The organism is Argonema antarcticum A004/B2, from assembly GCF_023333585.1.
Classification (GTDB): Bacteria; Cyanobacteriota; Cyanobacteriia; order Cyanobacteriales; family Aerosakkonemataceae; genus Argonema; species Argonema antarcticum.
Genome location: NZ_JAIQZN010000016.1, coordinates 1 through 100752 on the forward strand (window position 1 = coordinate 1; position 100752 = coordinate 100752).

At 43.8% G+C, this 100752-nt stretch carries 104 protein-coding genes, 1 tRNA gene, 1 other RNA gene and 1 pseudogene; 52 read left to right on the top strand and 55 right to left on the bottom strand.

Annotated elements, in window-relative coordinates:
- Positions 1 to 259: 259 nt before the first annotated feature.
- The 4 genes from LAY57_RS09425 to LAY57_RS09440 all read left to right on the top strand — a co-directional run bounded on the left by LAY57_RS09425 (position 260) and on the right by LAY57_RS09440 (position 3978).
- The gene (locus tag LAY57_RS09425) at positions 260 to 1066 is read left to right on the top strand and encodes a Ycf66 family protein (RefSeq protein WP_249066165.1); all 807 of its coding nucleotides are present in this window, start codon (positions 260 to 262) and stop codon (positions 1064 to 1066) included.
- 148 nt (positions 1067 to 1214) lie between these two features.
- Complete coding sequence (locus tag LAY57_RS09430; protein WP_249066166.1) at positions 1215 to 1775, top strand: TolB family protein; 561 nt, start codon at positions 1215 to 1217, stop codon at positions 1773 to 1775.
- An 85-nt stretch (positions 1776 to 1860) separates the two neighbouring features.
- Positions 1861 to 2379 (top strand): TolB family protein, encoded by a 519-nt coding sequence (locus LAY57_RS09435; protein WP_249066167.1) that lies wholly within the window; start codon positions 1861 to 1863, stop codon positions 2377 to 2379.
- A 150-nt stretch (positions 2380 to 2529) separates the two neighbouring features.
- On the top strand, positions 2530 to 3978 hold the full coding sequence (locus LAY57_RS09440) for a trypsin-like peptidase domain-containing protein (protein WP_249066168.1): 1449 nt from the start codon (positions 2530 to 2532) through the stop codon (positions 3976 to 3978).
- A 110-nt stretch (positions 3979 to 4088) separates the two neighbouring features.
- Here LAY57_RS09440 and LAY57_RS09445 read toward each other — a convergent pair whose 3' ends face one another.
- Complete coding sequence (locus LAY57_RS09445) at positions 4089 to 5117, bottom strand: succinate dehydrogenase/fumarate reductase iron-sulfur subunit (protein WP_249066169.1); 1029 nt, start codon at positions 5115 to 5117, stop codon at positions 4089 to 4091.
- A 533-nt stretch (positions 5118 to 5650) separates the two neighbouring features.
- Here LAY57_RS09445 and LAY57_RS09450 point away from each other — a divergent pair.
- The 11 genes from LAY57_RS09450 to LAY57_RS09500 all read left to right on the top strand — a co-directional run bounded on the left by LAY57_RS09450 (position 5651) and on the right by LAY57_RS09500 (position 17684).
- Positions 5651 to 6076 carry an AbrB/MazE/SpoVT family DNA-binding domain-containing protein gene (locus LAY57_RS09450; protein ID WP_249066170.1) on the top strand — a complete coding sequence of 142 codons (426 nt, stop codon included), beginning with the start codon at positions 5651 to 5653 and terminating at the stop codon, positions 6074 to 6076.
- Positions 6077 to 6244: 168 nt separating this feature from the next.
- Positions 6245 to 7081: a CPBP family intramembrane glutamic endopeptidase gene (locus tag LAY57_RS09455; RefSeq protein WP_249066171.1), complete on the top strand. Its 837-nt coding sequence runs from the start codon at positions 6245 to 6247 to the stop codon at positions 7079 to 7081.
- Between the two features lie 168 nt (positions 7082 to 7249).
- On the top strand, positions 7250 to 7963 hold the full coding sequence (locus LAY57_RS09460) for a GTPase domain-containing protein (RefSeq protein ID WP_249066172.1): 714 nt from the start codon (positions 7250 to 7252) through the stop codon (positions 7961 to 7963).
- Between the two features lies 1 nt (position 7964).
- Complete coding sequence (locus LAY57_RS09465; RefSeq protein ID WP_249066173.1) at positions 7965 to 8843, top strand: hypothetical protein; 879 nt, start codon at positions 7965 to 7967, stop codon at positions 8841 to 8843.
- Complete coding sequence (locus LAY57_RS09470; protein WP_249066174.1) at positions 8827 to 9771, top strand: hypothetical protein; 945 nt, start codon at positions 8827 to 8829, stop codon at positions 9769 to 9771. The genes LAY57_RS09465 and LAY57_RS09470 overlap by 17 nt, the downstream gene beginning before the upstream one ends.
- Before the next feature lie 3 nt (positions 9772 to 9774).
- On the top strand, positions 9775 to 12135 hold the full coding sequence (locus LAY57_RS09475; protein ID WP_249066175.1) for a peptidoglycan-binding domain-containing protein: 2361 nt from the start codon (positions 9775 to 9777) through the stop codon (positions 12133 to 12135).
- A complete protein-coding gene (locus LAY57_RS09480) occupies positions 12132 to 13241 on the top strand; it encodes a chloride channel protein (RefSeq protein WP_249066176.1) in 1110 nt (369 codons plus the stop codon). The genes LAY57_RS09475 and LAY57_RS09480 overlap by 4 nt, the downstream gene beginning before the upstream one ends.
- A 186-nt stretch (positions 13242 to 13427) precedes the next feature.
- On the top strand, positions 13428 to 14123 hold the full coding sequence (locus tag LAY57_RS09485; RefSeq protein WP_249066177.1) for a Uma2 family endonuclease: 696 nt from the start codon (positions 13428 to 13430) through the stop codon (positions 14121 to 14123).
- 166 nt (positions 14124 to 14289) lie between these two features.
- Complete coding sequence (locus tag LAY57_RS09490; RefSeq protein ID WP_249066178.1) at positions 14290 to 15561, top strand: vWA domain-containing protein; 1272 nt, start codon at positions 14290 to 14292, stop codon at positions 15559 to 15561.
- 3 nt (positions 15562 to 15564) lie between these two features.
- Entirely contained in the window at positions 15565 to 15945 is a 381-nt protein-coding gene (locus LAY57_RS09495; RefSeq protein WP_249066179.1) for a hypothetical protein, read from the top strand.
- A gap of 113 nt (positions 15946 to 16058) precedes the next feature.
- Positions 16059 to 17684, top strand: coding sequence for an AAA family ATPase (locus LAY57_RS09500; RefSeq protein ID WP_249066180.1), 1626 nt, complete (start codon positions 16059 to 16061; stop codon positions 17682 to 17684).
- A gap of 88 nt (positions 17685 to 17772) precedes the next feature.
- Here LAY57_RS09500 and cbiE read toward each other — a convergent pair whose 3' ends face one another.
- The 3 genes from cbiE to LAY57_RS09515 form a co-directional block, all read right to left on the bottom strand.
- The gene (gene cbiE, locus LAY57_RS09505; RefSeq protein ID WP_249066181.1) at positions 17773 to 19008 is read right to left on the bottom strand and encodes a precorrin-6y C5,15-methyltransferase (decarboxylating) subunit CbiE; all 1236 of its coding nucleotides are present in this window, start codon (positions 19006 to 19008) and stop codon (positions 17773 to 17775) included.
- Positions 19009 to 19359: 351 nt separating this feature from the next.
- The gene (locus LAY57_RS09510) at positions 19360 to 19968 is read right to left on the bottom strand and encodes a cobalt-precorrin-8X methylmutase (protein WP_249066182.1); all 609 of its coding nucleotides are present in this window, start codon (positions 19966 to 19968) and stop codon (positions 19360 to 19362) included.
- 85 nt (positions 19969 to 20053) lie between these two features.
- Positions 20054 to 20836: a DUF1868 domain-containing protein gene (locus LAY57_RS09515; RefSeq protein ID WP_249066183.1), complete on the bottom strand. Its 783-nt coding sequence runs from the start codon at positions 20834 to 20836 to the stop codon at positions 20054 to 20056.
- A gap of 303 nt (positions 20837 to 21139) precedes the next feature.
- Here LAY57_RS09515 and holA point away from each other — a divergent pair, with 303 nt between their 5' ends.
- The gene (gene holA / locus LAY57_RS09520) at positions 21140 to 22120 is read left to right on the top strand and encodes a DNA polymerase III subunit delta (RefSeq protein WP_249066261.1); all 981 of its coding nucleotides are present in this window, start codon (positions 21140 to 21142) and stop codon (positions 22118 to 22120) included.
- A 93-nt stretch (positions 22121 to 22213) separates the two neighbouring features.
- Positions 22214 to 22702, top strand: coding sequence for a DUF4168 domain-containing protein (locus LAY57_RS09525; protein WP_249066184.1), 489 nt, complete (start codon positions 22214 to 22216; stop codon positions 22700 to 22702).
- A 19-nt stretch (positions 22703 to 22721) separates the two neighbouring features.
- Here LAY57_RS09525 and LAY57_RS09530 read toward each other — a convergent pair whose 3' ends face one another.
- Positions 22722 to 23336, bottom strand: a complete 615-nt coding sequence (locus LAY57_RS09530) for a helix-turn-helix transcriptional regulator (protein ID WP_249066185.1) — start codon at positions 23334 to 23336, stop codon at positions 22722 to 22724.
- A 230-nt stretch (positions 23337 to 23566) separates the two neighbouring features.
- Here LAY57_RS09530 and ureE point away from each other — a divergent pair, with 230 nt between their 5' ends.
- The 6 genes from ureE to psb32 all read left to right on the top strand — a co-directional run bounded on the left by ureE (position 23567) and on the right by psb32 (position 28183).
- The gene (ureE, locus tag LAY57_RS09535) at positions 23567 to 24001 is read left to right on the top strand and encodes an urease accessory protein UreE (RefSeq protein ID WP_249066262.1); all 435 of its coding nucleotides are present in this window, start codon (positions 23567 to 23569) and stop codon (positions 23999 to 24001) included.
- Positions 24002 to 24095: 94 nt separating this feature from the next.
- Positions 24096 to 24773 (top strand): urease accessory protein UreF, encoded by a 678-nt coding sequence (locus LAY57_RS09540; protein ID WP_249066186.1) that lies wholly within the window; start codon positions 24096 to 24098, stop codon positions 24771 to 24773.
- Between the two features lie 54 nt (positions 24774 to 24827).
- The gene (locus LAY57_RS09545) at positions 24828 to 26375 is read left to right on the top strand and encodes a sensor histidine kinase (RefSeq protein WP_249066187.1); all 1548 of its coding nucleotides are present in this window, start codon (positions 24828 to 24830) and stop codon (positions 26373 to 26375) included.
- 227 nt (positions 26376 to 26602) lie between these two features.
- The gene (gene ureG / locus LAY57_RS09550) at positions 26603 to 27208 is read left to right on the top strand and encodes an urease accessory protein UreG (RefSeq protein ID WP_249066188.1); all 606 of its coding nucleotides are present in this window, start codon (positions 26603 to 26605) and stop codon (positions 27206 to 27208) included.
- Positions 27192 to 27362, top strand: a complete 171-nt coding sequence (locus LAY57_RS09555) for a hypothetical protein (protein WP_249066189.1) — start codon at positions 27192 to 27194, stop codon at positions 27360 to 27362. The genes ureG and LAY57_RS09555 overlap by 17 nt, the downstream gene beginning before the upstream one ends.
- 92 nt (positions 27363 to 27454) lie before the next feature.
- A complete protein-coding gene (gene psb32 / locus LAY57_RS09560) occupies positions 27455 to 28183 on the top strand; it encodes a photosystem II repair protein Psb32 (RefSeq protein WP_249066190.1) in 729 nt (242 codons plus the stop codon).
- A 65-nt stretch (positions 28184 to 28248) separates the two neighbouring features.
- Here the strand turns inward: psb32 and LAY57_RS09565 are convergent, their stop codons facing one another.
- The 3 genes from LAY57_RS09565 to LAY57_RS09575 form a co-directional block, all read right to left on the bottom strand.
- The gene (locus LAY57_RS09565; protein ID WP_249066191.1) at positions 28249 to 28632 is read right to left on the bottom strand and encodes a DUF4346 domain-containing protein; all 384 of its coding nucleotides are present in this window, start codon (positions 28630 to 28632) and stop codon (positions 28249 to 28251) included.
- Between the two features lie 103 nt (positions 28633 to 28735).
- Positions 28736 to 29941 (bottom strand): GNAT family N-acetyltransferase, encoded by a 1206-nt coding sequence (locus LAY57_RS09570; RefSeq protein WP_249066263.1) that lies wholly within the window; start codon positions 29939 to 29941, stop codon positions 28736 to 28738.
- Positions 29942 to 29994: 53 nt separating this feature from the next.
- Complete coding sequence (locus LAY57_RS09575; RefSeq protein ID WP_249066264.1) at positions 29995 to 30672, bottom strand: RibD family protein; 678 nt, start codon at positions 30670 to 30672, stop codon at positions 29995 to 29997.
- Between the two features lie 168 nt (positions 30673 to 30840).
- Here LAY57_RS09575 and LAY57_RS09580 point away from each other — a divergent pair, with 168 nt between their 5' ends.
- Positions 30841 to 32877, top strand: coding sequence for a sensor histidine kinase (locus tag LAY57_RS09580; RefSeq protein ID WP_249066192.1), 2037 nt, complete (start codon positions 30841 to 30843; stop codon positions 32875 to 32877).
- Positions 32878 to 33050: 173 nt separating this feature from the next.
- Here the strand turns inward: LAY57_RS09580 and LAY57_RS09585 are convergent, their stop codons facing one another.
- The 9 genes from LAY57_RS09585 to corA form a co-directional block, all read right to left on the bottom strand.
- Positions 33051 to 36815, bottom strand: coding sequence for an adenylate/guanylate cyclase domain-containing protein (locus tag LAY57_RS09585; RefSeq protein WP_249066193.1), 3765 nt, complete (start codon positions 36813 to 36815; stop codon positions 33051 to 33053).
- Entirely contained in the window at positions 36812 to 39694 is a 2883-nt protein-coding gene (locus LAY57_RS09590; RefSeq protein WP_249066194.1) for a response regulator, read from the bottom strand. The genes LAY57_RS09585 and LAY57_RS09590 overlap by 4 nt, the downstream gene beginning before the upstream one ends.
- Positions 39691 to 40086, bottom strand: a complete 396-nt coding sequence (locus LAY57_RS09595) for a response regulator (protein ID WP_249066195.1) — start codon at positions 40084 to 40086, stop codon at positions 39691 to 39693. The genes LAY57_RS09590 and LAY57_RS09595 overlap by 4 nt, the downstream gene beginning before the upstream one ends.
- Positions 40087 to 40104: 18 nt before the next feature.
- Complete coding sequence (locus LAY57_RS09600; protein WP_249066196.1) at positions 40105 to 46056, bottom strand: ATP-binding sensor histidine kinase; 5952 nt, start codon at positions 46054 to 46056, stop codon at positions 40105 to 40107.
- A 227-nt stretch (positions 46057 to 46283) separates the two neighbouring features.
- Positions 46284 to 47327, bottom strand: a complete 1044-nt coding sequence (locus LAY57_RS09605) for a Gfo/Idh/MocA family protein (protein WP_249066197.1) — start codon at positions 47325 to 47327, stop codon at positions 46284 to 46286.
- A gap of 386 nt (positions 47328 to 47713) precedes the next feature.
- Positions 47714 to 48436, bottom strand: a complete 723-nt coding sequence (gene rnc / locus LAY57_RS09610) for a ribonuclease III (RefSeq protein ID WP_249066198.1) — start codon at positions 48434 to 48436, stop codon at positions 47714 to 47716.
- Positions 48437 to 48593: 157 nt separating this feature from the next.
- An RNA gene (gene rnpB, locus LAY57_RS09615) (RNase P RNA component class A) lies at positions 48594 to 49017 on the bottom strand.
- Between the two features lie 95 nt (positions 49018 to 49112).
- On the bottom strand, positions 49113 to 51407 hold the full coding sequence (locus tag LAY57_RS09620) for a site-2 protease family protein (protein ID WP_249066199.1): 2295 nt from the start codon (positions 51405 to 51407) through the stop codon (positions 49113 to 49115).
- A 96-nt stretch (positions 51408 to 51503) separates the two neighbouring features.
- Positions 51504 to 52670 carry a magnesium/cobalt transporter CorA gene (gene corA / locus LAY57_RS09625; RefSeq protein ID WP_249066200.1) on the bottom strand — a complete coding sequence of 389 codons (1167 nt, stop codon included), beginning with the start codon at positions 52668 to 52670 and terminating at the stop codon, positions 51504 to 51506.
- A 401-nt stretch (positions 52671 to 53071) separates the two neighbouring features.
- On the opposite strand from corA, the gene LAY57_RS09630 reads away from it, so the two are divergent.
- Together LAY57_RS09630 and LAY57_RS09635 are read left to right on the top strand one after the other, a co-directional pair.
- Positions 53072 to 54244, top strand: a complete 1173-nt coding sequence (locus LAY57_RS09630) for a class I SAM-dependent methyltransferase (protein ID WP_249066201.1) — start codon at positions 53072 to 53074, stop codon at positions 54242 to 54244.
- A gap of 45 nt (positions 54245 to 54289) precedes the next feature.
- Positions 54290 to 55396, top strand: coding sequence for a class I SAM-dependent methyltransferase (locus LAY57_RS09635; protein ID WP_249066202.1), 1107 nt, complete (start codon positions 54290 to 54292; stop codon positions 55394 to 55396).
- 66 nt (positions 55397 to 55462) lie between these two features.
- Here the strand turns inward: LAY57_RS09635 and LAY57_RS09640 are convergent, their stop codons facing one another.
- The 3 genes from LAY57_RS09640 to groL all read right to left on the bottom strand — a co-directional run bounded on the left by LAY57_RS09640 (position 55463) and on the right by groL (position 58321).
- A complete protein-coding gene (locus LAY57_RS09640; RefSeq protein WP_338022384.1) occupies positions 55463 to 55843 on the bottom strand; it encodes an aspartyl protease in 381 nt (126 codons plus the stop codon).
- A complete protein-coding gene (locus tag LAY57_RS09645) occupies positions 55828 to 56145 on the bottom strand; it encodes a hypothetical protein (RefSeq protein WP_249066203.1) in 318 nt (105 codons plus the stop codon). Before LAY57_RS09645 ends, LAY57_RS09640 begins: the two co-directional genes overlap by 16 nt.
- A gap of 496 nt (positions 56146 to 56641) precedes the next feature.
- Positions 56642 to 58321 (bottom strand): chaperonin GroEL, encoded by a 1680-nt coding sequence (gene groL / locus LAY57_RS09650; protein ID WP_249066204.1) that lies wholly within the window; start codon positions 58319 to 58321, stop codon positions 56642 to 56644.
- A 51-nt stretch (positions 58322 to 58372) separates the two neighbouring features.
- Between groL and LAY57_RS09655 the strand changes: the two genes are divergently transcribed.
- Positions 58373 to 58519 (top strand): hypothetical protein, encoded by a 147-nt coding sequence (locus tag LAY57_RS09655; protein WP_249066205.1) that lies wholly within the window; start codon positions 58373 to 58375, stop codon positions 58517 to 58519.
- A gap of 84 nt (positions 58520 to 58603) precedes the next feature.
- On the opposite strand, the gene fabG is transcribed toward LAY57_RS09655, so the two are convergent.
- Entirely contained in the window at positions 58604 to 59368 is a 765-nt protein-coding gene (gene fabG, locus LAY57_RS09660; RefSeq protein WP_249066206.1) for a 3-oxoacyl-[acyl-carrier-protein] reductase, read from the bottom strand.
- 129 nt (positions 59369 to 59497) lie between these two features.
- Here fabG and trxA point away from each other — a divergent pair, with 129 nt between their 5' ends.
- From trxA to LAY57_RS09695, 7 genes are all read left to right on the top strand, one after another.
- The gene (gene trxA / locus LAY57_RS09665) at positions 59498 to 59815 is read left to right on the top strand and encodes a thioredoxin (RefSeq protein WP_249066207.1); all 318 of its coding nucleotides are present in this window, start codon (positions 59498 to 59500) and stop codon (positions 59813 to 59815) included.
- Between the two features lie 176 nt (positions 59816 to 59991).
- Positions 59992 to 60309 carry a hypothetical protein gene (locus LAY57_RS09670; protein ID WP_249066208.1) on the top strand — a complete coding sequence of 106 codons (318 nt, stop codon included), beginning with the start codon at positions 59992 to 59994 and terminating at the stop codon, positions 60307 to 60309.
- Between the two features lie 76 nt (positions 60310 to 60385).
- Positions 60386 to 60703, top strand: a complete 318-nt coding sequence (locus tag LAY57_RS09675) for a hypothetical protein (protein ID WP_249066209.1) — start codon at positions 60386 to 60388, stop codon at positions 60701 to 60703.
- A complete protein-coding gene (locus tag LAY57_RS09680) occupies positions 60700 to 61071 on the top strand; it encodes an aspartyl protease (RefSeq protein ID WP_249066210.1) in 372 nt (123 codons plus the stop codon). Before LAY57_RS09675 ends, LAY57_RS09680 begins: the two co-directional genes overlap by 4 nt.
- A 123-nt stretch (positions 61072 to 61194) precedes the next feature.
- The gene (locus LAY57_RS09685) at positions 61195 to 61512 is read left to right on the top strand and encodes a hypothetical protein (protein ID WP_249066211.1); all 318 of its coding nucleotides are present in this window, start codon (positions 61195 to 61197) and stop codon (positions 61510 to 61512) included.
- Positions 61509 to 61877 (top strand): aspartyl protease, encoded by a 369-nt coding sequence (locus LAY57_RS09690; protein WP_249066212.1) that lies wholly within the window; start codon positions 61509 to 61511, stop codon positions 61875 to 61877. The genes LAY57_RS09685 and LAY57_RS09690 overlap by 4 nt, the downstream gene beginning before the upstream one ends.
- Positions 61878 to 62129: 252 nt before the next feature.
- Positions 62130 to 62411, top strand: a complete 282-nt coding sequence (locus tag LAY57_RS09695; protein ID WP_249066213.1) for a hypothetical protein — start codon at positions 62130 to 62132, stop codon at positions 62409 to 62411.
- A 123-nt stretch (positions 62412 to 62534) separates the two neighbouring features.
- Here LAY57_RS09695 and LAY57_RS09700 read toward each other — a convergent pair whose 3' ends face one another.
- Genes LAY57_RS09700 through LAY57_RS09710 form a run of 3 tightly spaced genes read right to left on the bottom strand, consistent with a single transcriptional unit; the run spans position 62535 to position 64149 of the window.
- Positions 62535 to 62996 carry a DUF29 domain-containing protein gene (locus LAY57_RS09700; RefSeq protein WP_249066214.1) on the bottom strand — a complete coding sequence of 154 codons (462 nt, stop codon included), beginning with the start codon at positions 62994 to 62996 and terminating at the stop codon, positions 62535 to 62537.
- A 12-nt stretch (positions 62997 to 63008) separates the two neighbouring features.
- The gene (locus tag LAY57_RS09705) at positions 63009 to 63653 is read right to left on the bottom strand and encodes a DUF29 domain-containing protein (protein WP_338022385.1); all 645 of its coding nucleotides are present in this window, start codon (positions 63651 to 63653) and stop codon (positions 63009 to 63011) included.
- Positions 63654 to 63687: 34 nt separating this feature from the next.
- On the bottom strand, positions 63688 to 64149 hold the full coding sequence (locus LAY57_RS09710) for a DUF29 domain-containing protein (protein ID WP_249066215.1): 462 nt from the start codon (positions 64147 to 64149) through the stop codon (positions 63688 to 63690).
- Positions 64150 to 64385: 236 nt separating this feature from the next.
- Between LAY57_RS09710 and LAY57_RS09715 the strand changes: the two genes are divergently transcribed.
- Both LAY57_RS09715 and LAY57_RS36460 read left to right on the top strand, forming a co-directional pair.
- On the top strand, positions 64386 to 64667 hold the full coding sequence (locus tag LAY57_RS09715) for a hypothetical protein (RefSeq protein WP_249066216.1): 282 nt from the start codon (positions 64386 to 64388) through the stop codon (positions 64665 to 64667).
- A gap of 120 nt (positions 64668 to 64787) precedes the next feature.
- Positions 64788 to 64910, top strand: a pseudogene (locus LAY57_RS36460) (type II toxin-antitoxin system RelE family toxin); the annotation flags it as partial.
- A 99-nt stretch (positions 64911 to 65009) separates the two neighbouring features.
- Here the strand turns inward: LAY57_RS36460 and LAY57_RS09720 are convergent.
- The 4 genes from LAY57_RS09720 to LAY57_RS09735 form a co-directional block, all read right to left on the bottom strand.
- Positions 65010 to 65786 (bottom strand): hypothetical protein, encoded by a 777-nt coding sequence (locus tag LAY57_RS09720; protein WP_249066217.1) that lies wholly within the window; start codon positions 65784 to 65786, stop codon positions 65010 to 65012.
- Entirely contained in the window at positions 65753 to 67786 is a 2034-nt protein-coding gene (locus LAY57_RS09725; protein ID WP_249066218.1) for a DEAD/DEAH box helicase family protein, read from the bottom strand. Before LAY57_RS09725 ends, LAY57_RS09720 begins: the two co-directional genes overlap by 34 nt.
- A gap of 164 nt (positions 67787 to 67950) precedes the next feature.
- Positions 67951 to 68037: transfer RNA gene (locus LAY57_RS09730), tRNA-Ser, on the bottom strand.
- Between the two features lie 70 nt (positions 68038 to 68107).
- Complete coding sequence (locus tag LAY57_RS09735) at positions 68108 to 69088, bottom strand: TIGR04168 family protein (RefSeq protein WP_249066219.1); 981 nt, start codon at positions 69086 to 69088, stop codon at positions 68108 to 68110.
- 170 nt (positions 69089 to 69258) lie between these two features.
- Here LAY57_RS09735 and nadA point away from each other — a divergent pair, with 170 nt between their 5' ends.
- Positions 69259 to 70224: a quinolinate synthase NadA gene (nadA, locus tag LAY57_RS09740; protein WP_420839077.1), complete on the top strand. Its 966-nt coding sequence runs from the start codon at positions 69259 to 69261 to the stop codon at positions 70222 to 70224.
- An 84-nt stretch (positions 70225 to 70308) separates the two neighbouring features.
- On the top strand, positions 70309 to 70923 hold the full coding sequence (locus LAY57_RS09745; protein ID WP_249066220.1) for a TIGR04282 family arsenosugar biosynthesis glycosyltransferase: 615 nt from the start codon (positions 70309 to 70311) through the stop codon (positions 70921 to 70923).
- Here LAY57_RS09745 and LAY57_RS09750 read toward each other — a convergent pair.
- Together LAY57_RS09750 and LAY57_RS09755 are read right to left on the bottom strand one after the other, a co-directional pair.
- Positions 70920 to 71804, bottom strand: coding sequence for a GUN4 domain-containing protein (locus tag LAY57_RS09750; RefSeq protein WP_249066221.1), 885 nt, complete (start codon positions 71802 to 71804; stop codon positions 70920 to 70922). The two genes, LAY57_RS09745 and LAY57_RS09750, sit on opposite strands and share 4 nt — an antisense overlap.
- Positions 71805 to 71864: 60 nt before the next feature.
- Positions 71865 to 72650, bottom strand: coding sequence for a DUF4058 family protein (locus tag LAY57_RS09755; RefSeq protein WP_249066222.1), 786 nt, complete (start codon positions 72648 to 72650; stop codon positions 71865 to 71867).
- Between the two features lie 82 nt (positions 72651 to 72732).
- On the opposite strand from LAY57_RS09755, the gene LAY57_RS09760 reads away from it, so the two are divergent.
- Complete coding sequence (locus LAY57_RS09760; RefSeq protein WP_249066223.1) at positions 72733 to 73494, top strand: TIGR04283 family arsenosugar biosynthesis glycosyltransferase; 762 nt, start codon at positions 72733 to 72735, stop codon at positions 73492 to 73494.
- 53 nt (positions 73495 to 73547) lie between these two features.
- Here the strand turns inward: LAY57_RS09760 and LAY57_RS09765 are convergent, their stop codons facing one another.
- The 5 genes from LAY57_RS09765 to LAY57_RS09785 all read right to left on the bottom strand — a co-directional run bounded on the left by LAY57_RS09765 (position 73548) and on the right by LAY57_RS09785 (position 79912).
- A complete protein-coding gene (locus LAY57_RS09765; RefSeq protein ID WP_249066268.1) occupies positions 73548 to 74027 on the bottom strand; it encodes a tellurite resistance TerB family protein in 480 nt (159 codons plus the stop codon).
- Positions 74028 to 74185: 158 nt separating this feature from the next.
- Complete coding sequence (locus LAY57_RS09770; RefSeq protein ID WP_249066224.1) at positions 74186 to 75973, bottom strand: M61 family metallopeptidase; 1788 nt, start codon at positions 75971 to 75973, stop codon at positions 74186 to 74188.
- 34 nt (positions 75974 to 76007) lie between these two features.
- Positions 76008 to 76691, bottom strand: coding sequence for a Crp/Fnr family transcriptional regulator (locus tag LAY57_RS09775; RefSeq protein ID WP_249066225.1), 684 nt, complete (start codon positions 76689 to 76691; stop codon positions 76008 to 76010).
- 266 nt (positions 76692 to 76957) lie between these two features.
- A complete protein-coding gene (locus LAY57_RS09780) occupies positions 76958 to 78202 on the bottom strand; it encodes an ATPase, T2SS/T4P/T4SS family (protein ID WP_249066226.1) in 1245 nt (414 codons plus the stop codon).
- A gap of 579 nt (positions 78203 to 78781) precedes the next feature.
- On the bottom strand, positions 78782 to 79912 hold the full coding sequence (locus LAY57_RS09785; protein ID WP_249066227.1) for a HetZ-related protein 2: 1131 nt from the start codon (positions 79910 to 79912) through the stop codon (positions 78782 to 78784).
- A gap of 166 nt (positions 79913 to 80078) precedes the next feature.
- Between LAY57_RS09785 and LAY57_RS09790 the strand changes: the two genes are divergently transcribed.
- From LAY57_RS09790 to LAY57_RS09830, 9 genes are all read left to right on the top strand, one after another.
- Positions 80079 to 80360 carry a hypothetical protein gene (locus LAY57_RS09790; protein ID WP_249066228.1) on the top strand — a complete coding sequence of 94 codons (282 nt, stop codon included), beginning with the start codon at positions 80079 to 80081 and terminating at the stop codon, positions 80358 to 80360.
- Positions 80361 to 80683: 323 nt separating this feature from the next.
- Positions 80684 to 82891 (top strand): hybrid sensor histidine kinase/response regulator, encoded by a 2208-nt coding sequence (locus LAY57_RS09795; protein ID WP_338022386.1) that lies wholly within the window; start codon positions 80684 to 80686, stop codon positions 82889 to 82891.
- Between the two features lie 18 nt (positions 82892 to 82909).
- Positions 82910 to 83119, top strand: a complete 210-nt coding sequence (locus tag LAY57_RS09800) for a type II toxin-antitoxin system VapC family toxin (protein WP_249066230.1) — start codon at positions 82910 to 82912, stop codon at positions 83117 to 83119.
- Between the two features lie 220 nt (positions 83120 to 83339).
- Positions 83340 to 83723, top strand: a complete 384-nt coding sequence (locus tag LAY57_RS09805) for a type II toxin-antitoxin system HicB family antitoxin (RefSeq protein WP_249066231.1) — start codon at positions 83340 to 83342, stop codon at positions 83721 to 83723.
- Between the two features lie 331 nt (positions 83724 to 84054).
- A complete protein-coding gene (locus tag LAY57_RS09810; protein ID WP_249066232.1) occupies positions 84055 to 84225 on the top strand; it encodes a hypothetical protein in 171 nt (56 codons plus the stop codon).
- Positions 84226 to 84239: 14 nt separating this feature from the next.
- A complete protein-coding gene (locus LAY57_RS09815; protein ID WP_249066233.1) occupies positions 84240 to 84533 on the top strand; it encodes a hypothetical protein in 294 nt (97 codons plus the stop codon).
- Between the two features lie 225 nt (positions 84534 to 84758).
- Entirely contained in the window at positions 84759 to 85100 is a 342-nt protein-coding gene (locus LAY57_RS09820; RefSeq protein ID WP_249066234.1) for a hypothetical protein, read from the top strand.
- A 2-nt stretch (positions 85101 to 85102) separates the two neighbouring features.
- Positions 85103 to 85276, top strand: coding sequence for a hypothetical protein (locus LAY57_RS09825; protein ID WP_249066235.1), 174 nt, complete (start codon positions 85103 to 85105; stop codon positions 85274 to 85276).
- A gap of 2 nt (positions 85277 to 85278) precedes the next feature.
- Positions 85279 to 85449, top strand: coding sequence for a hypothetical protein (locus tag LAY57_RS09830; RefSeq protein WP_249066236.1), 171 nt, complete (start codon positions 85279 to 85281; stop codon positions 85447 to 85449).
- Between the two features lie 135 nt (positions 85450 to 85584).
- Here the strand turns inward: LAY57_RS09830 and LAY57_RS09835 are convergent, their stop codons facing one another.
- Genes LAY57_RS09835 through LAY57_RS09865 form a run of 7 tightly spaced genes read right to left on the bottom strand, consistent with a single transcriptional unit; the run spans position 85585 to position 90593 of the window.
- Entirely contained in the window at positions 85585 to 86172 is a 588-nt protein-coding gene (locus tag LAY57_RS09835) for a hypothetical protein (RefSeq protein WP_249066237.1), read from the bottom strand.
- A gap of 24 nt (positions 86173 to 86196) precedes the next feature.
- Positions 86197 to 86724, bottom strand: a complete 528-nt coding sequence (locus LAY57_RS09840) for a hypothetical protein (protein WP_249066238.1) — start codon at positions 86722 to 86724, stop codon at positions 86197 to 86199.
- A gap of 11 nt (positions 86725 to 86735) precedes the next feature.
- Positions 86736 to 87212, bottom strand: a complete 477-nt coding sequence (locus LAY57_RS09845; RefSeq protein WP_249066239.1) for a hypothetical protein — start codon at positions 87210 to 87212, stop codon at positions 86736 to 86738.
- Positions 87205 to 88644, bottom strand: coding sequence for a M67 family metallopeptidase (locus LAY57_RS09850; protein WP_249066240.1), 1440 nt, complete (start codon positions 88642 to 88644; stop codon positions 87205 to 87207). The genes LAY57_RS09845 and LAY57_RS09850 overlap by 8 nt, the downstream gene beginning before the upstream one ends.
- 10 nt (positions 88645 to 88654) lie before the next feature.
- Positions 88655 to 89173 carry a ubiquitin-conjugating enzyme E2 gene (locus LAY57_RS09855; protein WP_249066241.1) on the bottom strand — a complete coding sequence of 173 codons (519 nt, stop codon included), beginning with the start codon at positions 89171 to 89173 and terminating at the stop codon, positions 88655 to 88657.
- Positions 89174 to 89175: 2 nt separating this feature from the next.
- Positions 89176 to 89430 carry a ubiquitin family protein gene (locus LAY57_RS09860; RefSeq protein ID WP_249066242.1) on the bottom strand — a complete coding sequence of 85 codons (255 nt, stop codon included), beginning with the start codon at positions 89428 to 89430 and terminating at the stop codon, positions 89176 to 89178.
- An 8-nt stretch (positions 89431 to 89438) separates the two neighbouring features.
- Positions 89439 to 90593 carry a HesA/MoeB/ThiF family protein gene (locus LAY57_RS09865; protein ID WP_249066243.1) on the bottom strand — a complete coding sequence of 385 codons (1155 nt, stop codon included), beginning with the start codon at positions 90591 to 90593 and terminating at the stop codon, positions 89439 to 89441.
- Between the two features lie 219 nt (positions 90594 to 90812).
- Between LAY57_RS09865 and LAY57_RS09870 the strand changes: the two genes are divergently transcribed.
- Complete coding sequence (locus LAY57_RS09870; protein WP_249066244.1) at positions 90813 to 91295, top strand: helix-turn-helix transcriptional regulator; 483 nt, start codon at positions 90813 to 90815, stop codon at positions 91293 to 91295.
- 149 nt (positions 91296 to 91444) lie between these two features.
- Here the strand turns inward: LAY57_RS09870 and LAY57_RS09875 are convergent, their stop codons facing one another.
- The 9 genes from LAY57_RS09875 to LAY57_RS09915 form a co-directional block, all read right to left on the bottom strand.
- Positions 91445 to 91759, bottom strand: coding sequence for a type II toxin-antitoxin system RelE/ParE family toxin (locus LAY57_RS09875; RefSeq protein ID WP_249066245.1), 315 nt, complete (start codon positions 91757 to 91759; stop codon positions 91445 to 91447).
- Positions 91759 to 92043, bottom strand: a complete 285-nt coding sequence (locus tag LAY57_RS09880) for a type II toxin-antitoxin system ParD family antitoxin (RefSeq protein ID WP_249066246.1) — start codon at positions 92041 to 92043, stop codon at positions 91759 to 91761. Before LAY57_RS09880 ends, LAY57_RS09875 begins: the two co-directional genes overlap by 1 nt.
- A 274-nt stretch (positions 92044 to 92317) precedes the next feature.
- Positions 92318 to 92758 carry a type II toxin-antitoxin system VapC family toxin gene (locus tag LAY57_RS09885; RefSeq protein WP_249066247.1) on the bottom strand — a complete coding sequence of 147 codons (441 nt, stop codon included), beginning with the start codon at positions 92756 to 92758 and terminating at the stop codon, positions 92318 to 92320.
- Positions 92755 to 93024, bottom strand: a complete 270-nt coding sequence (locus LAY57_RS09890; RefSeq protein ID WP_249066248.1) for a type II toxin-antitoxin system Phd/YefM family antitoxin — start codon at positions 93022 to 93024, stop codon at positions 92755 to 92757. Before LAY57_RS09890 ends, LAY57_RS09885 begins: the two co-directional genes overlap by 4 nt.
- Positions 93025 to 93068: 44 nt before the next feature.
- Positions 93069 to 93362, bottom strand: a complete 294-nt coding sequence (locus tag LAY57_RS09895) for a hypothetical protein (protein WP_249066249.1) — start codon at positions 93360 to 93362, stop codon at positions 93069 to 93071.
- 49 nt (positions 93363 to 93411) lie between these two features.
- A complete protein-coding gene (locus LAY57_RS09900; protein ID WP_249066250.1) occupies positions 93412 to 93717 on the bottom strand; it encodes a papain fold toxin domain-containing protein in 306 nt (101 codons plus the stop codon).
- A gap of 216 nt (positions 93718 to 93933) precedes the next feature.
- Positions 93934 to 94071, bottom strand: a complete 138-nt coding sequence (locus LAY57_RS09905; protein ID WP_249066251.1) for a photosystem II reaction center protein K — start codon at positions 94069 to 94071, stop codon at positions 93934 to 93936.
- Positions 94072 to 94131: 60 nt separating this feature from the next.
- Positions 94132 to 95253, bottom strand: a complete 1122-nt coding sequence (tgt, locus tag LAY57_RS09910; RefSeq protein ID WP_249066252.1) for a tRNA guanosine(34) transglycosylase Tgt — start codon at positions 95251 to 95253, stop codon at positions 94132 to 94134.
- Positions 95254 to 95273: 20 nt separating this feature from the next.
- Positions 95274 to 95726 carry a hypothetical protein gene (locus LAY57_RS09915; RefSeq protein WP_249066253.1) on the bottom strand — a complete coding sequence of 151 codons (453 nt, stop codon included), beginning with the start codon at positions 95724 to 95726 and terminating at the stop codon, positions 95274 to 95276.
- Positions 95727 to 95896: 170 nt separating this feature from the next.
- Here LAY57_RS09915 and LAY57_RS09920 point away from each other — a divergent pair, with 170 nt between their 5' ends.
- Positions 95897 to 96094 carry a hypothetical protein gene (locus LAY57_RS09920; RefSeq protein WP_249066254.1) on the top strand — a complete coding sequence of 66 codons (198 nt, stop codon included), beginning with the start codon at positions 95897 to 95899 and terminating at the stop codon, positions 96092 to 96094.
- Between the two features lie 487 nt (positions 96095 to 96581).
- Positions 96582 to 97373, top strand: a complete 792-nt coding sequence (cobS, locus tag LAY57_RS09925; protein ID WP_249066255.1) for an adenosylcobinamide-GDP ribazoletransferase — start codon at positions 96582 to 96584, stop codon at positions 97371 to 97373.
- Between the two features lie 149 nt (positions 97374 to 97522).
- Here cobS and LAY57_RS09930 read toward each other — a convergent pair whose 3' ends face one another.
- Both LAY57_RS09930 and LAY57_RS09935 read right to left on the bottom strand, forming a co-directional pair.
- Positions 97523 to 97975 carry a PPC domain-containing protein gene (locus tag LAY57_RS09930; RefSeq protein WP_249066256.1) on the bottom strand — a complete coding sequence of 151 codons (453 nt, stop codon included), beginning with the start codon at positions 97973 to 97975 and terminating at the stop codon, positions 97523 to 97525.
- A 71-nt stretch (positions 97976 to 98046) separates the two neighbouring features.
- Complete coding sequence (locus LAY57_RS09935; protein ID WP_249066257.1) at positions 98047 to 98751, bottom strand: ComF family protein; 705 nt, start codon at positions 98749 to 98751, stop codon at positions 98047 to 98049.
- Positions 98752 to 98888: 137 nt separating this feature from the next.
- Here LAY57_RS09935 and LAY57_RS09940 point away from each other — a divergent pair, with 137 nt between their 5' ends.
- On the top strand, positions 98889 to 99212 hold the full coding sequence (locus LAY57_RS09940; RefSeq protein WP_249066258.1) for a TMEM14 family protein: 324 nt from the start codon (positions 98889 to 98891) through the stop codon (positions 99210 to 99212).
- Positions 99213 to 99363: 151 nt separating this feature from the next.
- On the opposite strand, the gene LAY57_RS09945 is transcribed toward LAY57_RS09940, so the two are convergent.
- Both LAY57_RS09945 and LAY57_RS09950 read right to left on the bottom strand, forming a co-directional pair.
- Positions 99364 to 99867, bottom strand: a complete 504-nt coding sequence (locus tag LAY57_RS09945) for a hypothetical protein (RefSeq protein ID WP_249066259.1) — start codon at positions 99865 to 99867, stop codon at positions 99364 to 99366.
- Positions 99868 to 100136: 269 nt separating this feature from the next.
- The gene (locus tag LAY57_RS09950; RefSeq protein ID WP_249066260.1) at positions 100137 to 100409 is read right to left on the bottom strand and encodes a hypothetical protein; all 273 of its coding nucleotides are present in this window, start codon (positions 100407 to 100409) and stop codon (positions 100137 to 100139) included.
- Positions 100410 to 100752 lie beyond the last annotated feature (343 nt).

The window sequence follows — 100752 nt, forward strand, 5'->3', positions numbered from 1 at the left end:
GCGGTTAAAACCGCTCGTGTCGTTTCCCTCTCAGGTCTAAAGACTCTGAGTTTCCCACTTACCGAGTGTTTTTATGATTATCGGGGTAATTAGGCTCTTTCGGAATAAGTATGCAAATGTTATTTTAAGAACATTTTGACTTCTTTTTTCCCCGTTTAGAGTTCCCGGTTCCATATTTCTGCGATATAACTTGGCATATTAGGTAAGAAAGACCCCGACTTAACTTCGCTATCATAGGACTGACTGAGGGAAGAGGCTAATGATAAACGTAAATTTTAACTTAGCGAGTATGTCGGGCATTGTTCTAGCTATTGGTGGAACAGCCTTATATGCTCTAAGAACTTGGCGTCCAGAGCTATCGCGAGACTCAGATATCTTCTTTTCGGCAGTTTCTTTACTGTGCGGGGGGATTTTGCTGGTTTATGGATGGCGGTTCGATCCAATTATGCAGTTTGGTCAGGTTTTGCTGACAGGAGCGACCATCTTTTTTGCGATCGAAAATCTTCGCCTGCGGGGAGTAGCGACAGAACAAGCAAAGCGGAATACACCGATTGTGGATGAAGAGCGCCCCGTCAGCAGGAAGTACAAAGTTTATCAGGATGCGGAACTAGATGCACTCACCCCTGATGATGAGGAACTCATCCCCCGCCGCCTCCGAGGTAACCAAGAATCCAGAAACACGCGAAACGGGACTAATGGAAGCGAAACCCGTCGCCGTCCAACCAATCGGGACACCAGTAACGACAAACTCGGTTCGGGAGAAACGCGCCGCCAACGTCGCCCCCGTCCAGAAACTCCACGTCCTGAAGTAAGGGATGAGTGGGGAGATTCGGGGAATGTGGAAGACACTCAACCTCGCAGAAGCGGAAATCGTCCCCCCCGCGACGAACCCCGACAGCCAGAAACAGCATCTCCGCGCCCCCGGCGGCGTCCAGCAGGAGACTCTGGTTACGATCGAGAACGTTCTTCGCGGAATACAGACCCCACACCAAGCGATTATGTGGATTATCAGCCGATCGATCCTAACGATGATGAGGAGGATAATTCAGTCAATTTCGATCGATAAAGTGCTGAGTGCTGAGTGCTGAGTGGTAAGTGAGGAGTGCTAAGTGGGGAGCGGTGAGTGGTAAGTGAGGAGTGCAAACACAGTCGCTTCCTTGCGGGGAATACCTCAATACTGTCCTAAAATATCTGACTGTGGCTATAAAAAATAAATGCCTAGATCCTTAACCCAGCAGTGGCTCAATTGGGGAATGGGCTTAAGTCTAGCTGGATTGGTTGTTGGCTGTAGTCAGATTGAGATTCCTTTGATCTCAAGCTCTCTCAACAGTGGGAACAGCGATGAGCAACCGGCTTTGAGCGGAAACGGTCGCTTTTTGGCGTTTGTATCGAACCGTCAGGGCGGGCGCAGAATTCTGCTGTACGATTTGCAACAGCGGCGATCGATCGAGTTACCGGGCTTGAACCGTCCTGGAGCGATCGTAGAACATCCCAGCCTCAGTTACACAGGTCGCTACATTGTCTACACCGCCGACGATCGAGGTAGACCGATTGTGGCACTTTACGATCGCGCCATTCAACGATCGCAACCTCTCACCCTATCGTATCGAGGTCAAGTGCGTAATCCAAATATTAGTCCCGATGGTCGTTATATCGTTTTTGAAAGCGGTAATCGCGGTCAATGGGATATTGAGATAATAGACCGGGGTTTAAATATTGAGTTAGATAAGGAAGAGGGAGAGAGGGAGAGAGGGGGAGCAGAGGCTTCGACGTGAGACGTTCGGCGAGGATAAAAAAATAACTAATGACCAATGACCAATGACCAATGACTAATGACTAATGACCCATGACCAATGACTAATGAAATTTATCTTGCTATCAGCTATTGCTACGCTTGGTTTAAGTGCTTGCACCGCTAACCTCAGCTTCCAACAACTTCCCTTCGATGCAGGAGATGGAACTATCAATAGTCCATCTGCGGATATGGAACCGCAAATGGCCGATCGCTATATTGTTTTTAGTTCTGACCGACGGCGACGTCAAGATATCTACCTTTATGATGTGGTGGAGCGGCGTCTGATCGATTTGCCGGGACTAAATGCCCAAGATGCTCTAGCAAATCATCCCTCTATTTCCCAAGATGGTCGCTATATCGTTTTTGCCACGATTCGCCAGGGCCGATCGGGAATTTCTCTTTACGACAGGCAAACCAGGCAGTTACGCAACCTTACCAGCAACCTACAAGCCCAAGTAAGAAACCCGACCATCAGCGCTGATGGTAATATAATTGCCTTTGAATCGAGCGTCAACGGCCAGTGGGATATTTTAGTTTACGATCGATCGGGAAGACCCTTAGACGTGCCGACAGATCCTCGTTGAGATCGGTGATTTCGGTCAATGCCACAGGTAAATAAAACTGCTAATAAAGTATTAGCCAGCTGGATTCGAGACGGTGAAGCGAAACTGGGAACAGAATAAGCTATAACCGCATTCAAATATGACAATAACCATTAAATCCTAAGTTCAAGGATGAACACTAAACTTCTATCTTTAATTACATCAGGGGTATTAAGCGCCGGATCTGCGATCGGTCTGACTGGGATTAACGCTCTTGCCATAACCAGTCTGCTATCCGTCAATTCAAGCCCTGCTTACGCCCAAGACGCTGACGAACAAATTAATGTTCGAGTTTATCAAAGAGCGAGTCCGGCAGTGGTATCCGTCGTCGTGGGGAGTGGAACTGGAAGTGGCAGTATTATCAGCCCAGACGGTCTTGTTTTGACCAATGCCCACGTCGTCCAAAACACCAGGCGCACCGTCACAGTTGTCTTGGGCGATAACAGGCGGTTTCCAGCAGATGTTATTGCTTTTGGTAACAACGGTCTCGACTTAGCCGTCCTCAAAATTCGCGGTGTCACCAATCTGCCCACTATTCGCTTGGCACGTACTGGTTCCATACAGGTGGGACAGCGAGCATTTGCGATCGGCAATCCCTTCGGTCAATTCGCAGGTACTTTTACCGTCGGAATTGTCAGCCGCATTGACAGAGAACGGGGCTTGATTCAAACCGATGCCGCCATCAATCCCGGCAATTCTGGGGGGCCACTCCTGAACGGCCAAGGAGAACTGATTGGCGTAAATACTGCTATTTTTACCAACAGTCGTGCTGGTGGCAACATTGGCATTGGGTTTGCCATCTCTGTAGACCGTTTGCAGCCTTTCTTAGCAGCCGTCCGCGCCGGACGCGCCCCCCGCGTCACTCAGCGGCAACAACCTAGAACAGCCAATCCGCCACAAAATCTAGCATTCAACGGTGTGCCGGTCAATGACAGACTAGGCCCCGGCGACAACATCTTACCAGTGGATAACAGCTTTTTTAAAGTCTACAGGTTTGAAGGCAGAGCCGGTCAGCAAGTTGTAATTGAGATGCTCAGCCGGGAAATCGACCCGTTTTTGATTCTGCTGGGGCCGAATCGCCGCGAAATAGCTCAAGATGATGACTCAGCTGGCAGCAAAAATGCCAGAATCGCGGTGACATTGCCGATGTCAGGTACTTATTTGTTGATTGCCAACTCATATCAGGCAGGTGAATCGGGCAATTTCATTTTAAGAGCCTTGGCTGGTGGTGCTGGCGGTCGCCGGAATCGACTCAGGGTAGAAAACTTGATTTTACAGCAAGAGGGCGTGCTAGGCCCTGGTGCCTCGGTATTGTCTTCCGATGGCAGTTTTTACAGAATGTACAATTTTCAAGGTCGTGCCGGTCAGTCGGTGACGATTACGCTGGAAAGTGCTGATTTCGATCCTTATTTGGCACTTTTAGGGCCAGATGGTGAGAAGCTGGCAGAGAATAACAATATCAGCCCGAACGACCCTAATTCTGCCGTTAGTGTGACTTTACCCAGGGCTGGTATCTATCGTGCGATCGTCAATACCTACCAGCCAGGAGGTCGAGGCCGTTATCTGCTGACAATTCGCTAGATTTTAAATTTCAGATTTTAGATTTTAGATTTGAAATCTGAAATTCTTCCCTCTTCCCCCTAGCCCCTAGCCCTATTTGCTTTTGACTTTTGACTTTTGACTTTTGACTTTTATAGCCCCTTCTTCCCTTCCAGTTGTTGAACGGATTCGATTAGCGATCGCACTTCTTCTACACCACCAGAAGGTTCAAATCCCAGGGGAAATTTGCCTTTTAGGAGCATCCGCAATCCCAGAGGCCCCAGGCTAATCAGTCCTTTTATATCCCTAAAATAGTTACCGACTACTTGCAAACCAAATTTACGTTCGTCAATCCAGCCGCCTTCTTTAACTAGATCCACTAATACCTTACGATGGCGAATCGATCGACTGGCTTGGGCGTCCTGGAGAGCCAGAATTTCACTTTTAATTTCGCCAATTCGATCCATCGGTGCTACATCCATAGGACAAACCGCATTGCAATAAAAGCACCGGGTACAGCCCCACACTCCCTGAGTGCCTTGGTTATATTTTTCCAAACGGGTTTCGGTTTGGGCATCGCGAGAATCAGCTACCATCCGATAAGCTTTCGCTAGGGCGTGAGGGCCGACAAATTCTGGGTTAACTTCACGGGCGTTACATTCGGAATAACAAGCGCCGCAAAGTATACAATTTCCAGTTTGATCGAGTTGCGATCGCTCTGCGGGGGTTTGCAGAAACTCCCGTTCCGGGACTTGTCTAGCAGCAGTACTAATATAAGGATCGACTGCCTCCAGATTGTCCCAGAAACTTTGCATATCCACCACCAAATCCTTGATGATCGGCATATTGCCCATTGGTGCGATCGTCATTTCCAGAACCGATTCTGACGAACTAAGAGCAGCATCTGAATTGGACGTGGAAGCCATCTGTTGCAGCCGAGCCACTTCGTTACCTATATTTTCCTTACAAGCCAGAGCCGATCGACCGTTAATCCGCATAGAGCAACTGCCGCAAATCGTATTGCGGCAATTTTTCCGAAAAGCTAAACTTCCATCTTGTTCCCACTTGATGCGATTCAGGCAATCTAGAATTGTGTTACCAGGTTCAACATCCAGCTGATAAGTCTGAAAGCGGGGGCTGGTATTTTGGCTCTGTCTGACAATTTTAAAACTAACTTGCATTGTCTCTAACCTTCGTGAAGTTTACGGTGGGGAGGGGGGAACCTTCTCTTAAAGTGCCACTTTTTCTAGTTTAAAGCTCAGCCGTCAACAACAGCACGATTTTGCTTTCTTGGCAAGGGAATAAGGTTTTTTTTCTATTAGCGAGCGCTGGGCATAGCAAAAATGTAGATCTATCAAAGCAAGGAAGCCACTCTGTTTCCACTCAGGACTCAGGACTCAGGACTCAGCACTTTACTATATGTATCACTGAGTAAATGTTCTCAAAGATAGATTTTCTCTTTCAAGATGCTCGTAATAATGTAGCGCTATGTATCTTTTGTAGGGAAAACCTGCCGATCGGCCCGGTGAATTACATCTCGAAGCCTTAAATATCGAGTCGGGGATTGCCAAAGTTAAATGAAATATTTGATTTAGGATAAATTTTCAGAAAAGTACTTGTCAAAACCACCTCATTTAAGGATATATTCTTTATAGAGCCAAACTTGGCTTCGGATTCTATTAACTAAACTAAAAAGCGGATATTTCTCAAAGCAATGACTGAAACAGCAACAGCACCATTAACAGGAAAAGCTCTCCTTAACAAAGTAAAAGAACTCTCCCACTTACCCCGCCGCGAAACAGCAAAGCGTTGTGGGTACTACTCGGTTACCAAAAATAACCTGGATCGCGTCAATCTAACAGATTTTTATGACGCAGTTCTAGAAGCGCGGGGTATTGCTCTCAATCCCGAAGGCTCGAAAGATGGTCGCGGTCGCGAAGCGACTTATCGGGTAAGCGTCCATAAAAACGGTCAGATTGTGATAGGTTCAACCTATACCGAGTCAATGGGATTAAAGTCCGGTGATGAATTTGAAATAAAGCTGGGCTATAAGCACATTCACCTGATCCAGGTTGACGCTGACAAAAATGGGTCAAGCAACGGTAAGGTATCGGTGGATGACGGCGAAGAAGAGGAATAAAAATCCTCAAGCAGGTGAAGCTCAATAAACTGACACCAAGCCAAAATGGTAGGGCGAAGTATTTGTGTAGATAATTTTTGACTGAGTATCAAAATCTTAACAACACAAATGCTTCGAGCCTACTGACTACTTCGTCAAAATTACCGCTAATGGTCAGGTTGATTGGCTATGACTATGTTTGAGGGGACAGTTGGCGCGATGCAGTTGTTTTTTACTTCTGCGATCGCACTTGTGAAGGTGATGGTTTTTTTCCTCGCCTGGACGCTGTGTTGGTTGCCTATAGCAATCCCCACCGCCAGGGCCTTGAATTGGCACCCTCCGAAGCCCTTGGAGGCGTCGCAAAAGCTGCCTTTGTTGGCATCCCTCTATCTCATTGCGCCACTCCTATTGTGGGGTGTAGCTTGGGTGGAGGGCGTGTCTTTCTCAAATTACGGGTTAGCCTGGAATCCCGCTGTCTTAGTTTCTGTAGGACTGGGATTGGGCTTTGGTGCGATCGGCATTATCGTTATATTTGGCATTCAATGGGCGCTAGGTTGGGTAAATTGGCGTCTTGAAAAAGACACAAATCTCTTAGAGATCTTGCTGACAACCTTATTAATAGGATTGTTGGTTAGCGGGATAGAGGAGTTAATTTTTCGCGGTTTCCTGCTGAACGAACTTCAGCAGGATTATTCTATATTAGTGGCGGCGATTATTTCCAGCCTGATTTTTGCCCTGCTGCACTTAGTTTGGGAAATTGACGAAACTTTGCCCCAATTGCCGGGATTATGGTTGATGGGAATGGTTTTAGTTTTGGCGCGGTTGGTAGATGGCGGTAGTTTGGGTTTAGCTTGGGGATTGCACGCAGGTTGGATTTGGGGTATTGCAACTATTGATACAGCTAAATTGATTAAGTATACGGGTAAGATTTCGCCTTGGATAACGGGTTTTTCGGAGAAACCTTTAGCTGGTTTAATGGGAATTTTGTGTTTGTTGGGAACTGGGGTGGTGTTGATGAGGATTTGAGAAACCCTGGATAGAAACCCGGTTTCTTAGAGAAACCGGGTTTCTGGGTAGGGGGTTTCTGGGTAGGTGAGTGTGCGATCGACTAAACCAATTTGCGAGTGTCTACGATCGCAGCGTCAACGTTGAAACCAGTGATAGAATAACCGCAAGTTTCGGGTATGGTAGCGGATGAGCGTGGTGGTGATAGGCGATCGAGCGGTAGGGAAAACGAGTATGGTCATAGCTTTGCATGACCCAGGGACTAAGCACGTCAAAGTGCTTACCGACCTGAAAAAATATTACGATCCCGATACGGGTGAAGCAGCAGGTACTTCTAGGAAAGAGGAAGAAACGTTGCTAGTGGAAGTTAAGCTACCGGGTGGGGAAAGGCAAATCCAAGTTCGTTGGATAGATACTCCCGGTGAAGCTTGGGAAAAATCTAAAGAGTGGCAAGAAACAAAATTGGCGGCTTGGCAGGGTATCCAAACAGAAGTCAGCCAGAGTCAAGGGGTTCTGCTCCTGCTGCCTCCCCAGCGTATCACAACGGAAGAAGAACTGCGGCGTCCAGACGCTTGGACTAATAACTTGGCAAGCTGGCTACAATTTTTCAATCAGAATTGTGCCACAGTCCAACACATTCTGATCTCGATTCACAAAGCGGATTTGTTTTGCGACATTCAAGCTGAAGCCCAGAGGTGGCGATACGAACAATTGAAAGGGCTGCGTTGGATTGAATACAATGAATATATTCGCAATACCTATTTTAATAAAGCGGATGAGATAATTCGGGAATATAATCGTCAGCATAGCACAAGCCTGCGATTTTTTATTACCACGATTAAGAATCCGTCTCTGTTAGAACTTCCCTGGATTCATCTTGCTTCTTATCTCGCCCATAAGTAATATGACTCGCCAAACTCCTAAATCAGCAGAAATTCGCATTATTGGCCCCAGACAATCTGGGAAGACAACTTATCTGGCTACTTTGGCTTATTTTCCTCATAAGAAACAAATGAAGCAATTATATGCAGGTATGGAAATAACGCCTGTGGGAGAGGATGCAGAGAGACTGGGGAGAATGGCGGAAGATATTATTATGCAAGGGAATAAGCTGGCTGGTACTTTCAAAACAAATATAGATTATTTGCCGTTTTACTTTTTTAGAATTAAGATTCCCTCAATTAAGGGAATGCCTCCTATAGAAATTGAACTAAATACCAGAGATTATCCGGGTAAGATATTTGAGGAAATTCCCCTACCCCATAAGCAAAGTGAAGTAGAACCATTTATTGATGATTTGTTTACAGCAAATGCTTGGATGGTGATGCTAACTGATTGGGAACCTGGACGGGATAAGACACTTTATAAACCGGCTTTTAAAAAGCTATGTGAGGAAATATTTAACAAAGAGAAGATTAACCCAGAAATAAAGAATTTGCGAATAGCTGTGGTGATGTCTAAATGCGAACGCGGGGAATTATGGCCGTGTCGTCTTGACCCAGAAGAAGATTTATTTAGAGTGCGATTACCGGAAACTTATGATTTTCTGAAGACAAAACTTTCGCCGCAAAGATTAAAGTTTTTTGCTTGTTCGTCTTTTGGGGTATTGAGCGATCGCATTGGCGATTTCGATCCTCGTCCCAATCGCTATATTCCCGATGATGGCAGTATATCAGAATTTAATGCTTTTCTGCGAATACCTGAGCAATGGCAACCTTACGGTTTAATAGCACCGATTTATTGGTTAAGTACGGGGAGAACTTTACATGACCACCGTCTTTAGAAAAATCATTAAAACTATTAGCAAATTTTTCCGAAGCGTGGTCAATCTTTTTTCAAGAAGACCGCGATATTTATCCGGCAGTCCCGATATTAGAATTGTTGGCCATCGACGCGCTGGCAAAACAACTTTTATGGCAGCTTTAGCTAGGTGGCCCAATGCCAGACGCGATAGTCCAATTGAGTCAGTTAAACCTTTTGACGATCGAACAGACAAACTTATCGACCAAGCTAAAGATATATTAGAAAATGGATTACCTTTAGCGGGAACTTTCTTTCCTGAAGATGCAAACGAACTACCGCTGTATACCTTATTAATTGAAATGAAACCCGCCTTTCGCATCGGCGGAAATATTAAGTTTCAAGTATCTTGTCGCGACTATCCGGGTAAACTGATTGAAGAACTACGAAAAACCAATATAACTCCCAAACTGAGTAACTATTTAGATGATTGCGCTGATGCTACTGGTTTGTTATTATTGATAGACGGAACAGCGAGAGAAGATAAGTTGTATTCCCAAGCTTTCGAGAGGTTAAAGGAAGAGTTAAATTTTCGGTTGACGGGACAAAATAAAAATCTAAACAGCTATCGCATTGCGGTTGCGTTCTCGAAAGCAGAACAAGGTTCGGTTTGGATTCATCGCCACGATATGCAGAAGTTTATGAGGTTAAAATTTTCGCAAACGGAAACCACTTTACAAAAGTGGCAGAAGGAATGGGGTTGTCCGATGAACTACTTTTTTTGTTCGGCTTTTGGCATGATAGGGGAACCACTAACCCCGAATTTTAGAGAGGAAACAAGAGATAGCGGCGCTATTTGTGGAGTGATTAATTACCCGCAGTATTGGAGACCTTTTGGTTTGGTTGCACCTATCTATTGGCTGCATACAGGGAAAGATGATTGGCGTTTAAGAAAAATGGAGGATTTATAGGTTATGTCAGGTATACAAATATATGAGTTTTCTAGAGAGTTTTACGAAGAAGAGAAGGATGGAAAATTTGTATCTGGAGGGTATAAAAATGAAGTTGGGCCAGGTACTATAGCTGTTCCGCCAAAAATTCAAGAAGCTGTCGAGCGGGGGGATTTTCGGATTAACGATAATCGTCCACCTCAAGGAGGAAAATTCGCCCTAATCGGCAGAGAAATTGATGATAAATATTCTGTCTTGGCAGTTGCTACAAGCTTAACAGAAGACGGATATCGCCCAGGAGTATGTTACCGATATTTTTGGTTGGAAAAACCTCAAAATGAAGATATAGATGGAATTGGCACGTTATTACTTTGGTGGGAAAAAGTTAAATCTCCGAAATTTGAGTTTAATTGGAAACCTAATAATTCAAGGCTAGATTATTTTGCAGATACTCGTAGTAGGGATGATTTTATACAATCTAATTCAGAATTTAAAGATTGGGTTCCAAAAATAAAAAATAATTCGTCTCAATCTCCATTAACATTAGACAACAATGGTAAAAATATTAGTTACAAAGGACTGCATTACCTCGCTATACATCTTCATCAATCTTATAATTTTCCCATTTCTTGGGCTTGGAATGTAAAAGAGCTAGATAAAAAACAAAAATTCACTATAATATATTATACAAATAGTAAAATTGAGATAAACAGATTATATAACCCAAATTCATCAGCAATTGTAAAGCGAGATGAGCCGATCCCACCTCCAGGTTATATTGATTGGCAGCCAACAAGAGATTGCCTATCAGACCTGGCCAAAAATGAAAATATTAATCAAAACAAGCTTTCAGAACTTGTTAATTACTTGCAACATTCTTCAATCCTTCAGTGGAATTGGAGTCAGATTAACGATCAAAAAATAATCAACCAGTCTACTACTCCATCTGGGGCCAGGTATAAAGCATTACGGGCGATTTTAGGAGGCGAAGAAGTACAAGGTTGGCTAGACTGGTTGAGGAAAACGAGTAACCAGACTTTTCAGCCAACTTCTTTAACTATTCAAGCAGCACTTCTAAAGGCTAGCCACAGTGAAAATACAAAAAATGCTTACAATCAACTGGTATCCCGTGTGAATGAAGGGATAAGTCAAATGCTGCTACAATGCACGTCACCAGATATTACAAATAACCAATATGACAATATTGAATGGTTATTGTTTAAATCAAATACTGTATTAAGTAGTGATTTTGTAAATTACACATGGTCTTCCTATTTACAGGGATACGCCAAAAAACTCGTGTCTTGGCTAAGTGCTGAAGATACACAAAGAAACGATGATTTTTATAAACAAATTCGAGAAACATTAAGTGAGTGGGATAAAAAGGGTAAGATAAATAGAAAATACCCCTTATTCCCCGAATATAAAAAGCTAGCTCTGTTATTTGAAAAATGTAAAAATTACGATTTGTCAGCAGTTTTATATCAACTTAGCGAGGGAGATGTCCCAGAGGATATATCCAAAAATGTAAACGAGAATGTAAACGAGAAAATTATTCGACTCAGGAAGAGACAAAAAAAGGCTAACATATATCTAATTGGGGTTGCTGTTCTTATCGCCATTTTAGCATTAGTCGCAGGGATGCGTTTTGCCCCTGGGGTATTTCATCTACCAAATTTGCCGCAAGCAAATTTGCCGCAAGCAAAAGATAATTCTGCGAAAAATAATTTCATCCTTCCCAGAAATTTTGAGCGGGACTTAGACTTGTGGGACAATACGGGCGACCCGCAAGCAAAGCAAAGATTAATTCAATTTCTGAAAGATGAATTACCCGAAATTCTCAAAGATAAAGATAATGATGGAAATAACGAGGGAAGAAAGAAAACCTCTATCGCAACAACAAATACATTCATTAAAAATGCCTTTACTCCTACAGTATCTTTGTCAAAAGATAATCCTGTAAAGTCTGATAGTCCGCCTGATGACATAAAAATTATCCAACAAATGCTGAATTTCATAAAGTATACTTCTAATTCAGAAGAACTCCAATTTTATACTGGAGATGGAGAAATCACCGGACAATTCGATCAAAAAACTACAGAAGCAATTAAGAACTTTCAGCGAATAAAGATGAAATTAAATCAAACTACTGGTACTGTTGGCCCAGACACTTGGAAAAAGTTGCAAGACTCGTTTAAAGAGGAACAAGTAAAGCCAGTTAAAGAGTTTTTGAGAAAAAGCTTTGAAGAAGGAACAAATGATAATGAAATCAAACAGAATATTAACAAACTAAAATCTTGTAAAAAAGATCCGACAAAAGCTATAGAATTCATCCCATGCTTGAAGGAAAATCAAAAAATACTAAAAAAAGAAGATCAAAAATGAGATATTTCCTCTTCACCATATCCGGCATTTTCTCCGCCCTATTTGGTTGGGGAATCAGCCAATTTGTCCTCGATTTATTGAGATCCCCCATCGATGAAACTCTCCCGATAAAAGCGGACTTTATCATCCTTCCCTTTGTCGCCGCTTCTCTCGCCGTCGCCATTGTGATTGCTGAAATCTTTTCCAGCAACCCCACTCGCCATAAAGCTAACTTCCGAGTATTACCGCCTTATTTTTGGAGTGCGTTGCTAACAGGTATGGGTGCGGGTTTAGCTGCTGCTATCTTTAATTTCATCCTCTATCAAACACCAGCGCCAGATTGGATGGTTAGGGTTATCGTCTGGAGTATTGTTGGTTTGTTTACGGGGGTGGGTGAGGGGTTTAGCTGGCGGTTTCGCAGTATTGAAGGCGGTACGGATAAGGCGAAAGAACGGATTTGGAAATCGACTTTGTTTGGTTTAGGTGCGGGTGTGCTGGCGGCGGTAATTGTGGAGTTGATTCGCAATAAAATAGAATTGGGTGGATATGAAGATCCGGTGGGATTTTCTATTTTGGGATTTTCTCTCGGTTTGTTGTTGAGTTTTGCTACTTCTCCAAGTTATTTAGCTGCTTTGAGGGCGGGGGAGGGTTTTGAGGCGATGGCGATCGATCCTAAGTATGGTGGGAATAGGGAAAAAGCTCTATTAAAAAATAGTCAACTTAGATTTGTGACGATGGATAGAGATTTTGAGGATGACGATGACGATGAGGATGAGGATAATGATGAAAATAATAACACAAGAAACAATGGGATTGTAATCGAGGAAGGTTTATCTATTCAATTACCATTTGAAATTAAACATCCTATTGTTATTGGTTCTAGAGATGATGCGGATATCTATATCCCTAATCTACCCAAAAAATCTGCTACTTTGCAAATAAAAGGAAGAAATTTTGTGCTGAAATGCAATGTGGAAGGCGCAGTTCAGGTGCAGCGATCGCGCCTTTCCAAAAATGGGGAGGTCACTTTAAGACACAATCATATATTGACATTTTACCATAAAAATAATAGGGATAAATATTATCGATTTGTATTTTATAATAAGTTTCTCGATCCGCAAGCTTAAAGGCGGGGGATGGAGATTTTTTTTTTACCACAGATGAAGACAGATGAACACAGATGAACACAGATGTAGATGTAGATTTTGGGTTGGGGGAGGGAATTTTAGTGTAGAATGTTTGGATGGGGAGGATGGGGGTTTTGTTTACAGCCGATAGGAACAGATGTAGATTAAGTTGGAAGGATGGTTAGTATGTCGGAAGTTTTGGCAATTGAGTTAACACCGGATATCAGTCATATCATTACGGAAGATGATACGCCAGTGGATAACATTTTTTCGGCTAAACAACAACGTCTGTTGGTAGAATCTTTATATAGTTCTTGGCAAAGTACGGTTCCTTTTTTGGTTTGCGCTAATGTCGGTTTATTTTATAGCCGCACTTTACCTCCTTTTGTACCGGATGTTTTCCTCAGTTTGGATGTCTCTGTTACTCCCGACTGGCGACAAAAAGAAAACCGCGCCTATTTTGTTTGGGAATTCGGTAAACCACCAGAATTAGTAATCGAAATTGTCTCGAATAAGGTGGGTAATGAGTTGGGTAAAAAGTTGAGAGATTATGCTAGAATTGGGATAGGTTATTATGTGGTTTTAGACCCGTTCCAGCAACTAGGAGAAACTCGCCTCCAAGTTTATGAATTGCAAGGAATTCACTATGTTTCTAGGACAGAAACTTGGTTGGAAGATGTGGGGTTGGGATTAACTTTGTGGCGGGGAGTTTATGAAGGGGTCGAGGATACTTGGTTGCGCTGGTGCGATGTTTCTGGTAATATGATTCCCACTGGCGCGGAGAGAGCAGCACAAGCGGAGGAACGCGCCCGACAAGCGGAGGAACAATCCCGAAGGTTAGCAGATCAATTGCGATCGGCGGGAATTGAACCGGAGGTGTAGAGGCGCTAAACAAAGCTGGAGGGTGAAAATACCTAGCTCGCCTGGGGTTCAAACCTCCGGGCTAATAGCGAAAGTCCGTTTTAACGGACTGAAGATACCGGAATTTATCGGTTAAAATTGATATTGGTTTAATCAACAATGAACCATGAATAATGAACTATGAACTATGAACAAACTCAAAATAATTGCATTTTCTACTTTGTTGGCGTTGTTTCCTTTCCCCGCTTTATCGACTTCGCTGGAAATATATCGGGTTACGACAAAACAGGATAAGGTTACTTTGAGGGTGAAGGTTTTGGATGATGAAAGAGTTCCGATCGCAGGTTTGAATAAAAATGATTTTAAAATTACTACTACTAACGCACAAGGAAATTCGGTAAGATTAAGTCCATCACAAATAACTTTACTTTCTTCAGAACAATCTAAACCTGACCCTGCTAAGTTGGTGATGCTGTTGGATATGAGTGGGAGTATGAAAAATGAAGATTCGGGGGGGACTAAAAAGTTGGATGGTGCGGTTGGCGGTGTGAGAGAATTTATTAATGAAGTTAGGGGAGATAATTGGGATGTGCGGATCTCTCTAGTTCCTTTTGGGGAGGGATGTAAGAATAGCTTTACTGTTAATGAAAGTATTATAGATAAAAATTTTAGTCCGTCTTGGAGTCCCGATTTAAACCTGGAATTAGATAAATTAGCTAAAGTTGATGTTTGTGCTGCTACCAATATATATCAGCCGTTAGATGAAGCTGTCAAGTATTTGGGAAATCTACAGCAAAATCCAAATGATAAGTTACCCCCACCAAGATTAGCTGTTATTTTACTTTCTGATGGGTATGATGTGGTAAACGATCGCAGCGATGAGTCAGAGAGATTCGATAAATTGCTTGAGGTTTTTCAACAATATCCAAAAGTGACAGTTCACACGATGGGATATGGGGAGAAGTTGAAGGAATTGCGCGATCGCATCGGATGTCGTCTCAGCGATAATGAACTTACTGTCGATAATTTGAAAAAATGTCGAAGTGATATTAAAAATATACACGAGTTTATTGTAGACGAACCTCGATTAAAACAAATTGCGGAAGCGACAGGCGGAATAAACGCCTTTCCCGCCAACGCCGCAGCGGTAGCAGATACTTTGCGGAAATTTTTAAGCACTTTGCGCGAATATGAAATCGAATACGAACAACCTGGTGCGCGTCGCAGCGGTAATTATGAAGTTACGGTATCAGTAAACTCACCATCTCGGCGTTTAACAAATGTTAGATCCGATCCAAAACCTTACCGCTTAGATACTTTTGATTATATCGCTCTCCCCTTATCAGAGCGCTTACCCATTCTGGGAAGTATCTTGATGTTGGGTTTAGGAACGATGATACCATTTATATGGTGGAGCAAGCAATTGAAAGATTCTTCTTTTCGCGACTTAAACTCATAAAAAATGCCCGAATACATCGCCGTCATCAAAATTTTCAACAAAGAAATCCGATTACCTGTGACTCTGACAGGTACTCACGAAGACTATCCCGAAGACTATTTTCGTTTGGAGAAAAACCAATCTCTTTTGCGCCAACGTCTTCAAGAACAAGGTATCCATCAAATTGAAGACGCGCAGTTAAAAAAATTGATCGATGAATGGATTGGCGATATCAAAGAAGGACGGAAATATAGTGCGATCGCGATCGATTTACCCCCAGATGCGATGACTCCTCCCAAAACTACTATTCCTCCTAATGCTAAACCTAGTGATATCTTTGATTATACACCGAAATCATCTCCTAGTATATTTTATGAAACAGATAGCAATGAAGCGGAATTTTAGCATAAGTTGCTAGTTGGTATAGCACTGAAGCGCAACTACGTACCTAAGAGATCCTAATTACATCTGTGTTCATCTGTGTTCATCTGTGGTAAAAAATAATCCTTTTACTCATAATGCAAACCCCACTTCCTTATCAAAGATGCCAACAAGAATTAGAAGATTTACTCCGTTCCCAATATCCTCTAATTTTTCTCCGTTCCGCTGAAGAAACTAGAGCGGTTAATTGCGCGATCGCATCTCACCAATCCCTCACCTATTGCTCCGATATTCCCGATGGAGAATTAGCCAGATGGAGCAGCAATAACGGTTTCCAAAAACGTACTGGAGAACCGGGAAAAGCTGTTTGGGAAATTATCTCTTCTCCCCTCCCAACGAGAGCCGATCCCATTCAGCACGCTCTCAATTTTTTATCAGAAAGATTGGAAAAACAAGCGCTCGAAAATTCAGCTAGCCAACATACTTATATATTACCAGATTGGTCAACTTTTGTCGATCCACATTCTCATCTTTTAGCGCGACAATTGAAAGAATTAATTATCGCGATCGATCAAAAAAGACCTCGCCCTAGAATGAGTTTAATTGTCATCGGTTCCGATTGGCAAATTCCCACCATCCTTCGCAACAGCATTCACATTTTAGACTTACCGCTTCCCATCGGTGAAGAATTATATCAAGATGTATTTAGAGTCGCCGTTTCCAAATATAATCTCCCCGATGAAGAAGCCAGACGCCTCGCCGAACAAGCTCAAGGAATGCCATTGCAAGCTGCTAGTCAAACTGCTAAATTAATTACTACCAGAAATCTTTGGATGTATCCCCAGCAAGCCGGAGAATTGATTCTAGAAGTCAAGAAACAAGAAATTAGAAAAACCGGGGTTTTGGAATATTTCGAGCCGCAAGGACAGGGATTGAATGAAGTAGGCGGATTGCAAAATATTAAAGATTGGATCGTAAATCGGCAACAATGGTTCGAGCAAGATGTTCACCCACAAATGCGACCGCGTGCTATACTATTGGAAGGATATCCGGGATGTGGAAAAACTTTCATTGCGAGAGCGATCGCACAACAGTGGCGCGTTCCTCAAATCAACTTTGAAATATCTCGATTGCAATCAAAATGGGTAGGCGAATCAGAAAGTAACACCTTCCAAGCATTAAGAGCGATCGAAGCTTCCGCACCCAATATCCTATTTATGGATGAAATCGAAAAAGCATTCGCTGGAATAGGTGGCGATACCTCTGGCGTCAATACCAGACAATTCGGTACTTTCCTATCTTGGCTCAACGATAATCAATATTCCATCTTTTTTATCGCTACTTCTAATAATAGAAACGCACTACCAGCCGAACTATTTCGCGCTGGCAGATTTGACGAAATTTTTATTATTATGCCACCGAATACAGAAGAACGTCGTGAAATTATTCGCAAACGCTCTTCTGCCTACAAACTGCCGCTCATAACTCAAAATATACTAACATTTTTAGTAGAAAATAGCAATGGTTTTTCCGGTGCAGAACTGGATAAACTGGTAAAAGAAGCCAAATATTTAGCTGGTTTTGGGAAACCACCAACTGATAGTCACTGGCGACAAGCTTTAAAAGAAATATCTCCCCAGTATAAAAGTCGCAAAATGCAAGAATTATTGCGAAATTATCGCCAACATTTAGAAGAAAGAGGAGGAAAACCTGCCTCAGTAATAGAAGTAGGTTTTTGGGAAAGTTTGATTGTTCATGGTTGATTGTTCATGGTTGCTAACAAGCGATCGAGCGATTGGATAGAATTATAGACTACCTAATCCGACGCGATCGCAGCGAAAATTGAGAGCATTACTTCTTGATTGCAGTTAAAATAGTAACGGGATTTAGGGGAGAAAAACGAGTCAGAGATGCTACCGGGACCGATCGCGATAACTGCACTTGCAACAACTGGTAATCCCATTTCCTTTCGCTCACCCATGTGACAGCCATATTCAAATGTTCCAAAGTAGCTAAAGCCAACACCAATACGCCGCCAGGAATTAGCTTTTCGCCACATATATTCAAAATATCGCTTAAATTGCCACCACTACCGCCAATAAAAATGCGCTCTGGGTGCGGGAGGTGATATAATATTTCAGGAGCTTTTCCGTGGATGGAAATAACATTGCGGACTTGGAAACGACGGCAATTATCCTCAATCAATGCCGTACCAGCAGATGTTTTTTCGATCGCATACACGGCAGAAGTGGGAAATAAGCGACCAATTTCAATCGAAACCGAACCTGTTCCAGCGCCAACATCCCAGATTGTTTGTTTTGGTTTTAGTGCTAATTCTCCCAAGACTAAGATGCGGACTTCTCGCTTAGTCATCAAACCGGGCCGATCGCTAAAACTCAAAAAACTAGAATCTGGCAATCCCAGATGCGGTAAGGTTTCTAAGTCGATTTGCTCATCTGTGATTTGACGCAATAATACTACCACATTCAGGGGTGCAAATGTCTGATTTAGTACAGATGCGATCGGCAAAGATTGAACGCGCTCATCCGCACCACCTAAATTTTCGCAGATCCAGAATTGGTAATGACTGGGTAAATCTAAAGATAACAACAGACGTGCGATCGCACCTGGACTGTGAGAATCATCCGTCAGCACCGCTATTTTCTCCACGCCTTGCTGCAACGCTTGGATAAGCTCGTCAAAAGAGCGTCCGTGAGCGCTAATTACGCGAGCATCTTGCCAAGAAACTTTAATCCGATTAAACGCTAGCTGGATAGAACTTAGATGGGGATAAAAAGTCAATTGTTCTGGAGGAAGTTCCATCAGCAACAGACGCCCCAACCCAAAAAATAACGGGTCGCCAGTAACTAAAACGACAATAACATTGTCAGTAGAAAGGCGGTGGCGAATTTCCCGAATTGCTATTGTAAAATCGCCCAATAAGATTCGGTCAGCTGGATGAGTGGGGAAGTACTTGAGATGGCGATCGCATCCCACCAGTACCGTCGCCCATTCCACAATTTGCCGCACCGTATCCGTCAGTCCATCTGCCCCATCCAAGCCAATTCCAACAATATGTACTGTCATTAGTCATTAGGAAAATTTTAATTTTAGATAGCAGATTTCAAATTTATTTTGAATTAACTCCGAGAATTAAGCTATTACGCATCTAAATCGAATATAAAGACGGCTTTCCTGCCCATCCCACAAGAAGCAAGAGAAAAACTGACTATGAAATTAGATGCGTAGCAGCTTAGAAATCCGAACAAGTAATATCATGTCCATACGTATCGGTTACCTAAAAAAATATTGTTCTTATTCTTATCTGTGTTCATCTGTGTTCATCTGTCTTCATCTGTGGTAAAAATTTAACCAACGATGACAACAGACAATTTGACGTGCTGAAATCTTAAATTAGTCAACAGTCATTAAAACAGACTATTCCTCAGATGCTAAAACGATTAAAGCATTAAGGATCGCCGCAGCGACTGGAGAACCACCTTTACGACCCTCGACCCGAATCTGAGGAACGGTAGTAGAAGCAAGTGCTGCTTTTGACTCTACCACCGAAATGAAGCCGACGGGAACGCCAATTACCAAAGCAGGTTGTACCGATGCCTCTAGCAACTCAGTGCAAAGAGCCAGCAAAGCGGTGGGTGCATTCCCGATCGCAAAAATAGCTTCTGGAAACTCCCGCCAACATTGCAACAAACCCGTTTCGGTGCGCGTTTTTCCCGGAAGTGCGGTTTGTGCCATCTCTACAGCACTGAATAAGGGGTTGTCAAAGGTTTGTGACACCAATCCAACAACCCCTTGTTTGACCATCCCAACATCTGTCACAATCGGTACGCGACATCGGATAGCAGCAATTCCCGCCTCTATTGCGCCTGGAGTAAAGCGAATTAGCTGCTTGAACTCAAAGTCAGCCGTGCTGTGGATCACCCGTCGCACGATCGCGTATTCGTTTGGGCTGAAGTTGTGGGAGCCAATTTCGCGATCGATTACCGCGAAACTCTGCTCCATAATGGGATGAATAGGCAAACTCATGGAAATTTTGGATGAGAAGGATGATTAGGTGGCAAATCAGTTTCCTAGATTATCCGATTTAGACCAGCTTTCCCCAATCTAAAATCTAAAATTCCAGGACTGGCCAGTCAGGTTCCCGATAGTAGCGCGTCATATCGTCGAACTTTCGCAATTCAGCTTTCTTTACCAAGAGTTCCGGCGCATTTTCCAGCCACTGCAAATTGAAATCAGATAGCGTACTGCTGAGACGATCCCGGTCTAAATCAGCCGATACAGAGCCAAAATAGCTCAGAGTTATGTGAGCTGTGAAGTGGTACTGCTGCTCAATTCCAAGCGAAATTAAATCGCGATTTTGATAGACCGTTTGACGGAGTTTGAGAATGCGATCGTAGGAAGGTTCATCTGCGGGCAACAAATAAACTGCCAGCGCTCGCGGCATCAGCATTAATCCTAATATTTGCCATCGAATTGGAATACCACCGCTCACCAACGGTAGACTCTGCTGAAAAATTTGTGCAATTGTTTCACCCAACCGCACATCAAACTCAGGATTCTGACTCGCGTCGCGGTAAGCACCATCCCAAATCAAGTCAGCTAAAGTTACATGAAAGCTAGCTGGCGGCACCGCCACCATCAGACCGGGATCTAACTTTTGCAAAAGTTGCTCTTGGCAATCTTTTAATTGCGTATAAAAAGCAAAATTTTCCGAATCTTCCTCTGAAGGTGGGGTGATAACCGTATAGCCAGGAAATGGCACAGCTTGGAAGCCACCTTCCGGGCGCGGCTGAAACTTTGGCGATTCCTGAATATGCTGTACTTGGGATCTGTAAGTTTCTGGTAGCATCATCCGTGCTACCCGATTCAAGTAAGTTTGATAGTTCTCGTCCAACCTTGATAGCCTCGCATTTTAAATGGAATAGATTTTAGGTAGCTGCCACAGTCATTGTCAGTTGATGGGGGGCTACGAACCTAAAACGGGAACCTCACCCCCCCCAACCCCCCTCTCCGACCTCGGAGAGGGGGGAGAAATACTTCTCTCCCCGTTGACGGGGAGGGGAGGGGGCAAGGGGTGGGGTTCCCGGTTTAAACTGGTAGCCTGATGGGGCATCGGACGAAAATCTCAAAAATTTTCATGACCAATGACCAATGACCAATGACCAATGACCAATTACCGGGGATCAACGTACTCTTTATGCCAATTTACCTCTACTGGGGGGAAGATGATTTTGCGATCCAACAAGCTGTTGGCAAGTTGCGCGAAACCGTACTCGATCCCCAATGGGCTAGTTTTAACTATGACAAAATATCTCCCGAACAACCAGATGCTGCGATCCAGGCTTTAAATCAAGCCATGACGCCGACTTTTGGGGCGGGTCAGCGTTTGGTCTGGCTGGTTGATACAACCATAACCCAGCATTGTTCTGAAGACCTGTTGGCGGAATTACAGCGGACTCTGCCCGTCCTACCGAAGTCTTCTGTTCTGTTAATGACTTGCCGCTCCAAACCGGATGGGCGGCTTAAATCCACTAAGCTGCTGCAAAACCACGCCGATGTCCGGGAGTTTTCCCCGATCCCGCCTTGGAAGACAGACCAGATCGTACAGCAAGTTAAACAAGCTGCACAAGAGGTTGGGGTAAAGCTAACGCCAGATGCGATCGAACTTTTGGCTGATTGCGTTGGTAACGATACAAGGCTGCTTTTTAGCGAGCTGAAAAAACTACGGCTGTTCGGACTGGACTCACAACAGGCTCTTTCTGCCGATACTGTTGCTTTTTTGGTCACGGCTAACACCCAAAACAGCTTGCAGTTGGCGGTGGCCATCCGAGGCGCTGATACAGGCAAAGCTTTGGGATTAGTCGCCGATTTGATCGATCGCAACGAGCCAGCTTTAAGAATTGTTGCGACCTTAATTGGACAATTTCGGACCTGGTTATGGGTTAAGCTGATGATCCAGTCGGGCGAGCGGGATGAAAAAGCGATCGCCACCGCCGCTGAAGTCGGCAACCCCAAACGCATTTACTTTCTTAAGCAAGAGGTCAACTCTCTCACCTTGCCAAAACTTTCTGCCACTTTGCCCGTACTGCTAGACTTAGAAGTCAGCCTCAAACAAGGCGCAGAGGCAACAACCGCCCTGCAAACCAAGGTCATCGAACTTTGCCACATCTACAAGTAGCCAGTCATCACCCGAATGGTGGAACTTCACACCCCAAAAATAGTTCAAAACAATTGAACCTATCAGTGTGCTGGTTCTTGACAACACCCAAACATGATGAACTCCTCTCTTGACATTGCCCGACTGGGCCTGAACCGGATGCTGTCGCAATCCTTGATTGTGGCTTTCCTCTCCACTATGGGTTTGCTCTGCGGACTGGCTCCCGATTTCTCTGCAAGTTCCCCTACTCTGATCTTCAGTTCTTCTGCCAAAGCCCAAGCCGTTAGCGATGATGAAGCCAGTAGATTTGCCCGCGCTGCCTATACGATTGAAAAAAGGCGTCAAACTGTGGTAGAAGAAATTAAAAACAGAACAAGTGGAAACGTTCCCGATATTACCTGCTATCCACCAGAAAGATTGGAAACGCTCGACGCCGACATTCGCAATGATGTGAAGAGTTTCTGTGATTTTTCCAGACAGACTATACAGTCAAATCAATTCTCGGTTGGGCGCTTCCTTGAGATTCGCAGTAGCCAAGCTTCCGATCCCAGCCTCAAGCAACGAATTGACCGTGAATTGCTACGACTCCAGTCTGGTTCCTAACACATAAAGGCAATAATGTCTACATTTCCGAATCGCAGGTAGCTTTTCGCTTGGCATGAATATTCTTCATGTGTTTCTTCACAGTATTAAGGGAAATAAACAGCTTATCCCCAATCTCCTTATAGGAGTAATTAGCTCGATAAAGTAACCAAACCTCGCTTTCCCGTGGCGTCAAACTGTATTGGTGAGCATCGTTATTTACTATAGTCTGGAGAGATTGATGTCGATCTTCTAGGCTCACCAACAGGCAAGGATACTTCATATCTTCTAATTTTAGCCATCGCGCCCGCACGCGAAGACTAACTGAATCGTCCTTGTGAATTTCGGACTCGATCGCAATTTTTTGATTGGGAAATATATCGCGGCTCTCAATTAAGGACTCGCAAACACGCCAAATCTCATGAGGTAGGGAATTATTTTTATCTTTTTCTTCACTAAGTTGTGTGCAAATCTGTCTGGCAGATTGATTGGCATGAACTAACTCGCCTTGCTCTGTTAAAATCAAAATGCCGTCCATAAAGCCCTCAAGGACTCCTTGCAACAAGTAAGATGAATCGATATTCTGTGAAAAGGCAATTTTTGACTGTTTATCTTGAGTATTCGCTGTGATGGGGGCAGTTGTTAACGGGTTCATTGCTAATCTCATCGATTTCCTTGACGACACACAGGACAAATGGACGTTTGAGAAATGCACCCCAGTATGATTACGTACTCATACTTCTTTGATAAAGGATCTATTTAAATGAAAAATCACCCATACTCGTGAATACACTTAGTTTATGGAGACTGGGGACTTGGTAATTCTCCCGCTCTCCGGCTCTTACCCTAGCCCCTAGTCCCTAGTCCCTAGCCCCTAGCCTGATGATGCTGATTTTGACGCAACGTTTACCAGCTGACCCAAATGCCGCAGTCAGTTATACTCTCTCTCTGACAGCTAGTGAACGCACTCGCAGTCGCCACCGCTTCGAGATGCCGGACGGGCAAGCTTTGTTTCTGCGTTTGCCTAGAGGTACGCTGCTGCGCGATCGCGACCTCCTCCAATCGGAAAACGGTACACTGGTGCGAGTGACTGCCAAACCGGAACCAGTTATGACCGCTCTAGCTCCTACTGAGTTAGCTCTGCTGCGGACAGCTTATCATCTGGGTAACCGTCATGTGCCGCTAGAAATCGCTCCCACTTATTTACGGCTATCTCCCGATCCAGTCTTGAAGGATATGCTGGAACATTTGGGGGTAGAAGTAAGAGAGGAAATTTTGCCCTTTGAGCCAGAAATGGGAGCATACGGACATAGCCATTGAAAATTACTCCCTTCCCACCCAAAGAATATCTATGAGGGAGCAGAGGGGAAGAAGAATGATAGCTAATCTTTTAGCCCGAAAGGAGTAAAGATTTATGCTGAATGATTGGGCGCTATTATCTTTGCTGCAATTGACTAACTCCGCTTTACCAGTGGGAGCATATAGTTATTCCGAAGGTTTGGAAAATCTGATTGAAGTCGGTACAATTAAAAATACCCAAAGCCTGAAGCATTGGCTAGAACAAGAACTGCGCTACGGTGCAATTCGGTTGGAAGCATCGGTGATGGTACGAGGCTATACATCTGTCAAATTGGGCGATTTAGATACTTTGAGTTATTGGAATGGTTGGGCTTCAGCTGCTAGGGAAACCGAGGAGTTGCGGGAACAAAGCTGGCAGATGGGTCGCGCCTTAGTTCGTCTTTTGCAACATTTGCAGCCACAATTAACCTCAGTTTTTACCGAATTGGGTGAAACTTGTAATTATGCTCTAGCATTTGGCATCGCCGCAGCCCACTGGCAGATTTGCGATCGAGCATCTGTGTTAGGCTATTTACACAGTTGGGCTACAAATCTTGTCACTGCTGGCGTCAAATTGATTCCTTTGGGACAAACTGCCGGTCAACAGTTGCTGTTAGATTTACACCCCACGATCATCAGTGCAACTACAGAAATTTTAGCTTTAGATGATGACCAACTTAGTAGCTGTGGGTGGGGATTATCTTTAGCAAGTATGGCTCACGAAACCCAGTATACAAGGTTATTTCGGAGTTAGAGTCTAATTTCTTATTAAGATTGTGAGCAATTCGTAAAACAACAATCAAAAATTATGCTTTCCATCCAAATGTTTTCTTCTATCTTGCACTCAGTAAATCGGTATTTGATATCGCGTTTTAGGTTAGTTCGCCGTTTATTCCTAAATCTTACTCACAAAAAATTAACGCCAAAAGCAACGGTCGCCCCCTTACCTGACAATGAACCAGCTAGGCTAAAATCACTTGATAGTTACCAAATTCTCGATACATCTCCCGAAGAAGTATTCGACGACCTCACAAAGCTAGCATCCCATATTTGCGATACTCCCATTGCTTTAATTAGTCTTGTAGATGCTCATCGCCAGTGGTTCAAATCTAGAGTTGGTTTAGACGCAACAGAAACCCCCAGAGAATTAGCTTTCTGCGCTCATGCTATACTGCAACCAGAAGAGATCCTAATTGTACCAAATACCTTAAAAGATAAACGATTTGCAGCTAATCCATTAGTACAATTAGAACCAAACATCAAATTTTATGCGGGAACACCTCTCGTAACACCTGATGGCTTTCCTTTGGGTACTCTATGTGTCATTGACCGAGTACCACGAACCCTCACATCAGAACAATTAGAAGCACTACAAGCATTAGGTCGCCAAGTAATTACCCAAATGGAATTGCGAATTAATTTAGGTAAGTTAGAACGTTCCATAACTAAACGTCAGCGAATAGAAAAAGCACTCCGTCGCAGCAATAAGCAACTAAAGCAAACTCTCCAAGAATTACGAAATGCTCAAGTTCAAACAATTCAAGGTGAAAAAATGTCCTCTTTGGGACAGATAGTTGCTGGGATAGCCCATGAAATTAATAACCCAGTTAACTTTATTCACGCTAATTTACCCCATGTGAATCGTTATACAGAAGAAATGCTTAATTTGCTAGCTCTATATCAAAAGCAATATCCCAATCCAACTGGAGAAATTCAAGCATATTCTGAAGAAATTGATCGGGATTTTTTAATCGAAGATTTATCTAAAATTCTGGGTTCCATGCAAGTTGGGACTGACCGAATTCATAAAATTGTTTTATCATTGCGTAACTTCTCTCGATTGGATGAGGCTGAAAAGAAAATAGTTGATATTCACGAAGGGATTGATAGTTCAATCCTAATTTTGCAACATCGACTAAAAGCCACGGAAAAGCATCCCCTAATTGAAGTAATTAAACACTATGCGGGAATCCCGCGTTTGGCGTGCTATGCTAGTCAAATAAACCAAGCTTTTATGAATATTTTGCTCAATAGTATTGATGCTATTGAAGCAGCTTTTGAATTCAGTTATTTATCCTGGGAGAAGGATAGAGGAGAAATTCATATTCTCACAGAACTTTCAGATGAAAATCATGTAATAATTCGGATTGCTGATAATGGAACTGGGATTAAAGAAAATATTCAAAAACGAATATTTGACCCGTTTTTTACTACGAAAGCAGTAGGTAATGGAATTGGCATAGGACTTTCAATTACTTATCAGATTGTAGTCAAAAATCATAGCGGCAGGCTCAATTTTATGACAGAACCAAAAAAAGGTACAGAATTCTCCGTTGAGATCCCGATTTACCTTTAGCTCCCATGCTGTACCCTCAAGTGGTATAATAAGACTTACGCACCCTATCAAAGGTGTAGGGGCGGGTTTTGTTGAGAGATTATTGATTTGACACAGGGGTTATCTGCTAAACCCGCCCCTACAATCCTTGATTTTTCCTAATTTTGCGTAAGTCCTAATAAGTAAACCAGTTTTCTGCATAAGTCCTCAAAAATCTAAAATCTAAAATCTAAAATCCAAAATCGATTATGAATGCGTTTAGAGTGGGAATTGCCGGCCCAGTGGGTTCTGGGAAAACTGCCTTAGTCGATGCGTTGTGCAAGGGAATGCGCTCAAGCTACAGCATTGCAGTTGTCACCAATGATATTTATACCAAGGAAGATGCCCAGTTCTTGGTGCGGAGTCAGGCGCTGGAGAGCGATCGCATCCTGGGTGTAGAAACCGGCGGTTGTCCCCATACCGCCATTCGAGAAGACGCCTCCATGAACCTAGTGGCGATCGAACAAATGGAACGGAGATTTACAAATCTTGACCTGATTTTTGTAGAAAGCGGGGGCGACAACCTCGCCTCCACCTTTAGTCCAGAACTGGTCGATCTGACAATTTACGTCATTGATGTCGCCGCTGGTGATAAAATTCCCCGTAAGGGTGGCCCCGGAATCACCAAATCTGACTTACTGGTAATTAACAAGATTGACTTAGCCCCCTTAGTGGGGGCCGATCTGGGCGTGATGGAACGGGATGCCAAAAAGATGCGCGGCGATAAACCGTTCGTGTTCACCAATTTAAAAACTCAGTCAGGGCTACCTTCTGCGATCGAATTTATCAAGTTGCATATTGGGCGGACGCACTAGCGCAAGTTGTCAGTGGTCAGTGGTCAGTTGTCAGTGGTCAGTTGTCAGTTGTCAGTTGTCAGTTGTCAGTTGTCAGTGGTCAGTTGTCAGTTGTCAGTTGTCAGTTGTCAGTGGTAAAAATCAAGATTTCCAGAGCAAAACAGGCAATTTTTAGTGGTGAGTTATTTCCGCCATCCTGCACTAGCGCTAACTGGCACCACATTTCTATAGTATTTTGTGGGATAGTCATTTTTTAGGTTCCATTCCATGAAACAGCTCTCATCCCAAATTTCCAGTTGGAGAAACTACCTCCAGCGCCTGATGTTGTCAGTCGTGTTGATATTGGCGACAACTGTGCTAGTTGCTGACCCGGCTTTTGCTACGAGTGTGTATGAAATGCCTAGCCTTACAGCAGACTCTAGCACTTGGGTAGTTGACAAGGGCGAAGTTGTCAGTCGCGTCACCGAAGGCAAAATTAGCAGCTTGCTAGAGAATTTAGCCAAACAGACGGGCAATGAAGTCAGAATAGTCACCATTCGCCACCTTGACTACGACGAAACAATCCAAAGTTTTACAAATCAGCTGTTTGAAAAATGGTTTCCAACACCAGAAGCGCAAGCTAATCAAACTTTGCTAGCGATCGATACCGTCACCAACAGCACGGCAATTCGGACTGGGGAAAAAGTAAAATCCATCATGCCCGATGAAATTGCCCAGAGTGTGGCCTCAGAAACCGTACAAGTACCGCTGCGACAAGGTGATAAATATAACCAAGCTTTCGAGGATGCAGGCGATCGCCTAGTTGCCGTATTATCCGGTCAGCCAGATCCAGGGCCACCCCAAGTAGCAGCAGAAAACGCTCGGGTAGAAGGAACCTTTAAAACGGCAGCAGAAACCGACCGAGGCAGTTCTACTGTCTGGGTAGTTGGTTTGCTAATTGCCGCCACAGTCATCCCAATGGCGACTTACTTTTGGTATCAGTCCATGAGTTCTTAAGTAGCTGGGCGTAAATAAACTGAACACCCAGAAACCCGGTAACTCCTGCTCTCACCGGGTTTCTTTTAGTCTTGAACGTAATCTTGACCGCTAATTAGAGCCATCTGGGCCAGAACAAACTCTCGGCCTAGATACGCGGCATGATCCAGAAGAGTGACTGGACAGGGCTGAGTTTCTTCAAAAATCTTGACGCAAAGTTCCTTTGCGGTTGTGCCAGTATATATGGTGCTGTAAGTTCGTTCCACTTTACCTTTTGCGGGAATCACCTTTCCAGTTTCGGGGTCAACGGCTAAACCGCGATCGTCAATTACATTCGTGAAATGCTTGGCGCAAATCAGTCCGGCATCCCGATCGAGGTAGATAATAAAATATCCCCCAGGGTCGAGTTCGATATCGCGCTTAGAAAGGTTTTCATCAATTGCAGCAAGGTTTTCAGAAGTTTGATTCATTTTCACTCAAAAACTTAATTTGATTGCTCAACAAATTTATTGTTATTCACTCTGAATGGCGATGAAGTAGAGTTTTACAGAAGGACAAAAATGGGCAAAATTATCAGGTTTCCAACTCAACATCAAGTGGAAGTTCGCGGCGGCTAAAGGGAATATCCTTGTTAATCGCGTCGATTTCTTGCTGCTCCATTTCGTTGACTTGGCTGATGTAAGACCGCAGAATTTGGCTGAGGCGGGGGTTATAAAAGCGGTGCAGGCTGTGATTGGCACTAGCGGGGAAACCGCGACGTTTTTTGTGGTGTCCGCCCGCACCAGGGTCAAAACTTTGGATGCCGTGCGCGATCGCCCATTCGATTGGGCTATAGTAGCAAGCATCAAAATGCAGGCAGTCAATTTCTTGATTGCAACCCCAGTAGCGTCCGTAAAGGCGATCGCCTTTTGTGATGCAAAAAGACATTCCCATCGGCTGGTGGTCATTTTGTTCATTGTAAGCAGCTACAAATAATACTTGGTGTCGGTATTTGGGATACAGTTGTTCAAAAAAGCGCTTAGTCAGATATTTGCTTCCCCACCAACCAAACTTATCGCAATGGTCGCTATAAAAGCTGTACATCTGACTAAATAGCGACTTAGGAATTTCATCGCCTGTCAGGGTTTCGAGTCGCAAACCCGCTTGTGTCACAGAAGCGCGTTCCCGTTTGATGTTGCGGCGCTGATTGGCATTAAAAACGCCCAAATAATCATCAAAAGTTTTAAATCCTTTGTTTTGCCAAATATAGCTGTGGTGCAGCCAACTGATGAAACCGTGGCGTTCCATCACTGTTCGCCATTGTGGGTCAACATAGAGGAAATTGCAGCCCGAAATGCGGTTACTGGCGCAGAAATGATCGATCGCCGCTACCATCAACTCTGTTAGTTCATCCTCATCTTCGTCAGGGGCAATTAAAAAGCGATAACCTTCAGCAGGCGTAAACGGCGTCATTCCCAAGAGTTTCGGGTAATACTCCACACCCAAACGACTAGCCAAATCTGCCCACTGGTGGTCAAAGACAAACTCGCCGTAACTATGACCTTTAACATAAAGTGGCGCAGCGGCAATCAGATCTCTGTTTCGCCACACTGTCAGATGTTGAGGAAGCCATCCAGTTTGAGCCTTAACACTGCCAGACGTTTCTAAATTGTGCAACCATTCCCATTCGAGGAAAGGCGTTTTCAGGGGCATTGCGAGGGCATCCCACTGCTGTTGCGGAATGTCGCCGATTTGGTTAATCCAGGTCAGGTTATAGCTCGGCTTGAGTTGTTCTAGCATCGTGAAAGGGTGCGATCGAAGTTTCAAACTTTCTTTAAAGTAATATAATCTTCCTAATGTTGGAGGCGATAATGCAAAAACACTTCCTCCTCAACCTGTTGAACTGCTAAAAGTTGAAGACGAGGAGCCAAATCAGGTAAAAATCCCGCTCCTTCCACTGGCGTTGGTGCAGATGCTCCGCCTAAAATCAACGGGCAAACCGTCAGCCAAAATTCATCAATTAAATTAGCTGTTAGCAGCGATGCTACCAGTTTGCCGCCGCCTAAAACCGCCAATCGTGCCAAACCCAGCTGTGCCAGCTGTGCAAAAGCCGCCACCCACTCAATCTCTCCATTATCTGTCTCAAAAACTAAAACTCGCTCAAATTCTGAGTTTAATTGCCATTTTTGGGCACCGCTAGCTGTAGTGAGCAACCAGCGGGGAATCGGCTGAGAAAAGAAGCGCAATTGAGGGTCAATCTCTGCGGAAGCGGAACAAACAATCTGTACTGGTTGTAGTGCTTTGCTTTGCTGTTCTCGTTGTTTGAGGAGATGGGGATTAGAAACGCTCAGCGTTGTTCCGTAGGTACGCAGCGTCCCAGCACCAAATAATACCCCGTCAGAAGAAGCGATCTGTTTTTCCAGGTGTGCTTTATCATTTGGGGAACCGAACCGTGCGGGGGAAGCTTTGGCATCGGCAATCTTGCCATCGGCACTCATGGCTAGAATAACGGTGGTATGCGGTTGGTTCATCACAAAAACTATAATTGTGTTTATCGATTGTTTTAAGACCGACTGGCGGCGATCGTTCAGACTCACCCATAGCATATTTCGACACTTGTGGCTCTAGGACATTCGCTCGATCCGGTCTGTTTTTGCCTCCTTGTTGTTGCGGTTAGCATCTTAAGTTAGAGACTATCTATGGCTAAGCCAGGTCAATTTTCTGTTCGGAGCATCCTGCTTGAGCAATACGCGCAAGCTATGATGCGATCGCCCTTAATGCAGTTCATGGCTGGGCCACGTCAATCCTCATTTCGCCGCATCCTGCTAACCCGGATTTTGCTGCTGAGCGTACCAGTTTTACTGTTGGGACAGTATGTGATATATAGAAAGGCACGCTCGACGCTATTGGAAACTGCCCGCCAAAACTTAACCGAAAGTGCAGTGACAAAAGGAGAGAGGATTGACGAGTCAATCCAAGCAGTAGAGGCGAACCTACTTACAGCTACCGAAACAGCTGTTGTCAAGTCTGGATCGATCTCCCAGTCGCAAGAATTTTTCGCCTTTCTCACAAAACAACTGCCGACAAAGATACAGTGCATTCAACTTACGAACGTCCAAACGGGTAAAGTTGTCACCAGTACTTGTGGAAGTAGATCGATTAGTTCGCTTCCGGCTAATTTATGGCCGCAGCAGCAAAGTCAATTGTTTCCCGATCGCTCAATTATTCACGTGACAACGCTACTACCGCCAGGAAAATCGCCAAGAGTTGCTTCTCTTGCCGAACAAAGCAGTTCAGAAGGCCAACTGGAATTAATTTTTACAGCACCCATTTATGACAATACCGGGTTACTCCGCAACGCCTTAAGTATTCAGTCAACTTTGTATCGGCAACAGGTTGCTAAACCAGGGTCTCTTTCCGGCTATACGGTAGTGATTGACCAGGACGGAATGATTTTAGAGCATCCGGTTGCTGACTTAGTAGGGCGTAATGTTGAGCAACTGGAAGATGCAAAGCGACTCAAAATTTTAATTAAAAATGCCCTGGCTGGCGAACAAAATTTTCTTCACTTATTTGCCTTTGAAAAAAATGGCACAGAATCAGTGGCTGGGTATACGGCTATCCCCAGCCCCGTCAGTAACGATCCAAATCACAAGTGGGTTATTTTAGCAGTAGCAAGTTTGGATAATGCACTGTTTGGGCTTAAAGAAATTAACCAAGTTCTGATTAATTTGAGCTTGTGGTTGTTAGCGGCTAACCTATTGGCAACTCTGTATGTATCTCGCGATCTAGCGCGTCCCTTAGAGCAACTCGGAGACTATGCCTTGAATGTCCGGGGCAGACGATCGCCATCCAAGGTCCCCCACAACTTCAAAATCCAAGAGTTTAATCAATTGGCCGAATCCCTCGATAGTATGGTCGAACGACTGACAGCGTGGGCTCAGGAGGTAGAAACAGCCTGGAAAGAAGCGCAAGCAGCTAACCAACTAAAAAGTGAGTTTCTGGCTAATACTTCTCACGAGCTGAGAACTCCCTTAAATGCCATCATTGGTTGTATTCGCTTGGTAAAGGATGATTGCTGCGATGACCGGGAAGAAGAGATAGAGTTTTTGCAGCGGGCAGATGATGCAGCTATTCACCTGCTTAATATTATTAATGACATATTAGACTTGTCAAAGGTTGAATCGGGTACTCTTTCTGTGGTGATGCAGCCGATGGATTTGCGATCGATCCTCCAGGAAGTAATCGATCTACAAAATGTTCACATTAATCAGAAAAACCTACAGTTGCTTTGGTCTGAGCCACCAGAGGCGATCGCACTACAAGCAGACCCGGCAAAGCTAAAACAAGTTTTCCTAAATGTGATCGGCAACGCTATTAAGTTTACTGACAAAGGCAGCATCACTATTAGTACACGCCAGGAAATAGCGTTAGACAAAGACGGTAGCACTAATAGTTCTTTAGTTGTCGTAAGCGTTAAAGATACGGGAATTGGCATTGCGATCGATCAGCAGCAAAAACTGTTTCGACCTTTTGTAATGGCTGATGGTACGACAACTCGCAAGTATGGCGGCACCGGACTGGGACTTGCCATCTCCCGGAAATTAATCGAACTGATGGGCGGTAGCATCTCTCTACACAGTGCTGGTATAGGTCTTGGCACAACGGTTGAGATCGAAATGCCGATGATTAATTCCTCTCGGTTAGCCACACAAACCGATGCAGCATTAATTTAAATTTTGGATGAAAAGATTTTGGATCGATCCCCAGACGGTCGTTCTAAGGCTTGAGACATTTTTGGTCATTATGCGATTTTATAGCCATAGCCTTGGCAGTTAGGACAACTCCAACTTTTACTTCTGGTCTTTCCATCCTTTACTCCGTAACCCTTTTCCCTCAACACTCGCCCCTAGTCCCTAGCTATATCTGTGAGCAAATAGGTAATCATTTGCCCTTTGCCTTTAATAACGATCGGCCCCCTTTTTTCAAACAAATATTTATCTTTTAAACGCTCATAAGTAGCCTCCGTAATTTGAATACTTCCCGGTAACCCTGTTGATTCCATCCTTGAAGCAATATTAACTGCATCGCCCCAAAGATCGTAGATAAACTTTTTCGTACCAATGACTCCCGCTACCACTTGTCCGGTATTAATTCCGATCCGAATTTGAAACTGCTCACCCTTTTTGGCTTGAAAGTGGTTAATGGCAATTTGCATATCCAGTGCCATTGCTGCGATCGCTTCTGCATGATCGAATCTTGCGATCGGCAATCCACCCACCACCATGTAAGCATCCCCAATCGTTTTAATTTTCTCTAAACCGTGTTTTTCAGCTAGTTCGTCAAAAGTCGAAAAAATCTCATTTAGCAAGTTGACCAATTCGATCGGCGGCATTTTAGCAGAAAGAGGAGTAAAGCCAACGATATCGGCAAATAGAATAGTCACTTCATTGAAATGCTCAGCGATTGGAAGCTGCTGTTTTTTTAACTGGTTAGCTATAGCTTCTGGTAAAATATTTAGTAATAATTGTTCCGATTTTTCCTGCTCTAATCGCAAGGCTTCTTGTGCCTGTTTGCGATCGCGCGATTCGATTGCCAAAGCAACCAAATCGGCAATAGAGCGAGCAAAACTTTCCTCTTCGGGCGTCCAGTGATGGCATCTTCCCACTTGTTCCAAACAAACTATACCCAGAGTTTTTCCACTCTGGTTAATCGAAACATCTAGCAAAGATTTAATGTTCAAAGGAATCAGGTAAAATTCAATCAATTCCTGGAGTCGCGGATCGGTAAGAGCCTCGACAGCAACGACGGAAGCAGAGGATTGTAAAGCTTTGAAATAGGAGGGATAATCTTCGGTAGAGATTTCCATCCCTTCAGAATAACAGTTGCGATCGCTCTCGAACAGATTCAAACACTCAATCTTAGACCCACTCCGATCGTACAACCATACACTCACCCGCCCTATCCCCAGCATTTTAGCAGTTGCTTTGGTAATCGCTTTCAGCGCTGCCGATAAATTACCCTGGGAAATCGCCTTATTTCTTGTTAGTTTTACCAGCACTTTGTTTTGTTTCCGCAATTGTCTTTCGCTCTCTCGCAACGCATCCTCTGCCAGTTTGCGCCGAGTAATATCCGTGACAATCCCTTCGTAATAACATAAGTTTCCTTGAGCATCGCAAACCGCACGGGAATTTTCCGAAACCCAGATAATGCTGCCATCTTTGCGATAAACCTGAGATTCAAAATTGGATAAAGCACCATTGTTTGCTAGCATTTCTACAAAAAATTTCCGCCGATTTGGGTCTACATAGACTTGTTTTTCAAGATTAGTGACGTTAGCAATCAATTCCTCTTGTGAATCGTAACCATAAATTCGTGCCTGTGCCAAATTTGCGCTGAGATAGCGTCCATCGGGGGATGTTTGGAAAATTCCCTCAGTGGCATTCTCAAAAATACTGCGATATTTTTCCTCAGCTTGTCGGAGAGCTTCTTCTGCCCGTTTGCGAGCGGTGATGTCCCGCACCAGAATTAACACCTCATTCTCATTTATAGGGACAATTCGGACTTCTTCATCTAATATGCCGCTATCAATGTGAACTTGCTGTTCGTAAATTTGCACCTCACTTGTTTCCAGTGCCCGGTGGATATAAAACATTCTTACTTTAAATAATTCCGGCGGAAATCCTGTCGATAAATGCTGACCGATCGGATTGTGGCTGATAGCCGACACCTGAGAATATTTCGGTTGGATGAAATCCAAGTAATAGCCATCTCGATTAATTCGCATCATTAAATCGGGAATCGCCAAGAGAATTGCTTGCTTTTGTGCTTCGCTTTGGCGCAGTGCTTCGTCAGCTCGCTTGCGTTCGGTGATGTCAAATATCGCTCCATCCAACCAGAGCATTACCCCATCTCGATCGAAAATGCCCTGACCTTTTTCATAAATCCAACGGATGCTGCCATTGGCATGAATTATTCTGTACTCCAGAATATAAGGAAGTTTTGCACTCAAGGCCCGATCGACATCTATTTCCACCATCTCTGTGTCATCGGGATGGATGATACTAGCAAAAGTTCGCACCTGATTGTCAATAAAATCAGAGGCAGGATAGCCAGAAATTTCCTCGATTACATCGCTGATGAAATCCATTGTCCAGTCAGAGTCCCACTTGCCGCGATAGATAGCACCTGCGATATTAGAAACCAAACTTCTAAATCGCTCCTCGCTTGAGCGCAGTGCTTCTTCTCCTTGCTTGCGTTCGGTAATATCTTCGGAAATGCACAGCAAGTGAGTCACTTGAGCGCGATCGTCAATCAGAGGCACTTCCAAGGTTCGCAACCATCTTGTTTCACCGGATTTTATATTGATGGGTTGAGCGTCCATGTCAATTAACTTGCCCGTTTTCACCACTTCCAAGTCCTTTTCGACAAAGAAATCAGCTTGCTCTTGGGAATATAAATCGTGGACATTGCGCCCAATAGCCTCATCTCTGGAATTGCCAAATATCTTTTCGCTAGCTTTGTTCCACAGCACATAGCGAAAGTCATTGGCAACATCTTTGGCAAATACTGCCAAGGGAATGTGTTCGATGATGCTGTCTAAAAACCGCTGTTGTTGAGACACTTCCTCTTCCAAGCGCTTGCGTTCGCGTGCTTCTAGAGCTAAAGATGCTAAATCTGCTAATGAGCCTGCAAAATTTTCCTCTTCCAGCGTCCAATGACGAGCTAATCCCACCTGTTCCAGACATAAAACACCCACCGTCTGTCCGCCCAATCGAATGGGAGTATCTAGCATAGAAGTGATGCCTAGTGGAACCAAGTAAGAATCTGTAAATTCTCCAGTTCGAGGATCGTTGCGAGCATCGTGGGCTGCGATCGTCCAGTCTTCTAGCAAAGCTTTGAAATAAGCAGGATAGTCTGCTGCTGTCAGCTCAAGTCCTTCTGAATGTTGGTTTGGAGTGCGCTCAAATAAGTCCAGGCATTCGATCGCCGTATTTGTCTCGTTATAGAGCCAGACACTAGCTCGTTCGATCTCTAGGGTATAGGCAGCCGCTGCGGTGATTTCTGTGAGGGCAGCATTTAAATCGCCCCCATACAGCCCCTTATTTCTTGATAAGTTTACCAGCACTTCGTTCTGATGGCGTAACCTTATTTCACTTTGCCGCAGGGCTGTTTCTGCTAAGGTGCGATCGCGAATTTCTTGTTGCAGCACTGCATTTTGTTCTTGCAGTTGCCGTTGCAGTTTCCATAGAGCTAAGTGATTCTCGACGCGAGCAACAACTTCTGCACTTTGAAATGGCTTGGTGATGTAGTCTACACCACCGACAGCGAAGGCTTTTATTTTATCCAACACATCATTAAAGGCGCTGATAAAAATTACCGGCACCCCGCGAGTTTGCTCATCCGCTTTAAGATGTTGACAAACTTCATAGCCATTCATTTCTGGCATATTGATATCGAGTAAAATCAAATTTGGTAGAATTGCCTGACACGCCGTCAGGGCCATCTTACCGTTCAAAGCTTTGCGAACTTCATACCCTTCCTTGGTTAGGATCGTTGATAAAAGGCGCAGGTTGTCCGGTTTATCATCAACAATAAGAATATTCGCTTTATTATTAAGAATAACTCCTTCTATATCATTGATTTTAATTCCTAATGCTTGCTCGTTAGTCATTTTTTTGCCTGTTGAATTAAATCTATGACCTTATCAAAACGAAATTCATCAGCCCACTCTTTCAAGGTTTTGGCGAGAGGGGAACCGTTCGCTGGAATATGCTCGATCATCTCGAAAATTAGGCTATCGCTGCATTGGGCAGCCGCCTGATATAGCTGGGTTACCCACTCGGCGGACATTTCGCACAAGTATTCATCAAGGGGTCGATCTGAGCCGTGGCAGAGATCTGGTGAACCTAGATCTCGCGTCTCTTCTTGCTTGGATTTAACTTCCAAGCTGTTCACCACTGGCTCGTCATAAATGTATAGCACCCCTAAATAGCGAGCCATTTTTTCTAAGATTAGCTCGATTGAGAACGGCTTGCTCACAAAATCGTCGCAGCCAGCCGACAAAATAGCGATTCGGTCTTCCTCAAAGGCACTGGCAGTCAGGGCGACGATCGCAGTTGCCCCACCCAGAGGATGCGCTTTGATGCGTTTGGTAGCCTCGTACCCATCCATCACCGGCATCTGTATATCCATCAAAATTAGGTGTGGTTTCCAACTTTCCCACAGGGCAACTGCTTCCATACCGTTAGCGGCAGCACGCACCTCAAAGCCTACATTTGTAAGCAATTTAACCAGCAGGAGGCGGCTGACTTTCACATCTTCAACCACAAGGATACGATAAGAAAGTTGGTTAGGCGCTAGCCCAATTACCTTGCGGGTTTCCTGAGAAGTCGGAACATCCTGCCTTTCAACTACACAAACGGGGATATCAAATTTAAAACTTGTTCCTATCCCCAGGGTACTGCTGACGGCGATCTCTCCTCCCATCAGTTGCACAAATTGTCGGCTAATAGGTAAACCCAATCCGGTTCCTTGCTCAGATTTTCGACCTGTTTCCGTTTGTCCAAAAGGTGCAAATAGGAGATTTATTTCTTCACTGGCAATGCCAGGGCCAGTGTCTTCAACTTCAAACTGGATTTTCAGTTGTTGTGGCACAGGCATTCCGACTGTGTCAGTTGTCCGTTGTTTAGATCTGCTAACCGCTGACACGCAAAGCGTGACACTACCTCTTTCCGTGAATTTGATTGCATTTCCAAGCAGATTTATCAAGACTTGACGCAACTTGTTATCGTCTGTTTTCACGTATTGAGGAAGGTCTGGAAATAAATTGAAGATTAGCTCTAAGCCCTTAGATTTAGCTTTGAGTTGGAACATCTCTTTGAGAGTGCCAAGCAAGTAGTATAGGTCGAAGCTATTTTCATTCAGCGTTAACCTGCCAGCTTCAATTTTCGACATTTCCAAAATGTCATTGATCAATGTCAGCAAATGCTCGCCACTGCGACTGATAATTCCCAAATGTTGCTTCTGCTCAGCCGATAAGGATGAATCGCGGTTCATCACTTGGGTAAAGCCCAGAATCGCGTTGAGAGGTGTACGAAGTTCGTGGCTCATCTTGGAGAGGAATTGGCTTTTGGCGCGGTTCGCTGCATCTGCGGCATATACAGATTCTTGGAGCTTCTCTTCTGCTTTTTTGCGCTCCAATTCGGCTCCGGCTCTGGCCGCGAAAATTTCCAAAATTAACTCTATTCTCTGGTCATTTCCCATCGGCTTCACATCCATCACTACCAAATGACCTAAGACATTGCCATTGGAGTTAATCAGCGGCATTCCTGCATAGCTTTGTATGCCTAAATCAATGAGAAATTTATTGTCAGGAAAATGTTCCGTCAGGCTATTAGGGTAGTAGCACAATTTGGCATTGAAAATAGTTTCACCGCAGGGAGTGCCAGCTATTTCAAATTCGATGTTTTCATTGAAATCAGTGCCATTCCAAAACGCCAGAGTGCGAACTTTGGTTTTTTCCCAATTTGCCAACTCCGTCACCAAGGCGTAACTGACTTGCAGTATTTCAGCTAGATATCGGACACACGAGTGCATGAAGATACCGCCAGTTTTTGAGGCTGTACCCTCTACTATTAATCGCAGCGCTTCTTCCCGTCGCTTGCGATCGGTGATATCTCGCGCTACTAAGATTACCGAATCTGGAGAAAGAGGTGAAATGTTTGCAGACAGCCAAACTTCTCGCGTCTTAATTGTGAGACTGTATTCAATACTGACTGTCTGCTGATTTAAGAGAGCTTGTTGAATGGAGCTAAGAATAAGGTCAGCTTGCTCTTTTGGTATAACATCGTGCAGCGTTTTGCCAATCATATCAGCAGCCTGTTTGTACAAATTCGTTGTATATGTGGGGGCGATTTTGAGACAGCGCCCTTGAACATCTCTCACAATCACAACATCAGTCATCGCCGCGAATATGGCACGCAGTTCCATCTCAGATTCTTGGAGTGCTGACTCTACTTGTTGGCGTTCGCGAATCTCTTGTTGCAGTTGCAGATTTTTTTTCTCTAATTCCTGCGTGCGAATTTTTACTAATTCCTCTAATTTCTGATTGTAATCCTCCAATTTAACATTTTGTTCGACTAATTGTTTTTCCTGAGAGTATGTGCGTACTGCTTCTTTAATCGTCAATTTTAGGTCTTCAGACTGCCACGGCTTGGCAATATAACGATATAAATTTGCGGAGTTTATAGCATTCGCTACAGCTTCAATATCTGCTTGTCCAGTCAGCATTATTTTGATGGCTTTGGGTAAGATGGCATGAATACGCTTTAATAATTCATCGCCTTTGATATCGGGCATTATATAATCGGAGATTACGAGAGCAATTTCATACTCATTTTTTACCAACTCTGACAATAACTCCAAAGCATCTTCACCACCTTCAGCAGTTTCTATAAGATATTCATCCCCAATTGCCCTTTTTAGTTCGATTTTCAGGCTATCCAGGATTGTATATTCGTCATCGACACAAATAATGACTGGTTTATTCATACTTTTGACAAGCCATCCTTTATAGTTTCAATTAATTCTTTTTTACTCCAGGGTTTTGGCAAGTAAGAATGCAGGTTAGCTAGAAGGTTGGCACGTTCGACCGCTGCTCCATCGGCTTGTCCTGTTAACATGATTTTAATAATGTTGGGATATTTTGCATGGACGCGAATGAGAAATTCATCTCCCTTGATTCCCGGCATTAGCCAATCAGAGACGATCGCCACAATATCAGTTCCTTCTTCTTTCAGTTCCTCAATAATTTCCAAGGCTTCATCAGCACTCTCAGCAATTTCATATAGGTAGGCATCCTTAAACTCGTTTCTGAGTTCGATCTTTAAACTATTCAAAACTACGTTCTCATCATCTACGCATAAAATTACTGGTTTAGACATAGGGTAGTTACTCCTCGTTCACTTAATTGGTAGGGACACCGTAAAAGTAGTTTGACCTGGCATTGACTCCACCGAAATGTTACCCTCGTGTTTGTCAATTATCTTCTTGACAATATTCAATCCCAAACCGCTACCTTCTCCTGGAGGTTTTGTGGTGAAAAATGGATCGAAGATGCGCGACATAATTTTTGGATCTATTCCCGTGCCGCTATCGGTGATGCCGATCAGTAAGTTGGTATCTTGCTGCCTTGCATCAATGGTTAAGCTTCCCTTGTTACTCATCGCTTGTAAAGCATTATGGATTAGATTTGTCCAAACTTGATTAAGTTCGTCGGGATAGCACAGAATTGATGGCAAGGCCCGATCGTAGTTTCTGATCGTCTCTACACCATGTTTGAGTTGACTTTCATAAATGGTTAAGACAGTTTCAATTCCTTCTATTATATTTGCCTTTAGCTTATCTCCAGAATTGTCATAACGAGCATAGCTTTTCAGGGCAAAGACTATTTTGGCGGCACGGTTTGTGGCAGTCGTGATGATTTGCGTGCTTTTTTGGAGGCTAGCAAGTTGGTAGAGGTTGTTTAAAATATCTTCGCTTTTTGGATCTTTTAACAATGGCAAAAATGGTTCGATATTTTCATAAATGCCGAGGTCTACTAGGGTATCGGCAATCGTGTCAGCATTGGTAATTTCGCGATCGGAAAGTTGACTAACTAAAGCGCGTTTAAAAGCTCGTTTTTCTTTACTAGAAAATGTAGTTACTTGTCGAGTTGAATTTTGCAGCAAGGCAAAGAAGTCTTGCTGACGTTGTGGAGAAAGTTGTTGAAAAAATGCCGGTAATTTTTCTAGGTATAAAGTCATGAACTCGGCAATATTCTCAACGGATGAGCGAATTGCCCCCAAGGGAGTATTGATTTCGTGGGCAACCCCAGCAACCAGTTGACCTAAAGCTGCCATTTTTTCGGATTGGATTAGTTCTTCTTGGGTGGCTTGCAGGTGTTCCAGTGTTTGAGAGAGTTCTTGGGTGCGTTCTGCCACTTGGATTTCTAAGTTGCGATTGTATTCAGCTAATAACTTTTCGGCTTGTTTGCGTTCGGTGATGTCTTGAAAGGCGGCGAGTGCATAAGCCACATTACCTTCTGCATCATAAATAGGTGTTCCCCAAACTTCTAGGGGGATAATCTTGTTTTCTTGGTGAATTTCCATGTCGTCTATTGTCGCACGTTCCCCTTTCAATGCCTGCATTATCACAGTGCGTTCATAGGGAAAGAGTCGATCGCTTCCGGCGAGATAAGCTTGATAAACTTTTGTTAATTCATCGTCAGTGGCATGAGGTACTACTCCTTTGCCCAGCATCTGCTGTGCAGTTTGATTGACATAGCAGGGTTTACCTGCTGCATCTGCTACAAATATGCCCACCGGCATAGCTTCTAGGTATTGATTCAGCCGACTCTTGCTTTCGCGGACTTCTGCGTAGAGTTTGGCATTGGCGATCGCGATCGCTGCTTGCCCAGATAAAAGTTGCAGAACTTCCAATCTGTCAGGGGTAAAAGCTCCTGCAATCAAATTATTTTCTAGATAAACAATGCCGCTGAGTTGACCCTGATTCATCAGAGTAGCACACAAAATAGATTTAGTCTGATGTTTTTTGATGTAAGAGTCATTGGTAAAATTTCCCTCACTCATGGCATTATTCAAAACCACAGCTTCATTAGTGCGGACAACGTAGTTTATTATAGATACGGGTAGGGAATTATCAATAGGAATTGACTGCAAGACGATGATATCGGAATCTACTGCCCCCGATGCTTGAATCAGCAGTTGCTCTCCTTCTTCTGCCTGGGAATGTAAAATTAGGTAGCCAACTTGCGCCCCGGCATTTTCGATGAGAATTTTCATCAATTTTGCGAGTAACTTATCCAGCACCATTTCGCCGGAAATCGCTTGCGATGCTTTCATAACTGTGGCTAAATCCAAAACTGACGCTGACTGAATGCCAGTAGAGATACTGCTAGTTATCGTGCCACCGTCTGAAATCCTCTTGGCTGCTCCGATGCGTCTGAGTAACTGCGGATAATTTGACTCTAAATGCTTGACTTTTGCCGTTGCTCCCCAGCGAGAATAGCAGTAGTAGGCATCAGTCATATAAACTTGGGCAATTTTATCTTTGCCCCATGAAAGGTAGAATTTCGCAGCTAGTTCGTTGGCAAGGGCTTCTTCGTTGATATACTCATTTTGTTTGGCTTCAGCAATCGCGCGATCGTACATCTCTAGGGCTTCTACATATTGACCGAGTACCCGATGTCGTTCGGCTTCCACTAGATAAAATTTCTGTAAGTGATTCATGGGAGCATAATGCGCCCATTTCTGCATCTTTTCCTGGTTAGCTATTACCTGTTCTATCAGGGCTTGTTGTTCGGATTTTTCGGCGCTAGCATACAAGCCCAGCCTTGCTAAAGAATCATAGAAATGGAAGACAGGAACAGCTAGCATTCCAACCACGCCGTCTAAATATTCCGCTGCTTTGGTGGCATTTTCAACCGCTTGAAAATAGTCGTAAAACAAATAACTTAAAATTAGTTTATTTAAATATAAATAATTCAGTGATAACCGGTCATTTGCAGCTAAAAACTCTGGCAATAATTGTTCTTCGTTGTAAACTTCGCCAATTAATACACTAGGACTTTTAGTCTCGTAGTTCAAATTTAAAACTGATTGATGAAAAACATCCATCTTTTGTCTAATTTGACCTATATCGCGACTGTATTTAGCCGTATCCTTAACAAGTTCATTTAAATCTTTACCGATAAAATATGAATTTTGAAAATTCACAATTGCACAATAACCAGCCCATTCAAACTCTCCCGTTTCTAGTCCAACTTGATAACCTAATTCTAAATAAATTAATGTTGAAGCGACCGATTCTTTCCAATGATATATATGTCCTGCAACCGCTTCAAATGTCATGGCTTTAAGTGAATTATCGTTGAAAATAGACAATACATTTAAAGCTAACTTGCCAAATTGATAACCAGATTTAATGTCGAATACTACGCCACACAAAATTGCTCCGTAAGTAGCATAAGCATAGCTAGACCAAGGGGCATTTCCATATTTAATAGATAGATTAACTTCTTCGCACACAATCAACGTAAACATGGGAGGAGCTACCATATAGGCAGCAGGAACTATCCTCGCTAGGATACGCATAGCTGCTAACTTGTCTGGATCGGTCATTTTTGGCAGGTGAATTAATCGATCGATCTGCCTCCCGTTCAAATTTGAAATTGTTTGTTCCAGTTTTCGCTGAATATCGGACAAGCTAGGTTGTTCGGTCAAATTTATACCCAATAATTTCAGAACTTGTAGCCCAATTTTGAGTACTTCGAGCAATCTAGCTTTTACTTGATAAGCTTGAATTTTAACTTCATACACTTTCACGCGATCGAGCAAAGTTTTGGCTTGTTGCAGCACTACTTCTACCAGTGTCTCCATCTGCTCAAAGTCGCCCGATAAATATGCCGCCTCCGCTGCTAATTCATAAAGTGCCAGGGTCATGTTATACTGTGTTTGCCAGCTATCTTCTGCTAAAAGTTCGCGCCCCAAATTAAAATACCTGCTTGCCGCCCCATAAGCTGTCGCTGCTTTGGCTTTTTTACCTGCGATCGCATTCAGTCTGGCAATTTCATCTTTTTCCGCTCGACTGATATGCATAGACGTTAAATTCAACGTTTCTACAACACCAAGATTGAGATGATCGACGATCGCAAATATGTTCTCTGATAACGCCTCTGGCGTGGTATTCCGCAACAGCAAGCGACCTATTTGCAAATGAACCGCTTTTTTCTGCTTTTTATCGATCAAAGCATAAGCCGCTTGTTGGACGCGATCGTGCAAGAATTTGTAATTTTGAATTAGCAATCGATCGTCTAATTCTGATGTCGGCAAAATGAACCCAGACTTAACTGCCGTAACTAGGTCTGAAAAAATTTCTGAGGGTGATTTTTCACAGATAATCGAAAGGGTGTTTAAGTCAAAAAATGCCCCCACACAAGCCGCCAAGCGTAGCACCTCCTGCGTTGATTCTGGCAGTTTCTGCAACTTACCTATAATCAACTCTACCACATTGTCTGTGATGCCCTTCGCCTCAATTTCTGCAATATCCCATTGCCAAACATGATGCTCACAATCAAATGCCAGCAGGTTTTCTGCGTACAAAGTTTTCAGAAATTCATTTACAAAGAACGGATTGCCAAGAGTTTTCCGCACTACCAATTCTGCCAAGGGTTTTACTGAGTTAGGATCGCTGTGTAATGTGTCGGCAATCAAGTGGCTAATATGCTCTACATCTAAAGGATTCAAGGTGATAAAATTGACATTTTTTCCTTTATTTTGTAACTCATCAAGCATGAGGAGTAACGGATGGGAAGCGTTGACTTCGTTATCGCGATACGCCCCTATAAAAAATAAGTATTTCGTATTTGCATCTGTCATCATTAGCTCAATTAACTTCAGAGATGCTCCGTCTGCCCACTGGAGATCGTCCAGAAAAATAACCAATGGATGAGCTTTGGAGCCAAATGCCCGGATGAAGTTTTGGAAAACAAGATTAAAGCGATTTTGCGATTCTTGCGGCCTTAATTCTGGTACGTCTGGCTGCTTGCCCACAATCAATTCCACTTCGGGAATAACATCTATAATTACCCTACCTTGCTGGCCGAAAGCAGCTAGGAGTTTGTCTCGCCATTGGTTTACCTGTGCTTCGCTTTCAGTTAAGAGTTGCTTCACCAATCCCTCCAAGGCGACTACCACAGCAGAATAAGGAATATTGCGTTGAAATTGATCGAATTTACCTGAAATGAAATAGCCGCGCTTTTCTGTAATCGGTTTGTAAATTTCAGCTACCAGGGATGATTTACCGATACCGGAATAACCGGCTATCAGCATCATTTCGATTTTGGATTTTGGATTTTGTATTTTGTATTTGGCAATTTCTACAACTGGTTTGTCCTGGGGAGACGCTACGCGATCGAAAGCTGCGAGAAGATCTTTAACTTCGGCTTCACGTCCGTAAAGTTTTTGAGGAATAAGAAACTTGTCGGAAATATCTTGTGTACCCAGCGTCAAATCTGATATATTTCCATGACGCTGTAATTGAGTCAAACATTTTTCCAAATCGGCTTTAATTCCCCAGGCACTTTGGTATCGTTCTTCAGCCGTTTTCGCCATCATTTTCATCACAATATCTGACAGTGCTTTGGGAATATCGGGATTTAATTGATGGGGGCAAATTGGCTGTTTAGCAATATGACAATGCACCAATTCGAGGGGGTCGATGGTAGCAAAAGGCAATTGTCCGGTCAGCAGTTCGTAGAACGTGACGCCAAGGGAGTAAAAATCCGTGCGGTAATCTAGGAAGCGGTTCATTCTCCCTGTCTGTTCGGGAGATATATATGCTAAAGTACCTTCTAAAATATTGGGATTTTTGAGGGTAGGATTTTCGCGGGTTAAGACGGTGGAAATGCCAAAGTCGATAATTTTGAGTTGCCCTGTTTCTGGGTGAAAAACTATATTGGAGGGATTAATATCTTTGTGGATTATATTGGCAGTGTGAATATGGCCTAAACTATCAGCAATAGCAATAGAGATCGCTAAAAATTCAGCTAGGTTAAATTTCCGGCTATCCATCAATATCTTTAAGGATTCGCCGCCAAAATCTTCAAAAATAATGACGAGAGTATTCTGATAATTTTGTAAACCATAAGCTTTGATGGTGCCATCAATATTCAGGTTGCAGGCGATCTCATATTCTTGCTTATATCTGCGGATCTCCTCTGGTGTGGGATAGTCTTGTTTCAGCACTTTGAGGATAACAGGTTGGTTATCCTTCTGAAGGATGCCTCGATACACTTCAGAGTTAGGACTGTCATAGATTTTAGCTGTAACTGCAATGCCGGTCAGGTTGAGCATAGTATAGCTAGGGACTAGGGGCTAGGGGCTTTCTGGCTAGGGAAAGTTTTGAATTTTGAGTTAAAAGAGGGAAGAGGGAAGAGGGAAGAAGGGTCTAGAATCAGGGGTTTGGTGGAATTAAGAACGTCCTAACTGCCGAGAAGGTTGCTATAGTCTTAAATCGTTGGGTTTTGCGATAGCGAAACCCAACCTACAAATTGAGCTACGATTGTTAGTTTTAAATCCGACTAAAATCTAAGTGGATCGGGAACAGTAACGGGCACTCCACCTTGCTCTAATGATTCTGTTATAGCACGCAGAATTTGGACTAAATGAGCGCCAACCCAGCCAGAAGAAACCTTTGAGGTGGTGTTGTTGCTAACACAATCAAGAAAGTGTTGGCAAACTTGTTTTAGAGGTTCTCCTGGTTCGATATTTACGACTTCATGGCTTTGATTTACAGGGGTAAATCGGTTGCCGCTTTGGTCTAAGCTTCCATGCTGTATGCTGAGGGGTGATTTTGTCGATAATTCGTCAAAAATTAAAGTACCCTGACTGCCTACGACTCCCAGACGCCTCTGTTTATCGGGATTCAACCAACACAGATGGATATATGCTTGAAATCCGCTGGGGTAGGTAAGCGTCACCCAAACCAAGTCGGCTAAACCGCTTTGCAGCCAAACGTTGCCAGTAGCTTGTACTTTTATTGGCGTTTCCCCTAGCCAGGTGTTGAAAATGGCGATATCGTGGATGGCTAAATCCCATAAGGCATCGACATCCGGGCGCACTGGGCCAAGGTGGGTTCGGGTGGCGTAACCGTAGCGCAAGTCTCCCAGTATTCCCTTTTGGATGACAGTTTGTCCGCCAATTACTGCGGGATGAAATAAATAGGTGTGATCTACTACAAGTTGGCGCTGGTGTTGTTCTGCTAGGTGGCAGAGTTCCAGGCACTCAGCTGGGTAGAGGGTTAAAGGTTTTTCTGCGAGGACGTGGTAGCCTTGCTGGAGGGCGTCAGCGATTAAGGTGTAGTGGGTTGTGGCTGGGGTGACGATCGCAACAGCATCCAGTCCCGGTAATTCTCGTACTTGGGCCCAGTCGGTTGCCAGCACTATGCTCTCGTCGAACTGATAGCGCGATTGCGCTGCACGCACGCTACGCGATCGCAAAGCTTCTAATCTCTCCGGGTTGGGGTCTACCACCGCCACTAAATGCGCTTGGGGATTTTCTAAGAAGTTTCGCACCAAGTGGATACCCCATCGCCCAGCCCCTAATACAGCAATTTTAATTGTCATTGGTTATTTGTTATTGCAAAAGGGAAGATTTTAGATAAAGTAGAAGAATTGAGAAATCGAACAACGTTGCTACGCTTTTATTAGTTTGTCGTCATTCATCCCTGCCTAAAATGTGGTTTTTTTGATAGTATTTTTAGGTAGGTACTTCTGACGACATTTCTGTTAAATCTGAAATTTTAACTCTGAAATCTGAAATTATATCGTGTCCGGTTGCATCGTTAGTATATGAGTGAGATCGTCAAATTGTCTGTTGTCATCGTTGGTTAAATTTTTACCGCAGATGTAGGCGCTTCGCCTTCCCGTAGGGTAGACAGATGAACGCAGATGAACGCAGATAAGAATAATCACACGATTTTTTTAGGTAACCAATGCGTAAGGACATGATATTATTCATTTGACATTTTAACTTTTGATTGCTCAAAAGCAACTTTTGCAGCAGCTTGTTCGGCTGCTTTTTTCGATCCTCCTTTTCCGGTTCCCCAAGTTTGTCCCAGTACTTTGACAACTGCGGTAAACATTTGTAGATTACCTCGAATTGGCTTCATTTCCTTAACTTCATATTCGGGTAAAACCTTGTAGTAGCTCTGGGTAAGTTCCTGGAGTGCTGCTTTATAATTGCGACGGGCTGGGTCGCTGCGAATTTCTGCGGCTAATTGTTTAAAGTGGGTAGCTAACCAGGGTAGCACTAATTCCAAAGTGTGTGTACTTAGGTAGAGAGCGCCCAACACAGCTTCTAAAGCGTCTGCCAGCCTAGTTTCCCGTCCGGCAATGTCTCCTGCCGCACTCCGATCGAGCAGTAGGTATGCTTCTAATCCATAACTATCGGCTATTTGTGCCAGGATGCGATCGCTCACCAATTCCGCCCGAATCCCCGAAAACTCACCTACACTACAGTCGGGATAAGTTTCCCATAAAAATTCTGCTGCTGCCAGCCGCACCACGGCATCTCCCACAAACTCTAGCTGTTCGTAGTTAGCCTCAGCCGAAAAAGTCGGATGAGTTAGCGCCAAGTCCAGTAGGTGCCACTCAACAGGCACTTTTTCAGGTAGTCCAAGCTTTTGCAGCAAGCTTTGGAGTTGCTTTTGACGGCGGGGATAAGTGAGATTCATGGAAGTTAGGCCGATTTCTTTAAAAAAGACTTACGCTTTTCGCCCCCCTAGCCCCCCAAATCTGGGGGGAACAGGACTCTTCTCCCCCCAGTTTTGGGGGGTCGGGGGGGCAAAACCAAGGTTTTTGCGTAAGTCCTGTTTAAAAAAGAAAAGAGAGGAAGAGAGTCGGACATAAGCCGGGTTCTGTTTTCAAGGCCCACGTGGAGCTTTGAAGGCGGTTATCTATCTGGGACGCCTGTTACCAGACGCCTCTAGCGGTACACAATAAGCGGAACGGGTAAAAGACCAACCGTAGTTCCTCCGACCTTGCTCCCAACCGGGGTTTACCGAGCCAACGCCTCTCGACGCTGCTGGTGCGCTCTTACCGCACCTTTGCACCCTTACCCCTAGCAAATCAAAAGTAAAAAGTTTTATTTTTGACTTTTGACTTTTGACTTTTGACTTTCTAGGGGCGGTATCTTTCTGTGGCACTATCCTCACGGTCACCCGCACTGGGCGTTATCCAGCAAGTTTGGTCTTTCGGGAGCCCGGACTTTCCTCAGACTAGCTTTCGCTAGCCCGCAACTGCCTGCGCCTACTCTCTCCCCTTATCATTTTAGATTGTGAATTTTAGATTTTAGATTTTAGATTAGGAATTTGGATATGGGGCAGAGAGGATGAGATCTGTTTGTTTTTCTCAGTTGCGATCTTCTTCTTCTATAGCTTTGTAAAGAGCCTCTGCTTTTTGCCGATCGACGATCGCACCCTTATCGTCTCCTAAACGACGACGAATTTCGCTCCGCAGGTCATAGGCATCAGGCTGGTTTGGATTTAGCTCGATCGCATAGTTCGCATCGGTAAGGGCACCTTTGTAGTCCTGTAGCCGCTCACGAGCGTATCCGCGAGCGAGGTAAGCCGAGATGTTTTTGGAATCCAATTTGATAATTTCGCTATAATCTGCGATCGCACCTTTGTAGTCCTTTAACATATTACGCATTTGTGCCCGTCTGCGATAGATCTTGATATCTTTGGGGTTGAGACGCAAAAGATAGTCGTAATCTTGATTCGCACCTTTATAGTCTCGTAACCTAGCACGAAGGCTAGCACGGCTAAGGCGATATCCAATGTCGTTGGGTTTTAAGCGTACAAGGTGATCGTAATCTGCCATAGCTCCCCGATCGTCACGCAGCCACATCCGCGCCCGCGATCGCTTAACATAAGCATTGATATCATTCGGATTTAAGCGCAAAGCTTCGGTTGCCTGCTCAACTTCTCTTTTTTTAGCTTCCGTTGCCCGTTTTCGTAATTTTTGCGGATTTTGAAACGAGTAAGAGATTATTCTAGCCCAATTAGGCGCGATCGCTTGAAGAGTGCCGATCGTACCTCCGAATAAGCTGACAAAGTAAAGCATTACCAGCAATACTATTGTTGTCCGCTTGGCACCGGATTCGTGGTGACGTTGGATTAAATCTTTCGCCAGTACATATCTCTTGCTAAAGGGCAAATTTCCGTAGCCCATCTGCTTCAGATTCTGGAAGATAGAATACAGAAGATTTTCTCGATTTTCAGGTGGGTTTTGCCGGAGTTCCTTCCGCAACCACGAATTCACTTTGGCACTGCGGAAACTATTTGGAATACTCAAAGATATCAAGATAGCGAATAACAACAACATCGGTTGACCGATACCAAGCAATCCCAAGATAATGACACCAAATACCTTGAAAATTACGCCAATGTAAGGATGGCGAGAAAACAATAGCAGGTCGGCAATTTGTCCGCCATCAAGCGGGTAAACTGGGAGCAGATTAAACAGGTTAAGACCAATCAGTATCCAGCTAGCTTGTTGCACCCAACCAGGATAGCTACCGTCACGAGACGCGATCGCTAATCCCATCCCAAGAATCAACCCAGGCAAAGGCCCTGCCAGCAATATCCAAAACTTTTGAGTGAGTGTCGCGTCTTCTTTGCGAGCAGTTGCTACAGCACCCAGAAACGGTAGGAAGAGGAGAGAAGTATCTTGATAGCCGAAAAGTTTCATCGACAACAAGTGTCCGCTTTCATGGAACAACAGTGCGCCCATAAAGATTGCGAAACTTTGCAGAGAAAAAAGTTTCATATAGCTAGCGATAAACAACGCCAGACTGCCTAGTAGCAGCCAAGTGCGTAATTTTTTGTTAACAATTCCCTGCTGCAATTGTTCCATACGCTGAAATCCCTCAACTTCCAGTTCTACGGGGATTTCAACCTGGATAGTTGAATCTGTTTTGGCTTGTTGTCTGCGTTGCTTGATGATACCTGCTGCCTTCGATCCACCCTGTATTGTCTTGTGGGATGTTTTTAACGCTGTCAACCAATCGATCTGAAATAATTCTGCTTCCTTGATTGGCGATATATTACCTGCCTTTGCCAAACAATCAATGTAATCTTTAATAAATATCTGTAGCGTCTTGGCAAAAGTATCTGGTGCTAAATTACAGGGCGTTTTGGTTGCCGCTAATTGATTTAATTTATCTTGGTGAGCTTGCCATTGCACCGATGTTTTATCTGTATAACGATCTTCGATAATGAAGTTAGGAATCTCACCTATAATGCCATACGCCTTACCGTTCATGGTAAGCAACAAACTTCTGTCTTCAAAGAAGGTGAAGAACTCAATGTCAAACAAATTGACAGGCTCAGCCGGACGACGAATGGAGACTATCGCATAGGTTTTGAGCGTTTCATTATACAGCAATATCTGCCAACTTGTGGGAGGGTAAACCTTTACTATTGACTCAACCTGCAAATAGCTGCATGGTTTGAAATCCAATTGTTCTAGCTCTCTAATTGGAGTTTGAAATAACTCTTTGAGGTAAGTAGGAACTTTGTCAGCTTTTTGAAGCTCGTACTTTGGGTATTGGACTGGTAACTTGCGAATCTGCAAAAATGTGATGAGATAGCGGATCACATACAGCAGTGCATAGATAGCGATCGGGTAGAGCAGGTATTGCATAGCAATCTCACAGTTTAAACTACGCTTAGTGTTCCCATATAGAAGAAGGTTGTAACCATATTATCCGATCGCGTCCAATTCACACTTGACTTGCCCTTAATCTTTCTTGATTGTAGAAAAATTATCGAACCAGCCCCGACGCCAGAAAAAGTAGATTAGACCAGAGGCGATCGCAATCATAACAGCCCAGCAAAACGGATAGCCCCAGTACCAGTTGAGTTCTGGCATATTCAAGGGGGATTTTTCTGTATCAAAGTTCATCCCATACACGCCAGCGATGAAAGTTAGCGGAATAAAAATTGACGAAATCACAGTCAGCAGTTTCATAATTTCATTCATTTTGTTGCCGACACTGGACAGATAAACATCCATCAAGCCGGAAGACAGTTCTCGATAAGTCTCCACAATATCCATCACCTGAACTGCGTGGTCGTAACAATCTCGCAGATAAATTCGCACATCGGAACCAATCAGACTGCTGCCATCTCGAATCAGGTTATTTATGGCATCTCGCTGCGGCCAAATAGCGCGGCGGAGTGTGAGCAAATCGCGTTTGACTTGATAGATTTTTTCTAGCGTGTGCCGCGTCGGGTTAGTCACCACTTCATCTTCTAGTTCTTCAATCTGCTCACCATAGATTTCTAGCACTGGGAAAAAGCCATCAATAATCGAATCTAACAAGGCATAGGCTAGAAAATCGGCTCCACGCTGGCGGATCGTACCTTTGTCGTGGCGAATGCGATCGCGCACCGGTTGGAAACAATCGCGCTCTGCCTCCTCCTGCACTGTAAGCAGATAATACTTGCCTAAAACAAAACTGACTTGCTCGCTGTAAAAACCATTACCTTTCTCCTTGGGCATCACCATTCGAGCAATAATCACCAGCTGGGAATCCAAATCGTCCACTTTAGGTCGCTGGGGTACATTGACCACATCTTCCAGAACCAGGGGATGCAAATCAAACACTTGACCCATTCGCCGCCAAATGTTTTCATTTCCTAAGCCGAGTACGTCCACCCAAGAAACCGACTCCGTATCCAAATAAGGAACGCAAGCTTCCGGTGTATCGAGTTGAACGCGGGTGGCTTTGCTAGCGCAGTAATCGATCAACACAATGGAGGGCGGCGCGGCATCATCCTCAAGGTCAAGAGTCCCCGGCATACTCCCTGGTTTGTCGTAGTTGAAATCAATGTAAGATTCATCTTCATCTTTGGCATGGGGTGGTGCAGCTAATTCAGAAGGTGGGAAACGTTTATCTGCCATGTTGGTTCACTTGGAAGCTATAGCAAAAGTCAAAAGTCACTCATTCAAAAGTCAAAAGTGAAATGCTTTCTGTGAATTGATTCTAGCGTTTTAGTACGTCTTAACCGACGAGAGCGGTTGCTATACTTGAGCGGGATATTAAGGTGGGCGTAAATAAACTGAACTCCCAGAAACCGGGTTTCTAAGGGCCTGACAGTTTTACGTTTAATGATGCCCACCTACTTAATCAAATTCTGGACGACAAAAGTGACATTTTCAGGACTTACGCAGAAAGCCCCCAGAGTTGGGGGCTTTCTGCGTAAGTCCTGATTTCCATAGCTCCGGGTTCGATTCCATACCTTAACATCACTAATGAGATAATCTTTAGAATTTGAGTTCTAGCAATTGACCGATCGGCCCAAATGAAGACAATCAAACCAACCGAACCAATTCAGACACGGGGAAACCTGGACAAAGTAGTCATCGAAAACGATGTTTTGCACTTAGGGGGCTGGGTAGCCTCAGTTGACGCAGGCCCTGTGGAAGGCTTCAAGATTGTCTGTGCAGGTAAAGAGTTGACCGACTTTGTGATGGCTTTGGGCCTTGATAGCCCTGACGTGGAGGAGATGTTTCCAAAGCTAGACTGCTCTGAAAAAGCTCGGTTTCATATTAATGTGTTTTTGAACGAACAACAGCAAGAACAGGTTCGGGATTCCCTGATCGTTTTAACGCCGTTGTTCGAGGGTAGAGAAGGATGCCTCCTGCTCGATCTGCTAGAACCTTCCCTACCGCTCCCAGACAGCGATTTGCGGGGCTTTATCGGCGCAAACGTCAACTTTACCGACGCTGCGATCGAATTTCTCGGCTACTTTTTGCAAAAGGGTGGCCTCAAACCGACAGAAAACGTCCTCGATATTGGCTGCGGTGCAGGTCGCATGGCTTATGCTCTAGCTTACTACTTGGCACCCACAGCCCGATATGAGGGATTTGATATCGCACAACCGTTGATCGAATGGGCTGGGAAAAACATTACTGCTCGCTTTCCCAACTTTAATTTTCGCCAGGTCAACATCTACAATAAACTTTATAACCCGGATGGAACTTTGCAAGCGACGGAATTTGCTTTCCCTTATGAGGATGAAACCTTCGACTTCGCGTTGCTGACTTCAGTCTTCACTCATTTACCATCTGAGGAGGTTCGCCATTACCTGGACGAAATTGTGCGAGTTCTCAAGCCAGGTGGTCGTTGTCTATGTACCGTTTTGCTGCACAACGAGGAGTCCCAAAAGCTGATGGAGGAAGGCAAAAGTACCGCTAACTTGGTTTACCAAATCGATGATTATTTCGCTACCAGCCCGGATGTGCCGGAAAGGTTCATTGGTTTCCCAGAAGATTTGCTGCTGACGTGGATTTGCGATCGCGGTTTCACCCTACAGGGCAAGTACTATGGCGATTGGTGTCGCCGCACCGAGTTCACCAGTCACCAAGACATACTGGTTTTCCAAAAAGATTGCTCTTTCCTTTTCCGTATGCAGATGTTCGCAAAGAAGATTTACCGGATGTTCCAAAGTCGCAACATGAATGAAAAAGCTTGACTTTAGTACCAAATAGCATAGTAATTCTGAAAGAGCCAGACCTTTATGAAGACAATCACACCAACTCAACTGGTTCAAATGCGCGGGAACATCGACAAAGCAGTCATCGAAGACAATGTGTTGCTGTTAATAGGCTGGGCAGCTTCAGTTAATGCAGGCCCTGTGGAAAGCTTAAGGGTTTCATATTCAGGTAAAGAATTCACTGACTTTGAGATGGCTTTCGGCATCAAGAGTCCTGATGTCAAGGAAATATTCCCAAATCTAGAATGCGGGCAGAAGTCGCGGTTCCGCATTCGCATACCTCTCAATCTAGAAGAACAACAACAAATTCGCGATTCCCTCATTGTTGTGACTCCCTTATTCAAAGAGGGAGAGGGAGGAACCATACTCTACCTGCTAGAACCTTCCTTACCGCTTCCGAGTGAGGATGACAGCGAATTGATGATCTGGATAGGGTCAAATGCTCTAGACACCTTCAGTCGCACAGCGATCGAGTTTCTCGGCTACTTTTTGGAAATGGCCGCTCTCAAACCGACTGACTCGGTACTTGATGTTGGCTGCGGTATGGGCCGCATAGCCTACACCCTAGCCTACTACTTGGCACCGACAACCCGATACGAGGGGTTTGATATTATGGAGCCACTAATTCAATGGGCTCACAATAATATTACTCCTCGCTTTCCCAACTTCAACTTCCGTCGAGTAGACATTTATAACAAGCTTTATAACCACAACGGAACTTTGCAAGCGACGGAGTTTGTTTTCCCCTACGAGGACGAAAGTTTCGACTTTGTTTTTCTGGGTTCTGTATTTACTCACATACCCGCTTGTGAGGTTCGTCATTATCTAGAAGAAATCTACCGGGTTCTCAAACTGGGGGGTCGTTGTCTATGTACCGTCTTCATGCACAACGAGGAGTCGGCAAAACTGATTGCAGCAGGCAAAAGTTCTGCTAATCTGGTTCACGAGATCGATGATTATTTTGCCACCAGCTTGGATATGCCGGAGATGTTCACTGGGTTTAAAGAAGACTTGCTGCTGGAGTGGATTTGCGATCGCGGTTTCACAGTGAAAGGCAAGTATTACGGCTTGTGGTGTGGCCGCAGCGAACACACCAGTTACCAGGATATTCTGATTCTGCACAAAGATTGAACTAGATTCGGTGTAGGTGTAGGGTGCGTTACGCTTAGGCTAACGCACCTTAAAATAGCTGAACCCTCAACTTTCTCCCAAAGTCAACACACCTGACTGCATATCCACTACCAACCGGCGATTTTTCAACCACTGACGACCGATTAAAACTTCTGGAATTCCCTCTCCAACATGAACGGCAATATCAAACTCTTCTCCATCTATTCGTACTTTTCCTACATAAATCTCAAAAACAAAATCTCCTTGTGCTGTTCCCATCATTTGCTCATCTAAATAAGTCCAATTAACTCCCTCTATATCCTGCTTGTTCATTGCTAGCCACCCTGAAAATCCCGTATCCAGCATGGCATCAACTGGTAGTTCTAAGCCGTTATCAACTATCAACTCTATTTCAAAAAATAGCTCATCTCGATCGCCAAACTTCCCATGTATCATATTGTGCCGCACACCCCTGTCTCATTGATTCTGAAAACGTGCAGCCTAGCATTTGGGTGCTTTTGATGCGCTATCTTTGCCACTACTAATTCATCCTTATCAATAAAATAATCTCCACTATCAGGCTCAACTGCCATGTACCAGTTGTAGTGAGTTTTTATCAATTCTGGCTGAACACGATCGAAAACTACTTTGGAATGCTGACGAAATGCTGCTCTTTCAGCGTGCCACTGGTTTATCTCTTCTTGAGACATCGTTCGTTCCGGATATAATCTTCCTCGGCGTACTGTGCGAGTGGGCTTTGTTTCTGCCATTCTTTTTCCCTCTTTTTTTGAAATCTTTATGATAAGTAGGTGGGCATAATTAAACGTAAAACTCCAGGCCCTTAGAAACCCGGTTTCTCCAAGAAACCGGGTTTCTGGGAGTTCACTTTATTTAAGCCCACCTACTTATACCAAATCCGCAACGATTACCCCCTTTATATGGATCGGCTGTAGAGACGTTTCATGAAACGTCTCTACAATGTTTATGCCAAAAATTAAAGGGGGTAACAAACCCGGGTTTGGTATTATAGCTAGGGACTAGGGGCTAGGGGCTAGGGACTAGGGAAGAGGGAAGAGGAAAAAGCTTACTCTGTAAGGGATTATGGACTAAAGGTAACAGTTGGAGTTGGCTTAATCGCCCTGGCGGTTGCTATATATCCGCATTTTAGGCGATCGCCACAAAAAAAGCAGCTTGTCTGGTAAACAAGCTGCTGTAATGAATCATTGGTCATTGTCAAAATTCTACTAATGACTAATGACTAAAGGGCTACATCATACCCATGCCGCCCATGCCGCCCATGCCGCCCATGCCGCCCATGCCGCCCATGCCGCCCATGCCGCCCATATCGGGGGCTCCGCCAGCGGGTTTTTTCTCAGGCTTTTCGACAACTAAACCTTCGGTAGTTAAGACCATACTGGCAATAGAAGCGGCGTTTTGCAGGGCCGATCGCACGACTTTTGCTGGATCGATAATTCCAGCTGCAATCATGTCTTCAAATTTATCGATCAGGGCGTTATAACCGATGTTGAATTCGGTGTTTCGCACGTTCTCGACAATCACAGCACCTTCGACGCCTGCGTTATCGGCAATTTGGCGCAATGGTGCTTCTAGCGCTTTGCGGATAATCTCTGCACCGATCTTTTCTTCGGCATCCAAGCTGTTTTTGATCTCGTCGATCTTTTTGGTCAAATGAATTAGCGTAGTGCCGCCACCGGGTACGATGCCTTCTTCCACAGCCGCTTTGGTGGCGTTGAGGGCATCTTCGATCCGCAGCTTGCGGTTTTTCAGTTCGGTTTCGGTGGCTGCACCAACTTTAATCACCGCAATTCCACCCGCAAGTTTGGCAATCCGTTCTTGCAGTTTTTCTTTGTCGTAATCGGAGTCGGCTTCTTGCAGTTGCGTGCGAATTTGGCCGATTCGCTTTTGCACGTCTGCTGTGGTTTCGCTACCAGCGACGATGATGGTGGTTTCTTTATCGATCGTGATTTTGCGGGCAACTCCCAGCATATCGAGGGTGACGCCATCCAAGCTGAGTCCGACTTCTTCGGAAATCATTTGACCGCCGGTGAGGACGGCGATATCTTGGAGCATAGCTTTGCGGCGATCGCCAAATCCAGGTGCTTTGATCGCGACGGCATTTAATACACCTCTGGCTTTGTTTACCACTAAGGTTGCTAAGGCTTCTCCATCAACATCTTCGGCTATCACCAGTAAGGGTTTACCCAAACGGGCAACTTTCTCCAAGACGGGTATCAAATCTTGGATGACGCTAATCTTTTTGTCGGTGAGGAGGATGCGGACATCTTCGTATTCCACTGTCATCCGTTCGTTGTTGGTGACGAAGTAGGCGGAAATGTAGCCGCGATCGAGCTGCATTCCCTCGACTACTTCCAGTTCGGTTGTCAGGGACTTAGATTCTTCAACGGTAATCACGCCGTCTTTGGTGACTTTCTCCATCGCTTCGGCGATCATGGCCCCGACTTCTTCGTCGTTACCGGCAGAGATGGTTGCTACTTGTGCGATCGCTGCACCTTCTACTGGCTTAGCGACTGCTTCGATTTCCTTCACCAAGGCGACAATCGTTTTTTCGATGCCATGTCGCAAGGCGACTGGATTTGCACCCGCTGCTACGTTCTTCAAGCCTTCGTGAATCATCGCTTGGGCTAGGACTGTGGCGGTGGTGGTGCCATCACCGGCGACATCTTTGGTTTTGGAGGCGACTTCCCGAATTAGGTGGGCACCCGTGTTTTCTAAGGGGTCTTCTAATTCAATTTCTTTGGCGATCGTAATCCCGTCGTTGACAATTTCCGGTGCGCCAAACTTCCTTTCCAGTACCACATTGCGACCTTTTGGCCCCAAGGTAATCCGAACGGCGTCGGCTAAGGCGTTGACGCCCTTCTCTAACGCCCGCCGAGACTCTTCATTAAATGCAACGATTTTTGCCATATTCTGTTTCCACTCGCTTCCATTAGCCAATTTAGCACTCTCTGCGTCCGAGTGCTAATCTCTTGGGGATTGGTCAGTGGTCAGTGGTCAGTGGTCAGTTGTCATTGGTCAGTGGTCGGTGGTCATTGGTCAGTTGTCATTGGTCATTCTCCCCCACTCTCCCACTCTTCCCATCTTCCTCTAGCCCCTAGTCCCTAGCCCCTAGCCCCTCGCAAGAGCCCCTATTTTCTTTTGACTTTTGACTTTTGACTTTTGACTTTTGACTTCCCTAGTCCCTAGTCCCTATGCCATCACCATGCCACCATCAACGTTAAACACTTGGCCGGTGATGTAGGCCGCAGCTGGGTCAGCGGCGAGAAAGCGAATCATACCAGCGACTTCTTCTGGTTGACCGTAGCGACCTAGAGGAATGTATTTCAAGATTTCCTCTGATTTGAGATTGCCAGTCATATCTGTGACAATAAATCCAGGGGCAACAGAATTTACTGTGATGCCGCGAGAGGCAAGTTCTTTGGCGACGGTTTTGGTGAATCCAATGACGCCAGCTTTGGCGGCGCTGTAGTTGGCTTGACCGGGGTTGCCCATTTGACCGGCAACTGAGGAAATGTTGATAATTCGACCGCTGCGTTGTTTGAGCATTATTTTACTGGCGGCGCGGGTACAGAGAAAGACGCCTGTGAGGTTGAGGTCGATTACGGCTTGCCAATCTTCTGGTTTCATCCGCAGTAGCAATGTGTCGCGAGTAATACCAGCGTTGTTGACGAGGATATCGACGCGACCCCATTTTTCCATTGTGGCGTTGATGAGGTTGTCTACTCGATCGGCTTTGGAAACGTCGGCTTGGAGTGCGATCGCATTACCTCCTCCCGCTGTAATTTCCGCTACCACCTCTTCAGCAGCGGTACTTGAACTGGCATAGTTGACAACAAGATTCGCTCCTTCGGTGGCTAAAGCCAAGGCGGCGGCGCGACCGATTCCCCGCGAAGCCCCTGTAACAATGGCAACTTGTCCCCGCAACCGCTGATAATTTTCTGGCAATACTTCCATGTAAGTCAGTGAGATAGTTCAATAACTGCCCTAACTATCTTAGGGTGATTCGTACCTAAGACTTACAAAATTCATCAAACCAGTAATCTAGGATTGAGTTGGTGTTAAGCAAACAATTAATTTTGTCTTATGGCTACTAAACAACAGTTCAACAGCTTTGAAGAGTTGCTATCTGGTTCGGATGTGCCAGTGTTGGTTGATTTTTACGCTACCTGGTGCGGCCCATGCCAGATGATGGCTCCCATTCTAGAGCAGGTGAATGCCCAAATGCAAGGCCGCTTAAAGGTTGTAAAAATTGACACAGATAAATATGCTCAGTTAGCTTCTCAGTATAGCATTCACGCTCTGCCAACGCTAGTACTCTTTAAGAATGGTAAGCAGGTCGATCGAATTGAGGGTGTGCAGTCAGCGCCACAGTTGATTCAGCACTTACAGCCTTTTATTTAAGTAAATCTGAAATCAAATAACCCACCTGGTTCGATCGAATTAGTTGGGTTATTTCATCGGTCATCGATCATTGGTAGGAAGTTGAGAGGGAAGGGCGATCGCATATAATAAAAATATCTTCAGCCAATACTAGAGATAATCAAAAATTAGATATTTCAGAAATAGGAGAATTAAAAATGACCGAAACAAAACCTACTCGCACGGTGCGTCGAGGCAGAATATTCCCAGAAATTCAGTGGTCAGAAGAAAAAAAGGCGCAGTGGAAAGCAGAAATGGCAGCAACTCGTCACCGTTGCCAAGTTATTTTTGAAAAAGTCAAGCCAGGGGTAATCAAAACTCACTATAACTATTTTATGGCGATCGATCCAGATAGCGAAGACTATTTTATTGACAAAAATGAAGAAGTAGCTACACAGATGGCTCGCAAAAAAAACCAGAATGCTATTCCATATATTTTCGTTATTAATGAAACAGGAGTAGCTGGCAGAATATGATCCAAGGCAATCACTATCTTCAGCCAATAGCAGAGTTAATTGAAAATTAGATATTTCAGAGATAGGAGAATCAAAAATGACTGAAACAAAACCTACTCGCATCGTCCGCCGAGGCAGAATATTCCCAGAAATCCAGTGGTCAGAAGAAAAGAAGGCGCAGTGGAAAGCCGAACAAGAGGCATTTCATAAGCGCTGTAAAGTGGTTTTCGATCGCGTTCAACCCGAACTGATTAAAACTCATTACAACTGGTATATAGCGGTTGAACCTGATAGTGGAGAATATTTCCTCGATCGCGATATAGAAATAGCTACACAAATGGCGCGTCATAAACACCCAAATGCCATCCCGTTTCTATTCCGAATTAATGAAACGGGAGCTTGTGGTACGATATGATCCACGGCAAATTTGGCGATAATGATGAGTTATTTTTTGAAATAGAGTTGATTGATGATGAGCAATTAGAATTGCCAGTTGATGCCATGCTAGATACTGGATTCTCAGGTTGGTTAGCTATTGAGAAACAAGATTTAGAGGGACTCGGTTGGTTTTATGTTCGCAAGGAATTGATGCGGTTAGCACAAGGAGGAGATTCAGAGTTCGATCTCTATGCGGGAAAAGTACGAATAGATGGAGAAGAGTTTGATATTCCCGTTCATGTTGGGGATGGAGTTCCCGAAATTTTAATCGGTCGTCAATGGTTGAAAAGTCGGCGGTTAGTGGTGGATATGCAGTCGAATGTTTTGACTTTGGGAGGAAGTTGAGAGGGAGGGAAGGAAGGGCGATCGCATATAATAGAAATATCTCTGTGATTGAGTCGATCGCTAGGTTCAGCCAATAGCCGAGTTAATCGAAAATTAGATATTTCAGAAATAGGAGAATCAAAAATGACTGAAACAAAACCTACTCGCATCGTCCGCCGAGGCAGAATATTCCCAGAAATCCAGTGGTCAGAAGAAAAAAAGGCGCAGTGGAAAGCCGAACAAGAGGCATTTCATAAGCGCTGCCAAGTGATTTTCGATCGAGTTCAACCCGAACTGATTAAAACTCATTACAACTGGTATATAGCGGTTGAACCTGATAGTGGAGATTATTTTATTAATAAAAATGAATTAACCGCTATAAATATGTCGCGACATAAGCATCCTAATGCTCCTGTTTATATCTTCCGAATCAATGAAACGGGAGTAGCTGGCACAATATGATTGAAGGCAAATTTGGGGATGATGAGGAGTTATTTTTTGAAATAGAGTTGATTGCTGCTGATGGATTGGAATTACCAGTTGATGCCATGTTAGATACAGGATTTTCAGACTGGTTAGCAATAGATAAGCAGGATTTAGAAGGGCTTGATTGGCCCTATGTAGGAGAGCGAAATATGCGAATAGCAAAGGGAGAGGCAAATTTTGATATTTATGTAGGAAAAGTACGAATAGATGGAGAAGAATTCGATATTCCCGTTCATGTTGGGGATGGAGTTCCCGAAATTTTAATCGGTCGTCAATGGTTGAAAAGTCGGCGGTTAGTGGTGGATATGCAGTCGAATGTTTTAACTTTGGGAGGAAGTTGAAGGGGAGGGAATGAAGGGCGATCGCATATAATAGAAATATCTCTGTGATTGAGCCGATCGCTAGGTTCAGCCAATAGCATTTATTTCAAAATGAAGAATTTATCTTAAAACCGATAATGGGATATAAGAGCGCATTTGGTATTTTGGAAACGAGCCAGAGATTCTCGAAAAAATACCGCATATCCGAAATAGTTTCGATGATAACATGAGTTAAAATAAAAATATCCTCAATAAATAGCTTATGGACGAACTATGACCAAAATCAAGGATAACTATCAAGTTACTCTCACCCAAGAAGGATGGATGGCAATTGAAAGTATTGCCGAAAAGTTACATCTATCGGTGTCTGAACTTTTAGAACGAGTTGGTAGCGGAGAATTGGCAATTGTTGACTCAGAAGATTTAGAAGATTATCTAGATTTGCAAGATGCACTAGCAGCAGAAGCAGATCCAGAAAATCAACAGCGAATTTCTTGGGAACAAGTTAAACAAGAACTTGGGTTGTCAGAAAGCAATGGAAGAGTACCGGATTGAATTTCTCCGTACAGCTTTAAAGCAATAACGATATTTTAGAGATTTTGATTATAAAAGTGGGACAACGGAAAAATATTTACAAGGATTGAAGATTGGCGATCGCATTTTCTGCATCAACCTTCCTTACAACTCCGGCAAAAAATCTTCATCAAGGCATTCTTCAGGCGTGAAAGCTGGCTCAATGGGAAATGTATCGAGGTGAAGTTCTGTTTCGTCTGCGGCTTCTTTTATGGCGTTTTGGTAGCATTTGTAAAACACTTCTGTAAAGTAATTCCGCAAACTGGGACTGTCTTCAAAAGCTTCTCTCAAACGGCGACGGTGTTCCCTAATTGTATGTCTCCAGCTTCCCGATCGCTTTTCTGGTTGATATTTGTACTTGAGAAGGTGCATTAAAACTACGATCGAATTGCTCCGAACTGCTTGTTTCTGACTTTTCCCTATATCCTCCATTTCTTCAATTAAATTTTCTACATCTACTGCGGCGAAGTTACCTTTCCGCAAAAGTGTTATTGTCTCTTGAATCCACAGGTAAAAGTCGCGATCGTATAGCTTAGAAATATTTTTCTTCCTATAAGTTGCTGTCATTGTCGATCTTCCTTACAACTCAGGTAAAAAATCTTCATCGAGACATTGTTCTGGCGTGAAAGGTGACTCGCTGGGAAATGTATCGATCGGCAAATTGGTTTCTTTGGCAGCTTGTTTGCGGGCTTTTTGATAGCAGCTGTCAAACACTTCAAGAAAATAGGGCTTTAAGCTGGGACTATCCTCAAAGGAATCTTCTATGCGGATGCGATGTTCCTCGATTGTGTTTAGCCAACTTTGAGAACGTTTTGTCGGTTGGTATTTGTACTTGAGTAAGTGCATTAAGAGAATTCGGAGATTGCTTCTCAGCGCATTTTTATAACTTTTGCTCATGTCTTCCACTTCTTCGATGAGGTTTTCCATATCCAGTTCGGAAAATTTGCCTTCTCTGAGAAGCTTTGCTGTTTTTTGTGCCCACAAGCAGAAGTCGCGATCGTACAATTTAGAGGTTTGGATTTCTGACTGAGATACCGTCATAATTACAATACCTGCTACAAATATTCTTTCAATTATACGCGAAATGACGATTGATATTACAGCGGATTGCGAGTGGTGAGGTACAGGTAAATTGTAGGGGCTTTTTTGGCAGATAATTTGTGGCCGATCGACAATAATTATGGCAAAACCCGCCCCTACGAACGCGCCCTCAAAGAAAATCATTTCATTGTACCTCATGTGCCAAGATCGATCTTCCTTACAATTCAGGTAAAAAATATTCGTCTAGACATTCTTCAGGGGTAAAAGGTGATTCGCTGGGGAAAGTTTCTAGGGGCAAATTAGTTTCATCAGCAGCTAGTTTCCTGGCTTTTTGATAACACTTGTCGAAAACTTCCTTGAAATATGGCTTCAAGCTAGGACTATCCTCGAAGGCTTCTTCCAGGCGTGTGCGGTGTTCCCGAATTGTACTTAGCCAACTTTGAGAACGTTTTGTCGGCTGGTATTTGTACTTGAGTAAGTGCATCAAGAGAATTCGGAGATTGCTTTTCAGCGCATCTTTATATCTTTTGCTCATGTCTTCCACTTCTTCGATGAGGTTTTCCATATCCAGTGAGGAAAATTTGCCTTCTCTGAGAAGTTTTGCTGTTTCTTGAGCCCACAAGCAAAAGTCGCGATCGTACAATTTGGAAGTTTGAGTTTCTGACTGAGATACCGTCATGTTACGATGCCTGGTACAGATGTTCTTTCAATTATGACAAAATATCGATAACTTATGCTCCAAACCAGGTTTCTATAACGTAAATTGGTGGTTATAGCCATTTTAGATCTGGGAGAAACTCGGTTTCTTGGCTAAAACTTGCCGAGGGAGAAGATTTTCCGTCGGCTGTCAACAGTCATGCTATAGTTTGAGGAGAAACGACAGATAAAAGTGTAAAATGAAAGATTGGAGAAACTATGACCCAGATTAAGGAGAACTATCAAGTCACCCTCACCCAAGATGGATGGAAGGGAATCGAAAGGCTCTCAGAAAAGTTGAATCTGTCGGTGTCGGAACTTTTAGAACGAATTGGTAACGGAGAACTGATAATTGTTGATCCTGAAGATTTAGAAGATTATCTAGATTTGCAAGATGCAATAGCAGCAGAAGCAAATCCAGAAAACCAACAGCGAATTCCTTGGGAACAAGTTAAAAAAGAACTTGGGTTGTCAGTAAGCAATGGAAGAGTACCGGATTGAATTTCTCCGTACAGCCTTAAAGCAATTAGCTAAACTTCCTGTAGAAATAAAGCAACGAATTGCAGCTAGAATTGAACAACTCAAAACTAATCCTTATCCCCCAGATGTAAAAGCGTTGAAAAATGGCGGGGACGTTTGCGCTTGCGGGTAGGAGACTACCGAGTAATTTATCGGATCGAAAACGATATTTTAGAGATTTTGATTATAAAAGTGGGACACCGGAAAAATATTTACAAGAATTGAAGTTTTGCGATTGCATTTTCTTTAGAGTGCCAGATTAATTATCGTGGAGACGGAGCAGGAGGAAATGTGATCGTACAACCGCAAGCTAGTAAAAGATTATCACCCTGAAATAGACTCCTGATTGAGTGATTCTCCAATTAATTCGTAAATCTCTCTAATTTGTTCAACATCCAAAGTTTTAATTATTTGTTCTGCTGCCTTCTTGGAGTTATGGCGAGGTATACTTACCCATAATCCGCCATTTAAAGTAGCCGATTGAACTTTTGCTAACCACTCTCTCACCACTTTTCGCCCTTCTTCTGTGATTTGGTAATAGCCACGTCCTTTCCCCAATAAAGGCTCAATCCATCCTAAGTCAAGCCACCTTTGCCGCCAAATGTGCGCGTTACTAAGGACAGTTCGCAATACCTTCACAATTTTGTGTGCATTAATAGGCTGCTGATCTGGACAAGCTTGAACCAGCTTAGAAAATTTCTCCAAATATTTTGATCGATTTCCTTGTTCCTTGAATAAAAAATTTTCCTCCTCCAATGTTTTTACTTGGGCTGATTCCAATTCTTTGACAATGCGATCAATATCTGATGGGTCAGAACCTAACCCAAAAGGCGGTTTAGCTTTGCAGAGTTCTTCGTAACTCTTGAAAGCCTTTCCATGTTCATCAATAAGCTGACGATAACCCGCGTATTGCTTCATCAAGTCACGCCAAGCTTTCAATTGTTGAGCATTAAAGGCAGCATCATGTAGAACTGATTGCAGTTCTAACCTGACAGCAATCGCCCAAGGACGAGATCCAGGCGGTGCATTAAGGTTGCCTGCATTAGCTAAAGTTTCTATGTGACCATTTAATCGTTCATTGGATAGTTGCTTTGTAGCCATGCCCACACCTGCCTCAATTCCTCTAGTGTCATTGCCGTGCGGGACTTGTCAAAAAATTTGACAATCTCCCCATTTAGGGTTTTGAAGTCAATTCCATTCTTAGCTGCGTAACGGCGAACATATTTTTCAATATTGTCCCGCATAACATCCCGCTCTTCGCTAGGAGTAAAAGGTTCTTTTACCGCTACTGATTGATCTTGTGTTTGTCCATTGAGGTATCCCTCGATAAAACGTTTTAGTTGAATTGTGCTGCTCCCACAAAGTCCTGCATTTTGCCTAGCTGATTGGATTCTAGCTGTCTCAGCATAGTCAATGGTTTCACCATTACTTAAATCCGAAGCTCTTGAGCGCGTTAGGTTTGAATATAACGGAATAATTGAATTATCTCGAAGCTGATCGCCGAGAAGTTCATTATCGCCTTTGCTACCACTGCGCTCCTCGCGTATCTTCTCTTCTTTTTCCTTAATAATTGGTTCTTGTTCGGCAATTATTTTTCCTACACATTTACGAGCTAATTCATCATCAGGAATATAAATGTGTCCTTTATTTTTTAACGCTCCAGGTTGATCATCCACTCTGGCTGCTCTTGCCCATGCTTGTTCAAGCCAAGGTACAGTTCTAAATTGAGTTAAACAGGCAATATGCGTTATGGCAGGAACATCAAGTCCTTCGTATGCCATCGCCACTGTTACCAGAACATCAACTGCTTTTTGATCTCCAATAGGATAATGTTTCTTAAATTTTTTAATCGCTGCTTGGGCATCTTTTGATTGATCGCTTGTTGCTTTTATAGCTTTTATTCCTAACTCTTTAAGCCACTCCATATATTGATTTGCTTGCTTGATTTTTGGTGCAATCACCAGTAGCTTTGAACGCTGATTAATTATTTTGTGTGACTTCCAATTTTCAACACATCTTGTTAGTAACTGATGAGCGTATCCTGTGCTAAGTGCTGTACGAAGAGCTATACCTGTATAGTCTCCTGCTTCTGCCAAACTCTCCACAGAACATTCCTGTCCTTTTTGATCTATCCACTTAGCTTCTCCATCTCCCCATTCAAAATGAAGAGGAACAATCGCACCTTCTCTAAGAGCCTGACTTCTTGTGTATTCAATAACTTTAGTCTCTTGATTACTAGACAAATTAGGAGTAACACCGCCAGTAATTTCTTTATAGGGCATAAAAGCAATAGGCTTGCCATCCCCTCGCTGATGGGTTCCTGTCACCAGAATAACCAAAACAGCACTATCGACCAATGGTTGTAATGCTCGATGCCACGCTCCATCTTCCTCAACATGATGAAACTCATCTAGTACCAGAATATAGCGCTTACGCCGAAGTTCCTGAGCGTGAAGGTCGGGATTTGCTCCGATAGCTTGGTATGTAGCTACATAACCGGACATTCCTTTACATGGATTAGGCTCGTTGTTATTAGCCATAATCCTATGCTGATGGCCTAACTGATCCTTGAAATAGCTATTTTCAAAATTGTCTTCTGCTTGCTTTTGCAGATTTAGTCGTGGAACTACCCAACAGATTGCATCAGCAATAGTTTCATGAAAGCCTCCTCCAGCTGCTCGATTAGGAAGTAGCTGTGCAGCAGCAATCACAGGAATTAAGCTTTTACCGCCTCCAGGGGTAACAAGCAGAATAATTTTTTTTACAGCGGTTCCCGCCTTGATGAGTTTACAAATTTGCAAAAATTCAGCTTGGTGTTTTCTAAGATTAAGAGGCTCTTTGGGCGGCTGTTCAAATAATTCTAATTGAATTGCACTGGTCATATTTCTGTTCTCCTCACCCGTTTTTTTATAATGACATTTGGGGCATAATGCCTCCATTTCGTGAACGTTTGTTCGTTTAGTTTCTGCCCAACGCTCAGTGTGATCTGCGTGCCAGTCTGAAGGCAAGTCACATCCGCACCACTGGCATTTGCCATCTGCCGCATACCAAAGAGCAGCGCGTAGTTTTTTTGAACGGAGGAAGCGGCTCTCTTTGGGCATCTGAAAATCCTCCTACTCTGAGAACTCCTTTCTGCTATGATAGTACAAATGTTCTAAAAAAATTGGGATATCCAAGTCTATCCATAAATAATTAGAATAGATAGCACCTTTTGTATAGTGGTACTAGGGATTCTGCCAATCGTAGCTTAATTTGAAACTTTCAACGGAGAAGGTGGGATTTGAACCCACGGAACCCTTGCGGGTTCATCTGATTTCAAGTCAGACGCATTCGACCACTCTGCCACCTCTCCAGGTGCATCCTTTGTATTTTACCAGCAGTTATCGCAACTGGCTACAAGAAACCGGGTTTCTTGAGGTAGGTTAGCCAAAAACTTGATTCGCAGCAGTCAGAAACCCGGTTTCTCCCAACAGAGTATCAGAACGCTGATAAAAAATCTCCTCAGACTCAACAGTATACTCTTTGCCAACCCAAACCAGCGATATCTCAGAGACGACACCAGCTTGTAAGGATACCAGGAAGAAATTCCGCAGCCGATCGCTTCCATTCTGCACAATCCGAGGCACACTTGCCGCATTTAAATAAACTGTCCCATCAGGACTGGTAGCAACTGAAGTGCGTAACTCATCATCGGTGTAGCGCAACTGGTGGTGCATATGCCCAAATGTTACCAGGGGAATGGATTTACCCAGATGTTTGGTTTGCGCGATCGCATCTGCAAAATCCCGATCGCCGAAATCTTCTCCCACCGGTTCCCAATCTTTACCGCAGGGATCGTCCGGGCGATCGCCTAACCCGAAAGGCCCATTGTGACCCAGAAAGATGACTATATTATAGGCTGCACTATTTGCCGCCTCCACAATCCGGCTGCTAGATTCCTCAAAACTCGTCACACCATACCGCTTTTCATAGAAATCGATATTTTTCCAAACCTCTCCACCCCAACTGAAGGGACGACTCCCCACAACAGTTAAGTTCAATTCTGGGAAGTCCAGCTTTCCGTAACCCACATGAGTTTCGCCCAAAGCATCCAGCTGATCCTGCACCCAGTCTTCCTTCTTGCGGTTGTAGGGACACCGCTTGCGTCCCCACTCCGAGGCGCTGTACCAGGCATCGTGGTTGCCCAAAATGACCGCTTTGGGGAGATCGAGAGATGCGATCGCTCTTACCACCCCCACCGACTCATTCCCAAAATCCCCCACAAACAGCACCAAATCCACACCCAAGTGGTGTAAAGCTTCCCCATCCTCAGCTTCCCACTGGTCGTGGACATCCCCGACAACTGCTATTTTAATCCCTTGATTTTGATTCCCCTGACCAGCCATACCTACTTCCCCTATCATCCTTTTCCAGGATAGGCAAGCAAAGCCTGTTTTTGCAGCCAACTCAAGCAGCAACTGATATTTACGTATTTTTTACGATACTACTTGCCAACATTTTTAGTAAAACAAACTATAATTAATCAATAATCAAGGCTATGCCTTCCTACACCTGGTAGATGCTTACTGTGTTGATTACTACACTTCCTCTCAAAGATTACACTCAAGCCCCAGCAACTCCCCCTGATTTGTTTGAGGCGATTCAAGCTCTGAAAATAAAGCTAAACGCCGTTATTCTCGCTCACTATTACCAAGACCCTGATATTCAGGATGTAGCAGATTATATTGGTGATTCCCTAGAGCTATCCCGGCGAGCCGCCAGCACCAATGCAGATGCGATCGTCTTCGCTGGCGTTCACTTTATGGCGGAAACTGCCAAAATTCTCAACCCAGATAAATTGGTACTTTTACCAGATTTAAACGCAGGTTGCTCTTTGGCAGATACTTGTCCCCCCGACGCCTTTGCCGCCTTTAAAGCTGCACACCCAGGACATCTGGTAATTTCTTACATCAACTGCTCTGCCGCCATTAAGGCAATGAGCGATATTATCTGCACCAGTTCCAACGCTGTCAAGATAGTTCGCCAAATTCCAGAAGACCAACCAATTATATTTGCTCCCGATCGCAATCTCGGTCGCTACGTCATGGAGCAAACTGGGCGAGACATGGTACTCTGGCAAGGAGCCTGTATTGTACATGAAAACTTCTCGGAAAAGAAGATAGTCCAGTTAAAAATTGCCCACCCAGAAGCCGAAATCATCGCTCATCCCGAATGCGAACCGCCAGTATTGCGTCACGCCAACTACATCGGTTCTACCAGTGCTTTGCTGAAGTATTCTCAAGCTAGTTCCAGTGAAGCTTTTATTGTTGCTACCGAACCTGGTATTATTCACCAAATGCAGAAGCAGCAACCTCAAAAACGCTTCATTCCCGCACCACCAATCAACAATTGCGCCTGCAATGAGTGTCCTTTCATGCGATTAAATACTCTGGAAAAGCTTTATTGGGCGATGAAAAATCGTACTCCAGAAATAACTTTACCAGAAGAAACGCGATTGGCGGCATTGCGACCAATGCAACGGATGTTAGAAATGAGTTAATCAATAATTTCAGATTGCCAATTGCCGATTTCAAATTTAAAATATTTTTAGATTAAATTTGAAATCAAAAATCTGAAATTAGTAATGACTAATTGCCTAATCGTTTTCACTCGCTATCCAGAAGCAGGAAAAGCCAAAACGCGGCTAATTCCCGTCCTGGGTGCTGAAGGTGCAGCTACTCTGCATCGCCAAATGACAGAAAGTGCGATCGCACTTTGTAGAGACACGATTAATCGCGTCTCTACTACACTATCCATAGAAGTGCATTTTGCTGGTGGCGATCGACAATTGATGCAACAATGGTTGGGAGATGATATCATTTATCGACAACAGAGTGAAGGCGATATTGGAATGCGAATGGCATCTGCATTTGAAATAGCATTTTCCAATAATATGGATAATGTTATCATCATTGGTTCTGATTGTCCGACCCTGAATTCCCAAATTATCGCATCAGCATTTCAGGCACTTTATCAGCACGATTTAGTCCTTGGCCCCGCCACCGATGGCGGTTATTATTTAATTGCATTAAACCGTCTTATTCCCGAACTATTTACGGGAATCACTTGGAGTACATCTGAGGTTTTTCAACAAACAGTAGAAATTGCTGCTAAGCTCAATTTAGATGTTGCTTATTTGAGTGAGCTTGCTGATGTCGATCGACCCGAAGATATTTATTTTTGTAATTTAAAATTTTAGCAGGGAATTTCGTCACAATTTGGGATGCGTTGTAGAAAGCAGCGAATCATTTCTGCACCGAAAAATGAATCCCAACTCCATTCATCCAGATAATAATCAATAGAATAAAAACCCATAACAGATTCATCGTCATTAGTGTATGGATTTGAAACTACCTTACCTCCACCAAAGTCACAAATACTGGGGAGATGTCCTTCGGGAGCGTTGAGATCGAAAGGGATATTTTCGCGGCGCTTAATTGTATAAGCTTCTCGCCTGTAGGAGTAAGGAATATTACTTTTCTCTATCTTCCATCCTAAGAGATCGCTAAACTTTTCTGCGGTTATTTCATATTTTGCAAACGCCGAACTTTCGCATATCTTCTTCTGCACGCTAAAGCCAAAACGACCATTACTGTATATTGTCCAAAGTCTGTCAATAACATAAAGGTCTTCTGAACTTAACTTTTGGATATCTTCTTTTCTCAGCCATTCTCTTTCTCGATTAACTGACTTCAGAACGAGATCGCGAGTTAAGAGATCGGCCTCTTTCCATTGTCTTGTTACCAGTAAACTTTCTAATGGTTTGTAGTTCAAACCCGTTGCAGAAATTGGAGGAAATGATTGCAGCGCCTGTTGGACTTTTGGTTCTTTTCTACGTGCTAATAATTCGTAAGCAGTCCACTGCACTTGTTTTGATTCATCATTCAAAGCTTGAATTACTAAATCCAAACCCGCTTCACCATAATTGAGAGCTTGAGAAAGCGCAGTAAGTTTCAGAGCGACTGCTGCACTTGCCATGCGGCTTTTGACTCCTTCTATTCCACCTAAAACAACATCTCCTGTTGAAGCTCTTTTACCACCGCCAAGGACGGCATCATTCTCTTTAGGCTGAATCGACATAGATTTTTCCTTAGTAAGTATGCACGATCTGAAAAATTCATCTTCTACAAAGATGTGAATTTAACGCAGTCCCGTTTCTCGCAGAAGTGCATCTGCCCAAATTCTATCCTCCGATTTGAGAGGCGGTACGGATTCGAGACGGTAGTTTATTGCCATATCAAATCTTGCCTGATTGTATACCTGAATTAACAAACTCTGTAAATCTACCAATGGTTCAGGATCTCCCGATCGCAAAGGTAGCAGAAACTGAGGAATTTCTTGCCGAACGCTAAAAGCATACAACTGCGCTTGCGGACGGCGATCGCCTCTAGCAACCAAAATGCGATAGTCCGATGGCGGGATTTGGCCGATAATTCGCATGGGTTTACCGCCTCTGAGTAAGTCAATTTCTACCAAATTTGTAGGACTGCTTAATACTTCTCGACGCTTTCTTTCATAAGCATCTCGTCCCATACCGGCGCGTTTGTTGGTGGGAGAGATAACTTCGATCGCTGTGACCACATATCCTGTTTCCTCCTCTCTAATTTCTAAATAACCTTCCCTCATTTCTTCCGGTACTGGTAATCTCACCGTGACAGCTTCAGTTTGTGCCGGTAAAGTCATCGTCGATCGAGTCTGACTTGAGGTTGAACTTTGAGAGTATACAGACACATCAGGAATTGCTACGGTGACGGACTCTTCTTCCTCCTCACTCAGATAAATACGTTTTTCAATCGCCACTCTGTATTGAAGACTGAGATTCGATTCTATGGCTATGGCAATTGCTGTAATCAGGCGGTGATGTACTTCTGACCACCGGATGGGATTCTCTAAATAAGGGTTCATTCCAGGAAACGGAGAAGGCATTGCAGCACCTCACAAGCGGATAATTTCAATCAACAATATAATTATTACAATATAACTCAACTAATATTTCTTTGGCTATCCCATGCAAAATCCCAAAATTTCCATCATTATTCCCGTTTTAAATGAGGCAAGCAATATTACTAAAACTGTATTATTACTTCGGGATGCTGTTAATGTGGAAGTTATTGTTGTCGATGGTGGAAGTCAAGATGAAACAGTCGCCATAGTTAACTCGTTAGGCATCAAACTTTTATCTTCTCCTCCACAACGCGCTAAGCAAATGAACGCAGGTGCAGCACTTGCTAGCGGCGATATCCTTCTTTTTCTCCACGCCGATACCCTTTTACCCGCAAATTTCGACACTATGGTTCGTCAGACTTTAGCAGGAGAGAAATGCAAGAAAAATTCTCCAATTCAAAATCCAATCTTTAGCCCCCCCTTAAAAAGGGGGGGTTGGGGGGGATCTCAACCCCCCATTGCTGGTGCCTTTGAATTGGGAATTAATTCCAAAATCAAAGGAATACGGTTAGTAGAAAAGATGGTGAATTTGCGATCGCACTTTTTTTCCCTACCCTACGGTGACCAAGCCATCTTTCTAAAGGCAGAGGTATTTCGCGATATTGGTGGTTTTCCCGAACTTCCAATTATGGAAGATTTTGTCCTTATCCGTCGTTTAAGAGAATTAGGAAAAATTCAAATTGTCCCAGTACCAGTGCTAACATCAGGACGGCGTTGGCAGAAACTAGGCGTCCTGAAAACCACCCTGATTAACCAACTAATGATTATTGGTTATTTCCTGAAAGTTTCCCCAGAAAAACTCGCCCGTTGGTATCGCCGTCAGTAATTTGAGATTTGAGATTTTATTTTCAATCTAAAATCTCAAATCTTAAATCGATCTTAGCCTTTGATAAACTTCTCTAACTTTTGAGCTAAAACATCTACAATTTTCGCCTGATTATCTGGCGTAGCTGCAACTTCTGCTTCGATATTTTTCACCACTTCTGGCGGTAGATTCAGCAGTTCCACCAGTTTTTGATAAGCTGCTGCTTCTTCCGGGTTAATTTTCGGTTCATCAGGCGTTCTTGAACTAGAAGCAATCACCTCATAACCCAATAGCAACACCAATTCGCGTTCTTCTTGAGTTTCCAGCTTCGGAATCAATCGATCCAACGGAATATTTTGGATTAAATAAGCCCGTAGTTCTTCTTGCAATTTTTGCTGCTGCGCTGCATCTGTGGAAAACAGGCGACTGAAACGGTCTAACATTAAATCCACTTCTTCGGTGGCCAGATGTCCATCAGCCCAAGCCATTGAAGCAACAATCCGTAACAAGTTCATCTGGCGGGGATTAATCGGCGGGGGGGGCGGTGGTTGCATAGTCATCAGTGTCTCCTGGTAATTTTTTTCTTGGTTTTAAAACTGATTGAATCAATGGACTTTTTGCCAGCTTATATTTACAAAGAAACGAGGTGTGGTTGAAAACCTGCAAATAGGCTACCACACCAATTAAAATAATCAAAGTTATCTTTAGATATCTACAAGATAGCTGATAGCGGCACTCCCAACCACCCGGCAAAGTTTTGTTTCTGCGTTGGGGATGGGTTCTCCACAGCGACAATTTTGTAAGCGTTGGGGCGCGGTGCTGCTAGGGTAACTGGCAAAGTCCGCAACTCGTCTTGATGGAAAACTGTCACCTGGATGGTGTCGCCCGGTTTATAATCTTTGAGGCGATCGCTCAAATGTTCTGCCGTCACCCGCAACCCATCGATCGCCAGCAACTCATCACCAGCATCCACACCCCCTACTTGAGCTGGAGAACCGATTTCCACAAAACTAATTACTTCTTTACCATTTTGTGATTTAGCTGTCAAGCCCATTTGTGGTGGTTGTTCATCTTCCGAGTCCGATCGCACTTGCAACCCAAAAGGTTCCAGGTACTCATCAAAAGGCAACTCATCCGTTCCATCAATATAGCGGGCAAAAAAGTCGCTCAAATCCATACCAGCTATAGATTCGATCGCTTGCTGCAACTGGGAAGGCGTAAAGCCGATTTCCTCTTTACCGAACTTTTCCCACATTTGCCGCATCACATCATCAAGCGATCGCTTATTTTCATGTCTTTCTCGAATCAACAAATCCAGCAACAACGAAACCAATTCCCCCTTCAAATAATAAGAAATCTGGGAATTATTGCTATTTGCATCTTGTCGATAAAGCTTAATCCACGAATCAAAACTCGACTCACTCACCGGCTGCACCTTTCGCCCCGGTATTGTCAGGAATCGGCTAATTTCCTTACCCAAATTATGCAAAAATGACTTAGCATCGTATATCCCCGATCGCAGCGGAATCAAAAGATCGTAATAACTTGTCGTCCCCTCACTAAACCACAGTGAAGGAGTGTAATTTTCCCCATCATAATCAAACTTTTCTAGCCCTTTAGGACGAAGGCGCTTAACATTCCACAAATGGAAAAATTCATGCGCCACCAATTGCATAAAGCGATCGTACTTATCCTTAGCCCGAAAACCAAAACGCGAATAATTTAAAGTGCAGGCATTTTTGTGTTCCAAACCACCAGCACCCGTAGAAGCCAAATGCAGCAGAAACACATACCTTTCATAAGGTAGCCCCCCAAACATTTCAGCTTCTACCTGGATAATTTTTTGGAGATCGGGAATAATCCGATCCACTTCCGCATTTCCCTGTCCCCAAATTGCTAACTCATGAGACTTGCCCAGCACCTCAAACTCATATAACTTGTGACAGCCAACTTCAAACGGACTATCCACCAGCGTATCAAAATCCACGGCCTCGAAAACATTAACTTGCCCTGCTACCAGCGGCAAAGGCGTTGTCACCCGCCATTCTCCTAAAGGCGGGATAATTTCGATCGCGATCGGTCGATCTGCAAATCCCGGTAAATAAAAACACAGCGCCGCCGGATTGAAATAACCGTGAGAATCATCTAAATGATTTGTACGCACCGTCAGCTCGTTGGCAAACACGCGGTACTTCACTGTTATTTCAGACACCCCATCAGTTTCAATTTGCCAGTGATTTTTCCCTAACTTACACCAAGGCAAAATATTGCCCCCGCTATAGGCAGAAAAATCCTGCAAATGCTTAGCATACTCCCGCACCAAGTAAGAACCTGGTGTCCAAACTGGCAGCTTTAAATCAAGGACTGAAACTGACCAACCTACAACCTGCAAAGTCACCTCAAACAAGTGAGAACTAGGCAGCGGCATAGCAACCTGGTAGTGAATTGCCGGTGTAGTGGGGGTAAAGCGGCTGAATCGGACTTGAGTGGCTTCCGTCATCAATCTAAAATCCAAAATCTAAAATCTAAAATTGTTATACCCTTCCTGCCAGGTGCGTCAACTGCTTAAGGTTGATCAGATGGATAACTTGACGCCCAGCATCAATCTTGATCCAACCCTTACTATCTAGTTTTTCCATAATTTTAGTCGTTTCCTCCACACCGATATCCGTCACATCAGCCAAATCTTTCAAAGGGATGTTATAGATTTCCGTTCCCTTCTCGGTTGCCTGACCGTAATTTTCTCCCATAGCAACCAAAGTGTTAGCTAACTTGACAGCAGGTGGCTGATGGCGCAATTGAAAGCGGTGGTTCATTTGGCGCAGTCGCCGTACCATCACTTGCAGCATCCGGTGGTGCAGCTGGGGGTCTTTGAACAGAGTTTGAATAAATCGTTGAGCGTGGACGCTAAGCAAGCGCACTGAGCAGAGGGCAACCACATCCGTTGAACGGGGAGATTCATCTAGAATCGCCATTTCTCCAAAAAAATCACCCTGTCCCAGAATTGCCAGCGTCACACCGTCATCGCCAACGATGCGTCGGACTTTTACCCAGCCAGATACCAGGAAGTAAACCGCGTTACCCCAAGCATCTTCCATTAGAACCGCTCGGCCTGCTGGGTATTCGTGTTCGTCAGCAACCGACAGAAGCCATTCTAAGGTTTCTGGGTTGACAGTGTTGAAAAGAGGGAAAAGTTCACTAAAATCTTCAGTTTGCATGAAAGATCTGAAAAGAGTAGACCAACCTTGGCAGAATTGATATTCTCCTCCTTGCTAAAGCAAGGATCTGCCATAGTGGCAGCAAAGGTTAGCTGGTATTTTCCTAGTCTAGCGATAACTGGTTTAGAACCAATCCAACAAAAAGTTTTTGGTATTCGCTCTAGTATTGTACCTTTTTAGGGTATTCAGCCTTTACATCCTTCCAAACCTTCCTATTTTCGCTGCCGACCAGCCTGCTGAGCCACAAAGCAATGGGTTCTCTAACCTCAACTGGTAACGTTATCGTCAGAGTTCATCTCCACTTGCAGCAATTTCAGGGTTTCTAGCTGTTGGTTCAGGCTCTTGAGCAATTCGTCTAGCGCAGGCAAAGCATCTAATTGTCCTGCTGTTAGAGTGGGATCGATGCGAGTGCGCTTTTGAATTTCATTTATCTTGGTCTGGAGCTGCTGGGCCATAGTCAAGGCATCTCGACTCAAATTTTCCAGCTGCTGCTGTTGATAAAACTTCAAAGCTGCTCCCCGCAATACTTGCAGCGTTGCTTCTTCTCCGTGAGTACCGGGCATCACCCGCAAGCGCAATAGCAAACGGTGTTGTTGATAAATTCTCTCGATCTCTACTTGTTTCGGGTGTTCTACCGAAATCAAAGACAGGTGGGTCAAGAGCTTCAGCTCGTTGATCACTCCCTGAAACACAGCGGTATCCAGTCCTTCCAACACGGACTGCAAGACACCATTCTGACTCCAGAGAATGCGACCGCTATTTGGATGTCGCTCGAAAAAAAGCCGCCCGATTCCTCCTGCGAGGATTCTTGCCAACAACTCCTGTAGCAAGTTTTTCGGTGTTAGGGTCGCTAGAACTTCCACTGGGCTTGATATGTGATGTGCCTGTACTTCTAAAACAGGCAAGCCCACGCCGGAGGCTGGCGTTGGCGGCTTGGGCGATTTTGTGTTTGGCTTTTGCTTTTCAGGTGTAGCCTTTGGGGGCTGGGGCGAAGGGGTATATGAATGGCTTGAAGTGGTGGGTGGCGCTGTCACCTGTGACGAACTTGACTCTAACTCCTGTTGGTTTAAATCTTCTGGACTATCTACAATCAGCGTGGCTTGAGTGTTTTGGTCAAACTTATTTTCAGATGGAGTGTTCTGCTGTTTGGCAGTTGCTTGCTTTAGCTGCCCGATATGGTTTAAGTAGGCCGACAGCACTGCTTGGTGCTTTGCTGCTGAAATTGGTTGGGGCACCAGAGAGCAATTCATGTAGGCTAAGATGCGGCGCACGTAATCCAACGCGGCAGAGTCATCGGGATTTACCATGCCCAAATTAAGGTGGGTTCCCTCTAGGGAAATGGGCAGAACTTGATGATACAGGCAAGCTTCAAAGGGAAGGATACCATCAATTAACCGGAACGTTACGTCGTAATTCGCCTGTTCCATCCCTTTGTCAGGTTGAGGTGAGAAAAATGCTTGCCGATCGCTGCTCTGCTTGAGCTTTAGTAGATTACTTGCCAAGGGTGCCATAGGTGTTTATTAAAGCTTACTACCATCTCACACACTCCTTTTCCGGATAAAAAGTTTTCCGTTTTGGGTTTGAATTTTTACAGGTTAGGTTTAACGACTCGATCTATTTTTAGACGAGTCTACTTTGTTAAACTCGCCCGTAAAGATTCTCTTCAATTAAAAATTGAAAACCCATAACTTAACACTCTCCTCAGGAGTGGACTTGGAGGCTGCGGCACCATACTGGCGCTCCATCCTGCTACCCTAACTTTCGCAGCCAGTCTACAAATGTGTCAGTTTCACTTTTGTACCCTGAAGGTTTGACCCAACCAAGGATTTGTGGTTAGAACACCCTACCCTTCTCTCATTTAATGCTTTTTTTGTTACCAAATTGTCATTCTTTAGTCAAGACTTTTTACCTCTAAAGAAAGATTTTCTGACTTTAGGGTTATAGCTCTAAATGCAATTGGGATCGGCCAGCCATAGCACCCGTATAGTTAAAGACAACATTATAACTCTTTTTTATTCTTTTGTACAGCCTTGATGGCAACTCCCAGTTTTTAGATTTAATAAAAAGGGGTGAGTTTTTTTACACGCTCTTTAAGAAGGGCTGCGCTTTTCTTGAGCTGCTAGGTAAAGCTTGCTCCATTCGCCCATGACCTGATTGGTTTTCAGGTTCAAATCTTGGGCGATCGCTTCTAGGGTTTTGCCAGTTGCCAGTTTGTCCAGGAGTAGGCGTTGCTCAGCAGTGAGGCTTGAACAGTATTCTTGCCATTGGCTCGGTGTCAAACCCAGGTGGTGTTCCTGTAAGGAAGTTTCTAGCCAATTGGCTACTAACTCTGGTTGGATTTTGAGGGCGAAGACTCTCACGGCGTGGTAGCTAATTTTTTCCCGCAGCCGATAAATTTCCTTGATCGGCTTGTCCAAGGTACGGGCGATCTCTTCCTGGGAGCGACCCTGGAGATAAAGCTGAAGCCAATCTTGAGCGACTGGGCCGACGGTTTGAACCAGGTAAGACTCAAATTCCTGTTTTACAGATGTCCGCGCTGCCATTCTTTCTTCCCAAGCTTGGGTTTCTTGATACTGAGCCATTGCTTGGGCGTCTAGCAGACTGACTGGGTTGTCTGCATCTTCCGGCATCACTTCTTCCGAAACTAGCCGCACTAGGTCGCCTGTTGGTACGTGGGTGATACCTCCCCGTCCCGATCGGCGCAGGTAGTTGACAAAACGGTAAAGCAGTAGCGGTTGGTTGCGGATGGGCCGCATACAGTATTCTTCGGCGGAAGCAAGCAGCAGGGCGTTTCGCAGTCGGGAATCCGAGCTGCACTTGGTAATCCAGGCGATTTGCTGCTGCAAATAGCGATCGCTATGTAACAATTCTTGAATCACTTCTTGTAAGACATCGACCACAGCCCGGTGGCGATCGCGGCTGAGGGAGACCCAAGTCTTTATTTTATTTCGCAGCATTACCAGAGAACCCAGCCGAGTAATCAAATTACGATAAGCTCGCTCTGGCCCGACTCCCAGATACCGATGCAGTAAAATGCGGTAGCGATAGTCCATTGCTTGCTCGGCAATTGCTAACTGGCTGGCGGTTAGCTCCTCAAACCGCGCTAAATCTTTTCCCAATAGCCAGCTTATAATACTCTCGTATGTTGCCCGATCGTAGTTCGGACAGTCTACCTGGAGCCGAGCGAGCCAATTCTGGGCCAATTTTTCAGCTATTTGCATGGAGTCTAGCTCCTCAAGTCCTTAATTAGAGAGTTTGCCGCCGCGAAGAATTGATTTTGATTTGAGTTTTAAATCCCAGTAGCATAGCCAAATTTTACTATGGGTTTGGGCGAGTGTGGTAAGGCAAGGGAGTAAAAGTGAAGGATTGTGAGTAAATGTTAGTAAAGTGACAACTGTTGATGAACCTCACAACCTTGCCGATGTATTCACCCACACGGGTAATGTTTATCTTTATCTGTCGATCGATGAAACGATTTTGGATTTTGGATTGACCCCAAACGGTCGAGAGGGGGCAAGCAATACTGAAAAGCTTTTTTTCTTCTCCCAGATGATCGAGAGGGGGCTTAAAACCTTTTTTGTTTTAGGTCATTTTTTAACAAATGGCCTATATATCACAAAATACATATTTTTGCAAGCTCCGATGATAGCGAATATTCCCAGTTTCTGAAATTACCGAATCGGTGTTCTAGTCGAGCCCATTTCTTGTTTATAAGCTAACACGCATCTAATTCGGATATTTCTAATCCGGCAATCAAACCTTCAATTCCTCTCCCACTCCCCCACTCCCCCACTCTCCCACTCCCGCTAAACATACAAATTAAATGCGTAGCAGCTTATCAATGCCCTCCTACACGAGGTGTTTCAGATCACAATCATCAGGAGAGCAGTCTCACCAGCCGTAAATATTACATCTTGTTAATTAAAGTAAAGTGGCTTTAATATTGTCTGCACCCAGCCTCTGTCGAAACTATGCACCCAGAGCCAATTGAGATGCGCCTGCAAAAACTCAAGCAAGAGCAGGAACTAATTTTAAGTCGAGTGGATAATGCGATCGCTCTATTTGACTGCGAGCATCGACTTGTCTTGTTCAACAATAAGCTTTCTGTGATTTGGGGCTTTTCCTCAGAGTGGTTGCAAAGCAAGCCGACGTATGAAGTTGTTTTTGCTGAAATCTTAGCGCAGGGCTACTGGTTAGAGGCGCAGCACAAACAGCTGGTTTCTGCTATTGAGCAAGCAGAGGCTGAAAATGTTTCCTACTATATTGAGCAGAGCAATGGCATTTGCCTTGATGTTTACGCCACCGTAACATCAGACGGGGGACGCCTGTTTACCTTCCGAGATGTCACCAGCTACCAGCAAGCCCTAAAGGAAGCTCAGCTGACACAGGCAAACTTAAATGCCCAAGTGAGGCGTCAAGCTTTTTTATTAAGCTTAACAGAACGGCTACAGCCTGCGACCGATCTGCGGGAAATTGGGCAGTTTGCCCTTAGCTATCTGGTAGAAGTGATGGGTGCAGCTTTTGGCGATGTTAAGGTAATTACTGGAGAAGGAGTCGATCGCCAAGCAGGCATCCTCACCAATAAAGTTTTGGGACAATTTATTGCCACTTACGGCGAGGTCGCTGTTGCTGAAATGGAAGTGCTGCTCTCTAGAGGCATTCCTTACGGTCAAGGGCTACTTTGGAAAGTGGTTGAAACGGGCAAGCCAATTTTTGTGGAAGATTATTACAACCACCCAAACGCGCTACCGGGGTTTCGCCACCCATCGATCGGTCAGTTGGGCATTTTTCCCATTCCAGCTGCGGATGGCACCATTATAGGGGTTTTAACCCTGGAATCTCGCAGTTTGCAGAAGTTGCAAGAAGCTCCCCAACAGGATATGCTACTGGCAGCTTGTCGGACTTTGGGTGTGGCGATCGAACGCGCTCAAGCTCAAGAGAGTCTGCGTCAGATTAATGAGGACTTAGAGCGAGCATCTCAGATGAAATCTGAATTTCTCACCTCTATGTCCCACGAACTGCGGACACCCCTCAATAGCATTCTGGGATTTTCTGACTTGTTGTTGCGGCAAAGGGCTGGTTCTTTGACCGATCGCCAGATCGGCTATGTCCAAACAATCGAAAAAAGCGGTCAACACCTATTGCAGTTGATTAACGACATTTTGGATTTATCCAAAATTGAAGCTGGCAAAACAGAACTCGACCTACAACCTATCTCCATCCAGTATCTCTGTACAGAATGCCTGAAAATGATTCAGCCGCGTGCAGATAAAAAGCGATTGGCTCTTTCCTTAGAAATTGACTATCGACTCAAGAATGCGAACTTGGATGAGCGTCGCGTCAGCCAAATTTTGATTAATTTGCTTTCCAATGCCGTTAAATTCACACCAGAAGGTGGGCAAATTAAGCTGACCAGTAGATTGATTTATGGAAATCAGCTGGCCAAAGAATTTCGGCCCGATCGTAGTCCTATCAATCCCAGTACACCTTATCTATGTCTGGAAGTAAAAGATTCTGGAATCGGCATTGCCAAGGATAAATGGCATTTGCTCTTTCGACCCTTTCAGCAAGTAGATGCTTCCTTAGCTCGGCGTCACGAAGGTACAGGTTTAGGTTTGGCTTTAACAAAGCGGTTGGCAGAACTACACGGCGGTACTGTCTCCCTGGAATCGGTGGAAAATGAAGGCTCTACATTTCGCATCTGGCTACCTTTGACCGAAATGCGACAGGAGTCAGCTGTCACTATCCCTCAGATTCCTAAGTCAAATTATACTCAGCACTCAGCACTCAGCACTCAGCACTTTTATGCCAAACGGGTGTTAGTAGTTGAGGATCAACCTTACAATCAAGCGTTAATTTCTGAAGTGCTGGAACTGGAAGGCTATGCGGTTGAATTAATCTATGACGGTTGCACGATGATGGAAATGATTAACTCTCCTCTGGTCACACCTCAATCTTTACCTGATATGATTTTAATGGATATCCAATTGCCAGAGGTAGATGGCTTTCAGCTCATCCGTCACCTCAAGGATCACCCTTTGTGGAAAAATGTGCCGACGATCGCCGTAACTGCGATCGCAATGGCGGGCGATCGCGATCGGTGTTTAGCTGCTGGTGCTAATGGTTACCTGAGCAAACCTTTGAATTTAGATGAATTGATTGCGACTGTGCGATCTTTTTTAGATAAAAATCCGACCTAATGGTTACAAGATGGGGTAGTGTTTTTCAAACAAGTCAATGTGCTTGAATTTAACCACGATGCTTACAGTTGTTACACGGAATTGCTCAGACAAAGAATTCGTATTGGTACGCAAGATTTAAGAATTGCTGCGATCGCAATTTCAAGAAATGGGATTCTGGTAACTCGAAATCGGCGGGATTTTGAACGAGTTCCTGGTTTGGTGTTTGAAGATTGGAGTGTAAGCTAGCTGGGTTAAAGAAGAGAGCGATCGCCTTGAAATATCAAAAGCAGATGTGGGAAATAGCGATCGCGTTAAAATTTAAAAAACCTATGCGGGAAATTAGGGAAGGTAGAAGAGAGAAAGTTAGCGGGATTGGGTAGTATGGATGAAGTGCGATCGCTTTCACCAAATAAGCTGACAGAAATATAGGTTATAATTACTAAAATCAGAGTGGAGGTTTCAGGTAATGAAAACTACTTTATTAAATGAATCAGAGGAAAACTTAGCTCAATTAACTTACTCAGTAATAGTTGAACGAGAAAAAGAAGGAAGTTATAAAGCTACGGTGTGGGGTTTAGCAGATTGTGAAGCGACTGGAGATACGAAGGAAACTGCGTTAAAGAGTATTAACCAGCTTTTAACAGCGCGGTTAGAAAATGCTGAAGTTGTTGTACAAGAAATGGCTTTACCTAAATCAGAAAATCCTTGGATAAAGTTTGCGGGTATGTATAAGGATAATCCTCTTTTTAATGATATGGTTTCTGAGATGGAAGCTGATCGGCGGGAAGTTGATGCGGAAATGGAGGAATATTACCGTAAAATTGATGCGGAGGAGAAAAACAAGTGCTAAAATCTGCCTCATCTTGCCAAAAGTTCATGGCAAGTTGTGGTGTGCTGTAAATTAGGAAAATAGGTAGTGGACAGGGGACAATCTTACATCAGGGTAAGCGAATTAGAATTACGCCGAGAGCAAGCAATAGAAAAATGTGGAGAAGGATTAGTTTTAAAAGCCGAAGGTCGTTTGCAGTCTTTGCTGAAGGAAGCAGAGATTTTTATTAGACTTGATGGTGAAAATTTAGAGAGATGCCTCTTTCGTTTCTTGGGAAGATATTGCAGGTAATGCTGAGAATCTTCGGTGGCGGTTAGAAACCATCGCATCTTCTACGAGTTTAGCAGATTTAATGGAGGCTAAGGAGCAACACTTTTATTTTGAGGCTCAAATTCACGCTGGAGTTATAATTGAGGATATTGCTGAGATTATCTATATTGAAGATAGTCCAAGTGATTCGATCGCTCAGTTGGCTCTTGAGAGAGGTATCCCGATCGCTGTAGTTAACCTGAATGAATGTTAAGTAAGGAGTCGAGTATGCCAGTACGTAGAGAAAATGTTGATTTTTTCTTTGATGATTTTATCAAAGTCAGCACTGGAAGTAAAGAGTCGAGTATCTGGGCAGTAGGCAGTTATAATGGGGATTTGATTATGACTGTCGTGAGAAAAAAGATAGACAATCTGATAATGGATGATATTGCTAAAGAGCGAACTTTTGTGACGCTAAGCGATTTGATGAAATTCGATCCTTACCGTCAGTATGATTCGGAAGCGATTAAGGAGGCTGAAATTATGGCTAAAGTAAGAAGGTCAGCTTCGGTGACAACTTAGAAGGTAGGGGTGGGATGTGGAGAGGCGATCGCAAAATAACAGTGGTGTGTATGGGCGATCGCACTTATATTTTGTTACAGAAGTGATATGCGATCGCATTAAAATATCAAAATCGGATGCGGGAAATTAGAGAAGCTAGAAGAGAGAAAGTTAGTGGCATTGGGTAGGATGGATGAAGTGCGATCGCGATATACTAATATACTAACAATTAGCAACAGAATTCCAATGCCTATACCTTCAGAAATTATAGCTCTCATTGAGCGATTAAACCAGGAATTTAATCAGACTGAACAAGAAGCTACAGATGCTCTGAACATAGTCAGACGCAATTTGTCTTTTTTTCCAAACAATGTTATAATGACGCAATATTTTGCTTATCTAAACACTATATTGTTTTCTGTAGAAACTTACAAAAGACAAGTGCAGGCTATGGTGGAAATAATCTCGCCAACAGATGTGCCAGCCGAAGTAATACAGGAGGCGGGAGAAGATTTGGGGAATTTGCTGGGTCGAGCGATCGAAAGTAAAATGGCTGTTAGAAGGATTATAAGTCGTTTGGAGGGATGAAAATGAGAGAACCACTAGATGAAAAAACGATGCTTGAAATTCTTGAACTGGCGAAAGAAGCCGAACAGAAAGCTAGAGAAACAAGTGAGTTAGCAACTGCGATCGCATTAAAATATCAAAATCGGATGCGGGAAATTAGAGAACTTAGGACAAAAGAAGCTAGCAGAATTGGGTAAGAATGAAACAATTACCGGATAAAAAGAAACTACTTGAATTGCTTGAACTTGCCAAAGACTTTGAAAGGGAAGCTAGACAAATGAGTGAGTTGTCTACAGAAATAGCTTATAAGTGGCAACGTCGTTTGGAAGCAAGGCGATCGGCAAAGCGGGAAGTGAGTGAGGTTAAGTAGTGGAAAAAAGAACGATCGCACTTTTATTTTGTTAGGGGAGTTGGGGGCGATCGCGTTAAAATATCAAAACCGAATGCGGTAAATTAGGGAAGGTAGAAGAGAGAAAGTTAGTGGCATTGGGTAGGGTGGATGACTTTAGCTACTTATATCTAGCCACTGAATATCATCTTTATTTTCTTCTATTTCTTCTGAAAAATCTTGCCACTTTAACTGGCTTAGTGGATCGAGTATTAATTGTATATCTGCTATCATTTCTGGCTTTAACCACGATTCACTAGGAGTAGAGAATTCTTGCATACTTGCCACAGCAAAACCCAATCTACTAATTTTCCTAATGATTTCAGAAGTTAACGCTAAAAATGATATTTTATACTCAAAAGTTTCAGCTAATTTTAATAAGGTTAGCAAATAACGATCAAGCGGATTTCGAGCATCAATATCTTCATAGCTAGATAGAACATTTTCTAACTTCATTGCTTCGTCAATAAAATATATCGTACCTCCACTAACTGTCTTAAATATCAAGAATTCAAGAATCTCTTGTCTGTCTAACGACTCTATAATTTTTGTTGCTGCTTCGGTAGCTGCATGAAAATTCCCATCTTTAAGATAAACAAGCTGACTATAAAAATATTTAGGCAGGACAACATCTTTAGAAGTCCATACTAATAGCTCAGGATTACAAATACATAAATCTGGTTCTAGTCCATAGAGTATATTCATTTTATCCGCTCTCCCTATCTTTTTTTAGTTTACGCGATCGCGATTTATTCTCGTCTGTGGAAACTGGATCGAAACTGGTAAAGTGTATTCTCCCGTGTGTCCTGCATTTCCACACACCGGACATTGACATCCCAACTCTCTCCAGCTATCTTCGTGATAGGCAAGTTTGTGACGGCGACACAAGTAAACCCTTTCCCCCGGACGAAATATTTCTTGACTGTAAAGATCTTTTGTTCCTATTACATTTCTTAATATATTGTCTAAATCATCAGGTACGTCTGGGTTTAAAAAATTTTCGTCTATAATAGTTTCGCCGTCACCACCAGTGGGAGGAAGATCTACCTCAAGCTCGATCCATTCGATTTCTTCTGTTACAGGAGAAACATTAATATTTCTCCTATTTGGCTGTCTTGGTGGAGAAATACCGATATCTCGCCATCTAATTTCGCCTGTACCCGGTTGTATTCGTCGGGACTTTTTGGACTTGGCATAAATAACTGTGCCAATACTAACTACGAGTATTCCTACTCCTATTACCAATAACCATTCCATTATTTTACTTGCTATTCAAGTTGCCTAAACTCAATTTGTAAGTCGTTGGTATTCCGTTTTTTTATCTGCACTGGAACAGGTAATGTATGTAATTTGGTATGTGCATTATTTCCACATACCATACATTTACATCCCATTTCTCTCCAGCTATCTTCATGATAGGCAAGTTTGTGCGTATAGCACAAGTAAACCTGTTCTCCAGGTCGAAATATTTCTTGAGTTACAGGATCTTTTATTTCGCCGCTGCTTATATCTATTAGTATGTTGTTTAGATCGTCAGGTAAATCTGGAAGTATTGTAGAAGTTGATGAGGAAGTATTACTACTGGAAGATGAGCTTGTGTTTGAAGAAGATGACTGAGAATTAGGAGCGCTAACTATTAAAATAAAAAGGGCTACCCACCATCCTGGATGGGTAAAACCTAAAATAAGAAATACTATAGCTAGGCAACCTAAACAGCCTTGTCCATTATCTGTATTGTTAGCCATCTTTAAGTATTTCCTTTATTTCGATTTTTTGAATTTTCTCATTGCTATCCTTATATTCAATAGAACGGGGAATATAAACTACATCACGAACTACTTTTTTAGCTGGTTCTGTATTATTAGAAGTTGGGGAAGGAGAGACTCTCCTACTATTTCCTCTGCCTCTGGCTCCCTGAGTTTCAGTCCTTACAGGGGTAGGAATGAGAGAACTAAACATAGGAACAATTACGCCCCCTTGTGCATTTTGAAGTTCGATAGTTTTTTCGCTCTTTATGGGAGAGCGGTAATTGTAATCTGAGAGAGATTTATCTGAATTTTCGATTAAATCTGTTACTTGAATAACCTCCACATCCTTGACATTTTCATTGGGGATAAATTCATCTACAAACAACTGAAATCTTTCAGCATTTTCTGTTACTTCTTTGGAAATGACTAGCAAAGTTATTTCAGTTCCTTTACCAATACTGTCTCCTACCTTAACAATTGGATACCGAAGTAAATTTTTCTCCTTTTCTAGGTAACTAAATACTGGCGCTGGCATAGTTTTTATGTCCGCTTTTAATGGAGAAACAGGTTTATTGCTTATGCTATTATTAAACAGATTGTTAAGCAAAAGTGAACCACATAAGGCTGCAATTATTACTAAAACAAAAATCATCCAAGCTGTTACAGGAAAACGTCTAGCTTGCTTTGTGGCTGTTACTTCAGGCGCTCTATTTATCAGGTCAGTATTGTCTTGAGGTTGTCTATCGTTATTATCTTCTCTCTCTTCTCTCCATTGAATATCCTGGTGCCGTACTCTTGGTTCCTGAATTTGCTGTCGAGTTTGGCCAAATATACCTGGATAAACTGGTACTGCTTTTTCACCCAAAAAATAGCCAATCTCTAGTCTTACAGGGTCATATACAATTGACAAACACCAAGGATGATGGAAAAATGCCTGCTGTGTGTTCCTATCTGTTGGCGACATGAACACACTAAGATTAGGGTGAGAATGATACCAACCAACAATGTTTTCTTGGGGATGCTCAGACCTGGCATAATTCATAATGCTCAACCAGGAATCTGAGGTAAACTCTAGATGTGCGCCTGTTCCAATTGTTGCTGGCGCTGCGACTGCTGCCGTAATCTCCACATATATTCCATAATGCGGATCGGAGTAAGCGTTACCAAAAAGAATGCCACCTTGTTCGACCCTAAGATTAGATCTAAGATGCGCTTTCAAATCCTCAAGGGCATCTGTTCTGATATATACTTCTTTTTTGTGTGAATCGCTGATGCCTCGTTCCTCTGTAAATTCACTAATTGACTTGAGTATTGGCTTATAAACATCCTCACTTTCTACCCAGACAATTTTGTTTTGTGGTTCGGAATCAGAGTTTCCTTTTTTTCCTGGATTGTTGCCTTTGGAAAAGTTTGGTAAATCAGGTGCCATGACTATTCCTCTAAAAATCTTGGAATGAAATATTGACTGGTAATTCTTCCCAAACAATCCGAGATTTGAATGTCTGAGTATCAATTGGAAAACGCCGCATATTATTGCTAGCCCAAGTTTTTGCTGTGCTGTTAGCTGGACTATTCAAATTGGTTATATCGCTTGCATACTGAATGATTTTGCCAATTCTGAGAACCAGTTCGGTAAGTGTCTCTGCCATTGTCCACTCAGAACCGAGACATATATTTAGATTCTGATAAACATTTGGGTGAAAAATTGGAGTCAAAAATTTAGCGTCAGGTTTTCCTTTTGGATAATTGCTGCCCAGAGTGATTTCTACCCGGTGATTATCTCGAAAAACCGGCTCGTTTCCCTGTAATCGCTCTATGCCTCTGCATCGATATTCGATTACATATTGATAGGGTGGATTACCGCTTTTTGAAATAATTGCTAGCGTACTTCCCGAATCAGAAACCATTTTGGATAACGCCTGAAAGTCATTTTGAAGCCGTTTTTCTCGTACACTCATTTCTAACCAGCCTCCAAATTTGGATAAACTTCTAGTACATCATTTTCTTCAACTTCCTGTGAGCCAAGAGTTGCAGAAGGGTTTAATTGTTGCCCAGTACGTTCCAAACGGACACCATAGTTGAAATTAGAAGGCAGATTCCACTTTTCCTGAGTAGTTTGTAAAATCTGTCCAACAGTGAGAGTAGGAGGTATGTTAATAGCTGCCTTCCGAGTGCCATCAGCCATACGAACAATTACAGAAAGTGAATTAGCCATGCTTAATCCTATATTTGGCAAAATTGAATTGCTATTTGACCTTTCGATGTCTCGCAGTGTAGTATCTCGTTCTTGGTTAGACACAACTCTCCTAATGTGAGGTTTGCACTAGAATCATCTAGGGTTAAATTTTTGATTACCTCAAAATCCCTTTGTTCGTGACCACATTTGGGGCAGGATAGCTGAGATTCTGGGTATTTGTGTAGGTGTGTATTCACCTGTTCTTCATCGTCACAAGTCAGACATTTCATCTTCCCTATAACTTCATTACGAAGCCACAAAACTGGTTCGGAAAATTCAGAATTAGCCAACAGTTTTAGAACTTCTTCCAGCTTCCAATTTGGCTCGTAATTGACACGCATTATCGGTTCAATTGATAAGTCGTGAGCAAGACAATCCTCTGATTTACGAATTTGCACTTTGAAGGTTGTCCAAGGATTTAACCCTAGAAAAACTTTTTCTCCCGGATTTATAAATCCCGTTTTACCGTGCAAATATAAAAGTGCTTGGTGAACCTGCATTGCACTGGTAATAGAAGCTATTGGCGCTGTTGTAGGCATCGCTGCTTCTGGGATATTCCGTTTTAATCCCTGACAGGAATATCGCTTGTTACGTCTTTCCCACATTTGATCGGAGATTGTACATTCATAACAAGCTGCTTCTGTCTTCGGGTCAAAAAAACTAATTTCCCCTTCAGCTATACCGATACCACCGTTTATCCAGGGAATACCTGCACGATAGGCAAGCTGATTAATTGCCCACCGCGCATTAATGCTATCTAAACAACCAATAATAATGTCGTGTTCCCGAACATCGCCAATCCCCAGGTCAAATTCCAAGTCGCCATAAATTGCCTGAATTGATATTTCTGGATTAATTTCCAGGATGCGTTGACGGGCAACTTCTACTTTTGGTAAACCAACATCTGACTCTCGAAATAAAACCGATCGAGTTAAGTTGGTGATTGAGACAGTATCGAAGTCAATAACGGTGATATTGCCGATACCCACCAGCGCTAGATTTTTCAGCACTTCGTTGCCCAAAGCCCCAGCCCCGGCAACTAGCACTTTGGCAGCTTTGAGTTTTTCCTGATCCCACCAGTCAATCAGATAGTGTCTCTCATAGCGGCTTTCTGGCTCGGCAGTAATTTCCAAGAAGTCCATGTTTGCTGTACGGTATTAACTAGAATGAATAGTTAGTCTTGTCATTGGCAATACCAGTCATTACCCGCTTGAGGTTAGCCCTCTCCCTGTCTTGACCCGTAAATACCACTACTTTAGTTCTTATTTTTACTTATAATAAACTAGCTATACATAGTCATACCCTGACTAACATCAGGATTTATGTTAGAATCTCATCAGTAATTTTCTCCCCACCCATCTATGGCATCTACTGACGAGCAGTTTACCCAAGCGGCAACCCACTGGGACTTGGAAACCCTCTACACAGATTTAGCCTCTGTCAAGGGAAAGCGCCTCACCCCCGTTGAAAAGCTACACCTGCGGGGGTTGCTTTGTGGTCATAGTCCCACTGAAATAGCGGAAAAACTAGGTAAAAATACTAAGGGAGTTGAAACTGATCTCTGTGCCAGTATTTATAGGTACGTTAAAAGTTTGGTGGATAAATGTAACGAAAAGATAGAAAACTGGCGAAATATTACTGAATGGCTTGATGATGCAGGATATAAAAGTCAGTCTTCTTCTAAGATGCCAGTTAGTAATTGTTTACCCGAAAATAGTACAGTTAATATAACTAATATATTTTATGAGAAATATAACATCAAAGTGTTTCTACAAATAACTGTACCGCTACCTTCAGAACTATCAATCCAAGAATTAGATATCGAAGACAATAATAATAACTAGGTTTTTGCTATAATTGAAATGTGTAAAGGTGAGTTGGCTGAAAAGTTCGATCGCACGCCCTTTCCTATTCTTTAATCCAAGTGCGATCGCGTAGCTGACAAAAGCCATTTTCTCTCATCCTCCAAAGTGCGATCGCTTTTCGGGAAACTTTATTCTTCTTCACCAGCATCTTGATTTGGAAAAAGGATTTCTAAATCGCGGTAGCCGCTGACAACCCGCACAATTTCAACACCGCCAGCAACCTGGCGATAAAATATCAAGTAATTATCCACAGGAAAACTTCGCAGTCCTGACTGCAAATCATCACGATTTTGACCCATTACTGGAAAATCAGCCAACAGCTTGAACTGTTGTTTAAATTTCTCCCTCAGACTTCTAGCAGCTTGAGGATTTCTCCTCGTGAGATATGTGTTAATTTCCCTCAAGTTTAATCTAGCTGAAGGAGCTAAGATATATCGGCTCATTATTTAGCTTGCTCTAGTTGTGCCATTTCCGCTTCAATTCGCCGACTATCTTCCTCAAGTTCGGCAAATACCTCTTCCCCATCAATTCCTTCACCGCGATCGAGTTCTTCAATACCTTCTCTGATTTTTGCCTTCAATTCGGCCAAACGCTCTGACTGAGTGCGATCGCGTTCCCTCAATAGCCACAACGCTTCTTCTACCACCTCATCAGCAGATGAATATCTACCGCTTTTTACCCGCTCGTCGATAAACTGTTCTAGCTCTCCTCTTAACGATACATTCATAAATTGCTCCTAACTCACTAATCTCTTTATTAATTATACTAACTCAAGTTGCTAATTATATTAAGTAGGGTGCGTCAGGTCGCCAAATTTTGGAGAGCATCACTAATTTTGGGCTGCTGACGCACCCTACAGCCTGATGTAAAGAAGCGATCGCATTAACTGTGTATTGAAAGTGAGTTGGCTGAAAAGATCGCACTTCCTTTCCTATTCTTTAATTTAAGTGCGATCGCACCCATCCCTTCACCCCCAGATTATTAGGGAATTATTAATTTTTTTATATCTCATACACTCCACCAGAACTAGCAGATATTCCCAAAGTTTGTGCAGCAGCAATTAGATTCCGATCTAGCGATAAAATGTTTTCTACCTTACGATTGTAGCCAATAGCTAAATGCAGTGCATCGCCAGCGCGTAACCCCGTATTGCCTTGCAACAAAAACTGAGTTGCTCGCTCGAAATCCTCTGTGTTAACTTCAAATATGGCATAAAATTCCGCAACATCAGCCTGAAACGCTCTCATGGTTTCTTCTACTATTTCCTGGGTTAATTCTCCCATGCGAATTCGACGGGTTAATAGGCTAGCAAACTCCACCCGCGTCCAATCACTAATTGCTAACTCACCAGCAGGAACACCTAGCAACACATCCTCAACGCGATCGCTAGTAGCTTCGTGGATATAAAAGGGAGCTAGAAAACTGGTATCTAAATAAATCAATACCTAGCCTCACTGCGTAGAGTTTGCAAAGTTTCTAGGCTACTGGTTGCAGCTATTGGTTGGGTTCTCCTCAGCTGAGATCGGGATTTCAGCTTTCCCTTAATCTTTCCAGGAACGTTTGAGCGATCGATTAATTCTTGCCCAATAGTAGATAATTTAGCGATCGCCTTTCCTTGACGAGTAATAATCACTTCTTCTCCCCGTTCCACCTGACTGAGAATTTGATTCAGACTTGCCTCAAAATCAGCAACACTCAATTCTATCATAACAGTATCTCCCTATCAAAAACAGTACTTGCCGAACTTTTTTCCTATTGTTGAAATTCTTCAAATAATTCAAAAAATCTATCTAGTGCATCCCTCTCATCCTGAGAAAAGAACAAAATTATGTTAGCCCAACATTGAGAAGATTCTATCCCAAATTTTTGCTGAATCCATTCTTGAAATCCATCCAGCGGGTTTTCTGCTGTTAAAGGTACACCAAGTTGGTACTGCGCTACATTATATCCCGATAAAAAAGCCTGAAGACAAACGATTGAGGGTCTACCCAAATAGGCGGCAGGTTTGTTTTTGATTTTTTCTAGCACATCACCTAGATAATCCATCGCGAACCTCTCCCTATTCAATTTATCAACTATATAAATTATAGCCAAATTAAAGCTGTGTTTCCGTCACCGTAAATTTGCCATTAAAATCTTCTACCAAAGGCCCGCCAAAACTATTGAGCCACTCCTGTTTAGGAATTCCGTCAGGATATAGGTGATCAAAAACTGTTTCAATTCTTCCTAATTCAGTTTCAATCTGAACAACTACGCCTTGATGAAAACCGTTGAGAGCAACTTGTCGATCGCTGCTATCATAAAATAAAGAAAGCCTGCTCCGATCGCCAAACATCTGAGCTAAAAATGTATAATCACAAGCAACCTGGACTTCACCTATTTCCCCCACAATAGCAGACAAAGTACGTTGGACAACCGCCGACTTGGAGTTATTTCCTAGCTCGACAAATTAAAACTGGATTACGTCAGCGAGATGTAGATGTTTATCCAAAATCCAAAAAGAAACCCGGTTTCTTGAAGAAACCGGGTTTCTGGGTGGCGATCGCACCAAAAAAAGCGGCTACCCCATTTCTGGAATAGCCACCCTTTTGTTTTTCGATGATACTATAATATCGGCTTATCTGAAACCAACAGCCGCTTGCCAAACGAAAGCCAACAGCAGGAAAAACACGGGAATCACAGGTAGAACATCTACCAAAGGATCGAAGACTGAAAAAGCTTCGGGCAATTTTGCTAACAAGAGCGCTGCTTCCATGTATTAACCTTCCTCTCCAACACAAATTTCATAATCGCCATAGATCTTAACATGAGCAGCTCACGCTGATGCCGGTGCGGGAGCAAGCCAGTGGGCAAATTCCGTCGTAAAGCGATCGCACAAAATCGCCTCTCGTATCCGCTGGGTAAAGCTCACCAGTTCCGTGAGATTGTGAATCGACAGCAGAGTGTAACCTAAAATCTCCTTCGCTCGCACCAAATGACACAAATAAGCGCGGCTGAAGTTCTGACAGGTATAACAAGCACAACTAGCATCCAAAGGCGTAAAATCTTCCCGAAACTGAGCATTTCTCAGGTTCCAGCGTTCCCCCTGTACCAAAGCAGCACCGTGACGCCCAAACCGCGTCGGAATCACGCAGTCAAACAGATCCACACCAGCAGCTATAGCTTGTGCCATTTCTCGATAAGTACCAATCCCCATCAAATAACGAGGCTTTTCTGGCGGTAGCAGTGGTGTCGTAGCTTTGACAATCTTTTCAATCAATTCAGGAGGTTCCCCCACACTTACACCGCCGATCGCATAACCGGGCAAATCCAACTGGGCCAGAGATGCAGCAGCTGACTGTCGCAAATCCAGATAAACACCTCCCTGAACAATCCCAAACAGAGCCTGATCGGCACGCTGATGAGCCCCTATACACCGTTCCAACCAGCGGTAGGTGCGGGCTACAGACGCCTCCATAACTTCCCGTTCGCAGGGATAAGGCGGACACTCATCGAACGCCATAATTACATCAGCACCCAGCGTATTTTGAATTTGGATCGATCGCTCCGGCGTCAATTCAATCAGTCTTCCATCACGAGGAGAACGGAAAGTTACCCCCTCTTCCGTGATTTTACGCATTTTACTTAAACTGAATACCTGGAAGCCACCGGAATCAGTCAGCATCGGCCCATTCCATCCCATAAACCGATGCAGACCACCAGCACCTGCCACAATACCTTCTCCCGGTTGGAGATGCAGATGATAAGTATTCGCTAACACCATCTGCGCCCCTGTAGCCTGCAATTGAGCCGCTGTCACAGTTTTGACATTAGCCAACGTTCCCACCGGCATAAAACGAGGCGTTTCTACCAGCCCGTGAGGCGTCAAAAAAACTCCAGCTCGCGCCTGGGTATGGGAGCAGCAAGCCTGACATTGAAATTTAAAACTGGAACTCAAAATTAATTCAATCCAAACACTTAAAACGAGTAATCGCTATCATCGTCAATATTAAGATCCCACTTAGCTGAAAGAACTTGATCCACGACTGCTTCCAGGTCAGCATCGTTTAAATTCGCAGTTCCTCTTTCTTGCAGCCGATTCGAGAGCGGAATAAGTCGCAATCGGCGATTCTCTTGCACCAGATCGAAATAACATTCGCACTCTAGCGACTGTTGCAGCTCTAGGTAATCAAAACTATAGACGTTTAGATAAAGCGCATGATTGGCAACTATACTTGCCCGACGGGGATCGGCAAAAACGTCCAGCACATACCCTTCTCCCTCACTATGTAAACGATCGTCCTGGATGTGGAGATAACGGACATGGTGCAAATCCGTTAAAAGTCTCCGCATATCTAACTTGTGAATGATTATCCCGGTATCTATAATACAGGGGGCAGGCAGCTGGCTAGGAAATTGATCTTGACTCATAAGTAAAATGCCTCTGGTCTCGATGAGCCTTTATATTGACAGGAAATGGTTAAATGCAACAGCAGGGTCAAGCCCTACAGACCAAGTTAATCTTTGAGAGAGAAAGCGTGCGACCTATAAATTAAATAAATACTTGCCAGCGGGTATATAAGGTTAGGGGCAGCTCAAGTGTGAAAATCGTGAGAAAAAATGAAATTGGCTGGCAATCTCAACAAAGATTTTGCGAATGCCTGCTAGACAAGCAGTATGGACGAAACTATCTTATCCTAGATTTTTTAAGCAACCCATCATTAAATTTACGTAATTTACTGCGGGAAATACTGAATGCGCGGACTCAACAGGTAAAAGTAGCGGCGGTGGGAGGTTGACTAAATAGCAAAATACTTGGCTAAAGTTACTCATACAGGACTTACGCAAAGCCTCTATCTGTAGGGTGTGTTAGCGATAGCGTAACGCACCATCCACCATATTTAGCGTCCCTGCGTAAGTCCTGTCATAGTTATTTAGGGCGAGAGTGTTGACGGGAGTGGTAATTTATGCTATGTTTTTGAGCGATGCCGAAAACCAAGGCTTAAAATTGTCTGGTTTGTAAACCACAGCCGCTTCAAAACTAGCCAGCCTGTAAAAAGGTCGAACGGGAGACCACGATTCGTTAAATAGGTTGAAAATAATGGTTGAACAATGGCTAAAAGCTTCAGAACCAATAATTATACTCTCCAAATAGGGTGGGCTACACCCGAATTTACGCCTGTGGACAAGTAAGAGCCGACTCCCCGTAAAAAAACTAGGAATGTCCTATTGTGAAGCAGGAAGCCCCCGCTATAATCTTTGATTTAGCGGGGGAAGATGTCACGAATGATTAATAGACGCTGGGTGGAACGGGTTCTTCGGTTTTGGCATCAGCAGACAAGTACACTTGCAGCTGCGATCGCTTTTTATACTTGTCTGCCCGTCCCAACCTCCTGGACGCTGGCTTTTCGGGGCATAGCCCGCCTCGCACCACTGGTCGGACTGATGATTGGGGGAATTTTGGGGCTGCTAGATGCTGGACTGCATTTGCTAGGTATGCCCGCACTCACTAAGTCTGCTTTGGTGGTAGTGGCTGGAATTGCCCTGACGGGCGGACTGCATCTTGATGGTGCAATGGATACTGCTGATGGACTGGCGGTGCCAGATCCGCAACGTCGCCTGGAGGTAATGTCTGACAGCGTTACGGGTGCTTTTGGCGCGATGGCCGCGATCGCACTCCTGCTACTCAAAACATCTGCCCTGGCAGACATAGAATCCCACCGCTGGTTAGCTTTGATGGCAGCGGCTGGCTGGGGACGCTGGGGGCAATTGGTGGCAATCATTTGCTATCCCTACCTCAAGCCCACAGGTAAAGGCGCAATTCACAAGGAATCAAACCATTCAGCCTACGATTTGGTGCCGGGATTCCTTGCCCTGCTAGGATTGAGCGGGTTTTTACTCATTTTGGACGATCGCAGCTGGTTGATAGCAGCTAGTATGGCTTTTGGCGGAAGTGCGATCGCCGTTCTCACAGGTGCCTGGTTTAATCACAAATTAGGCGGTCATACCGGCGATACTTATGGAGCTGTCGTGGAGTGGACTGAAGCGTTATTACTCTGTCTCCTCACTGGACTTTAGAAGAATGAAGCCCCCTGTCATTTCATATTTGAGATTTGAGATTTCAATTTAATTTGAAATCTCAAATCTCAAATCTCAAATTTACTCTCTTCCCTAGCCCTTTTTTTCTTTTGACTTTTGACTTTTGACTTTTGACTTTTGACTTTTGACTAAATCGGTCGCAGGCGCGTTACCTTGAGCTTAAATTCACCACCAGCAGTTTCACCAAAAGCCCGCACCCTAATAATGTAAGTACCGGCATCTTTAATGCGCGTGAACAGAAGCGAGTTAGTGCTGCCGTCTGGCCCATCATCATTTTCTGCCACCGTCGTGCCGTTTTTAGCCAGCAACGTGACAATTGTGTCAAAGCCATCAGATGTGATATCGATCGCCACATTATCACCAGCGGTCAAAGTCACAGCATAGTCGCGGGCAAACCCGCCCTGCCCCGTAGGAATATCTTTGTCCGACAGGTTGTCCGTAATTTCATTATTAGCAGGTAAGACGATCGGGTTATACAACTGGCTTTGAGCCCGAACTGTTATGGCACTCATACCAACTGCTAGCAGAGTTGCAGGAACAAGCAGGACTTGGCTAAAACGAGCAACAAAAGCTTGAATCATGATGGAGCGGTATATTTTGGCAAAAAAAGCGAATTTGTCAATTATACAGATGACTGTAGCTAGTCGTTGGCTTAGTTTACAGGTTTAGTGCGCTCAAGAGAAATAGCTTGCTGTGGGGAGGCGATCGCAGCTGTGCCATACACTCGAATTCCATGTTGGCGCAACGTATCAGCAGCAGACTGTACAGTCTCCCCACTCGTATAAATGTCATCTAACAACAGAATGGGTGCAGCAGGACGAGTGCGATCGAAATCTTTTCCCAATTCAAACGCCCCAGCCAGATTTTGTTTTCGCTCTACCGCAGACAAGCCAAACTGCGCTTTCGTATCGCGCACCCGTTCTAAGCCATGCCGTTGTAAAGGCAACCCAGTTAGCTTGCAAAAACCCTCTGCCAGCAACTCTGCCTGATTGTAACCTCTTTCCCGCAGCTTTTGAGCATGAAGTGGAATTGGCACCACCGTTAGCTTTGTACCAGCAGCAAGGGAAGACTTTAACCAAGCTTCAGCAAGCCAATACCCCAAAGGCTGAGCCACCCAGGGTTGATTTTCGTATTTCAGAACTTTCAGCGCCCGTTTGAGCGCCCCGCCATACACACCCCAAGCAAAAACAGGCCGTTCTGGACGCCATAATATGTCAGGTTTGGGCATTTGACAGCGTTCGAGCTGTCGCTGACAATCTTGACAAAATTCTTGAGGCGTCGGGCGCTGACATAAAGGACAATTGGATTGCAAAAACAAATTTAGCAATCCTTTCAGGTTTTGAGTCCAGTTACCCATCAGCCCCCAGCCGCGAAAGAAACCATGATTAGAAGCGAAAGTAAAAGACCGGGGCTTAGTAGTAGCAACAGCATTCCCAAATCGTGTAAAGTCATAACACCTAACCTCCTAATTAAGGTTAATTTAAAACAACCATCATGGATAGAATCGCAGTCTGGTCTATTCTAGTTTATGCTTTAGCCGTTGCTTTGGGTGGTGTATTTGGCTACATCAAAGCAAAAAGCAAAATGTCGCTAATTACTGGTCTGGTTAGCGGTGCAGCTCTTCTAGCTGCATGGTTTTTTAGCACGACAAAACCGGAAACGGGTTTGGCAATAGCAATTGTGATAGGAGCGGTTTTGGTAGTAGTTTTTATTACCCGTCTGATTCGTACCCGTAAATTCATGCCCGCCGGTATAATGATGTCTTTAAGCTTTTTGGCAACTGCGGTGTTTGTGTGGGGCTGGCTGGCTCTAGCCTAGCGTTATAGCTAGGGACTAGGGACTAGGGGCTAGGGGCTAGCGTTGAGGGAAGAGGGAAAATGGTTACGGAGTAAGGGATGGAAGCACCAGAGGTAAGAGTTGGAGTTGTCCTAACCGACGAGAGCGGTTGCTATATCAAGAATAATATTGGTTACACCCGCACAAGTTTGGCATCCTGTTGTTTGCTTTGGGGCAAATTCGCCATACACTGGCGTCCCATCTTCATAGTTTTCGGCAAAACTCCTACCAGCTGGCCTAATACCTCATCCGGCAGATGGTTGACTGTTTCAAAGCCGAAATATTTATCTAGCAGAAATAAAATTGCCTGTGCCCGCTGTAGGGGGACTGAACTCTCCATCGCCTTTTGAGTGAAGCGAAACCATTTTTGCCTCATGGCATAAGCTTTCTGCCTCTCTTGATAAGACTCTGGATGAGTTAAACCCAAATCGCCAACGGGAATGACCTTACTAGAGTCTATGTCGCACACACCGCCGACTGCTGACCCTGGCCCCGCAAATTCTGCGTGGTGGCGTTTGCAGACAATCAACCCACCCCGGCGACGAGGATCGATCGTCAGCAACTGTCCGCTACTCAATTGGGTCAAAACCTGCGTTGAGTTAACAGTAATTTGTGGGAGAAGCGATTTATTTGACATCTTGACCCCTAGAACTTCATATTCTCACTATGAATTATTCCTGAAAACTATTAAGTGACAGGAGGGTTTATCTTATAGTGACTGTAAGCTTTTGGGGCAGTGATTCTAGAGCTAGAGCAGATGTGACGTCACTTTAGCATCAAAGTGATTTTGGTCACAAGGTGAGTTATACGTTTGGCCAATCTAGTTGTGGCGTAGCGGTCAAACGAATCGCTTTTCCCATGAGCCTTTTTAAGACGCTGCAAGGGCGGTGCTTTGCACGATCGGATTTAATCGAGAACGGTCAGCAATCCATGTCTGATGCCATAAAGTAGCCGGTTAATCAAGATTTGCTCTCCTTCGCTGAGTGAATCAGTTAATAAGGCAGATCTGATCTGATACCGATCGTGGACAGTCATCTTGCCAGAAACCATGATCTGACCAGTAAGGGCTTCGATGGAAACGGGCTGCCAGTGGGCTTTAGGGTACATTTTTTTACGGGTGGGAACTTTATATGATTCAATATCTTCCATTTCTGGAAAGCGTCGTGCGATCGAAAGCATTCATAAAGCTTGACGCTATTCTTCTAGTTTGGTGATATGACGCTCAAATCAATGTGACCCTAAAGTTTCTTTGTAGTGATGCTAATCATTGACTTACCACTAATCTAAATCTCTAACTGAAGTTGCGGGGATCGCCGTGGGCTGGGCGATCCCCGTACTGGGGGGGTTGAGAACCGAATGGCACTAAGTTAAGCAAAATTTGCTGCCCAGATCCCCGACTTCTTCAAGAAATCGGGGATCTAGATCCAGCTTATCGATGCAAATAGCTGGCTCTTTCGGAGTTGCTATGCTTTTGTTCACCTAAGAACATTTTTATTTCTTTTCGCCTCTCCCACTCTGCCAC

What these genes read in the sequence shown, in the direction of transcription:
- rnc (WP_249066198.1), bottom strand. Translation starts at nt 48,436, where the DNA reads ATGAATCTCACTTATCCCCGCCGTCAAAAGCAACTCCAAAGCTTGCTG.
- LAY57_RS09430 (WP_249066166.1), top strand. Translation starts at nt 1,215, where the DNA reads ATGCCTAGATCCTTAACCCAGCAGTGGCTCAATTGGGGAATGGGCTTA.
- LAY57_RS09570 (WP_249066263.1), bottom strand. Translation starts at nt 29,941, where the DNA reads ATGCTAGAACAACTCAAGCCGAGCTATAACCTGACCTGGATTAACCAA.
- LAY57_RS09820 (WP_249066234.1), top strand. Translation starts at nt 84,759, where the DNA reads ATGCCTATACCTTCAGAAATTATAGCTCTCATTGAGCGATTAAACCAG.
- LAY57_RS09720 (WP_249066217.1), bottom strand. Translation starts at nt 65,786, where the DNA reads ATGGCTACAAAGCAACTATCCAATGAACGATTAAATGGTCACATAGAA.
- LAY57_RS09460 (WP_249066172.1), top strand. Translation starts at nt 7,250, where the DNA reads ATGAGCGTGGTGGTGATAGGCGATCGAGCGGTAGGGAAAACGAGTATG.
- LAY57_RS09465 (WP_249066173.1), top strand. Translation starts at nt 7,965, where the DNA reads ATGACTCGCCAAACTCCTAAATCAGCAGAAATTCGCATTATTGGCCCC.
- LAY57_RS09455 (WP_249066171.1), top strand. Translation starts at nt 6,245, where the DNA reads ATGACTATGTTTGAGGGGACAGTTGGCGCGATGCAGTTGTTTTTTACT.
- LAY57_RS09470 (WP_249066174.1), top strand. Translation starts at nt 8,827, where the DNA reads ATGACCACCGTCTTTAGAAAAATCATTAAAACTATTAGCAAATTTTTC.
- LAY57_RS09865 (WP_249066243.1), bottom strand. Translation starts at nt 90,593, where the DNA reads ATGGACTTCTTGGAAATTACTGCCGAGCCAGAAAGCCGCTATGAGAGA.
- LAY57_RS09880 (WP_249066246.1), bottom strand. Translation starts at nt 92,043, where the DNA reads ATGAATGTATCGTTAAGAGGAGAGCTAGAACAGTTTATCGACGAGCGG.
- LAY57_RS09435 (WP_249066167.1), top strand. Translation starts at nt 1,861, where the DNA reads ATGAAATTTATCTTGCTATCAGCTATTGCTACGCTTGGTTTAAGTGCT.
- LAY57_RS09690 (WP_249066212.1), top strand. Translation starts at nt 61,509, where the DNA reads ATGATTGAAGGCAAATTTGGGGATGATGAGGAGTTATTTTTTGAAATA.
- LAY57_RS09620 (WP_249066199.1), bottom strand. Translation starts at nt 51,407, where the DNA reads ATGCAATACCTGCTCTACCCGATCGCTATCTATGCACTGCTGTATGTG.
- ureE (WP_249066262.1), top strand. Translation starts at nt 23,567, where the DNA reads ATGCTGATTTTGACGCAACGTTTACCAGCTGACCCAAATGCCGCAGTC.
- LAY57_RS09860 (WP_249066242.1), bottom strand. Translation starts at nt 89,430, where the DNA reads ATGGCTAATTCACTTTCTGTAATTGTTCGTATGGCTGATGGCACTCGG.
- LAY57_RS09510 (WP_249066182.1), bottom strand. Translation starts at nt 19,968, where the DNA reads ATGAGTTTGCCTATTCATCCCATTATGGAGCAGAGTTTCGCGGTAATC.
- LAY57_RS09830 (WP_249066236.1), top strand. Translation starts at nt 85,279, where the DNA reads ATGAAACAATTACCGGATAAAAAGAAACTACTTGAATTGCTTGAACTT.
- LAY57_RS09780 (WP_249066226.1), bottom strand. Translation starts at nt 78,202, where the DNA reads ATGGCACCCTTGGCAAGTAATCTACTAAAGCTCAAGCAGAGCAGCGAT.
- LAY57_RS09710 (WP_249066215.1), bottom strand. Translation starts at nt 64,149, where the DNA reads ATGACGGTATCTCAGTCAGAAACTCAAACTTCCAAATTGTACGATCGC.
- LAY57_RS09935 (WP_249066257.1), bottom strand. Translation starts at nt 98,751, where the DNA reads ATGGGTAACTGGACTCAAAACCTGAAAGGATTGCTAAATTTGTTTTTG.
- fabG (WP_249066206.1), bottom strand. Translation starts at nt 59,368, where the DNA reads ATGGAAGTATTGCCAGAAAATTATCAGCGGTTGCGGGGACAAGTTGCC.
- LAY57_RS09480 (WP_249066176.1), top strand. Translation starts at nt 12,132, where the DNA reads ATGAGATATTTCCTCTTCACCATATCCGGCATTTTCTCCGCCCTATTT.
- corA (WP_249066200.1), bottom strand. Translation starts at nt 52,670, where the DNA reads ATGGCAGATAAACGTTTCCCACCTTCTGAATTAGCTGCACCACCCCAT.
- LAY57_RS09835 (WP_249066237.1), bottom strand. Translation starts at nt 86,172, where the DNA reads ATGAATATACTCTATGGACTAGAACCAGATTTATGTATTTGTAATCCT.
- LAY57_RS09815 (WP_249066233.1), top strand. Translation starts at nt 84,240, where the DNA reads ATGCCAGTACGTAGAGAAAATGTTGATTTTTTCTTTGATGATTTTATC.
- LAY57_RS09810 (WP_249066232.1), top strand. Translation starts at nt 84,055, where the DNA reads ATGGAGGCTAAGGAGCAACACTTTTATTTTGAGGCTCAAATTCACGCT.
- LAY57_RS09825 (WP_249066235.1), top strand. Translation starts at nt 85,103, where the DNA reads ATGAGAGAACCACTAGATGAAAAAACGATGCTTGAAATTCTTGAACTG.
- trxA (WP_249066207.1), top strand. Translation starts at nt 59,498, where the DNA reads ATGGCTACTAAACAACAGTTCAACAGCTTTGAAGAGTTGCTATCTGGT.
- LAY57_RS09875 (WP_249066245.1), bottom strand. Translation starts at nt 91,759, where the DNA reads ATGAGCCGATATATCTTAGCTCCTTCAGCTAGATTAAACTTGAGGGAA.
- ureG (WP_249066188.1), top strand. Translation starts at nt 26,603, where the DNA reads ATGAATGCGTTTAGAGTGGGAATTGCCGGCCCAGTGGGTTCTGGGAAA.
- LAY57_RS09725 (WP_249066218.1), bottom strand. Translation starts at nt 67,786, where the DNA reads ATGCCCAAAGAGAGCCGCTTCCTCCGTTCAAAAAAACTACGCGCTGCT.
- LAY57_RS09915 (WP_249066253.1), bottom strand. Translation starts at nt 95,726, where the DNA reads ATGAGTCAAGATCAATTTCCTAGCCAGCTGCCTGCCCCCTGTATTATA.
- LAY57_RS09745 (WP_249066220.1), top strand. Translation starts at nt 70,309, where the DNA reads ATGACTAATTGCCTAATCGTTTTCACTCGCTATCCAGAAGCAGGAAAA.
- LAY57_RS09945 (WP_249066259.1), bottom strand. Translation starts at nt 99,867, where the DNA reads ATGTCAAATAAATCGCTTCTCCCACAAATTACTGTTAACTCAACGCAG.
- LAY57_RS09770 (WP_249066224.1), bottom strand. Translation starts at nt 75,973, where the DNA reads ATGACGGAAGCCACTCAAGTCCGATTCAGCCGCTTTACCCCCACTACA.
- LAY57_RS09685 (WP_249066211.1), top strand. Translation starts at nt 61,195, where the DNA reads ATGACTGAAACAAAACCTACTCGCATCGTCCGCCGAGGCAGAATATTC.
- LAY57_RS09845 (WP_249066239.1), bottom strand. Translation starts at nt 87,212, where the DNA reads ATGGCTAACAATACAGATAATGGACAAGGCTGTTTAGGTTGCCTAGCT.
- LAY57_RS09485 (WP_249066177.1), top strand. Translation starts at nt 13,428, where the DNA reads ATGTCGGAAGTTTTGGCAATTGAGTTAACACCGGATATCAGTCATATC.
- LAY57_RS09905 (WP_249066251.1), bottom strand. Translation starts at nt 94,071, where the DNA reads ATGGAAGCAGCGCTCTTGTTAGCAAAATTGCCCGAAGCTTTTTCAGTC.
- LAY57_RS09950 (WP_249066260.1), bottom strand. Translation starts at nt 100,409, where the DNA reads ATGCTTTCGATCGCACGACGCTTTCCAGAAATGGAAGATATTGAATCA.
- LAY57_RS09735 (WP_249066219.1), bottom strand. Translation starts at nt 69,088, where the DNA reads ATGATAGGGGAAGTAGGTATGGCTGGTCAGGGGAATCAAAATCAAGGG.
- LAY57_RS09755 (WP_249066222.1), bottom strand. Translation starts at nt 72,650, where the DNA reads ATGCCTTCTCCGTTTCCTGGAATGAACCCTTATTTAGAGAATCCCATC.
- LAY57_RS09440 (WP_249066168.1), top strand. Translation starts at nt 2,530, where the DNA reads ATGAACACTAAACTTCTATCTTTAATTACATCAGGGGTATTAAGCGCC.
- LAY57_RS09595 (WP_249066195.1), bottom strand. Translation starts at nt 40,086, where the DNA reads ATGTCTAAACCAGTAATTTTATGCGTAGATGATGAGAACGTAGTTTTG.
- LAY57_RS09425 (WP_249066165.1), top strand. Translation starts at nt 260, where the DNA reads ATGATAAACGTAAATTTTAACTTAGCGAGTATGTCGGGCATTGTTCTA.
- LAY57_RS09565 (WP_249066191.1), bottom strand. Translation starts at nt 28,632, where the DNA reads ATGAATCAAACTTCTGAAAACCTTGCTGCAATTGATGAAAACCTTTCT.
- LAY57_RS09545 (WP_249066187.1), top strand. Translation starts at nt 24,828, where the DNA reads ATGCTTTCCATCCAAATGTTTTCTTCTATCTTGCACTCAGTAAATCGG.
- LAY57_RS09675 (WP_249066209.1), top strand. Translation starts at nt 60,386, where the DNA reads ATGACTGAAACAAAACCTACTCGCATCGTCCGCCGAGGCAGAATATTC.
- LAY57_RS09855 (WP_249066241.1), bottom strand. Translation starts at nt 89,173, where the DNA reads ATGAGTGTACGAGAAAAACGGCTTCAAAATGACTTTCAGGCGTTATCC.
- LAY57_RS09500 (WP_249066180.1), top strand. Translation starts at nt 16,059, where the DNA reads ATGCAAACCCCACTTCCTTATCAAAGATGCCAACAAGAATTAGAAGAT.
- LAY57_RS09765 (WP_249066268.1), bottom strand. Translation starts at nt 74,027, where the DNA reads ATGCAACCACCGCCCCCCCCGCCGATTAATCCCCGCCAGATGAACTTG.
- LAY57_RS09695 (WP_249066213.1), top strand. Translation starts at nt 62,130, where the DNA reads ATGACCAAAATCAAGGATAACTATCAAGTTACTCTCACCCAAGAAGGA.
- LAY57_RS09850 (WP_249066240.1), bottom strand. Translation starts at nt 88,644, where the DNA reads ATGGCACCTGATTTACCAAACTTTTCCAAAGGCAACAATCCAGGAAAA.
- LAY57_RS09940 (WP_249066258.1), top strand. Translation starts at nt 98,889, where the DNA reads ATGGATAGAATCGCAGTCTGGTCTATTCTAGTTTATGCTTTAGCCGTT.
- LAY57_RS09635 (WP_249066202.1), top strand. Translation starts at nt 54,290, where the DNA reads ATGAAGACAATCACACCAACTCAACTGGTTCAAATGCGCGGGAACATC.
- LAY57_RS09750 (WP_249066221.1), bottom strand. Translation starts at nt 71,804, where the DNA reads ATGTCGATTCAGCCTAAAGAGAATGATGCCGTCCTTGGCGGTGGTAAA.
- LAY57_RS09630 (WP_249066201.1), top strand. Translation starts at nt 53,072, where the DNA reads ATGAAGACAATCAAACCAACCGAACCAATTCAGACACGGGGAAACCTG.
- LAY57_RS09645 (WP_249066203.1), bottom strand. Translation starts at nt 56,145, where the DNA reads ATGGCAGAAACAAAGCCCACTCGCACAGTACGCCGAGGAAGATTATAT.
- LAY57_RS09450 (WP_249066170.1), top strand. Translation starts at nt 5,651, where the DNA reads ATGACTGAAACAGCAACAGCACCATTAACAGGAAAAGCTCTCCTTAAC.
- LAY57_RS09785 (WP_249066227.1), bottom strand. Translation starts at nt 79,912, where the DNA reads ATGCAAATAGCTGAAAAATTGGCCCAGAATTGGCTCGCTCGGCTCCAG.
- LAY57_RS09840 (WP_249066238.1), bottom strand. Translation starts at nt 86,724, where the DNA reads ATGGAATGGTTATTGGTAATAGGAGTAGGAATACTCGTAGTTAGTATT.
- LAY57_RS09530 (WP_249066185.1), bottom strand. Translation starts at nt 23,336, where the DNA reads ATGAACCCGTTAACAACTGCCCCCATCACAGCGAATACTCAAGATAAA.
- LAY57_RS09680 (WP_249066210.1), top strand. Translation starts at nt 60,700, where the DNA reads ATGATCCACGGCAAATTTGGCGATAATGATGAGTTATTTTTTGAAATA.
- LAY57_RS09540 (WP_249066186.1), top strand. Translation starts at nt 24,096, where the DNA reads ATGCTGAATGATTGGGCGCTATTATCTTTGCTGCAATTGACTAACTCC.
- LAY57_RS09475 (WP_249066175.1), top strand. Translation starts at nt 9,775, where the DNA reads ATGTCAGGTATACAAATATATGAGTTTTCTAGAGAGTTTTACGAAGAA.
- LAY57_RS09890 (WP_249066248.1), bottom strand. Translation starts at nt 93,024, where the DNA reads ATGATAGAATTGAGTGTTGCTGATTTTGAGGCAAGTCTGAATCAAATT.
- LAY57_RS09580 (WP_249066192.1), top strand. Translation starts at nt 30,841, where the DNA reads ATGGCTAAGCCAGGTCAATTTTCTGTTCGGAGCATCCTGCTTGAGCAA.
- LAY57_RS09700 (WP_249066214.1), bottom strand. Translation starts at nt 62,996, where the DNA reads ATGACAGCAACTTATAGGAAGAAAAATATTTCTAAGCTATACGATCGC.
- LAY57_RS09585 (WP_249066193.1), bottom strand. Translation starts at nt 36,815, where the DNA reads ATGACTAACGAGCAAGCATTAGGAATTAAAATCAATGATATAGAAGGA.
- LAY57_RS09445 (WP_249066169.1), bottom strand. Translation starts at nt 5,117, where the DNA reads ATGCAAGTTAGTTTTAAAATTGTCAGACAGAGCCAAAATACCAGCCCC.
- LAY57_RS09605 (WP_249066197.1), bottom strand. Translation starts at nt 47,327, where the DNA reads ATGACAATTAAAATTGCTGTATTAGGGGCTGGGCGATGGGGTATCCAC.
- LAY57_RS09600 (WP_249066196.1), bottom strand. Translation starts at nt 46,056, where the DNA reads ATGCTCAACCTGACCGGCATTGCAGTTACAGCTAAAATCTATGACAGT.
- LAY57_RS09895 (WP_249066249.1), bottom strand. Translation starts at nt 93,362, where the DNA reads ATGGATTATCTAGGTGATGTGCTAGAAAAAATCAAAAACAAACCTGCC.
- groL (WP_249066204.1), bottom strand. Translation starts at nt 58,321, where the DNA reads ATGGCAAAAATCGTTGCATTTAATGAAGAGTCTCGGCGGGCGTTAGAG.
- psb32 (WP_249066190.1), top strand. Translation starts at nt 27,455, where the DNA reads ATGAAACAGCTCTCATCCCAAATTTCCAGTTGGAGAAACTACCTCCAG.
- holA (WP_249066261.1), top strand. Translation starts at nt 21,140, where the DNA reads ATGCCAATTTACCTCTACTGGGGGGAAGATGATTTTGCGATCCAACAA.
- LAY57_RS09805 (WP_249066231.1), top strand. Translation starts at nt 83,340, where the DNA reads ATGAAAACTACTTTATTAAATGAATCAGAGGAAAACTTAGCTCAATTA.
- LAY57_RS09705 (WP_338022385.1), bottom strand. Translation starts at nt 63,653, where the DNA reads ATGATTTTCTTTGAGGGCGCGTTCGTAGGGGCGGGTTTTGCCATAATT.
- LAY57_RS09490 (WP_249066178.1), top strand. Translation starts at nt 14,290, where the DNA reads ATGAACAAACTCAAAATAATTGCATTTTCTACTTTGTTGGCGTTGTTT.
- cbiE (WP_249066181.1), bottom strand. Translation starts at nt 19,008, where the DNA reads ATGACAGTACATATTGTTGGAATTGGCTTGGATGGGGCAGATGGACTG.
- LAY57_RS09930 (WP_249066256.1), bottom strand. Translation starts at nt 97,975, where the DNA reads ATGATTCAAGCTTTTGTTGCTCGTTTTAGCCAAGTCCTGCTTGTTCCT.
- LAY57_RS09590 (WP_249066194.1), bottom strand. Translation starts at nt 39,694, where the DNA reads ATGAATAAACCAGTCATTATTTGTGTCGATGACGAATATACAATCCTG.
- LAY57_RS09795 (WP_338022386.1), top strand. Translation starts at nt 80,684, where the DNA reads ATGCGCCTGCAAAAACTCAAGCAAGAGCAGGAACTAATTTTAAGTCGA.
- LAY57_RS09775 (WP_249066225.1), bottom strand. Translation starts at nt 76,691, where the DNA reads ATGCAAACTGAAGATTTTAGTGAACTTTTCCCTCTTTTCAACACTGTC.
- cobS (WP_249066255.1), top strand. Translation starts at nt 96,582, where the DNA reads ATGATTAATAGACGCTGGGTGGAACGGGTTCTTCGGTTTTGGCATCAG.
- LAY57_RS09760 (WP_249066223.1), top strand. Translation starts at nt 72,733, where the DNA reads ATGCAAAATCCCAAAATTTCCATCATTATTCCCGTTTTAAATGAGGCA.
- LAY57_RS09525 (WP_249066184.1), top strand. Translation starts at nt 22,214, where the DNA reads ATGATGAACTCCTCTCTTGACATTGCCCGACTGGGCCTGAACCGGATG.
- LAY57_RS09575 (WP_249066264.1), bottom strand. Translation starts at nt 30,672, where the DNA reads ATGAACCAACCGCATACCACCGTTATTCTAGCCATGAGTGCCGATGGC.
- LAY57_RS09670 (WP_249066208.1), top strand. Translation starts at nt 59,992, where the DNA reads ATGACCGAAACAAAACCTACTCGCACGGTGCGTCGAGGCAGAATATTC.
- LAY57_RS09715 (WP_249066216.1), top strand. Translation starts at nt 64,386, where the DNA reads ATGACCCAGATTAAGGAGAACTATCAAGTCACCCTCACCCAAGATGGA.
- LAY57_RS09870 (WP_249066244.1), top strand. Translation starts at nt 90,813, where the DNA reads ATGGCATCTACTGACGAGCAGTTTACCCAAGCGGCAACCCACTGGGAC.
- LAY57_RS09495 (WP_249066179.1), top strand. Translation starts at nt 15,565, where the DNA reads ATGCCCGAATACATCGCCGTCATCAAAATTTTCAACAAAGAAATCCGA.